General features: G+C 67.5%; 96 protein-coding genes, 1 rRNA gene and 4 pseudogenes (1 of these 101 running past the window's edge). 20 read left to right on the top strand and 81 right to left on the bottom strand.

Going from position 1 to position 115,343, the window contains the following annotated elements; genetic code table 11:
* Positions 1-327, top strand: the 3' portion of a protein-coding gene (locus AC3WLY_RS07850; RefSeq protein WP_175964060.1) for an ABC transporter permease. The gene continues 711 nt to the left of window position 1, outside the view; the window shows 327 of its 1,038 coding nt (coding positions 712-1,038); its start codon lies off the left edge, out of view; it ends in the stop codon at positions 325-327.
* On the top strand, positions 320-1,279 hold the full coding sequence (locus tag AC3WLY_RS07845) for an ABC transporter permease (protein WP_425132228.1): 960 nt from the start codon (positions 320-322) through the stop codon (positions 1,277-1,279). The genes AC3WLY_RS07850 and AC3WLY_RS07845 overlap by 8 nt, the downstream gene beginning before the upstream one ends.
* A gap of 29 nt (positions 1,280-1,308) precedes the next feature.
* On the opposite strand, the gene AC3WLY_RS07840 is transcribed toward AC3WLY_RS07845, so the two are convergent.
* The 9 genes from AC3WLY_RS07840 to AC3WLY_RS07800 all read right to left on the bottom strand — a co-directional run bounded on the left by AC3WLY_RS07840 (position 1,309) and on the right by AC3WLY_RS07800 (position 13,585).
* Entirely contained in the window at positions 1,309-2,367 is a 1,059-nt protein-coding gene (locus tag AC3WLY_RS07840; RefSeq protein ID WP_175964058.1) for an ABC transporter permease, read from the bottom strand.
* 15 nt (positions 2,368-2,382) lie between these two features.
* The gene (locus AC3WLY_RS07835; protein WP_492309728.1) at positions 2,383-3,891 is read right to left on the bottom strand and encodes a sugar ABC transporter ATP-binding protein; all 1,509 of its coding nucleotides are present in this window, start codon (positions 3,889-3,891) and stop codon (positions 2,383-2,385) included.
* A 351-nt stretch (positions 3,892-4,242) separates the two neighbouring features.
* The gene (locus AC3WLY_RS07830) at positions 4,243-5,625 is read right to left on the bottom strand and encodes an LLM class flavin-dependent oxidoreductase (RefSeq protein WP_492309727.1); all 1,383 of its coding nucleotides are present in this window, start codon (positions 5,623-5,625) and stop codon (positions 4,243-4,245) included.
* 27 nt (positions 5,626-5,652) lie between these two features.
* On the bottom strand, positions 5,653-6,420 hold the full coding sequence (locus tag AC3WLY_RS07825; RefSeq protein ID WP_492309726.1) for an ABC transporter permease subunit: 768 nt from the start codon (positions 6,418-6,420) through the stop codon (positions 5,653-5,655).
* Positions 6,417-7,151: an ABC transporter permease gene (locus AC3WLY_RS07820; protein ID WP_425132450.1), complete on the bottom strand. Its 735-nt coding sequence runs from the start codon at positions 7,149-7,151 to the stop codon at positions 6,417-6,419. The genes AC3WLY_RS07825 and AC3WLY_RS07820 overlap by 4 nt, the downstream gene beginning before the upstream one ends.
* A 4-nt stretch (positions 7,152-7,155) precedes the next feature.
* The gene (locus tag AC3WLY_RS07815) at positions 7,156-7,959 is read right to left on the bottom strand and encodes a transporter substrate-binding domain-containing protein (protein WP_492309725.1); all 804 of its coding nucleotides are present in this window, start codon (positions 7,957-7,959) and stop codon (positions 7,156-7,158) included.
* A gap of 350 nt (positions 7,960-8,309) precedes the next feature.
* A complete protein-coding gene (locus AC3WLY_RS07810; protein ID WP_175964104.1) occupies positions 8,310-8,849 on the bottom strand; it encodes an HD domain-containing protein in 540 nt (179 codons plus the stop codon).
* A 138-nt stretch (positions 8,850-8,987) separates the two neighbouring features.
* On the bottom strand, positions 8,988-10,037 hold the full coding sequence (locus AC3WLY_RS07805) for a patatin-like phospholipase family protein (protein ID WP_175964052.1): 1,050 nt from the start codon (positions 10,035-10,037) through the stop codon (positions 8,988-8,990).
* Positions 10,038-10,129: 92 nt separating this feature from the next.
* A complete protein-coding gene (locus AC3WLY_RS07800; RefSeq protein WP_492309724.1) occupies positions 10,130-13,585 on the bottom strand; it encodes an adenylate/guanylate cyclase domain-containing protein in 3,456 nt (1,151 codons plus the stop codon).
* Positions 13,586-13,714: 129 nt separating this feature from the next.
* On the opposite strand from AC3WLY_RS07800, the pseudogene AC3WLY_RS07795 reads away from it, so the two are divergent.
* Positions 13,715-13,858: pseudogene (locus AC3WLY_RS07795) on the top strand (transposase); the annotation flags it as partial.
* On the opposite strand, the gene AC3WLY_RS07790 reads toward AC3WLY_RS07795, so the two are convergent.
* Positions 13,855-14,265 carry a hypothetical protein gene (locus tag AC3WLY_RS07790; protein WP_492309723.1) on the bottom strand — a complete coding sequence of 137 codons (411 nt, stop codon included), beginning with the start codon at positions 14,263-14,265 and terminating at the stop codon, positions 13,855-13,857. The pseudogene AC3WLY_RS07795 and the gene AC3WLY_RS07790 sit on opposite strands and share 4 nt — an antisense overlap.
* 8 nt (positions 14,266-14,273) lie before the next feature.
* Between AC3WLY_RS07790 and AC3WLY_RS07785 the strand changes: the two genes are divergently transcribed.
* Positions 14,274-14,864, top strand: a complete 591-nt coding sequence (locus tag AC3WLY_RS07785; RefSeq protein WP_492309722.1) for a dimethylsulfoniopropionate lyase — start codon at positions 14,274-14,276, stop codon at positions 14,862-14,864.
* Positions 14,865-15,210: 346 nt separating this feature from the next.
* Positions 15,211-15,483: a hypothetical protein gene (locus AC3WLY_RS07780; protein ID WP_492309721.1), complete on the top strand. Its 273-nt coding sequence runs from the start codon at positions 15,211-15,213 to the stop codon at positions 15,481-15,483.
* A 472-nt stretch (positions 15,484-15,955) separates the two neighbouring features.
* On the opposite strand, the gene AC3WLY_RS07775 is transcribed toward AC3WLY_RS07780, so the two are convergent.
* Together AC3WLY_RS07775 and AC3WLY_RS07770 are read right to left on the bottom strand one after the other, a co-directional pair.
* Positions 15,956-16,441 carry an anthrone oxygenase family protein gene (locus tag AC3WLY_RS07775; protein WP_492309720.1) on the bottom strand — a complete coding sequence of 162 codons (486 nt, stop codon included), beginning with the start codon at positions 16,439-16,441 and terminating at the stop codon, positions 15,956-15,958.
* Between the two features lie 2 nt (positions 16,442-16,443).
* The gene (locus AC3WLY_RS07770) at positions 16,444-17,268 is read right to left on the bottom strand and encodes a Rossmann-fold NAD(P)-binding domain-containing protein (RefSeq protein WP_492309719.1); all 825 of its coding nucleotides are present in this window, start codon (positions 17,266-17,268) and stop codon (positions 16,444-16,446) included.
* Positions 17,269-17,365: 97 nt separating this feature from the next.
* Between AC3WLY_RS07770 and AC3WLY_RS07765 the strand changes: the two genes are divergently transcribed.
* On the top strand, positions 17,366-18,031 hold the full coding sequence (locus tag AC3WLY_RS07765) for a TetR/AcrR family transcriptional regulator (protein ID WP_175964046.1): 666 nt from the start codon (positions 17,366-17,368) through the stop codon (positions 18,029-18,031).
* A 65-nt stretch (positions 18,032-18,096) separates the two neighbouring features.
* Here AC3WLY_RS07765 and AC3WLY_RS07760 read toward each other — a convergent pair whose 3' ends face one another.
* The 5 genes from AC3WLY_RS07760 to AC3WLY_RS07740 form a co-directional block, all read right to left on the bottom strand.
* On the bottom strand, positions 18,097-18,951 hold the full coding sequence (locus tag AC3WLY_RS07760; RefSeq protein WP_347064971.1) for a 3-hydroxybutyryl-CoA dehydrogenase: 855 nt from the start codon (positions 18,949-18,951) through the stop codon (positions 18,097-18,099).
* A gap of 38 nt (positions 18,952-18,989) precedes the next feature.
* Positions 18,990-20,183 (bottom strand): beta-ketothiolase BktB, encoded by a 1,194-nt coding sequence (bktB, locus tag AC3WLY_RS07755; protein WP_492309718.1) that lies wholly within the window; start codon positions 20,181-20,183, stop codon positions 18,990-18,992.
* Between the two features lie 42 nt (positions 20,184-20,225).
* Positions 20,226-21,854 (bottom strand): electron transfer flavoprotein-ubiquinone oxidoreductase, encoded by a 1,629-nt coding sequence (locus tag AC3WLY_RS07750; RefSeq protein ID WP_492309748.1) that lies wholly within the window; start codon positions 21,852-21,854, stop codon positions 20,226-20,228.
* A gap of 81 nt (positions 21,855-21,935) precedes the next feature.
* Positions 21,936-23,726, bottom strand: a complete 1,791-nt coding sequence (locus tag AC3WLY_RS07745) for an acyl-CoA dehydrogenase (RefSeq protein WP_492309717.1) — start codon at positions 23,724-23,726, stop codon at positions 21,936-21,938.
* A gap of 371 nt (positions 23,727-24,097) precedes the next feature.
* Positions 24,098-25,159 carry an AraC family transcriptional regulator gene (locus AC3WLY_RS07740; protein ID WP_492309747.1) on the bottom strand — a complete coding sequence of 354 codons (1,062 nt, stop codon included), beginning with the start codon at positions 25,157-25,159 and terminating at the stop codon, positions 24,098-24,100.
* Between AC3WLY_RS07740 and AC3WLY_RS07735 the strand changes: the two genes are divergently transcribed.
* Positions 25,062-25,274 carry a hypothetical protein gene (locus AC3WLY_RS07735; protein ID WP_492309750.1) on the top strand — a complete coding sequence of 71 codons (213 nt, stop codon included), beginning with the start codon at positions 25,062-25,064 and terminating at the stop codon, positions 25,272-25,274. The two genes, AC3WLY_RS07740 and AC3WLY_RS07735, sit on opposite strands and share 98 nt — an antisense overlap.
* Here AC3WLY_RS07735 and AC3WLY_RS07730 read toward each other — a convergent pair.
* Positions 25,258-26,892 (bottom strand): AMP-binding protein, encoded by a 1,635-nt coding sequence (locus AC3WLY_RS07730; RefSeq protein WP_492309716.1) that lies wholly within the window; start codon positions 26,890-26,892, stop codon positions 25,258-25,260. The two genes, AC3WLY_RS07735 and AC3WLY_RS07730, sit on opposite strands and share 17 nt — an antisense overlap.
* 343 nt (positions 26,893-27,235) lie before the next feature.
* Here AC3WLY_RS07730 and AC3WLY_RS07725 point away from each other — a divergent pair, with 343 nt between their 5' ends.
* Positions 27,236-28,336, top strand: coding sequence for an AraC family transcriptional regulator (locus AC3WLY_RS07725; protein ID WP_492309715.1), 1,101 nt, complete (start codon positions 27,236-27,238; stop codon positions 28,334-28,336).
* 25 nt (positions 28,337-28,361) lie between these two features.
* Here the strand turns inward: AC3WLY_RS07725 and AC3WLY_RS07720 are convergent, their stop codons facing one another.
* From AC3WLY_RS07720 to argH, 39 genes are all read right to left on the bottom strand, one after another.
* On the bottom strand, positions 28,362-29,855 hold the full coding sequence (locus AC3WLY_RS07720) for a sensor histidine kinase (RefSeq protein ID WP_492309714.1): 1,494 nt from the start codon (positions 29,853-29,855) through the stop codon (positions 28,362-28,364).
* A complete protein-coding gene (locus tag AC3WLY_RS07715) occupies positions 29,852-30,574 on the bottom strand; it encodes a response regulator transcription factor (RefSeq protein WP_034185037.1) in 723 nt (240 codons plus the stop codon). Before AC3WLY_RS07715 ends, AC3WLY_RS07720 begins: the two co-directional genes overlap by 4 nt.
* A gap of 296 nt (positions 30,575-30,870) precedes the next feature.
* A complete protein-coding gene (locus tag AC3WLY_RS07710; protein ID WP_492309713.1) occupies positions 30,871-32,316 on the bottom strand; it encodes a hypothetical protein in 1,446 nt (481 codons plus the stop codon).
* Positions 32,317-32,450: 134 nt separating this feature from the next.
* The gene (locus tag AC3WLY_RS07705) at positions 32,451-33,458 is read right to left on the bottom strand and encodes a hypothetical protein (protein ID WP_492309712.1); all 1,008 of its coding nucleotides are present in this window, start codon (positions 33,456-33,458) and stop codon (positions 32,451-32,453) included.
* A gap of 3 nt (positions 33,459-33,461) precedes the next feature.
* Positions 33,462-34,763: a hypothetical protein gene (locus AC3WLY_RS07700; RefSeq protein ID WP_310133435.1), complete on the bottom strand. Its 1,302-nt coding sequence runs from the start codon at positions 34,761-34,763 to the stop codon at positions 33,462-33,464.
* A gap of 3 nt (positions 34,764-34,766) precedes the next feature.
* Entirely contained in the window at positions 34,767-36,050 is a 1,284-nt protein-coding gene (locus tag AC3WLY_RS07695) for a hypothetical protein (protein ID WP_492309711.1), read from the bottom strand.
* 135 nt (positions 36,051-36,185) lie between these two features.
* Positions 36,186-37,238 carry a hypothetical protein gene (locus AC3WLY_RS07690; protein ID WP_204420886.1) on the bottom strand — a complete coding sequence of 351 codons (1,053 nt, stop codon included), beginning with the start codon at positions 37,236-37,238 and terminating at the stop codon, positions 36,186-36,188.
* 50 nt (positions 37,239-37,288) lie between these two features.
* Positions 37,289-39,070 (bottom strand): hypothetical protein, encoded by a 1,782-nt coding sequence (locus tag AC3WLY_RS07685; RefSeq protein ID WP_175964029.1) that lies wholly within the window; start codon positions 39,068-39,070, stop codon positions 37,289-37,291.
* Between the two features lie 58 nt (positions 39,071-39,128).
* Complete coding sequence (locus AC3WLY_RS07680; RefSeq protein WP_492309710.1) at positions 39,129-40,601, bottom strand: S8 family peptidase; 1,473 nt, start codon at positions 40,599-40,601, stop codon at positions 39,129-39,131.
* A complete protein-coding gene (locus tag AC3WLY_RS07675) occupies positions 40,598-41,374 on the bottom strand; it encodes a hypothetical protein (RefSeq protein ID WP_492309709.1) in 777 nt (258 codons plus the stop codon). The genes AC3WLY_RS07680 and AC3WLY_RS07675 overlap by 4 nt, the downstream gene beginning before the upstream one ends.
* Positions 41,375-41,415: 41 nt before the next feature.
* On the bottom strand, positions 41,416-41,679 hold the full coding sequence (locus AC3WLY_RS07670; RefSeq protein ID WP_072443952.1) for a hypothetical protein: 264 nt from the start codon (positions 41,677-41,679) through the stop codon (positions 41,416-41,418).
* The gene (locus tag AC3WLY_RS07665; RefSeq protein WP_310133423.1) at positions 41,676-42,749 is read right to left on the bottom strand and encodes a hypothetical protein; all 1,074 of its coding nucleotides are present in this window, start codon (positions 42,747-42,749) and stop codon (positions 41,676-41,678) included. The genes AC3WLY_RS07670 and AC3WLY_RS07665 overlap by 4 nt, the downstream gene beginning before the upstream one ends.
* 70 nt (positions 42,750-42,819) lie before the next feature.
* Positions 42,820-46,584 (bottom strand): N-acetylmuramoyl-L-alanine amidase, encoded by a 3,765-nt coding sequence (locus AC3WLY_RS07660; protein ID WP_492309708.1) that lies wholly within the window; start codon positions 46,582-46,584, stop codon positions 42,820-42,822.
* Positions 46,585-46,593: 9 nt separating this feature from the next.
* Positions 46,594-47,001, bottom strand: a complete 408-nt coding sequence (locus tag AC3WLY_RS07655) for a DUF3467 domain-containing protein (RefSeq protein ID WP_034185053.1) — start codon at positions 46,999-47,001, stop codon at positions 46,594-46,596.
* A 161-nt stretch (positions 47,002-47,162) separates the two neighbouring features.
* Positions 47,163-48,125 (bottom strand): sigma-54 interaction domain-containing protein, encoded by a 963-nt coding sequence (locus tag AC3WLY_RS07650; protein WP_111021046.1) that lies wholly within the window; start codon positions 48,123-48,125, stop codon positions 47,163-47,165.
* 555 nt (positions 48,126-48,680) lie between these two features.
* Positions 48,681-49,682 carry a hypothetical protein gene (locus AC3WLY_RS07645; RefSeq protein ID WP_175964025.1) on the bottom strand — a complete coding sequence of 334 codons (1,002 nt, stop codon included), beginning with the start codon at positions 49,680-49,682 and terminating at the stop codon, positions 48,681-48,683.
* A gap of 399 nt (positions 49,683-50,081) precedes the next feature.
* Complete coding sequence (locus tag AC3WLY_RS07640; protein WP_492309707.1) at positions 50,082-50,360, bottom strand: hypothetical protein; 279 nt, start codon at positions 50,358-50,360, stop codon at positions 50,082-50,084.
* 541 nt (positions 50,361-50,901) lie between these two features.
* Positions 50,902-51,774: an IclR family transcriptional regulator gene (locus tag AC3WLY_RS07635; protein WP_492309706.1), complete on the bottom strand. Its 873-nt coding sequence runs from the start codon at positions 51,772-51,774 to the stop codon at positions 50,902-50,904.
* A 104-nt stretch (positions 51,775-51,878) separates the two neighbouring features.
* Complete coding sequence (locus AC3WLY_RS07630) at positions 51,879-53,174, bottom strand: polysaccharide pyruvyl transferase family protein (RefSeq protein ID WP_492309705.1); 1,296 nt, start codon at positions 53,172-53,174, stop codon at positions 51,879-51,881.
* 54 nt (positions 53,175-53,228) lie between these two features.
* The gene (locus AC3WLY_RS07625; protein ID WP_492309746.1) at positions 53,229-53,936 is read right to left on the bottom strand and encodes a glycosyltransferase family 4 protein; all 708 of its coding nucleotides are present in this window, start codon (positions 53,934-53,936) and stop codon (positions 53,229-53,231) included.
* Between the two features lie 509 nt (positions 53,937-54,445).
* Positions 54,446-56,827, bottom strand: coding sequence for a DUF4838 domain-containing protein (locus tag AC3WLY_RS07620; RefSeq protein WP_492309704.1), 2,382 nt, complete (start codon positions 56,825-56,827; stop codon positions 54,446-54,448).
* The gene (locus AC3WLY_RS07615; protein ID WP_175964022.1) at positions 56,824-57,654 is read right to left on the bottom strand and encodes a glycosyltransferase family 2 protein; all 831 of its coding nucleotides are present in this window, start codon (positions 57,652-57,654) and stop codon (positions 56,824-56,826) included. The genes AC3WLY_RS07620 and AC3WLY_RS07615 overlap by 4 nt, the downstream gene beginning before the upstream one ends.
* Positions 57,655-57,721: 67 nt before the next feature.
* The gene (locus AC3WLY_RS07610; protein ID WP_492309703.1) at positions 57,722-58,783 is read right to left on the bottom strand and encodes a glycosyltransferase family 4 protein; all 1,062 of its coding nucleotides are present in this window, start codon (positions 58,781-58,783) and stop codon (positions 57,722-57,724) included.
* 3 nt (positions 58,784-58,786) lie between these two features.
* The gene (locus AC3WLY_RS07605; protein WP_492309702.1) at positions 58,787-59,623 is read right to left on the bottom strand and encodes a glycosyltransferase family 2 protein; all 837 of its coding nucleotides are present in this window, start codon (positions 59,621-59,623) and stop codon (positions 58,787-58,789) included.
* Positions 59,620-60,846, bottom strand: coding sequence for a hypothetical protein (locus AC3WLY_RS07600; protein ID WP_492309701.1), 1,227 nt, complete (start codon positions 60,844-60,846; stop codon positions 59,620-59,622). The genes AC3WLY_RS07605 and AC3WLY_RS07600 overlap by 4 nt, the downstream gene beginning before the upstream one ends.
* A complete protein-coding gene (locus AC3WLY_RS07595; protein WP_492309700.1) occupies positions 60,843-62,372 on the bottom strand; it encodes an oligosaccharide flippase family protein in 1,530 nt (509 codons plus the stop codon). Before AC3WLY_RS07595 ends, AC3WLY_RS07600 begins: the two co-directional genes overlap by 4 nt.
* Complete coding sequence (locus tag AC3WLY_RS07590; RefSeq protein WP_492309699.1) at positions 62,356-64,587, bottom strand: polysaccharide biosynthesis tyrosine autokinase; 2,232 nt, start codon at positions 64,585-64,587, stop codon at positions 62,356-62,358. The genes AC3WLY_RS07595 and AC3WLY_RS07590 overlap by 17 nt, the downstream gene beginning before the upstream one ends.
* A 32-nt stretch (positions 64,588-64,619) precedes the next feature.
* Complete coding sequence (locus tag AC3WLY_RS07585) at positions 64,620-65,780, bottom strand: polysaccharide biosynthesis/export family protein (protein ID WP_492309698.1); 1,161 nt, start codon at positions 65,778-65,780, stop codon at positions 64,620-64,622.
* 118 nt (positions 65,781-65,898) lie between these two features.
* Entirely contained in the window at positions 65,899-66,291 is a 393-nt protein-coding gene (locus AC3WLY_RS07580) for a hypothetical protein (RefSeq protein ID WP_492332660.1), read from the bottom strand.
* On the bottom strand, positions 66,291-66,743 hold the full coding sequence (locus AC3WLY_RS07575) for an arsenate reductase/protein-tyrosine-phosphatase family protein (RefSeq protein ID WP_425133233.1): 453 nt from the start codon (positions 66,741-66,743) through the stop codon (positions 66,291-66,293). The genes AC3WLY_RS07580 and AC3WLY_RS07575 overlap by 1 nt, the downstream gene beginning before the upstream one ends.
* Positions 66,744-66,751: 8 nt before the next feature.
* The gene (locus AC3WLY_RS07570) at positions 66,752-68,122 is read right to left on the bottom strand and encodes an undecaprenyl-phosphate glucose phosphotransferase (RefSeq protein ID WP_175964014.1); all 1,371 of its coding nucleotides are present in this window, start codon (positions 68,120-68,122) and stop codon (positions 66,752-66,754) included.
* 41 nt (positions 68,123-68,163) lie between these two features.
* Positions 68,164-69,687 (bottom strand): mannose-1-phosphate guanylyltransferase/mannose-6-phosphate isomerase, encoded by a 1,524-nt coding sequence (locus tag AC3WLY_RS07565; RefSeq protein WP_492309745.1) that lies wholly within the window; start codon positions 69,685-69,687, stop codon positions 68,164-68,166.
* Between the two features lie 1,045 nt (positions 69,688-70,732).
* A complete protein-coding gene (locus AC3WLY_RS07560; protein ID WP_492309696.1) occupies positions 70,733-72,127 on the bottom strand; it encodes an MmgE/PrpD family protein in 1,395 nt (464 codons plus the stop codon).
* Complete coding sequence (locus AC3WLY_RS07555; protein WP_492309695.1) at positions 72,124-73,032, bottom strand: polysaccharide deacetylase family protein; 909 nt, start codon at positions 73,030-73,032, stop codon at positions 72,124-72,126. The genes AC3WLY_RS07560 and AC3WLY_RS07555 overlap by 4 nt, the downstream gene beginning before the upstream one ends.
* Positions 73,029-73,901 carry a polysaccharide deacetylase gene (locus tag AC3WLY_RS07550; RefSeq protein ID WP_310133359.1) on the bottom strand — a complete coding sequence of 291 codons (873 nt, stop codon included), beginning with the start codon at positions 73,899-73,901 and terminating at the stop codon, positions 73,029-73,031. The genes AC3WLY_RS07555 and AC3WLY_RS07550 overlap by 4 nt, the downstream gene beginning before the upstream one ends.
* Positions 73,902-73,908: 7 nt before the next feature.
* Complete coding sequence (locus AC3WLY_RS07545; protein ID WP_492309694.1) at positions 73,909-74,742, bottom strand: ABC transporter substrate-binding protein; 834 nt, start codon at positions 74,740-74,742, stop codon at positions 73,909-73,911.
* 79 nt (positions 74,743-74,821) lie between these two features.
* Positions 74,822-75,625, bottom strand: a complete 804-nt coding sequence (locus tag AC3WLY_RS07540; protein WP_492309693.1) for an amino acid ABC transporter ATP-binding protein — start codon at positions 75,623-75,625, stop codon at positions 74,822-74,824.
* Positions 75,622-76,515, bottom strand: a complete 894-nt coding sequence (locus AC3WLY_RS07535) for an amino acid ABC transporter permease (protein ID WP_492309692.1) — start codon at positions 76,513-76,515, stop codon at positions 75,622-75,624. Before AC3WLY_RS07535 ends, AC3WLY_RS07540 begins: the two co-directional genes overlap by 4 nt.
* Positions 76,509-77,942, bottom strand: coding sequence for an argininosuccinate lyase (gene argH, locus AC3WLY_RS07530; protein WP_111021030.1), 1,434 nt, complete (start codon positions 77,940-77,942; stop codon positions 76,509-76,511). The genes AC3WLY_RS07535 and argH overlap by 7 nt, the downstream gene beginning before the upstream one ends.
* 126 nt (positions 77,943-78,068) lie before the next feature.
* On the opposite strand from argH, the gene AC3WLY_RS07525 reads away from it, so the two are divergent.
* Positions 78,069-78,947: a LysR substrate-binding domain-containing protein gene (locus AC3WLY_RS07525; protein WP_175964006.1), complete on the top strand. Its 879-nt coding sequence runs from the start codon at positions 78,069-78,071 to the stop codon at positions 78,945-78,947.
* Between the two features lie 30 nt (positions 78,948-78,977).
* On the opposite strand, the gene AC3WLY_RS07520 is transcribed toward AC3WLY_RS07525, so the two are convergent.
* Together AC3WLY_RS07520 and AC3WLY_RS07515 are read right to left on the bottom strand one after the other, a co-directional pair.
* The gene (locus AC3WLY_RS07520) at positions 78,978-79,391 is read right to left on the bottom strand and encodes a GNAT family N-acetyltransferase (RefSeq protein ID WP_310133344.1); all 414 of its coding nucleotides are present in this window, start codon (positions 79,389-79,391) and stop codon (positions 78,978-78,980) included.
* Between the two features lie 291 nt (positions 79,392-79,682).
* Positions 79,683-80,693: a hypothetical protein gene (locus tag AC3WLY_RS07515; RefSeq protein WP_492309691.1), complete on the bottom strand. Its 1,011-nt coding sequence runs from the start codon at positions 80,691-80,693 to the stop codon at positions 79,683-79,685.
* A 178-nt stretch (positions 80,694-80,871) separates the two neighbouring features.
* Between AC3WLY_RS07515 and AC3WLY_RS07510 the strand changes: the two genes are divergently transcribed.
* Positions 80,872-81,000 carry a hypothetical protein gene (locus tag AC3WLY_RS07510; protein WP_256260748.1) on the top strand — a complete coding sequence of 43 codons (129 nt, stop codon included), beginning with the start codon at positions 80,872-80,874 and terminating at the stop codon, positions 80,998-81,000.
* A 51-nt stretch (positions 81,001-81,051) separates the two neighbouring features.
* Here AC3WLY_RS07510 and AC3WLY_RS07505 read toward each other — a convergent pair.
* The 9 genes and pseudogenes from AC3WLY_RS07505 to AC3WLY_RS07465 all read right to left on the bottom strand — a co-directional run.
* Positions 81,052-81,288 (bottom strand): annotated as a pseudogene (locus AC3WLY_RS07505) (integrase core domain-containing protein); the annotation flags it as partial.
* 3 nt (positions 81,289-81,291) lie between these two features.
* Entirely contained in the window at positions 81,292-82,290 is a 999-nt protein-coding gene (locus tag AC3WLY_RS07500; RefSeq protein ID WP_492309690.1) for a transketolase family protein, read from the bottom strand.
* Positions 82,287-83,132: a transketolase gene (locus tag AC3WLY_RS07495; RefSeq protein WP_111021075.1), complete on the bottom strand. Its 846-nt coding sequence runs from the start codon at positions 83,130-83,132 to the stop codon at positions 82,287-82,289. The genes AC3WLY_RS07500 and AC3WLY_RS07495 overlap by 4 nt, the downstream gene beginning before the upstream one ends.
* 40 nt (positions 83,133-83,172) lie before the next feature.
* Positions 83,173-84,498 carry an MFS transporter gene (locus AC3WLY_RS07490; protein WP_492309689.1) on the bottom strand — a complete coding sequence of 442 codons (1,326 nt, stop codon included), beginning with the start codon at positions 84,496-84,498 and terminating at the stop codon, positions 83,173-83,175.
* A 73-nt stretch (positions 84,499-84,571) separates the two neighbouring features.
* Positions 84,572-85,321, bottom strand: a complete 750-nt coding sequence (locus AC3WLY_RS07485) for an SDR family NAD(P)-dependent oxidoreductase (RefSeq protein ID WP_492309688.1) — start codon at positions 85,319-85,321, stop codon at positions 84,572-84,574.
* A gap of 163 nt (positions 85,322-85,484) precedes the next feature.
* Positions 85,485-86,384 (bottom strand): LysR substrate-binding domain-containing protein, encoded by a 900-nt coding sequence (locus tag AC3WLY_RS07480; RefSeq protein ID WP_175964001.1) that lies wholly within the window; start codon positions 86,382-86,384, stop codon positions 85,485-85,487.
* A 560-nt stretch (positions 86,385-86,944) separates the two neighbouring features.
* The gene (locus AC3WLY_RS07475) at positions 86,945-87,127 is read right to left on the bottom strand and encodes a hypothetical protein (protein WP_072444060.1); all 183 of its coding nucleotides are present in this window, start codon (positions 87,125-87,127) and stop codon (positions 86,945-86,947) included.
* A 35-nt stretch (positions 87,128-87,162) separates the two neighbouring features.
* Positions 87,163-87,369, bottom strand: a complete 207-nt coding sequence (locus AC3WLY_RS07470) for a hypothetical protein (RefSeq protein ID WP_110281430.1) — start codon at positions 87,367-87,369, stop codon at positions 87,163-87,165.
* Positions 87,370-87,721: 352 nt separating this feature from the next.
* Complete coding sequence (locus tag AC3WLY_RS07465; RefSeq protein ID WP_310133330.1) at positions 87,722-88,282, bottom strand: hypothetical protein; 561 nt, start codon at positions 88,280-88,282, stop codon at positions 87,722-87,724.
* 407 nt (positions 88,283-88,689) lie between these two features.
* On the opposite strand from AC3WLY_RS07465, the gene AC3WLY_RS07460 reads away from it, so the two are divergent.
* On the top strand, positions 88,690-91,158 hold the full coding sequence (locus AC3WLY_RS07460) for an AsmA family protein (RefSeq protein ID WP_492309687.1): 2,469 nt from the start codon (positions 88,690-88,692) through the stop codon (positions 91,156-91,158).
* Between the two features lie 109 nt (positions 91,159-91,267).
* Here AC3WLY_RS07460 and AC3WLY_RS07455 read toward each other — a convergent pair.
* A pseudogene (locus AC3WLY_RS07455) lies at positions 91,268-91,363 on the bottom strand (DUF1488 family protein); the annotation flags it as partial.
* A 191-nt stretch (positions 91,364-91,554) separates the two neighbouring features.
* On the opposite strand from AC3WLY_RS07455, the gene msrB reads away from it, so the two are divergent.
* From msrB to AC3WLY_RS07435, 4 genes are all read left to right on the top strand, one after another.
* On the top strand, positions 91,555-92,103 hold the full coding sequence (gene msrB / locus AC3WLY_RS07450; protein ID WP_310133242.1) for a peptide-methionine (R)-S-oxide reductase MsrB: 549 nt from the start codon (positions 91,555-91,557) through the stop codon (positions 92,101-92,103).
* A gap of 35 nt (positions 92,104-92,138) precedes the next feature.
* Positions 92,139-94,013 carry a redoxin domain-containing protein gene (locus AC3WLY_RS07445; protein WP_310133240.1) on the top strand — a complete coding sequence of 625 codons (1,875 nt, stop codon included), beginning with the start codon at positions 92,139-92,141 and terminating at the stop codon, positions 94,011-94,013.
* 86 nt (positions 94,014-94,099) lie between these two features.
* Positions 94,100-94,843, top strand: a complete 744-nt coding sequence (gene msrA, locus AC3WLY_RS07440; protein ID WP_492310825.1) for a peptide-methionine (S)-S-oxide reductase MsrA — start codon at positions 94,100-94,102, stop codon at positions 94,841-94,843.
* A gap of 221 nt (positions 94,844-95,064) precedes the next feature.
* Positions 95,065-96,180, top strand: a complete 1,116-nt coding sequence (locus tag AC3WLY_RS07435) for a Rieske 2Fe-2S domain-containing protein (RefSeq protein ID WP_310133236.1) — start codon at positions 95,065-95,067, stop codon at positions 96,178-96,180.
* Between the two features lie 49 nt (positions 96,181-96,229).
* Here AC3WLY_RS07435 and AC3WLY_RS07430 read toward each other — a convergent pair whose 3' ends face one another.
* The 8 genes from AC3WLY_RS07430 to AC3WLY_RS07395 all read right to left on the bottom strand — a co-directional run bounded on the left by AC3WLY_RS07430 (position 96,230) and on the right by AC3WLY_RS07395 (position 106,772).
* Positions 96,230-96,619 carry a cytidine deaminase gene (locus AC3WLY_RS07430; RefSeq protein ID WP_034184949.1) on the bottom strand — a complete coding sequence of 130 codons (390 nt, stop codon included), beginning with the start codon at positions 96,617-96,619 and terminating at the stop codon, positions 96,230-96,232.
* Between the two features lie 130 nt (positions 96,620-96,749).
* Positions 96,750-98,066 (bottom strand): thymidine phosphorylase, encoded by a 1,317-nt coding sequence (gene deoA, locus AC3WLY_RS07425; protein WP_425132624.1) that lies wholly within the window; start codon positions 98,064-98,066, stop codon positions 96,750-96,752.
* A 40-nt stretch (positions 98,067-98,106) separates the two neighbouring features.
* On the bottom strand, positions 98,107-99,381 hold the full coding sequence (locus AC3WLY_RS07420) for a NupC/NupG family nucleoside CNT transporter (protein ID WP_347068284.1): 1,275 nt from the start codon (positions 99,379-99,381) through the stop codon (positions 98,107-98,109).
* 152 nt (positions 99,382-99,533) lie between these two features.
* Positions 99,534-100,991 (bottom strand): dihydropyrimidinase, encoded by a 1,458-nt coding sequence (gene hydA, locus AC3WLY_RS07415; RefSeq protein WP_492310826.1) that lies wholly within the window; start codon positions 100,989-100,991, stop codon positions 99,534-99,536.
* Positions 100,992-101,039: 48 nt separating this feature from the next.
* The gene (locus AC3WLY_RS07410; protein ID WP_310133226.1) at positions 101,040-102,548 is read right to left on the bottom strand and encodes an NCS1 family nucleobase:cation symporter; all 1,509 of its coding nucleotides are present in this window, start codon (positions 102,546-102,548) and stop codon (positions 101,040-101,042) included.
* A gap of 100 nt (positions 102,549-102,648) precedes the next feature.
* Positions 102,649-103,956, bottom strand: coding sequence for an NAD-dependent dihydropyrimidine dehydrogenase subunit PreA (preA, locus tag AC3WLY_RS07405; protein WP_175963991.1), 1,308 nt, complete (start codon positions 103,954-103,956; stop codon positions 102,649-102,651).
* A gap of 70 nt (positions 103,957-104,026) precedes the next feature.
* Complete coding sequence (locus AC3WLY_RS07400; protein WP_492310827.1) at positions 104,027-105,364, bottom strand: NAD(P)-dependent oxidoreductase; 1,338 nt, start codon at positions 105,362-105,364, stop codon at positions 104,027-104,029.
* Between the two features lie 127 nt (positions 105,365-105,491).
* Positions 105,492-106,772, bottom strand: coding sequence for a Zn-dependent hydrolase (locus AC3WLY_RS07395; RefSeq protein WP_492310828.1), 1,281 nt, complete (start codon positions 106,770-106,772; stop codon positions 105,492-105,494).
* A 356-nt stretch (positions 106,773-107,128) separates the two neighbouring features.
* Between AC3WLY_RS07395 and AC3WLY_RS07390 the strand changes: the two genes are divergently transcribed.
* A complete protein-coding gene (locus tag AC3WLY_RS07390; protein ID WP_175963988.1) occupies positions 107,129-107,821 on the top strand; it encodes a TetR/AcrR family transcriptional regulator in 693 nt (230 codons plus the stop codon).
* Positions 107,822-107,930: 109 nt separating this feature from the next.
* On the opposite strand, the gene AC3WLY_RS07385 is transcribed toward AC3WLY_RS07390, so the two are convergent.
* From AC3WLY_RS07385 to AC3WLY_RS07375, 3 genes are read right to left on the bottom strand one after another with little or no spacing between them, the layout of a single operon-like run.
* Positions 107,931-109,121, bottom strand: a complete 1,191-nt coding sequence (locus AC3WLY_RS07385; protein WP_175963987.1) for an acetyl-CoA C-acetyltransferase — start codon at positions 109,119-109,121, stop codon at positions 107,931-107,933.
* Between the two features lie 18 nt (positions 109,122-109,139).
* Entirely contained in the window at positions 109,140-109,907 is a 768-nt protein-coding gene (locus tag AC3WLY_RS07380) for a 3-hydroxyacyl-CoA dehydrogenase (RefSeq protein WP_425132619.1), read from the bottom strand.
* Positions 109,908-109,920: 13 nt separating this feature from the next.
* A complete protein-coding gene (locus AC3WLY_RS07375) occupies positions 109,921-111,588 on the bottom strand; it encodes an acyl-CoA synthetase (protein ID WP_492310829.1) in 1,668 nt (555 codons plus the stop codon).
* Positions 111,589-111,731: 143 nt separating this feature from the next.
* Between AC3WLY_RS07375 and AC3WLY_RS07370 the strand changes: the two genes are divergently transcribed.
* From AC3WLY_RS07370 to AC3WLY_RS07355, 4 genes and pseudogenes are all read left to right on the top strand, one after another.
* Positions 111,732-112,736 (top strand): AraC family transcriptional regulator, encoded by a 1,005-nt coding sequence (locus tag AC3WLY_RS07370; RefSeq protein ID WP_492310830.1) that lies wholly within the window; start codon positions 111,732-111,734, stop codon positions 112,734-112,736.
* A 367-nt stretch (positions 112,737-113,103) separates the two neighbouring features.
* Positions 113,104-113,700, top strand: a complete 597-nt coding sequence (locus AC3WLY_RS07365; protein ID WP_492310831.1) for a hypothetical protein — start codon at positions 113,104-113,106, stop codon at positions 113,698-113,700.
* A gap of 102 nt (positions 113,701-113,802) precedes the next feature.
* Positions 113,803-114,174: a nuclear transport factor 2 family protein gene (locus tag AC3WLY_RS07360; protein ID WP_492310832.1), complete on the top strand. Its 372-nt coding sequence runs from the start codon at positions 113,803-113,805 to the stop codon at positions 114,172-114,174.
* Positions 114,175-114,319: 145 nt separating this feature from the next.
* Positions 114,320-114,783: pseudogene (locus AC3WLY_RS07355) on the top strand (GNAT family N-acetyltransferase).
* Positions 114,784-115,034: 251 nt separating this feature from the next.
* Here the strand turns inward: AC3WLY_RS07355 and rrf are convergent.
* A 5S ribosomal RNA gene (rrf, locus tag AC3WLY_RS07350) occupies positions 115,035-115,147 on the bottom strand.
* Positions 115,148-115,343: the final 196 nt, after the last annotated feature.

The raw sequence follows: 115,343 nt of genomic DNA, 5'->3' as shown, positions 1-115,343 counted from the left end.
AGCTACGTGCTGAGCGGGATCGCGGCCGCGCTCGCCGCGCTCGCGTCGAGCGCGTTGCTGAGCGGCAGCGCGCCCGGTGCCGGCGAAAACCTGCTGGCCGTCGTCGCGGCCGCGCTGCTCGGCGTCGTGTTCTCGCGGCGGCTCGTGCCGACGGTGCCGGGTACGCTGCTCGCCGTGCTGTTCATCGGCATCGTCGGCAACGGCTTTCAGCTCGACAACGTCTCGAGCTACTGGATCAACGGCGTCGAAGGCGCGTCGATCCTGTTCGTCGTCGCGACGACCGCCGTGATTCGGCGCCGCCATGCGGAAGACCCCGCCCATGACTGAATGGACCGACCGCCTGCAGCGGTTCTCGCTCGTGGCCGCGCTCGTCGCGGTATTCGTCTTCTTCGCGGTGTGCGCGCCCGGGTTCGCGCGGCCCGCCAACCTCGCCGACGTGCTGACCAACAACTTCGCACTGCTGGCGATTGCCGCGCTCGGCATGACGCTCGCGCTGTCGATCGGCGCGGTCGACCTGTCGCTCGGCACCGCGATCGACTTCGCCAGCCTCGTGTTCGTGCAACTGTGCGCGCAGCAGGTCGGCGTGCTGCCCGCGCTCGCGGGCGGCCTTTGCGCGGCGCTGCTGGTCGGCGCGTTCAACGGCGCGCTGATCGCCGGGCTCGGAATCGCGCCGTTTCTCGCGACGCTCGGCACGCTGTTCATCGGCCAGACCGTTCAGCAACTCGCCACCGGCGGCGGACAGCCCGTCTACCTGCTGAATGCGGCGTTGCCGCCGCTGTTCGGGGCGCTCGCGCACGGCACGTTCGCCGGCGCGCCGGTGCCGCTGTGGATCGTCGGCACGCTGGCCGTCGCCGTGCATGTCGCGCTCGCGCACTCCACGTTCGGGCGGCGCAGCATCGCGCTCGGCGCGCAGGCCGGCGTGGCGCGCTACTCGGGCCTGCCGGTCGCGGCGACCATCGTCGTGACGTGCGTTGCGAGCGCACTGGTCTACGGCGTGGTCGGCCTGCTGCTGTCGTCGACGGTCAAGGCCTACGTGCCGCAAGCCGGCAACGGTTTCCTGCTGAACGCGATCGGCGCGACGTTCATCGGCACGACGCTGTCGCCGATGCGCCGCCCCGGCGTGACCGGCACACTGCTCGGCGTGCTGCTGATCAGCCTGGTCGCCAACGGGCTGCTGCTGATCGGCTGGAATTTCTACTGGCAGCAGGTGGCCACCGGCGCGCTGATCCTCGCCGTGCTCGCGCTGAGCTTCGCGACACGGCGCAGCCGAGCCGCTTGACGCGGCGCCGCGCGCCCCGCCCCGCCCCGTCACGCATGCGCGTCCGCACGGCGGCCGATGCCGAACGTGAACGCCAGCGCGAGCACCAGCAACACGCCCTTGATGAAGTCCTGCATGTAGTACGGCGCGTTCAGCATCGTCAGCCCGTTGAGCAGCACGCCGACGAATACCGCGCCCACGACCGTGCCGAACACGTTCGGCCGCTTGGCACCCCACACGGCGTAACCCACCAGCGCGGCGGCCACCGCGTCGAGCAGCAGCGAGTGCCCGGCGCTCGCGTCGCCGCGTCCGACCCGCGCGGCGATCAGCACGCCGCCCAGCGACGCGATCGCGCCCGACACGACATACGCGGCGACCCGGTAGCGCGCGGCCGGCGCGCCGGCGAGCCGCGCGGCCGTCTCGTTGCCGCCGATCGCATAGATCACGCGGCCCCAGCGCGTCGCCTCCATCGCGACGCAGGCCAGCACCGTCACCGCCGCGAGCAACAGCACCGGCAACGGCACGACGTCGAACAGGCGCAGGCGCCCGAGCGCGAGAAACGCGGCGGGGAACACGCCCGTCGCGTCCGTGCCGTCGGGCAGCACCGAACCGGTCGCGAGCGACCGGCCGCCGGTCGGGATCAGCTGCAGGCCCGCCAGCAGGAACAGCGTGCCGAGCGTCGCGAGCTGGTCGGGCACGCGCAGCCGTGTAATCAGCAGGCCGTTGAACAACCCGGCGGCCACGCCGAGCGCGACGCAGGCGGCCACCGCCGCGAGCGTGCCGCCGTGCCAGACGACCAGCACGTAGCTGGCGGCCATCTGCGCGGACGCGGCGACGCTGCCCACCGACAGGTCGAAGCCGCCGGCCGCGAGCGTGATCGTCACGCCAATGCCGAGCAGCGCGACGATCGACACCGCCTGAAGGATGCTGAACAGGTTGTCGAGGTTCAGGAACGCGGGCTCCCTGAGTGCGAACACGGCGACGAGGGCCGCCAGCACGAGCAGGATGCCCGTGCGTTCGAGCGCCGCGCGGATGCGGGCCGGCGCGGGACGGCGCGCCCGCTCGCCAGGCAATGCATCGGGCACGACGGAAGTGGAAACGGGTTTCATGGGAGGCGCAGTCATTCAGGAGGAAGACGACAGCGGATGGTCGAGCGTGGCGCGATCGAACCGCACGATGCGATCGGCGATCTCGGCCGCTTCCTCGAGATCGCTGACGAACACGAGCGTCGCGCGCTCGTGCGCGTGGCGCCGCAGCGTATCGACGATATCGGCGCGCGCGCCGGCATCGATGCCCTGGAACGGTTCGTCGAGCAGCAGCAGCCGCGCGCGTTCCGCATGCCAGCGCGCGAGCACGACTTTCTGCTGGTTGCCGCCGGACAGGCGCACGAGCCGGTCGTCCGGGCCCGTGCAGCGGATACCGAAGGCGGCGATCGCGGCCGCGGCGGCGGCGCGTTCGCGGGCCGGCCGCAGCGCGCCGCCCGTGAACCAGCGCGACAGGAACGGAAAGCTGATCGTGCCGGCGATCGACGCGAACGGCACGCTGTCGGGAAACAGCGACGTGCGCCAGCGGTCCTCGCCGGCCAGGAACACGCCGGCTCGAATGGCATCGGCCGGCGAGCGCGGCCGCCACGGCCGGCCGTCGAGCGCCATCTCGCCGGCAGCCGCGCGCACGGTGCCAAAGATCACGCTGGCGAGGCACGACTTGCCGCCGCCGACCGGGCCCGCGATCGCGACGATCTCGCCGCGCCGGACGTCGAGATCGAACGGCACGCTGGTCGGCGACAGCCGGAGGTTCCGCAGGCTGAGGCCCGCTTCGGGCGACGACGCGGCGCGGCCCGCGTCCGCCGCGCGTGCTTTCGGCAACGGCCGCCCGATCATCGTTTCCACCGCGGCATCGAAGTCGACCGGCGCGGCCAGATCGGCGACGATCCGGCCGTCGCGGACGATCGCCACGCGATCGGCGATGCGGCGCAAGTCACCGAGCCGGTGCGACACCAGCAGGATCGCGACCCCGTCGTCGCGCAACGCGTCCAGCAGCCCGAAGAGCCGCTCCGCTTCCGGCGCGGACAGGCTCGCGGTCGGCTCGTCGAGGATCAGCAGGCCGGGCTGCCCGGCGAGCGCGCGCGCCAGCGTCACGCGCTGCTGATCGGCCAGCGACAGCGACGCGAGCGGCGCCGACAGATCGGCGTCGAGCCCGACGCGCGCGGCGAGCGGTCGCGCCGCGGCGCGCCGCGCGGCCGGCGGCGCATGCCACGGCGACGCCGGATCGCACAGCCGGTCGAGCAACAGGTTGTCGGCGATCGACAGCGTCGGCACGACGGCGTCGGCGACCGACTGGTGCACGGTGGCGACGCCGAGCCGCTTCGCCGCGTGCGGCGAAGCCGGCCGATAGGGTGCGCCGCGCAGCGTCAGCGTGCCGCCGTCGGGCCGGATCACGCCGCTCAGGATCTTCACGAAAGTCGATTTGCCGGCGCCGTTCGCGCCCATCAACGCGACGACTTCACCGGCGCCGATCGACAGGTCGAGCGCCGCCAGCGCGACGGTCGCGTCGAACCGTTTCGCGATGCCGGCCGCGCTCAGGACGGGCGGCGGCGGTGATCGGCGCGGTCGATTTGCGGCGCCTGCGCTCATGGTCGTGCCCGCCGGCGCCCGTGCCACGTCGGAAAACCGTACCGCCGTCCGGCCAGCCGTTCGCATTCGAAGCCGCGTTCGGCATCGCTCGCGAACGGCGCTTCGATCGCGCTCCCGCAGGCGGATACGAAACGCTCGTCGTCATGCTTCGAGTCGGCACAACCTGCTTCCGGCTGAAACGGCACCTCACGGTTCATGTCAGGCAACTCCCGGGTTCGTCGTTCCGCCGGGACGGACGCATGCTGCGCCCGCTGTTCCCGATGCGGCCGGTCCGCGACCGAATAGTCGACTCTACCGCTCGTCATCGCGCGGCCCTACCAATGTTTTGGGGAATCGATATTCGTCCGACCGTCAGCGCCCGGCCGCCGCGGACTGCCGGAACGACGCGCCATACGCGCTGTCCGGCAGGCGATCGCCGCCGCCCAGGCGCGAGCGGAACGTGCCGCCCGGCGACTGCGTCCGGTACAGGCCGCGCTTCTTCAACTCCGGCACGATCAGGTCGGCGAAATCGTCGAGCGTGCCGGGGCTGATCAGCGGATTGAGCATGTAGCCGCTCGTCGTCGACTGCTGCGCGTGCTCGGCAAGCTGGTCCGCGACTTCGTCCGGCGAACCGACGAGGATCAGGTCGGTGCCGCGCGTGACGTTCGCGAACTTGCGCCGCACGTCGCCGGCCGTCAGCGGCTTGCCGCTGCCGTCCGGTCGCACCACGTAGGACGTCAGCCCTTCCGTCTGCGTCGTCAGCGGCTCGTCGTCCGCATAACGATCGATGTCGATGCCGGTGTCGCCCGCGTAGCTGACGAGCTGCGCCTGCAGGTGATAGTGCTGCTGCAGCGCATGGTATTTCTCCTTCGCGTCGCTCGACGAGCGCGCCGTCACGATCCGCAGCACCGTCAGCGCCTTCACGTCGTCCGCCGCGCGGCCGTTTTCGACTGCGAGCCGGCGAATTTCGTCGAGGCCCGCGCGGATCTCGTGCGGATTCGACTTCGCGACGAACACCACTTCGGCGTGCTTCGCCGCGAATTCCCGTCCGCGCCCGGACCAGCCCGCCTGAATCAACACGGGCGAACGCTGCGGCGACGGCGCGCACACGTGCGGGCCGTGCACGCGATAGTGCGTGCCTTCGTGCGCGATCGGCCGCACGCGGTCGCCGCGCGCATAGCGCGGCGCGTGCTTGTCGGCAATGACCGCGTCGTCCGCCCAACTGCCTTCCCACAGCTTGTACACGACGTCGAGAAACTCCTCCGCGCGTGCGTAGCGTTCGTCGTGGCCGATCATCCGGTCTAGCCCGAAATTGCGCGCCGCGCTCGTCAGGTAGGACGTCACGATGTTCCAGCCGATCCGGCCGTTGCTCAGGTGATCGAGCGTGCTGAAGCGGCGCGCGAGCGCGAACGGATGTTCGTAGGTCGTGCTCGCGGTCACGCCGAACGCCAGTCGCTCGGTTTGCGCGACGAGCGCCGGGATCAGCATCATCGGATCGTTCGCGGGCGCTTCGACCGCCCACTGCAGTGCGGCGTCGGCCGACCCGCCGTACACGTCGTACAGGCCGAGCACGTCCGCGAAGAACAGCATGTCGAGATCGGCCTGCTCGGCCTTGCGCGCCAGGTCCGACCAGTACGCGAGCGTATTGGCGCGCAGCCGTTCGTCGGCGGGATGGGTCCAGAGGCTCGGCGCGCCGCCGCAGCCGACGCTGGCTTGTTCATAGAGGGAAAACAGCAGGGGTCGAGGATCGGACATCGTCATGCTCAATGCGAAACAGGGGAATCAGTTGGGTGCCGCCCACACGCCCGACGACGCGTTACGTGCGCGCGCGGGTGCGCGGTCGTCCGACTCGCGCGTCAGGTAGCGGTTGAGGCGTCTCTCGATACAGGCGGCAGGAATCGTCAGCAGCGCGACCAGCACGACATAGACGAGCGCCGCGCCGGCCAGCGGTTCGTATACGCGCAACGTTTCGAAGCGCAGCGTGTTGGCCGTGCCCATCACGTCGAACACCGTGACGGTCGACGCGAGGACGGTCGATTTCAGCAGCAGGATCGCTTCGCCGGTGAGCGCGGGCAGCGCGAGCCGCCACGCGCGCGGGCCGACGATACGGCGCAGTACACCGGCGCGCGTCATTCCGTACGCGTAGCCGGCCTCGATCTCGCCGGCCGGCACGCCGGCGATCGCGCCGCGCAGGATCGTCGCGACATACGCGCTCTCGTTCACGCTCAAGGCAACGACGGCATACCAGAACGCGTCGCGCAACAGAGGCGACGCCCAGCTGTCGCGCATCCATTCGCGCGGCACGATCTGGCCGAATCCGTAGTACAGCAGATAAAGCTGCACCAGCAGCGGTGTGCCGCGAATCAGCATGATCCAGCCGCGTGCGGACCAGCGAAGCGGCGCCCGGCGTGCGCCGGCGGCCAGCGCGAGCGGCATGCCGAGCAGCACGCTGGCCACGCCGGACAACAGCATCAGCGCGAGCGTCGTAGGCACCGCGGCGAGCAGCTTCGGCATCACCGTATCGAGCAGGAACGGCAGCGAGAAGCTCATGCGGTTGCGCTCGTTGCGCCACGGTTCGCGTACCGTTCGAGCGCGGCGAACAGCCCCGTCGACGTGACGCTCAGCAGCAGGAACAGCGCCGCCGTGACCAGATAGAAGAACACGTAGTGCCGGGTCGCGCCGGCGGCGAGCTGGCTCGCCTTCAGCAGATCCGTAAACGATCCGAGCACGCTGATGAACGACGCATCCTTGGTCGCGTTCAGCCACACGTTGCCGACACCGGGCAGCGCGAGCCGCGCCGCGGCCGGCAGCCGGATGCGTCGCAGCGTCTGCCACGGCGTCATTCCGTACGCATGCGCGGCTTCGATCTGGCCGACCGGCACGTTGACGAGCGCCGCGCGGAAGATGTCGGTCAGATAGGCGCCCTGGATGAAGCCGAGCGACAGTGCGGCGACCAGGAACGGCGGAAACGCGAAGCCGTCAGGCACCAGGCCGCCGCGGCGCAGCGCGGCCTCGACGGCGGGCGCGAGCGCATAGAACGCGAGCAGCAGGCACAACAGCTCGGGCAGCGCACGCACCAGCGTCGTGTAGAGCCGGATGAGCCAGGCGAGCGGCGCGTGCCGCGACAGCTTGCCGAGCGCGCCGGCGATGCCGAGCAGCGTGCCGGCGCCGAACGACGCGGCCGCGACGCCGAGCGTCAGCGCGAACGCGCTCGCGAAGATGCGGCCGTAACCGCCGTCGCCGAATGCGAGCAGCGCCAGCAGCGAATCGTCTGCGGCCATCGGTTCAACGGCCCTTCTCGATCGTGCCTTTCAGGTTCGGATAGCGCGCGGTGATCGCATCCCACGTGCCGTCCTGCTGCAATTGCGCGATCGCGCCCGACAGCCGGTCGCGCAGCGCATCGCCGCGCCGCATGCCCGCACCGATGCCGAGACCCAGCACCGGGTTGTCCGCACAGGTGGCCTTGACCTCGAAATCCTTGCCGTCGCGAGACGACAGGAACGCCGTGAACAGGCCCTTCGCTTCCTGCACGTAATCGACCCGGCCGGAGACCAGATCGGCGAGCGCATTGTCGAACTTGTCGAAGGCCTTGATCTGCACGTCCTGCTTGAAGCGCGCATCGAGGAAGGCCGAGAAATTGGTGCCGGCCTCGACGCCGATCACGCGGCCCTTGAAGCTCGCGGGCACCGCGCAATCGACGCGGCGTCGATCGCTTTTTGCGCCGACGAATACCGTCGGCGATTCGTAGTAGGCACGACTGAAGTCGATGGCCTTCTGCCGTTCGCCGGTAATCGTCATCGACGACCAGATCACGTCGATCTTGCGGTTCTGCAGCGCCGGAATCAGGCCGTCCCACGCGATGTCGGCGAGTTCGCAGCGCACGTTCAGCTTGCCGCACGCGGCCTCGAGCACGTCGATTTCCCACCCTTTCCATTTGCCGGTCGCGTCCTTCGAGAAGAACGGCGGATACGACTCGGCATCGATACCGACGCGCAGCGTCGGTTGAGCCGCGTGGGCGGCGCACGCCGCGCCGAGCACGAACAGCGCGGCCGCGGCGCCGCGGACCCTGGAACGCATCAAACGATTCATTTGGCTGGCTTCTGAAATAACGTCGGAATCACCGGCGTCGCGGCCGGCAGCAGGAGGCGAGACTGTAATGCGTGCCGACGCGTGTACCAAATGGTTATTTTTGCGATCGATATCTGATCGGGCGATATGTGAATCGGGGGGCGAGAACAGCCGCGCGATGCGTGGATCAGTACAACCCGGCGAACTTGCGCGCCGGCAGATCGCGATCGCAGGACTCTCCATCGAACATGCCGCCGCTCGGCCGCCGGTGCATCGCGCCGACGCTCGGCATCGTCGGAGAATCAGGCTCCGGTAAATCGGCGATCGCACCGCTAGCGCCAATTGCGAACGCCGACAGCAGCTTGTCGTGGCTATTCCGGACTCGGCAAGCCCAGCCGCCAGCTCAAATTTCTGCGTGCTCGCGTCTCGCAGCGCGTGTAGAAGAAATCCGTGAGATAGATGCGCGGGCGTGCGAGTAACCCGCGAAGAATCGTCCGTTCATGAAGGTCGTAAGCCCGATCGTCAAGATCGGGCCGCTCTGCCCGCAGGCGCCGGCCGTCTTCGCGAAATCGGCTGCGAGAAGCGCCAAGCACGGCCAGGTCGATGTCGCACACGAAACGGGTATCCAGTTCCGCGGCAATGCCCGAGTGGGTCGTCGCGAGAATCATCTCGCAGATACGGTCGCACGCGCGGATTCGCTCCCCTGCCTGGCGTCTGAACCAGTCCGCGCTACGCTGCTCGTTATCGTGCGCGCCAGGAACGAAAATCACGTCATGGAACCAGAGCGCGAGCTCGACGGCGTCCGGTTCGGGAATCGAGTCGCGCGCCAGGTCGAGATGACGCAAACATCGCCGTACATGCGTGAGCGTATGGTAATGGCGCGCCGGCTCCATATAGCATCGCGCCAGCATGCGATAGACATCCTCGGCATGTGTCCCGCCGCTGCACGACCACAGCGCGACGAACCGCGCCCGCGTCCGGTTCACGTTCGCTCCTTGGCCCGGGACGGCTGCGCATGATCGCCCGGTGCCGACATTACCGCGATGCGCTCAGAGAAATTCACTGCGGATGTCGATACTCGACCGCTGTCCGATGTTTCCGTAGTGATGCGCGAGCCACGTATCCGCTTCGCGTCGCCCGTAGTCATGCAGTTCGCTGAGAAATCCCCAATCCGCGTTGTACTTGCTCGATACGCTCAACGCGCACAGAGCGTCGTCGGCACGAATGGAATGGATCAGCATTTCCTTCATCTCGCCACGTTGTATCGTGCCTTGCCGGATCAGGTCGGTGACAAACGAGATTGCCCGCATCTCGCGCATCAGCGACGAATTGAAACTGATCTCGCTGATACGGTTGAGAATTTCCGCAGCCGTGATCGGCACACCGCGGCGCACGAGCGGATTGATGTGCACGATCACGACGTCGCGCGTCGCGCAATTGTAGATGAGAGGATAGATGGCCGGATTACCCATGTAACCGCCATCCCAGTAGTACTCGCCATCGATCGTGACCGCCTGGAACAGTGTCGGCACGCATGCCGACGCAAGTACCGCGTCTGCACTGACATCCTCTCCCGTGAAGATGCGTATTTTCCCCGTCTCGACATTGGTTGCGCACAGGTACAACCGGATCGGACAGTGCTTGCGCAGCGCGTCGAAATCGACCTGGCTTTCGAGCACTTCGCGCAGCGGGTTCAGGTTGTTCGGATTGAACTGATAGGGCGAAAAAACGCGCAGCATCATGTCGGCGAATGCATACAGCGGCGAATGATCGAGCCCGAAGCTGTGCGTGCCCTTCAGCCAGGGCACCCAACGCAGCGGGTTGTAGCGCTCGGCCGATTGCGCGACTGCCCGCCAGAAGTCGTGCAGTGCCTGACGCGCACCGTCTTCGCCCCCTTTTTGCAGCCCGTATGCGAGTACAGCGGCGTTCATCGCGCCGGCGCTGGTTGCACTGACACCCTCTATTTCGAGCCGGCTGTCTTCGAGCAGACTGTCAAGCACACCCCAGGTAAAGGCGCCATGCATCCCGCCACCCTGCAAAGCCAGCGCGATCTGTTTGCGCGGTCCATCATTGCGGCGTCTTGCGTGCGTGATTGTCATGCCCGTCTCCCCAGCTCTCCGTTATGCGGAGCAGCGGCAGGTAATGGACGGTACGGCGTCACGCGATACGTCGTCGTGCGCCTCAGGTCCATTCATCCGGCGCGCGCGTCCAGAGCATCCAGCAGCGCTTTCGCCGCTCGCAGGTCGCTCGTGCCGAATCCTTCCGTGAAGCAGCTGTACACCCCGGACAGCGCCCGCTTTGCCTCCACGGTCTTCCCCTGCCGTTGCAACAGCCTCGCAAGGTCCGACGCTGCTCGCAATTCCAGCGCCCTGGCACCCTGCCGGTGCGCTCGCGCGATCGCTCTGTGAAAACAGTCTACGGCTTCGTTATCGCGTGCAGGTGCCGTGCCGTCCTTGATCGCCTCTCCGGCCAAATAGATTCCCGCGAGCCGGCAGAGCTCGGCTTCGTAGCAATGCTCACCGGATTTCTCGACGATCGCCATCGCCTCTTCCAGCGTGTCTCGTGCTGCCCTCTTGTCACCCGCACGCCAGTAACTGTCGGCGAGCAACGCGAGAGAATATGGCCGCAGGTCTTCGCCGCCGGCTGCCCGCTGCGCGTCGAGGCCCAGCCGCATCTGCGCGATTCCGTCCTGGATGTTTCCTTGCTCGCTCGTCACCCAGCCTCGCAGAAGCGTCCCCCACGCGAGCCAGTAAGGCAATCCGTGCTCGGTCGATACGGCAATGACCGCATCTGCACGCTCACCGGCAAGCGCCGGCTCCCTCCGCAGTTGATGCAAGTGGGCTGCGTAGGTAAGACTGAACGCCAGAGATGGCCCATAAGCAAGGCCCTGCGCGAGCGTGAGTGCTTCGGCGCTGCGTTTGAGCGCTTGTTCCGGATAGCCCTGAAACCACAAAGTCAATACGAGGTAATTGAGCGCCCGAATACCAGGATCCACCCCGTGTGCGAAGACGTGCGCCTGATGCTGCTTCGGATCGTAGATCGCACAGGCCTGTTCCAGGTTTGCGCGAGCAGCGCCGAAATCGCCCTGCAGAAAAAAGCACACGCCCAGCGCACCATGTGCCTCCACGAGCATGCCTGGATCGTTCGCATCCCTGGCAATACCGAGCATCTGGTTGCTCAGATCGGTCGCGATTGCATACTCGCCGCGCACCACATGGTGTATCCGCAAGCCCAACTGCGTCGCAAAGCGTTGCGATGCCTCACCGGTCCGCTCGCATAACTCGAGCGCGCGCCTGTATGTCACGCCCACCTCTGTCGCGCCATACCCACGGACATCCATCAAGACTGGCCCAAGGGAAAGCAGCAGCGTCAGTTCCCAATGCGCATGCATCGGTGTATCCGGCAAACGCTCGAGCAGCGCAAGCGCCGCTCCGAGGTGATTCATTGCATCGGGGTGGGCGGCATGACGTAGCGCCTGCTGCGCCGCACGATGCAGATATTCGACAGCCTTGGGAATGTTTCCGCTCTGACTGTAGTGGTGCGCAAGTTCGCTGCAGTAATCGGCGATGCGCGTCGGGAACAGCACCTCGATCGCCTGCGCAGTGCGCTCGTGCAGGGTGGTACGCCGCTCCGTGAGCAACGAGCGCCCGGCCACTTCCTGAGTCAACGCGTGTTTGAATGAATAATTGACCTCGGGAAAGGCGGGTCGCTCGTAGATGAACTCCGCGGCTTCCAGATGCGCGAGCAGCCGACGCAGTTCATCGTCCCGCGCCGGCGCTTCACTGCAAATTCGCCGGATCAGGCTGAACGGAAACTCGTGGCCTATCACTGCGAGCGCCTGCAGCAGTTCCTTTTCCTCGATGGGAAGCCGATCGATCCGGGCAGCCAGCACACCCTGCACGGTGGTGGGAATGTGCAGCGTCGCCGGGGTCTCCACGATGCGGTAATGCCCGGCATCGCCGAGCAGCGATTTCTCTTCGACAAGCGTCTGGACCACTTCCTCCATGAAAAACGGGTTGCCCTCCGTCTTCTCCAGAATGAGCTGCTTTAGAGGCACGAGTGTGCGATCTTCGCCGAGCAGCGCCGTAAGCAGTCCTTGAGCATCGGATGGCCCCAGCGGTTCGAGACGGATTTTGCTGCAATGAACCGCGCGGTCCCACGCGGGCCGATACTCGGGCCTGTAGTTCACCAACAGGAGTATCCGCTCGTCCGGCACGTGGTCGACCAGGTATGCGAGGAAGGCTTCTGTCTCACGGTCCAGCCATTGCAGATCCTCGAACAGCAAATGGACCGGCTGATTCCGGCTCTCTCGCGCGAGAAGCTTCCTGATCGCGTCGAAGGTACGGTCGCGCCGGATCTGCGGATCCATCTCGACCAGTATCGCCCCGCACTCACCTATTCCAAGCAGATAGAGGACGTATGGCACGAGGTCCTCGAAACTGCGCTCGAGCGTGAGCGCCTTGCCGATGACCTTTTCCCGGCAGCGCCGCTCGTCGTCCTGCGTCGTGATCTGGAAATAGTTCTTCAGGAGTTCGATGAGCGGCAAATTGGGAAACGCCTTGCCGTGCGAGACCGAAAACGTTTCCAGCACCAGCGCGCCACGCCGTGAACGCTCCTTGAACTCGTGAAAAAGGCGAGACTTTCCGACGCCCGCTTCCCCCACCACGCCGACCACGCGCCCATGCCCGCTCCTCATTGCCTCCAGCGCCCGGTTCAGATGGTCCATTTCCGTTTCACGGCCGACGAACCGCGCGAGACCGCGATGCGCCGCCAGCTGCAGGCGCGTGCGCAACGCCCCCAGGCCAAGCACCTCGTATACGCACAGCGGCGCCGGAATTCCCTTGAGTTGCGTTGCCCCGAGCGCCTTGAACTCGAAATAGCCTTCGGCCAGCTTATGGGTGGACTCGCTGACGAGAATCGACGTGGGCGTGGCGATTCCCTCGATCCGCGACGCGATGTGGATCGTATGCCCGAGCGGATCGTATTCGGTGTGCAAGTCGTCGGTGCGGATGGAGCGGACGACGACCTCGCCCGTATGAACGCCGACGCGAATTTGCAGAGGAATGCCTTCCCGCAGACGAATGCGGTCGCCATGCTGCCGCATCGCCTGCTGCATGCGCAATGCAGCGAAAAGCGCTCGCTGCGCATGGTCTTCGTGGGCGATCGGTGCGCCGAACAGCGCGAGGATGCCATCGCCGAGCGATTTCGCTACGTACCCTTCGTAGTAGTGGACAGCTTCCATCATCAGCTCGACCACGGGGACGATCAAGCGATGCGCCACTTCGGGATCGAGATCGTGGATCAACGCGGTCGACCCGGCCATGTCGGCAAACAGCGCGGTAACGGTCTTGCGCTCGCCGGCGGGCTCGCCGCGCGCTTCCATGGCCGCGTGTTCGGCACGGATCCGCTCGGCGAGATGATCGGGCGTGTAATGAATGGGGGGTGGCGGCGGCTCCCGACCCGATGGTCGAGAAAATGACGGCGCAGCGGCGGGTGTAGCCAGCGACGCCCCGCAATTGCTGCAGAAGCGGGCTGCCGGCTCGGCCTCATGTCCGCAGTGCGGACAAGTGTGGCACAGCACGGCCTGACACTCCTGGCAGACCCTCGCACCGGGAGGATTCTCGGATCCGCATATTGTGCAGCGCATAAAACCCTCTTTCTGCCAAGGGTCGATATCAGAACATTATGCGCCACTATCTGCGGGTATTCAGGCCTGCGAGCGTGATCATGCATGCCGACAAGAGAAGAAACCAATGGCTCGACGGTAGTAGATCCGGTGGTCGAGCGTACCTTCGCATGGCTTCACAACTTCAGACGCCTGCGCATCCGGTTTGAATGCCTCGCGGCGATCCATGAAGCATTCGTGAAAATCGCCGCCTGCATCATTTGCTGGCAACGGCCTCAAAATTCATTTTGTTAGAGCTTCTTGGCGCGGCGTGCGACGCTCGACGATCGGTGCATGGCCGAACGCCCGCATTCGGCACCGCTGTTGATCACTGATTGAGATAGCGCTCGGACGGTGCGCCGGCCGGCGCACAATGCCAATACCGGCGGGCCTTCGCGACGAGAGCGGTATCGCTGCGCGAGCGCTTTCCGCTCGAGCGAGACACAGCGCGGCATGCGCAGGATCGAGGGAAAATCCTGAAAAGCCGCCCGTTTTTCCGCATCGACTTTCCGAACGCGATACGGCAGCCGTGCCGGACATGACGCGCTTGGCCTATGATTCGGGCCGAGGGCAACGCCCGAGAGCGTGCAATGGCATTCACGGGAAATCGCCACGCACTCAACGCGTCGCAACGCATGCGACACGGCCGTCACCGCATTCATGGAGCACCATGTACACGCGCAACGAAGACCTCGAACATTTCATCGCCATCGCCCGGGCCCTGTTTCAGTCGCCCAGGCTGCCGGATGCGACCCGCCACGCAGCGGCGCAGGTTTTCGCTCGCCTCGAGCATCCGTCTCACGACGGCATGCGTGCCGCGAAACGATATCCGGCCTGCGACCTCCTCGATTCCGCGCTTGCGCCCCTTCTTGACGATTCGTCGGACCTGCGCGCCGCGGCACGCGCGCTCAAGACGCTCGAACCCTCGCTGGGCTGGCAACGACGAACGTCGGGGTTGAACGGGAGCGAAGATTACGTCGAGAAGCACGTGAACGGGATGATTTGCGGGCCGGGCGGGATGGAGAGCCGTTACGACGTTCAGCTCGGGTTTTCGTTGATCGCGCCCTTTACCCGCTACCCCGATCACCAGCATCTGCCGGAAGAGGCGTACGTGCTGCTGTCCGCGGGTGAATTTCGCCAGCGGGACGGCGCGTGGTTCGATCCGGGCATCGGCGGCGGGCTGCACAACACGCCCAATATCGTGCATGCGATGCGCTCGGGCAGCGCGCCGTTTCTCGCGATGTGGTGCCTCTTGCCTTGAGCCGGGCGTCGGGCGTCGGGTTCGCAGCCGATCGCGGATTGCCCCCGCGATCGGCATACCAAGGTCCGCTCCCGATAAATGCGGGCTTTTATCGGTTGCCGACGCCATGCGCCGATATTGCGCAACAATTCGCGCCAGTCATTACAAATTCGATTTATTTATAATAGAAACCAGAATAAATTATTTACCGCCGATCCTGACTTTAAAAATCCATCGCATACAATATAGTTGTCGATCCGGGGAATCCCGACTGCACACGATCGACATTCCGTTTCAATTCCCGATATTGTTTTAGAAAAATAGCGAAGGAGAAACGATCATGGCTCAAGTTACACTGTGGGGCAGCGTGCAGGGCAACGGCACGGTCGTGGATGGCTCGGGCGGATTCACCGTGAAACGCGAAAGCACCGGCACGTACCAGCTCTCGTTCAATACCGCATTCATCAAAACGCCCGCGATCGTCGGCTCGCAATGGGGATACGGCGGCGGGCAAAACACGCTGGACAACGTGATCTTTCCGGCACTTTCCGGCAGCGGAGCCACGATTCAAACCGGCGACGCAAACGGAAAATATTCCGACCGGAATTTCAGCTTCGTCGTTATCGGCTCGATCAGCTAAAAATCGACCGATCTGCATTCCTTCCGGCAACCGGGGGTCTTATTACAATTAATTTCCGGAAAGCCCGAAATAAATGCAGCTTCCATGGCACTTGTCACATTGGCGAGTCCAGGACGCCGGGATGAAGAAAACGAAATCGCTGTATCGCGGACCCCGATTCCCGGCGTCCTTCATCGGCCATGCAGGCCGCCGGTGTTTTCGTCTCCGGCACGGCTTGCGCGACATCAGGGAGCGACCGTTCGAACCACAATCGCGCGTTCCGGCGCGAGACGAGGCTCGGCTTCCGCCGCCGGCGCGAGCAGGCGCTGCGGCAGCTCGCGCTCAAGCGCCTCGCACATGGCGAGCGGGTGCCGACCGTCGCGATGGATCACGGCTATAGAAGCCAAAACACGTTTCCGCCATGTTCAAGCGGCATTTCGACGTGTCGCCGTCGGCGTTTCATGCGTAGTGCGTGTTCGGCTCGACGGCAGCACTACCGCGCCGCAATCCCCGCGATAAAAAACACGCACGCAGCCGCCGACGCCACCGTGCGCACGTGATTCCACATCGTCCAGTCGTGCACGTAGCGCGTCCACAGCGCCGCGCCTTGCGCGGTCGCCGGATCGGCCGCGGCGAGCGCATCGTTGAGCGGCACGTTGACGGCCATCGTCACCGCGAACATGCCGGCCACGTAGAGCACGCCGCCCGCGAGCGCCGCCATCGCGCCCGGCCGATCGCGATCGAACAGCGCGAGCACGGCCAGCGCGAGCGCCATCAGCGTCGTGCCGAGGAACAGCGGCATGAACGGCGAACGCACGATGTCGACGTTGATCGCATTCATCGCGGCCGCGCCGGCCTGCGGCGCGATCCGTCCGAGCGACGTCATCACGAACGTCGAGAACGCGAAGTACACGCCAGCCATCAGCCCGCAGCCGATGGCCGCCCCCCACAGCAATGCGGAAGTCACGAACGCGATCATGGTCACGCGCTCCACACGCCGGTCGCGGCCATCGCACGCGCATAATCGGCGAAATCGCGCGCCGGCCGCCCGAGCGTGTCGTCGATGCCGTGCGCCACCGCGCTGTTGCGCCCGTCGAGCACCGTGCCGAACAATTCGTCGAGCAACTCGACGACCGGCTCCGGCACGCCGACCTCACGCAGCCCCGCGACGAACGCATCGGGCGGAATCTCGCGATACACGATCGGCCGGCCGGCGGCCCGCGCGATTTCGCCGACGGCTTCGGCGAACGTCAGCGCGCGCGGGCCCGTGACCTCGATCACGCGATCCGCGAACCGGGCATCGGTGAGCGCGGCCACGGCCACGTCCGCGATGTCGTCCGCATCGACGAACGGCTCGCGCACCGCACCGGCCGGCAGCGCGACCTCGCCGGCCAGCACGCCGTCGAGCAGGTAGCCCTCGGAGAAGTTCTGGTTGAACCAGCTCGCACGCACCACGCCCCAGCCCACGCCCGACGCCTGCAGCGCGGCCTCGGCGGCCTGCGCGCGGGGCTCGCCGCGCCCGGACAGCAACACCACGCGCTCGACGCCGCTTTCACGCGCGAGCCGTGCGAATGCGGCAATCGCTTCCACCGCGCCTTCGACGGCCAGGTCCGGCTGGTAGGTCACGTACGCGGCCGACACGCCGTCGAGCGCGGCGGGCCACGTCGCGGGCTCGGTCCAGTCGAAGCGGGCAGCCGACGTGCGCGACACGGGCCGGGTAGCGATGCCGCGTGTGCGCAGCCGTGCATCGACGCGGGCGCCCGTCTTGCCCGAGCCGCCGACGATGAGGATGGGAAGTGCCGACATGTGCGTCTCCTTTTCTCTCTCAAATGCGAGAATTTCTCGCGTTTTAAAAACACGATAGACTCTCGCATTTGCAACGTCAAGTTTTTCCGGAGGCGGCATGGGCCGACAAAAATCGGGGCAGAACGACGCGCCCGAAGCGGCGGCAGCGGACGCGCCGGCGCGCGCGCGGCTCGTGCCGACGCAGCAGCGCAGCCGCGAGCGGTTCGAGCGCATCCTCGCGTGTGCGTCGGACGTGATGATCGAGAAAGGCTGCGACGCGTTCCGGATGAGCGACATCGTCGAACGCACCGGCATCTCGTTCGGTTCGCTGTATCAGTACTTTCCGGACAAGGCGGCCGTGATCGGCACGCTCGCGGAACGCTACAACGCCGTCGGGCACGACTGCGTGCGGCGCGATCTCGCCGCGATGAAGACGCTCGACGACCTGCACGGCACGCTTGCCCGCATCACGGACAGCTACTACCGGATGTTCGTCGACGAGCCGCTGATGCGCGACATCTGGCGCGCGACGCAGGCCGACCGCGCGCTGCAGGAACTCGACCGGGCGGACGGCGAGTTTCTGGCCGCGCTGTTAGCGGATGCATTGGGAGACGTGGCGCCCGACACGACACGCGCGCAGCGGCGCGCGTTCGCCGAGCTGATGATGATCCAGATCGCGGCGGCCGTGCGCCACGCGATCACGCTGCCGCCGAAGACGGCGCGGCAGATCCTCGCGATGTTCAAGCGGATGTTGCCGCGGGATCTGGCGGTGCTGGACGCGTAGTCGCACCGCTTAATGCACGCGGCCGCGCTGAGGCGGCCGCGCGACGAAGTGGCATGGTGTGCCGCTTACTTGCTGTAGTCGTACACCCCGCGCCCCGTCTTCCGCCCGAGCCGCCCTGCCGACACCATCTCGCGCAGCAGCGGGCACGCACGATACTTGGGATCGCCGAAGTCCTTCACGAACACGTCCATCACCGCGAGACACACGTCGAGGCCGACGAGGTCGGCCAGTGCGAGCGGCCCGATCGGGTGGTTCGCGCCGAGCTTCATCCCCGCGTCGATCTCCTCGGCCGACGCGATGCCTTCGGCCAGCACGAAGAACGCCTCGTTGATCATCGGCACGAGGATTCGGTTCACGACGAAGCCCGGCGAATTGCGCACGCCGATCGGCGACTTGTCGAAACGCTCGGTCAGTTCGCGCACGGCCGACGCGGTCGCGTCGCTCGTCTGCAGCCCGCGGATGATCTCGACGAGCGGCATCAGCGGCACCGGATTGAAGAAGTGCATGCCGACGAAGCGCGCCGGATCGGCGAGCGGCGCCGCGAGCGCGGTGATCGAGATCGACGACGTGTTGGTCGCGACGATCGCGTCGGGCCGCGCGACGGCCTCGATCTGCTTCAGGATGCGGCCCTTCAGTTCGACATTCTCGGTCGCGGCTTCGATCACGATGTCGGCCGATGCGAGCTTCGCGTAGTCGGTCGACGTCGTGATGCGCGCCAGCGCCGCATCGCGTGCGGCCGCGTCGAGCTTGTCCTTCGACACGAGCCGCTCGAGGCTGCCCTTCAGCGTCGCGATGCCCTTGTCGAGCGCAGCGTCGCTGACGTCGATCATCACGACGTTGAATCCCGCAACGGCGGCGGTCTGCGCAATGCCGTTGCCCATGGTTCCGGCGCCCACGACGCCGACGATTTCGATGGCCATGAAGTTTCCTGTGTGTTCGGGTGCTGAGTGTCCGATTATCAGATGTTCTCGAAGATCGCAGCAATCCCCTGGCCGCCGCCGATACACATCGTCACGAGCGCGTAACGCCCGCCGGTGCGCTTCAGCTCGTACAGCGCCTTGACCGTGATCAACGCACCGGTCGCGCCGATCGGGTGACCGAGCGAGATGCCCGACCCGTTCGGATTGACCTTCGCGGGATCGAGGCCGAGTTCCTGCGTGACCGCGCAGGCCTGCGCGGCGAACGCCTCGTTCGCCTCGATCACGTCGAGATCGGTGATCTTCAAGCCCGCGCGTTCGAGCGCCTTCTGCGTGGCCGGCACCGGGCCGATGCCCATATACGCCGGATCGACGCCCGCGTGCGCATACGCGACGAGGCGTGCGAGCGGCTTCACGCCCTGCGCGCGTGCGGCGTCCGCGCTCATCATCAGCACGGCCGCGGCCGCGTCGTTGATGCCCGATGCGTTGCCGGCCGTCACGGTGCCATTCTCCTTCGCGAACACCGGGCGCAGCTTCGTGAAATCGTCCGCGCTCGCGTCGTGACGCACGTGCTCGTCGGTGTCGAACGCGACCTCGCCCTTCTTCGTGCGGATCGCGATCGGCAGGATCTGATCCTTGAAGCGCCCTTCCGCGATCGCGCGCGCCGCGCGACGATGCGATTCGAGCGCGAGCGCATCCTGCGCGTCGCGCGAGATGCCGTACTTGCGTGCGACATTCTCGGCCGTCACGCCCATGTGGATCGTCTGGAACGGGTCGTGCAGCGCGCCGAGCATCATGTCGACGAGCTTGCCGTCGCCCATGCGCTGGCCGAAGCGCGCGGCCGGCACGGTGTACGGCGCGCGGCTCATGCTCTCCGCCCCGCCGCCGATCGCGACGTCGGCATCGCCGAGCATGATCGTTTGCGCGGCCGATACGATCGCCTGCAGGCCCGAGCCGCACAGCCGGTTCACGTTCATCGCGGGCGTGTGCTGTGCGACGCCGCCGTCGATCGCCGCGACGCGCGACAGATACATGTCCTTCGGCTCCGTGTTCACGACGTGGCCGAACACGACATGCCCGACCGCATCGCCCGGCACGTTCGCGCGCGACAGCACTTCGCGCACGACCTTCGCACCGAGCTCGGTCGGCGAGAAATCCTTCAGGCTGCCGCCGAAATCACCGATCGCGGTACGGACACCGCTCACCACCACGACTTCTTTCGCTGCATTGCTCATCGTCTGCTCCGGTTCGTTCGCGCACGCATGCGCGCTGATGCGTTACATGTTCGGATAATTCGGCCCGCCGCCGCCTTCGGGCGTGACCCACACGATGTTCTGCGTCGGGTCCTTGATGTCGCAGGTCTTGCAGTGCACGCAGTTCTGCGCGTTGATCACCAGCCGATCGCTGCCGTCGTCGTTCTTCACGAACTCGTACACCGCCGCCGGGCAGAAGCGCGCCTCCGGCCCCGCGTACGTGCGCAGGTTCACGTTCACCGGCACGCTCGCATCCTTCAGCGTCAGGTGCGCCGGCTGGTTCTCCTCGTGGTTCGTGTTCGAGATGAATACCGACGACAGCCGGTCGAACGTCAGCTTGCCGTCCGGCTTCGGATACTCGATCGGCTCGCACTGCGACGCCGGCTTCAGCATCTCGTGGTCCGCGTGCTGGTGATGCAGCGTCCACGGTACGTTGCCGCCCATCACCTTCTGCTCGAGCCCGACCATCAGCGTGCCCAGGTACAGCCCCTTGGCCATCCACTGCTTGAAGTTGCGCGCGCGGTACAGCTCCGTGTACAGCCACGACTGCTTGAACGCGTCCGGGTACGCGTTGAGTTCGTCCGACTGACGGCCGGCCTGCACCGCGTCGAACGCGGCATCGGCCGCCAGCATGCCGGTCTTGATCGCCGCGTGGCTGCCCTTGATCCGCGAGGCGTTCAGGAAGCCCGCGTCGTCGCCGATCAGCGCGCCGCCCGGGAACACCGTCTTCGGCAGCGACAGCAGCCCGCCCGCGGTGATCGCGCGCGCGCCGTACGACACGCGCTTGCCGCCTTCCAGGAACGCGCGGATCGACGGATGCGTCTTGTAGCGCTGGAATTCCTCGAACGGCGACAGGTACGGGTTCGTGTAGCCGAGGCCCACCACGAAGCCGACCACGACCTGATTGTTGTCCATGTGGTACAGGAACGAGCCGCCGTACGTATCGGACTTCAGCGGCCAGCCGGCCGTATGGATCACGAGGCCCGGCTTGTGCTTCGCGGGATCGATTTCCCACAGCTCCTTGATGCCGATCCCGTACGCCTGCGGATCGGCGTTCGCGTCGAGCTTGAACTTCGAGATCAGCTGCCGGCCCAGATGGCCGCGGCAGCCTTCGGCGAACAGCGTGTACTTCGCGTGCAGCTCCATGCCGAGCTGGAAGTTCTCGGTCGGCTCGCCGTCCTTGCCCACGCCCATGTTGCCGGTCGCGACACCCTTCACGGAGCCGTCGTCGTGATAGAGAATCTCGGCGGCCGGGAAGCCCGGGAAGATCTCGACACCCAAGGCTTCCGCCTGCTGGCCGAGCCAGCGCGTGACGTTGCCCAGCGAGATCACGTAGTTGCCGTGGTTCTTGAAGTTCTCGGGCAGCGCCCAGTTCGGCGTGGTCACCGCGCTCTTCTCGGACAGGAACAGGAAGCGGTCTTCCGTCACCTCGACGGTGAGCGGCGCGCCCTGTTCCTTCCAGTCGGGAAACAGTTCGGCGATCGCGCGCGGGTCCATCACCGCGCCCGACAGGATGTGCGCGCCGATCTCGGAACCCTTCTCGAGCACGCACACGCCGATCTCGGTGCCTTTCTCGGCGGCCAGCTGCTTGAGCCGGATCGCCGCCGACAGCCCGGCGGGGCCGCCGCCGACGATCACGACGTCGTATTCCATCGATTCGCGCGGGCCGTATTGCGCAAGCAAGTCCTGTGTGGTCAAAATCCTGTCTCCTCCTGCGTCCCGACCGTCAGCCGGTCAGAACTGGTCTTCCGTCAACGCGAGCACGCTCTCGTTGCCCTTCGCGCCGACGATCGACGCTTCGAGCGCGCCGGCCTGCACGAGAATGTGCTCCGCATAGCATTGCGCGATCGCGATCTTCGCGTCGAAGAACGCCGGATCGTTCGCGCGGTTCGCCTGCGCGGCCACCAGCGCGCGCGCCATCTGCCACCCGCACAGCACCACGCCCGCCAGCTTCAGATACGGCACGCTGCCCGCGAACACCGCGTTCGGGTCCTGCTTCACGTTCGCCACCACGTAGTCCACCACCGACGACAGCGCGCGCGCACCCTTTTCCAGCTGCGCCTTCATCGACGCGGCCGCCGCGCCGTCCAGCCTGCCCAGCGCTGCCACCGTGTCGCCGATCTCCGCGATCAGCGCCTTCGCCACCGCGCCGCCGTCGCGCATCGTCTTGCGGCCCACCAGGTCGTTCGCCTGGATCGCCGTCGTCCCTTCGTAGATCGCCAGGATCCGCGCATCGCGGTAGTACTGCGCCGCACCCGTCTCCTCGATGAAGCCCATCCCGCCGTGCACCTGCACGCCCAGGCTCGCAACATCGTTCACCATCTCCGTGCTCCAGCCCTTCACGACCGGCACCAGATATTCGTAGATTGCCTGATGACGGCCACGCGTCGCCTCGTCCGAATGGCGGTGGGCAATGTCGCTGTGCGCGGCTGCCACATACGCCAGCGCCCGCGCGCCTTCGGTCAGCGCACGCATCGTGCCGAGCATGCGGCGCACGTCCGGGTGATGGATGATCGTCACCGGCTGCTTCGCGGAGCCGTCCACCGGGCGGCTCTGCACGCGCTCCTTCGCGAACGCCGCCGCCTTCTGGTACGCACGGTCGGCCACGCCGATCCCCTGCATCCCGACCCCGAAGCGCGCCGCGTTCATCATGATGAACATGTACTCGAGGCCGCGGTTCTCCTCGCCGACCAGGTAGCCGATCGCGCCGCCGTGATCGCCGTATTGCAGCACCGCCGTCGGGCTCGCCTTGATCCCGAGCTTGTGCTCGATCGACACGCAGTGCACGTCGTTGCGCGCGCCCAGCGAGCCGTCCTCGTTGACCATGAACTTCGGCACGATGAACAGCGAGATGCCCTTCACGCCTTCCGGCGCGTTCGGCGTGCGTGCCAGCACCAGGTGGACGATGTTGTCCGCCATGTCGTGCTCGCCCCACGTGATGAAGATCTTCGTGCCGAACACCTTGTAGGTGCCGTCGCCCTGCGGCTCCGCGCGCGAGCGCACCAGCGCCAGATCGGAGCCCGCCTGCGGCTCGGTCAGGTTCATCGTGCCCGTCCATTCGCCCGAGATCAGCTTCGGCACATAGCGCTGCTTCTGCTCGTCGGTGCCGGCCGTCAGCAGCGCCTCGATCGCGCCGTCGGTCAGCAGCGGGCACAGCGCGAACGACAGGTTCGACGCGTTCAGCATCTCGATGCACGGCGTCGCGATCAGCTTCGGCAGCCCCTGGCCGTCGTACTCGGCCGGATGCTGCAGCCCCTGCCAGCCGCCTTCGACGAACTGGCGGAACGCGTCGCCGAAGCCCGGCGTCGCGGTCACGACACCGTCCTTCCAGCTGCTCGGGTTGCGGTCGCCTTCGACGTTCAGCGGCGCCAGCACCTCGCCGCAGAATTTCGCGGACTCGTCGAGCACGGCCTGCGCCGTGTCGTAACCGGCATCCTCGAAGCCCGGCAACTGCGCGACGGCGTCGATACCCGCGAGTTCCTTCAGCACGAACAGCATGTCCTTGACGGGGGCGTTATAGCTCATGGTCGATGTTCCAAATCAGGCAGTGAATGAGGCGTGCTACCGGGCCGGTACGGCAGAACCGGCCGGACCCGGGCGACGACGTGACCCATCGTAATGCCGCGATGGCCGATTCCCGTTGTCATATCCGGCCCACATGGTGACAAAATCGGCCACGGGTTGCGTGGGCGCGGCCGGAAACGGCCGGCTGGATAAGGGTTTGGCCTGAGCCGGTTTCGATGAAAACGGTGAGCAATCGATGTGCCGGCCGGTGGGGCCGAAGCGACGCAGCATGCCGGCGGCAACGGGAGCCGGTTATGGGAATCGCCTATGGGAGCCGGCCATGGGAGCGAACAAAGGAAGCCGGTTATGGGAACCGGTTTGAAAAAAGCGCACTACGCGCGCCGCCGATATGTCCCCGGCGTACTCCCCGTCCAGTGCCGGAACGCGCGATGAAACGCACTCGGATCGTCGAAGCCGATATCGGCGCCGATCGCCGCGATCGTGTCGGGCGTATCGGTCAGCCGCTGAATCGCGATGTCGCGCCGCAGTTCATCCTTGAGCGCCTGGAACGTCGTCCCTTCGGCGGCAAGGTGGCGGCTCAGCGTGCGCACCGAGCAATGCAGGTGCTCGGCCGCCTGGTCGATCGCGGGCAGGTCGGGCAGCGCCGCCGACAAGTACTGCCGCACGCGATGGCACACGAGCTGTTCGCTGAACGATTCGAAGATCCAGTCGCCGGGCGCGCGCGCGAGAAACTTGCGCAGGTTGCGCTTGCTCTGCCGGATCGGCGCATCGAGGTAGTCCGCGCTGAAGCGCATCAGCGTGCGCTCGCAGTCGAACTGCACGGAGCCGGTGAAGAAGTACAGGTGGTCGACCGCATGGCGCGGCCGCGGGCACGCGAACTCGATCCGCAGCAGCGGGATCTTCTGCCCGATCAGCCAGGAACACACGCCGTGCACGAGCTTGAGCATCAGCTCCTGACCGAGCGCGCCGATCGGGCCGATGGCCTCGTTCGGGCGCAGCAGCACCTGTGCGACGAGACCGTCGCGCTTCGATTCGACGAAGAAGTCGTCGAGCAGGATATGGAAGAACTGGCCGAAGCGATGCAGCGCCGTTTCGAGGTTGCGCGCATCGAGCAGGCTCAGGCACAGATACTTCAGCGTGCCGCCGCGCAGCGGGCGCGAGAAGATGCCGGGCATCTCGTCGTCGAGGTCGATCGCGAGCGTGCGGTACAGCGTCGAGAACTGCTCCTCCGTCACGCGCGCATGCGGCTCGCCGAGCAGCTCGATCGGAATGCCGGCCCCGCGCAGATAGCGTTCGACCACGTCGCGCTGTGCGCCCGCGCTCGCGAGGAAACCGTTGACGAGCGAGATCGGCACCGTCGCGCTCGGCGACGGCAGCGCACGCCCGGGCCGGGCGGAAAGTGAATCTGAGCCGGTCATCGCGTCCCCGTCGATCGAACCGCTCGCATTGTACTTGAGCGGCCCGCGCGTCACCTTCGGGGCCTTCGGCGCGCCGGGCCGCGCCGCCGCGGCCGCGCGGCGCTTCGGCGCCATCAGTCGGTGCGGCTGAGTTCCCGGCGCAGGATCTTGCCGACCGTCGACTTCGGCAGCCGGTCGACGAAGCGGACGAGCTTCGGCACCTTGTAGGCCGCGAGGCTCGCGCGGCAATGCGCGACGAGCTGCGCCTCCGTCACGTCGGCATCCGGCGCCAGCACCACGAACAGCTTGACGGCCTCGCCGGTGCGCGCGTCCGGCACGCCGATGCATGCGCATTCGGCAACGCCCGGCAGCGCGGTCGCGACGGCTTCCACCTCGTTCGGGTACACGTTGAAGCCCGACACGATGATCATGTCCTTCTTGCGGTCGACGATCCGCAGGAAGCCGGCTGCGTCGAACACGCCGACGTCGCCGGTGCGGAAATAGCCGTCCGCCGTGAACGCGGCCGTATTCGCTTCCGGCTTCTGCCAGTAGCCGGTCATCACCTGCGGCCCCTTCACGCAGATCTCGCCCGCTTCGCCGATCGCGACCTCGCGATCCTGATCGTCGAGCAGCTTCACGTCGGTCGACGGCAGCGGCAGGCCCGTGGTGCCCGTGAACGCGTCGATCGATTGCGGGTTGAACGACACGACCGGCGACGTTTCCGACAGCCCGTAGCCCTCGCGGATAAAGTTGCCCGTCACCGCCTTCCAGCGCGACGAGATCACGTCGATCACCGCCGCGCCGCCGCCGGCCGACAGCTTCAGCCGCGACCAGTCGACTTCCTTCAGGCGCGGATGGCCGGCGAGCCCCGCGTACAGCGTGTTCACGCCGACGAACACGGTCGGCCGCGCGGCCTTCAGCACGTCGATGAACGCGTCCATGTCGCGCGGGTTCGCGACGAGCCAGTTCTGCGCGCCGATCGCGAAGTAGGACAGGAAGTTCACCGTCAGCGCGAAGATGTGGTACAGCGGGATCGCGGTGACGACGACTTCCTCGCCCGGCACCCGCGCGGCCGCCACGATCGCCGCGAACTGTTCGATGTTCGCGACGAGGTTGCGGTGCGACAGCGCGGCGCCCTTCGACAATCCGGTCGTGCCGCCCGTGTATTGCAGCAGCAGCAGGTCCGCGCCGCCCAGCGCGACCGGCTCGCACGCGAGCGATTCGCCTGCGGCGATCGCGTCCGCGAGCGCGATCGAACCGGGCGGCAGCGCGTCGCACGCACCGGCCGGCGCGTCGACCACGCCCAGATCGCCGCGCCCCACGCTCAGCACCGTACGCACGCGCGTGCCGCCGACCACGTCGGCGAACGTGCCCATCGACCCGCCGCACACCACGGCGACCTCGACGCCCGCGTCGTTGAGCTGATGCTCGAGTTCGTGCGCAGTGTAGTGCGGGTTCACGTTGACCTGGATCGCGCCGATCCTCGCGACGGCGACGAACACGACAGGAAACGCGAGCACGTTGGGCAGCATCACGGCCACGCGATCGCCCTTGCGGACCCCGACGACCTGCTGCAGATACGCGGCCAGCGCGGTCGACAGGCGATCGACGTCCGCATAGGTCAGCGTCTGGCCCGACGCGCGGAACGCCGGCTTGTCGGCGAACCGGCGCATCGCGTCGTCCAGCAGCGCATTCATCGAGGGATGGCGATCGGCGTCGATCTCGGCGGGGATCGCGCCATATGACGCGGTCCAGTGTCTGTTCGTCATGTCTCGCTCCTGGAGGACAGCGCACTGCCCGGCCGGGAACCGCCCCGGGCCGGCCTCGCGCCGTTCGCACGGCGGCCTGCACGCCTGGGTGGCGCGGGCCGTCGCCTGATCGGCGACTATCGCCCGCGCGACGCGCTTTGAAAATGATTCGGCCGGCCGAAAAGATGATCGAAACGGACACGACACCGGCGGCCTGCCGGTCGCCAGGCCCATCCGTCAGGCCGCGCACCGCGAGCAGGCCACGTGCGCCAGCCCGCATCAGGGTGAACCCTGTGGCGCCCGGAACCGTTCCCGCTCAGAATTGCGTTCCGTCAACGATATCGATTCGGACGCAGGACCCGTCATGCCGCGCAGTGTGCTCTTGAACCCGACGGCTGCCCGCGCAGACCGCCTGCCGGACGCCCCGCCCGCCCACGCATTGCGCGAGAAGCGCTTCTCGCCGGCCAAGCTGGCCGTGCTCGTCGCGGTCGCGGCGGAGGCCGGCCTCGACCCGGCCACGGTGCTCGACGGCACGGGCCTCGATCCGGCCGCCGTCGCCGATCCGTTCACGCTCACGTCGCCCGAGCAGTTCCTCCGCGCCGCGCGCAACGCGATCGGCCGTTACGACGGCACGGATCTCGGCGTGCGCGTTGGCCGCCAGCTGCACGCGTCGAGCTACGGAATGTACGGCTACGCGATGCTGTGTTCGGAATCGCTCGCGCACGCGTTCGACTCGGCGGTCAAGTATCACCGGCTCGCGAACGGCATGCTCGCGATCCGCTGGGTCGAACAGGGCGACACCGCATCGTGGCTGTTTCCGGACCGGCACGAAGTCGCGCTGCCCTGTCTCGACGAGCCGCTGTACCGCTTCCTGATCGACATGCAGTTCGCGCTGCACGTGACGATCATCAAGGACGTGATGGGCGCGTGGTGCGTGCCGGCGCGTGCGCAGTTCACGCAGCCGGAGCCGCCGCACGCGGCGCTGCTGTCCGACGCGCTCGAATGCCCGCTCGCGTTCGACCAGCCGCGCAACGTGCTCAGCTACCCGGCCGCGTGGCTCACGCGCGCACCGCAGCTCGCGAACCCGATCACCGCCGCGCAGGTGTCGTCGCACTGCGCGCGGCTGCTCGACGAACTGCGCACCCAGTCGGGCGTCACGCGCCGCGTCTACCAGGAACTCACGCGCATGCCGGGGCAGTTCCCGGACCTCGACGCGATCGCACAGACGCTGTGCATCACCGCGCGCACGCTGCGCCGCAAGCTCGAGGCCGAAGGCACGTCGTACAGTGAACTGCTGACGAGCGTGCGCAAGGCGCTGGCGATCGACTACCTGACCACGACCACGCTCAGCACCGAGGACATCGCGCTGACGCTCGGCTTCAGCGACGCGGTGGGGTTCCGTCACGCGTTCAAGCGCTGGACCGGCAGGACGCCGAGCGACGTGCGGCGCAAGCGCGGCAGCTGAACGCGGACGCCGACGCTGACGAATTTCAGCGCGCGTCGCCGGCCGCCGGCGACGCGACCGCCAGCGCAAATTCGAACACCGCGCCGCGCCCGGCCCGATCGACGAGCCGGATGCTGCTGCCGTTGAGCGCCAGCATCCGGTGCACGATCAGCAGGCCGAGCCCGCCGCTCGTCACCGTGCCGCCGCTCATCGGCCGCTGCGGCCGCTGGAACAGCCCTTCGCGGCGCGCCGCCGGAATCCCTTCGCCGGTATCCGACACGGTCACGACCACGCGGTCGCCCCGCGGCTCCAGCGCGACCTCGACCTCGCCGTGCGAAGGCGTGTGCCGCAGCGCGTTGTCGAGCAGGTTGGTCAGCACGCGCTCGATCATCCCGAGATCGGCCGACACGACCGGCACGCGCGGCGGGATCCGCGCATGCAGCGCGATGCCGCGCGCCTGCGCGGCCAGCTCGAATTTCTGGAACACGTCCTGCACGAGATCGACGAGCGAGAACGGCTCGCGCTCGGCCTGCACGCCGCCCGATTCGAGCCGCGCGAGCTCGAACAGCGCCTGCGCGAGCCGGCCGACCTTCGCGCTCTGCGCGAGCGCGATCGACAGGTAGCGCCGCCGTTCGGGTTCGGCGAGCGCGTCGGACTTCAGCGACAGGGTCTCCAGATAGCCGTGCAGCGACGTGAGCGGCGTGCGCAGGTCGTGCGAGATGTTCGTGATCAGTTCGCGCCGCTGCTGGTCCTGGTGCGTCAGCGCGCGCCACTGTTCGCCGATCCGGTCGGCCATCTGCGCGAACGCGGATTCGAGCACGACGATGTCGTCGCCGCGCCGGCCCGGCGGCGAGCGCGGCACCGACGGCTGCGTGTCGGGCACGCCGTTCGCGTCGAAACGTCGCATCGCGTCCGTCAGCCGGCGCAGCGGGCGCGTGATGAAGCTGAACGCGGTGAGGCCCGCGAGCAGCCCGAGCAGCGCGACGACCGCCATCGACCACAACGTCGTGCGCAGCACGTTGCCGGCGTCGACGCGCGCGGCCAGCCGGTCGTGCGCCTCGCCGAGCAGCACCACGTAGATATAGCCCGACGGCGGCTGCCCGGCGCGCTGCAGCGGCGCGGCGCTGAACACCTTGCGCGCGTCGGGGCTGCGCGGATCGTCGCCGAGGATCGGCAGCGGCTGGCCCGCGATGAAACGCTGCACGGGAGCAAGATCGACGCGGTCGCGCTTCACATGGCCGGGCGGCGCATCGTCGCCCTTGATCCGCCCCGCGTTGTCGAGCAGGTACACCTCGACGCTCGGGTTCACGCCCATCAGCTGGCCGAACAGCGTGCGCACGGCGTCGGGGCGCAGCCCGTTCGCGTCCATCAACGGCGCGCTGTTGGCGATGTTGGCGGCCAGGTCGCGCGACAGCCCCTGCACGACTTCCTTCTCGCGCATGTCGTTCGCGCGGATCTGCAGCCACGCCGACGCGCCCGAACACGCGAGCAGCAGGATCGAGAACACGAGCGACAGCCGCTGGGTGAGCGTGAATTTCATGACGCGTCCCGCTGGCCCGGCGCGGCGAGCTTGTAGCCGCGTCCCCACACGGTGAGGATCCGCACGGGCTCGGCCGGATCGGCCTCGATCTTCGCGCGCAGCCGGTTGATGTGGGTGTTGACCGTGTGTTCGTAGCCTTCGTGCCGGTAGCCCCACACGGCATTGAGCAGGTCCATCCGCGAGAACACCTTGCCCGGGTGCCGCGCGAAGAAATACAGCAGGTCGAATTCGCGCGGCGTGAGGTCGATGCGCGCGCCGTCGACGCTCGCCTCGCGCGCGATCGGGTCGATCGACAGCCCGGCGATGTCGAGCGTGCCCGCGTCGATCCGCGAATCGCGCGCGAGCGCATCGACGCGCCGCAGCAGCGCCTTCACGCGCGCGACGAGCTCGAGCACCGAGAACGGCTTCGCCAGATAGTCGTCGGCGCCGAGCTCGAGGCCGAGGATCCGGTGCACCTCGCTCGAGCGCGCGCTCGTGATGATGATCGGCGTGTAGCGCGTCATCGCACGCGCGCGCCGGCAGATTTCGAGGCCGTCGACGCCCGGCAGCATCAGGTCGAGGATCAGCGCGTCCCAGTTGCCCTGTTCGAGCAGGCGCAGCCCTTCGGCGCCGTCCGCGCTGTGCACGACTTCGTAGCGCTCGTCGCGCAGGTGCAGGCTCAGCACGTCGGCGATGTCGGCGTCGTCCTCGACGATCAGGATGCGTTTCGGATGGTCCATGGCGGTGGGCGGCGGCACGTCGGGCTCGGGTTCGGTAACGGTTGCGACAACGGTGGTCGGGATTGCCGGTTGCCGGGGGCGAATCGCGGCGCAACGCCGCGCTGCCGCCATTGTGCAAAATTTTGCGGCGGTGAGTGATCACAAATCATTTAACTTTGAACGATGCGTGCGCGGCGAACCAATAGCCGCAAGGCTTTTCGCTCCAGCGCTTGAAATGCAGTTTCCGTCATCCGGGTACGAACGCTAAATAAACCCTAACAAGCGGACGCTTCGGGAACGGCTGCCGGTGTGCGCGCTCAGGACGCTGCGCGGCGTCCCGCTGCCGTTGCGCCGGCAGGCGATCGAGGTGCCGCCGCCGCGGGGTGCACGGGCGACGGGGACGCTGCGGCGCCAGGCCCGGAAGGCGGCTGCGGAGCAGGCGTATGCGTCGCAGCCGGTGGCGACGAGGACGCTTGGCCGGCGCCGGCTCCCCCTGCCGAGCCTGACGCGGCGGAACCCGAAGCCGCAGGCGCGGCGCCGGGCGGCGGGCGCAGCCCGCCGTCGAGCGAGGTCCGGCGAGCTGCCAGGTCGGCCTGTTCGGCGCTGCGCAGAGCGGCGCGATCGGAGGACAGGCGCGCCGCTTCGGCATCCGGATTGATCGTGTTGACGCGGATGCGCTCGACGTCGCCCACGCCCGCCAGCCGGTTCAACGGCACGTAGTCCGTCCGAAACACCAGTTCGACGCCGCTGCTCAGGTTGACGTCGGCGTGCGAACTCTCGGTCGTCTGGGTCCGGTCGGTCGACACGTAGCCGATCGTGCTCTGCACATTGGCCTCCGCGCCCCAGGGCCCGAAGCGTGCGCCGCCGCTCACGCCCACCGTGTTGCGCGTGTCGAATTGCGAGCCGCGGTCGTTGGCGGCGGCGCTGCTCGCGTCGATATGGAAATTCATCGCGGCGTTGAGCCGCCCGCTCTCGATGACGATGCGCTGCAGGCCCATCTGCACCATCGTCGCGAGCAACTGCTGGCGGTTGCGGGCCAGCACCTGCTGCGCGAGCGGCACCAGGCGCTCGGGATCGGAAGCCGGGACCGCGTCGCCCGGCCCCATTCCCAGCGCGCTGCGCAGCGCCGCTTCGGCCGGCGGGGACGCGCCCGGGCGCAACGTCAGCCGGGTCGCGGCATCGCGCTCGGCCTGCAGCTCCTGCTGGCGCTGGCGGCGCTCGTCCGGCGGCAGACCCGCCAATTCGTCGGCATCGTCCGCGGCCTCGTCGTCGCCGGTGACCTGGTAGGCGGCGGGGAAATGCTCGGCCAGCCACTGCCGCGCGCCGGCGATGCCGACATTACTGTCCGCGAAGCCTTCGGTGGTCTGCGCGACGTTGCGGATCAGGTCGACGAACGCGGTCAGCTGCTGCTGGTTCGAATCGTTCATCGCCTTGAAGACACCCGTGATCAGCTCGGTCACGAAGCGCGGGAACGACACCGCGTTGAGCACCGCGCGGGTGGTGCCGGCCATCCGGTCGATGGCGGTGCCCGAATAGTCCGAGCCGGCGTTCTGCGCGACGGCCAGCGCCGCGCCGGGACGCGCCGCGAGCGCGTCGTGGTCGAGCGCGATCGAGCCGATCCGTACCAGTCCGGACGCGAGATCGCGGCGCGTGGCCGGATCGAGGGCGCCGAAGCCCTGCTGCGCGGACAGCAGTTCGCGGACACGGTGGCGAACGTCGGGCCGCAGCACCGGCGAACGCGCAGGGCGCGCGGCCGCCGCCATCTCAACGGCTCCGCCGCGCGTCGCGCGTCCCGCGACGCGTGGCGCGCGGCCGGGGCGGCGACGGCGCGTCCACCGCCGTCGGTATCCCGGTTGTGCCGTCCGCATCGCGACGGCCTGAGCGACGAGGTTTCATGTCAGCGTCCGAGTGCCGCCCACGGGTTCTCCGGCGCAGCCGGCCCCAAAGCCGGCCCCAAAGCCGGCGGCACGCCACGGCCGGCGTCCGGCGCGGCAGGCGCCTGGCCGTCGGGTTTCTCGCCGAGGCCGAGCGTTGCCTCGATCCATTCGGCGGCGGCGGCGATCACCGGATTGTCGGTGGTCACCAGCGGCGACGCGCCGCCCAGCGCATCCGCGACGTCCGCCAGCCACGCGATCACGGTCATCCCGGCCTTGCCGCGCCGGACATGGGCGGCGGGCTGGCGCGGCGGCTGGCGCGAGAGCCGGCCGATGCCAGCGACCACGCCCCAGATGTCGTGCGCACCGAAGCCCTGACGCATGTCGGCATGGCCGAGGATCGCGAACGCGTCCCTGAGCATGCCGACGATCTCGCCGGCCATGAACGCGGTCACGCCGGTACACGCGGCGCCGAGGTTTTGCGCGAGCGAGCGGGCGGCGTTGCGGACTCGCGCCTGGTGCCCGAGATCTCCGCGCGGGTCGGCGCCGGGCGTCTCGTCGAGTTTGTAGAGCGCCTCGCAAAGCGCGAGCATGCACTCTTCGAACTGGACGTTGCGCTCGGCATCCGCCGCCGCCGGGCCGTACGCGGTGCCGAACAACCGCGAATAGAACGCCGCGCGTTCGCCGGCCGCCAGCTTCTCGGCGCGGTGGCGCCACCAGTTGGCGACCAGCGGCCCCGCGCCGCCGAGATCGACGTCGACGGCGCCGCTCGCGGACAAGCCGGCGAGCGCCTCGACCGCGGGGATCACGCCCGCGGGCTCGAGATCGGCCGCCAGATAGAGCGACGCGAGCGCCCGCAGCTGCGCCTTGTCGACGCGCGCGGCAACGGGATCGGGGATCGCGATGTCGCCGAGCTCGTCGAGCGCGACGGCCAGGCCGTGCGCGGTCGCGCGCTCGACGAGCCGCTCCCCCGACCGGATGGCGACCGCGAGCCCGGCATCCGCCAGCGGGGCGATGAGCATGCGCGCCATGATTCAGTGCTGCCCGGCCGGCAAGCCGGCGGCGGGGGCCGGCTTGTTGGGGTTGTACGGCGTCGAGTTGCCCTGGATCACCGACATCATCTCGGGCGTCGCCATCTTGTCGAGCGGCAGGTAGTCGCTCTTGAAGTTGACGCGGACCTCGCCCGAGAGCTTCGCTTTCACCTCGGCTTTGGATTCGCTGGTGTCGTCGAGCGCCGACCCCACGGTGGCCACGTGTTCCTGCTGCCCCTCGAACGCGGCGTCGGCCGAATAAGGCGTGTACCAGCTGCCGTAGTGGGCGCTGAGCGATTCCTTGTATTTCTGGCTCTCGCGGTCGTGCATCGACGCGGTATAGGTGCGCTTCGCGGTGTCGCTGGCGCGCATGTCGAACACCACCTTGGCGTTGATCGACCCGTCGGTGACGACGATGCGATTGATGCCGAGCATGACCATCGACGACAGCAGCTGCTGGCGCTGCTTCGCCATCTGCAGGCGCGCCGCGGTGACGAGGCGCAGCTCGGACTTGTCGTCGGACAGGTCGGTCACGGGCGGATCGAGGTTGTAGTTGCGGCTGATCTCGGCGAGCCGCTGCGGCGCGTTGTCGCCCTGCGCCACCAGCCGCGACGGGGCCGCGGCGGCCGCCGCGCCGGCGCTGTCGGCGTCGAACGCGTCGGCGCCGTCCTGCGCCTGCACCGACAGCACGTCCGGGAACGAATCGGCGAGATAGTCGCGGCCGGCCCCCTCGCTGATGTTGTCGCTCATGAACTGGCCAGTGGTCTTGGCGACGTTGGCGATCAGCTCGCCATACGCGCGCATCTGCTCGATCGAGCTTTCGACGATCGCCTGGAACACGTTCTTGATGAGGCCGCCGACGAATTTCGGGAAATCGACCTTCTGCACCATCTGGCCGAACTGCTCGACGCCCTGCTTGACCGCGCCGGCCTGGAAGTCCTTGCCGGCGAAGCCGGGATCCTGCGACAGCTGGCGCTTGGTCGCGGTGACGGGATCGTCGGCCAGCGCGGCGGCGGCCGGCACCGGACGCGGTGCCGCGACGGGGCGCGCGAGGCCGGTAGGCGGCAGTTCGCCGTTCGCCTCGCGCTCGGCGATCTCGGCATGCACGCCGTTGGGATCGGCCAGGTACGCGAGCACCCGCACCGTATCGGCGGCGATGCGGCGGCGCTCGTCGTCGGGCAGGTCGAGGAACGACGGAATCGCGGTCAGCAGGCGGCGCACCTCGGGCCGCGTCGCGTCGAACGCGGCGGCGCTCGTGGGCGGCCGCACCGGGTGAAGCGCGTCGGGGGGAGCGGACAGGCGCATGGCTCAGTTTCCCCTGGCCGGAGCCGGCGCGGCGGCCGGTGCGGCGGCCGGTGCCGCAGCGGGTGCGGGTGCGGCTCCGGCCGGCGGCGTTTTCGGGCTGGGCAGCACGTTGGGATCGGCCGGCGTCGCGTTGCCGGTGATGGTGGCGATCATCTGCGGCGTCGCCATCTTGTCGAGCGGCAGGTAGTCGCTCTTGAAATTGACGTCGACCGCGCCGGACAGCTGGATCTTGGTCTGCATCGCCGCGTTGCTGGTTTCTGACGCGGCGGTCGACGCGGTGATGATCGGCTTGTTCTCGTATTCGTAGTCGCCCTTCGCGTAGTAGTCGGCGCTGTACTGGCTGCTGTTGTCCTTGTCGTTGCTGGAGTCGGACTTGCCGCCGCGGTCGTAGGTGCCCTTGCCGGCATGGGTCGTCTGGACGTTGCCGTCCTTGTCGCGGGCCAGGTCGACCGCAGTGGCGCTGCGCTGCTTGGAGAGCGTGTCCTGCGCGCGCACGTCGTAGATGATCTTCGCGGAAATCTTGCCGTCGGTGACGACGATGCGGTTGATGCCCATCAGCACGATCGACGCCAGCATCTGCTGGCGCTGCTTGGCGAGCTGCATCTTGAAGCGGTTGACGATGGCCAGCTCCGAGGCCTCGTCTGACAGGTCGAAGGTGTCGCCGTCGCCCATCTGCAAACGGGCGCGCACGGTCTTCGACGCTTCGTCGGGGTCGACCCCGTCGCGCACCTGCACGCGCGGGCTCGGCGTATCGCCGCTGTCGTCCATGCCGATCTGGAACAGGTCGGGAAACTGGCCGACCATGTGATCGCGCGCCTGGTTCTCGGTCACGTGCTCGTCGGCGAACTGGCCGAGCGATTTCGCCACCTGGGCGATCATTTCCTGATACGCCTTCATCTGCTCGATCGAGCTGTGGGTGATCGACTGGAACACGCCGCTGATCAGGCTGGCGACGAAGGTCGGAAACTTGACCTGGTTGAGCAGCTCGCCCGCCACCGCGGCGCCTTCGTGCGCGGCCGACGCGGTGAATTTGGACTTGCCGATGGCCTCGACTGCCTTGTTGTGGTCGTCGAAATTATTCTCTTGCGCCGAATGATCCGTGTCGTCCAGCGCGCGCGCCGTGGCGGTGCCCAGCCCGCCCGGAATCTCGTGGCCGGCAAACCCCTCGGGCCGCGCCAGGTAATCGGCGATCAACGCGGTGTTGCGGGCGATGTCGCGGCGATCGGCGTCGGGCATCGCGTTGAAGGCCTGCGATCGGGTCAGCATCTGCGCGACGCCGTGGCGCACTGCGTCGACCGGCACCGGCGGCGTGTGGCGCGGGGCGGCCGCGGCGGCGCGCGGGGGCGGCGCGATCGGCGTGGGACGGGCAGCTTGCGGGAACATGGCGACCTCGCGGGAAACGCGTGACGAAGCGATTCGGATTCAGCTGGCCTGGGCGAACGCGTCCACAGGCAACTCGAACTCGATGGGGCGCAGGTAGAGGCTCACCCGCGCCGGGCAAGCCGCGTCCGTGCGCAGGCTGATGATCGAGAAGCGGCCCGGCCAATGCGCGTCCTCCGGCGTAAACGCGCCCATCCATTGCTCCAGCGCCTGCAGCCCGCGCGGACGCTCGGCGAGCCCCATCGTCAGCAGGCTGAGGAATGCGGGCGGCACGTCGGGGATCGCCGAGAGCAGCACGTAGAGCTCGAAATCCGGCCCGTCCGGTCCCAGCCCGAACGCGAGCAGCGCGCCGTGCGGCGGCAGGTCGAACCGCCCGCCGAGCACCAGCCCGAGGAGCTGCATGATGCCGGGCAGGCGATGGCCGATGCCGAGCGCGTCCATGACCGGCTGCAGATCGGCGAGCCGCAGCGCCCGGGTGCACGCGAACGTGAGCCGCTGGCCGCCGAGGTCGCGCTGGGCCGCCATCGTGGTGAACAGCGGCTTGAGCCCGGGCACCATCCGCAGCGCGGCCTGGACGATGCCGGCCAGGTCGCGCGGCAGGTTCTCGATCGTGCCGGCGTCGCCGGGCAGCTCGTAGTACACCTTGGACGCGTAGAGCCCGTCGCGGTCGTAGCTGGAGCCGAAGAACGCGCCGTAGTCGAGGTTGCCGCCCGGTCGGGCGAAGCCCCGGAACGGCTCGCTCGCCTGGTCGAACCAGTGCAGCGCTTCGCGGCCGATGAAGTCGCGGATCAGCTTGCGCATTTCGCGCGTCGACGCGTCGCGCCGGTCGATCGCGGACGCCTCCGGCGGCAGCGGCTCGATCGTGAAACGCAGCTTGCCCGGCTGGCTTTCCGAGAAGCTGGGTTCGAACGGCACCGCCATCGGCATCAGCGCGTTGTCGCGGAACCGCAGATCGTCGGCGCCGTCGCCGAACGTGCGCAGGAACAGGTCGCGCGACGGCGCGAAAGGATCGGCGGTGCCGAGGCTTCGCGCGGCGCTCTTCAGGCGGCGTTCGACCCGGGCGACGACCGGCTCGCGGATTGAGGTCAGGGGCATGGCTCGGCTCCGGCAGGGTTCGGGGATGGCGCAGCGCACGCAACGCCGGTTCAGTGCGGGCGGTTCGAGTAGTAGCTCGCGCCGTTGTGCGTGCCGACGCCGTAGCCCGCCGTCACCGGCACGCCCGTGCCGAGGCCGATGCCGGCGCCGATATCGCCGACGCCGTCCAGCATCTCGCGCGCCATCGCCGGGATCGGCACCGGCTTCGACGTCATCTGCGGCGCCTCGCGCGGCTGCGAGAACTGCTCGATCTGCGTATCGGTGGTCGCGGTATCGGCCAGCCACAGCTCGCACGCGTTGACCAGGTCGTAGTCGGTGGGATCGACGGTCGACTTGTGGTTCGACGAGACGTCGGGATTGGCGATCTGGTCGATGCTGAGCAGCGGGCCGGTCGCCTTGTTGACGCGATCGACGTTGTTGGCCAGCCACGCGGTGATGATCGTGCCGCAGGTCGCCAGCGTGCGATAGCGCGAGCTGGTGCGCGCGCCGCCCAGATCGTAGGTCGCGACCTGGTCGATCACCTGCCACATGTCCTTGGCGCCGTAGCAGCCGCGGATCTCGGGGTCCTGCAGCAGGTCGATCATGAACTTGACCTGCGACTGGATCTCGCGCGCGGCGTAATGCGCCATGCCGTAGCCGTGCAGCGAAAGGTTGCCGGCGAGATCCCGGGCGGCCTTGCGCACCTGCTGGTGGTTGATCGGGTTCGGCACGCTCGCGCGCAGCAACGCGTCGACCTCGGTCTGGCGCACGAACGACGACACCGACGACACGAAGCGGATCCACAGATCGTTGAATTCGCGGTTGCCCGCGGTATTCGGATCGCCGCCCGGGACGCCGAGCGTGATCGCCGCGAAGTTCTTGCGCTCCTGCTCGGAGATGCGGTTCGGCGTTTCGCGCCAGTAGCGATAGAGCAGCTTGCCGGCATTGCCCGGGCCGATCGGCAGCGTGCCGTGCTGGAACTGCTCGACGATGCGGTCGACGACCTGGAACACCTTGAGCTCGTCGAACATCGCGGCGACGATCATCGGGCCCATCACGCGCACGTTGTCGGCGACGATGTTCGCGTCCTCCAGATCCTCGAGGTTCGGCAGGTCGATGCCGAGATCGGCGATCGCATCCTCGCCGCCGATGTTCTGGATGGTGTTCAGCTCCTCGTTGATGCGGCGGCGCAATTGCGGCTCGTCGGCCTGGATCTTGCGGGCCTGCAGGCCGCGCATCACCCGCGCGAATTCGGTGGCGACCACGCCCGGCTGCTGCTGGCCGCTGCGGCCGTCGGGATCGCCCTCGATGCACAGCAGCGCCAGCACCCGCTGCGCGAGCGCCCCGTACGAATTGGCTTCGCCCACCGCCGCGAAGAACTGGCGGGTGAACGCGTTCATCAGCCCGTTGTCGTCGTCCGGCACGATCTTGCCGTCCGCGACCTTCACGGGCGGCGGCGTGGCCCCGTCCACCGCGAGGATGCCGAGCACCAGCGCGACCAGCGTGATCGACGCGGGCTCGTGGTCCGAATGCTTAGCGTCGTCCTCGCGGAATTGCAGCCGGCCTTCGTCCTCGGTAAGCAGCGGCGGGTTGACCAGCGACTTGCTGGCGAGCAGTGCGCGGGTGGCGACGAACAGCGGGTCGCAGACCTCTGCCACGTCGCCGGACGACGTCTTGCTGCGGTAGACGACGTCGAGAATGGCCTTGCACAGGGCAAGCTGCTGCCGCTCGGCAGCGACCAGCGGCCGCTTCAGCGACTCGAGCCGGTTGACGATATCGACCAGCCCGTCGCGTGCCCGGGTCTCGAGGTCGACGAAGTCGAGGAAGCGGACTTGATCATTGACATGAAACATTTAACTTCTCCTTGAAATCCGGTCGGTTCGAGGGAATGAACGGGATCCGGTGCACAAGTCAGCCGTCGTCGGCACTGCCTTCCTTGCCCGCGCAACCGTCGTCGCCCGCCGCTTCGTACGCATCGATGCGGCCGGACAGCGCCTGCAGCGCCGCCGCCGCGTCGAGAATGCCGGCGCCGCAGCCGTCGGCCGCGCCGGGCGCGAACGGGCGGGCGGTGGCGACGAGCAGATCGCGTACCGTCGCGCCGTCGAGCGGATAGGCGCGGCGCTGCGCATACGCGACGAGCAGCGCCGCGGCGCCCGCGACGAACGGCGCGGCGAAGCTGGTGCCGGTTGCAAGCTGATAGGCCTCGATCGCGCTCGTCAGCACCCGTTCGCCCGGTGCGCACAGCGCGACGTGCGGGCCGCGCGTCGAGAACGGGGTGGGCCGTCCGTCGTCGCCCACCGCACCGACCGCGATCACCTGCGGGTAGGCGGCGGGCCAGTAGCGGGTGACGCTGCCGTCGTTGCCGCTCGCGGCAACGAGGATGCAGCCGCGTGCGGCGGCATACGCAATCGTGTCGGCATGCGGTTTCGGGCGGTTGGCGGCGATCGTCGCATCGTCGGTGCCGAAACTCATGTTGATGACCTTGGCGCCGAGGTCGACCGCCAGCTTGAGCGCGCGGTCGAGGTCGGCGATCGCGCCGAGCCCGACCGCGTGCGCCTTGCCCGGCAGGCGGGCGGCCGCCAGCGCGCGCATCGGCAGGATGCGGCAATCGCCGCCGAGTCCGCGCGGCATCGCGACGCCCTCGGCGGCGATGATGCCCGCGCAGCCCATGCCGTGGCCGACGAAGCGGTCCTCGGGAAAATCGCCGCGATGGCCGTGGCCGCTCAGCAGCTGCACGCCCGGCGACAGATCGCCGGGCTCCAGCCGCACCGTGTCGGCGCCCGCGCGGAACGCGTGGGCGAATTCGGGATGCTGGCGGGCGATGCCGCTGTCGATGAGGCCGACCGTGACGCCGCTGTCGCCCCGCTCGATCGCATGCGCGTCGGCCATGCGCACCAGCGCGCGGGCATCCTGCGCGAACCGCGCAGCCGGCGGCACGGGCGCCAGCCGGCCGGGCGCGTCCATCGGCACCATCGCCACGTAGTTGGGCGTCACGCTCTCCACGCTCGCGAGCTGCGCGAGCGAGTCGCACAGCGCGCCGATCGGCGTGCCGGCCGGCACGCGCAGCAGCAGCGTGCGGGCCATGCCCGTCGTCTGTTCGACCGCGTCGTAACCGTGGTGCGCCTGCCCGGGCACCCAGCGCCCGGCCAGCGCGCTGAACGGGCGCACCGCGAGGAAGCGGCCGGCGAACGCGACCACGATGCGGTCGACCGGGCCGCCGTCGATGCATTGCGCGGCGGCCAGCGCGCCGCGCGTCACGTCGCGGATCGACGGCACATGCTCGGGCGCTTCGCCGAGCGCCAGCTTCAGGAGCAGGCTGGTCGGCAGGCTGAACTGCCGCTCGCCGGGCGACGCCCACGGCGTGCCGAGTGCATGGATCGTCATGGCCGCGTCTCCTCCTGACCGGGAACGGCGGCCAGGGTCATCGGCCTCGCGGCGGGCGCCGGCGGCGGCGCGAAGGCGCTCAGGTCGAACGCCACGGCGGCGGCATGCCGGCTCGTCGGCGACACGGCGAGTTCGCCGGCCCACTGGTCGTGACCGGGCGCGAGCAGCAGCTCGTCGTCCGCCGATTGCAGCACGGCGACCGGGCGATTGCCGATCCGCACCAGCGGCGCGTGCCCGCCATTGACGAGATTGCGCCCGACCACGCGCAGCAGCGGCGACGCATCGGGCAGCGCGTCGGTGGCGGGCGCCACGGGCTCGACCCGCTCGACACTCGGCGCGGACGCCCGGTCGAGCGCCCGGCGCAGCCGGTCCACGGACAGGTTGGTGACGCGGCCGATCGCATGCACCATGTCGCGCTGCTCGGCCTGCCGGAATTGCCTGACCGTGCGCACGCCGGCCCATTCCAGCCGCTTGCGGTCCTCGGCCGAGAGTTCGTCGCCCAGCGCGTCCAGCGGCTGGTCCTTGCTGTCCTCGGACAGCGCGATCGCGTTCTCCTCGATCGCCGGCCGCGTGATGGTCGTGAAGACGAGATGGAAGGTGCTGCTGTCGCTGTCGCCCGGGCCGGCGGGGCGAATCCAGACCTCGCTTTCGACGAATTCGACATGGGCGCGCAAATCGAGGTTGACGTCCTTGATCGCGAAGGTCAGCGGCAGGTTCAGGTTGCGCGCCTTGATCGCCATCGCCGCCTGCGCGTTGTCGAGCTGGCTCTGCACGGCCTGGATGAAATCCTCGAGGCGCAGGCTGGCGTTGCTGTTCATTGCCCCGCTCCGCCAGCCGGCACGGCTTCAAGGACGATCACGAGCCGCGCCGGCTCCGGATCGAAGGCCGTGCGGGTCAGGAACTGCGGCAGGTCGCCGACCAGCTCGATGCCGCCGGCGCCGCGCGCGACGCGCAGGTCGAGCGGCAGCTCCATGGCCAGCGAGCGCACCTGCAGCCCCTGCGCCGCCCCCGCGGTCAGCAGTTCGGCAACGTCGGCAAACGCGCCCAGCGTCTCGCCCAGCGGCCGCTGCGAAATCATGCCGGTTCTCCTCGAGTGGATGCGGGCGCAGCCGGAGCAGCGGGCGCGGCGGGTGCGGCCGCCGCCGGCAAGGCAGGCGTCGCCGCGGGAGCGGGCGCCGCAACCGGCGCGGCAGGCTGGGCGACCGGCGCGGCCGTCGGCGCCGGCGGCGCGATCCGCGCCGCGGGCCGGCTGTGCCGCTCCAGCAGATTGCGCGACGCCTCGTCGACGAAACGGTCGAGCGGCAGTGTCTCCGACGCGAAATTGATGCTCACCTTCCCGGTCAGCGTCGCCTTGAGATCGGTATCGGTTTGCGCATTGACCGCAACGGTCGAAACCGTGGTGACGACGTCGCCCGACGTCCCCCGTCCGCCCCAGGTCGTCTGTCCCGACGACGGGTCGTTCGACGTCGCGTACTGCACGGCGGCCCGGTCGCGCGCCTTGGCCTGGAAATTGAGGCTGGCGGCGATCGTCCCGTCCTTGACCACGACGCGCTGCATGCCCAGCAGCACCATCGTCGACAGCGTCGACAGCCGATGTTGCGCGACGCGCTCGCGGGCGCGGGGCAGCACCACCGATTCGAGCGTCTGGGCGTCGAACGCGCCGTCGGCGGCGCCGAATTCGGCGAGCCACGCGGGCGCGGGCGCCGCGTCGTCGTCGCCGGGCCGGACCACCGGCGCGAGACGGTATTCGCCGCCGTCCTGCACCAGCGTCACGTCGTGCGGATACTGCTCGACCAGCCACGCGCGCGCCTGTCCGTCGGTCACGTTCTCCTGCGCGAACTGGTCAAGCGGCTTGGCCACCGCGCCGACCAGATCGGCGAAACTCTCGACCTGCTTGATCGAGCTGTCGACGATCGCGTCGTACGTGCCATGCACGAGGCTCGCGACAAAGGTCGGAAAATCGATCGCGTCGGCCAGTGCCGCCGCACGCCGGCCGATGGCGTCGGTCGCCTTCTCCTTGGGGGGCGCCGACGCGCCCGGGCCGCCGGCCGGCGTCGCTTGCGGCAACGCGCCGTCCTGCCTGCCCGGGTCGCTCGATCCGGAGCCGTCGACGATCTCGCGGCCGAACGCGTCGCGAGCGAGCGCCATCGCGGGTGTTGCCGCGCCGCGTGGCGGCGGAGGGGGAATGTGGCGGACCATCGCGCGTGTCCCTCAGGGGTCAGGCGGGCTGCAATTCGCGCGCCGCGGGTTGCGTGCCGCTTGCCGGGAGCGGCGCCGCGCCGTCGGCGCCGTGCACGGTCTGGAAGCGGCCGTCGCCGTTCAGCGCCACCTCGGTCACGCCGATCTGATCCTCCTCGCCGACATGCCGGAACGTGGTGGTGATGCGCAGCTTGACGCTCGCCCGCTCGGGGGTGCCGGAACCGCGGCCGATATCGGCGCGCACCAGCGCGCTCCAGCCGTCGAGCATCTGCCCGTCGCCCGGCGAAATCGCCACGTCGCCGACCGCGCCGCCCTGCCACGCCCAGTCGATCGTCACCGGCGCCGACGTGCGGCCGCTCGGCCCGTCGATGTACGGCCAGTCGTCGAGGGCGATGCGCTGACCGGTCATGCGCGGCTGGCCGGCGCCGCCCGCCAGCGCATTGGCGGGCTGGACCAGCCCGGCCAGTTGCGCAAGATCGTAGCTGCGCCCGTCGCGGCTCTCGGTGCGCCGGGTCAGGCTCACGCCGAAGCCGAATTCGCCGCCCGCGGCCGGCGGCTCGACGCCGAGCGCGTAGCCGGCGCCCGCCGCGCTGCCGCGATTGATCATGTGGCCGAACGTGCCGCCCGCATGCATGAGCTGGATCACTCCGATGCCGGCCGCGGCCTCGTATTCCGACACGAAATCCTCGTAAGTCATGATGTAGCGGCTGCCGGTCGCGTGGGTCGGCGGCAGGGTCCGCGCGCCGGGATGGCCCGGCGTGCCGACCACGCGGTCCAGCGGATCGGTGATCCGCACGAAATACGCGTCGCCGCTGCGATACATGCCCGTCACCACCACCGCATGGAAGAAGTTGACCGGCGCGCGCACGACTTCGGCGACCCAGATCGGCCCGTTGGCCTCGAGCAACCGCCGAAAGCCTTCGGGCGCGAAGCACGCATTGGGTTCGACCGTGAGGCTCGACGCCCCGGCGAAGACCGCCACCTCGGCCGGCTTCAGGCCATCCTGCATCTGGCGCTCGAGGCTGATGCAGCGCGCGAGCAGCGCCGGGTCGACGCTCTGGTTGTCGCGCCAGCCGATCACCATCGACGCGGCCGTTGCCCAGCACCCCATGTCGGTAGGCTGCGGGGTCAGCTGCACCTCGTCCCAGTTCACCGTCCAGTCGTCGGCGCCCAGCGCGCGCGCGGTGCCCGGGGCGGCCGACAGCGCCTGGCCGATGCCGAAGAAGCCGCGGCTCGGGATCGGCGCCTTCAGGTGGCCGACATACGCGAGCGTTCCCGGGGCCATCGTGCCGGTCGACAGGCTGGCGAGATCGCCCGGCGGCACCCAGTGCGGCGGCACGCTGACGATCGGCTTGCCCGCGTCCTGGAAGGACTGGGCGACCAGTTGCGAGCAGAAGAAGTTGTCGGTGTCGGCGCCTTCGCCGAGCTCGATGCGGCCGACGAAACGGCGGCAGCGCTCCGCCGCGTCGCCCGACAGCAGTTCGCACGCGTGGCGATCGATCAGGTAGCCGCCGCAGCGGACCAGCCCGACATAGTTGAAGCCGCGATCGAGGTAGCGCGCGGCGGCATCGGCGACCTGCCGCTTCTGCGTATCGGTCAGGCCCGGCACCCGGAACGCGACCGCGAGGCGCGCGTCGGCCAGCGCATCCGCGAGCGGGCGCAGCTGGACCCCGCCGGGAATCGCCTCGATCACCTGCCCGCCTTGCCCGACATAGAGCATCGCATGGCTGACCTCGGCGCCGGAGCCGGCACGAATGACGCCGGAGCCGGGATTGCCGGTGGTGCTGAGAATGATGTCGCCGATCTCCAGCGCATCGGTGCCGATCGACAGGCCGCCGACGCCCGGATCGAGCGGAATGTCGTCGCCGAGGCCGCGGGCGGCGAGCCCCAGCGCCTGACCGGCCGACTGCGGCTGGCAGGTGCGGCTGTTGACCAGCCGCATGAAGTAGTCCCAGTCCCAGTTGCCGTCGGGGCACGCGGTATGGCCGGTCGACGTGTCGGCCTCGCGATGGCCCATGATCGTGGTGCGATTGATCGGCAGCTGATACTTGTCGCACAGCGACGCGACCAGCGCCGCCGAGGTTTCGTACTGGAGCGGGGTCGGCGCCAGCGCATCGAAATGCTGGACGGTGCCGTTGCGACGCGGGTAGTCGGCGCCGCCGCGCTTCACCGCGATATGCTCGATGCCGATGCTGCGCTGGTTCGAGCCCTTGCAGTGCCACGCCGTATCGGCCTCGGAGACGAACTGGACGACTTCGCCCGCCTGCCCGACCAGGTAATGCGAACTCACCTTGGACGCGGCATTGGTGAAGGTATTCACCACGTGCTGCACGGTGGGCACGTCGGCGATGTGGATGATGATGCGGTCGATCGTCCTGCTGCCGCGCCCCTCGTCGAAATTCGGGCTGGCCGCGGTGCGCGTGACGAGACTGTTCTCGCGCGCCCCCAGCGCCAGCGCACTGGCCGTTGCGGCCGGCTCGGCGGCCGCGTCGTCGTCGCTGTACGGCGGCGTATCGATGCCGTACGCCTCCGGGTCGTCGCTCAGGCTGCGCGACCACGCGAGCGACGACGAGGTGGCGATCGTGCCCGACGCGGCGCGCGAGACGCCGACGAAGATGCTCACCGGGCTGCCGACGCTGACGCCGGCCGACAGCGTGACGCCGACGAATTCGTTGCGGGCGTTGAACAGCGCCGAGATGCCGCCCGCCGGGGCTTCGCCGATCATCACGCCCACGGACGTGCCGGCGCCCGCGAAATCGTCGATATGCCCGCGCAGCAGGCTGATCTGGCCGGTGACGCTCGCCGACACGATGAAGCCGAAGTCGAGCTCGCCCGCCGCGAAGGCGCCGATGTCGTCGCCATTGGCGTCGAAGATGAGGCCGACCGAGCCCGAGCCCCCGGCTTCCAGCCCGGCGCCCGCGCCTGCGCCGATCGAGACCGACAGGCCGTTGCGCATCGCGACCGGCAGCAGCAGCAGCAGCGACGCGGTGGCCGGATTCGCGCTCAATATCGCGCGCAGCGCGGCCCGCTCGACGGTCGAGAGCTTGCGCGGCCGCGGCCAGGTAAAGCTGCGGCGCTCGCCGGCAATGCGGAAGTCGGCATCGTCGCCCATCCCCTGCGAGACGGGCGCCGGCGCGGCGGCGGGCGCCGGTGCCGGCGCAGGGGGGATCGCTGCGACCGGCGCTGCGGCGTGCAGCGGCGGCAGCGGGCCGAACCCGTCGTCGTAGTGGACGTCGTGGTGTGGCGGCGCAGCCTCGACGGCCGGCTGCGGCGCGGCGGAGACGGCTGCCGGTGCGGCTGGCGCCGGCACGGCGGTGGCGCCCGGCCGGGTGCCGTCGCCCGCCCAGCTCAACAGCGGGCTCCTGACGCCGGCCCCCCCGCGCGTCGGGAACATGAGGACCCTGCGCAACCCCCGGTCGCTGAGCCCCGACAGCGACACGTAGGGGCTGTCGGCATTTGGCAGGACGTCCACCGTCCACGCGTCGGCATCGGGCGACGCGGCGGTGGCGAGACCGAACCACAGCCGGCCCGCGCCCGTGAAGCGCGCCAGCACCGCCGGCGGCACCATGAACACCGCTTCGCCGCGCGGGATCGCCAGCAGGCCGTCCTCGCGGCTGGTATAGAACGTCGACGACGTGCGGCCTTCCTTGCGCACGAACAGCGCGGGATCTGTGGCGATCACCAGTTCGGCGACGCACGGCGCGTGGCCGACGCGAATCGTGAAGCCCAGCATCGGGAAGCGGTCGGTCACGACCATGCGGTTGGGATGGAGTTGCGCTGCCATGTCGTGTCCTCAGCTCTGGTTTTGATCGGGCTCGTCGCGACGGCCGCCGAGCATCGGCTTGCTGCGCGCATCGATCGCGCGCTGTTCGAATTCCTGCGGGGGAAGAATCGCCAGATCCGGTTCCGGTTCGGCGATGTCGGCAATGTCGGGGATGTCGTGGTGCGTCGCTTCGAACTGGGCGATCGAGCGCGCGAGCAACTGCGCCAGCAGCTTGGCGTGAACCGGGCTGACCGCGATGCGGCTCATCAACTGGACGTTGCCGGACTGCGGCTCGACCTGTCCGGCATCGATCAGGAACTCGAACGCGTTATGCCCGACCTCGAAATAATTCGCATAACTGGCAAGCAGCGGCCGTGGCTGGCCGGCCGGCTGCGCCGGGTCCGGCGGGGCGTCCTGGAGTGGCTCGATGACGTGCACGACAGCCTCCTTGCATGGCGACGGGCGGTCTGTCCGTCGATCTTCGCAAGGAGCGGGCCAACCCGCGCGCGCTGACGCAAGCGCATGATTTGCCGTGGAATTTCCCGGTCGGACCGGAATGCGTGAAGGCTGCCGGGCTGTACCATGTGACAGCCGCGCTGTCACACTGATGCAGTGTTGCCGCCGTCCAGGTTGTACTTGGCCAGCTTGCGGTACAGCGTCATGCGCGACCAGTTCATCTGGCGCGCCGCTTCCATCTTGTTCCAGTTGGTCTGGCGCAGCACCGAGACCAACCGCTCGCGCTCATGTTCGCCGGCGGAAAAGTCCTGCACGAACAGGCGGCGAAACGCCGGCGGCAGGTCGCCCAGCCCGAACGGGCGCCCTTCCGGCGCATCGATGAACAACGCCTCGACCAGGTTGCGCAGCTCGCGCACGTTGCCCGGCCACCGGTAGTGCCGCATGCATTCGAGCAACGCCGGATCGGGCCGCCCCACCCGCATCGCACGCCGCTGGTTGTGTTCGGCGACGAAGTGATCGACGATCGACGCGATGTCCTCCGGCCGTTCCCGCAGCGGCGGTATCTCGATGCGCGCGACGTTCAGGCGATAGAACAGATCGGGGCGGAAACGGCGTTCGGCGACCAGGTCCTCCAGTCTTTCGTTGCTGGCGGCCACGATCCGGACGTCGACCGCGCGTCGGCGCAGCGAGCCGACCGGCATCACCGTGCGGTCTTCGAGCAGGCGCAGCAGCTTGGCCTGGACGGCGGGCGGCATCTCGCTGATTTCGTCGAGAAACAGCGTGCCGCCGTCGGCCTCGACGAAGCGGCCGGGAAACGCGTTCTGCGCGCTGGTGAAAGCGCCGCGCTCGTGGCCGAACATCTCGGATTCGAACAGGCTGTCGGGCACGGCGGCGCAGTTGACCGCGATGAACGGCTTGCCGGTGCGGGCGCTGAGGCGATGCACGGCGGCGGCGACGCGCTCCTTGCCGGTGCCGGTTTCGCCGGTCACCAGCACCGTCGTATCGGTCTGCGCGACCTTCGCCAGATAGCGGCGCAGGTCGGTCATCGCGGGGCTCGAGCCATGCAGCCCGAGTGACGTCGCCTGAATGCTTCCGGTCGTGCTCATGCGCGCGCCGTTCGGCTAGCAAACCGCTGACGGGTTATGCGCAGCCCCGATTTTCATCGCCACTTTCCCCCCGCTGGATATTGAGGAACAAGGCAACCATCCTCGATGGCGATTGTCGGCACGCGTTTAATTAGTACTTGGCGATGCGTATTGAATGGAATGGATAACCGCGTGTCCCGGCGCCGGCTGATAATCAGTGTAGTGTCATTATCGATATTCGTACAACCTGCCGACTACCGGCGCCTGCGCACGAAATGCCGGCCGCCAATGCGCCGGCGCAAAAAGCGAATAGGGCATTTCACGCTTTTTTCATAACGGGATCGAATGCGACGAGCCCCGACGTTTCTTCGTGAATGGCGCAGTAGATCCGCGAAACGGCACGCTGCATGGACGGGTGGCCGTCGCGTCGTATCCGGAAAGCAGCGCATCGCCGGCCCGATGTTCCGGAGCAATCGCGTTCGTACGTCTTCGTCCTGAAAATCCAGTGCCATCGGCCAGCCCCTGACTGACGCGAAGTCGGCAGAATTGTCAGGATTCCTGCACGGCAACCCCGCCTCAGAAATTGTGGGCCAATCCGATCATGAACATGTCCTGGTCCGTGTTGTTGCCGGTCGCGACACGGTTGAAGCGAAGATTCGCAGTCCAGTCCTTGGTAAATTCATAGCCGATCTGCGCGCTGAAAAGCGCAGCAAGCTTCATCCGGTCAGACGGCGCACTCTTGTCGTATGCAAGATAGGGGCCGATTCCGGCACTGAGACTCCATCTGCTCAAGATCGGCGCAACGTACCAGAATTGGGCTGCGACGCCCCTTCTGGCAGCGACGTCGTTGACGCCCTCGTAAACGAAGCTTGCCGAATATGCCCAGGCATTGCCGATCGGCCGTTTTAGTTCGACCAGGTAACCCTTCTGGATCGGAACCCTCGGCCGGTTCGTTTGCGAGGTTCCGGTCCAGACGCTCAACTGAGTCCTGCCGTCGGAAAGCGACGGATGAGGGTCGCCGCCGAATCCCGAGCCGATGCCGAACAGCACCGCATCGGATGAGTGGCCGCCCGCCATCTGAACACGGTTGTACTGCACCTTGAGGTAGATGCCATTGGGCGTGAGCTCGTAACGCAACGCAGCCGACGCGCGGATCCCGAGACGCTTTTCGTTGCGCGCCTCATCACCGACGTGTGTCGTATTCATGCTGAAATACGGGCCCGCCGCAAACTCGAGCGCCGCCCTCCCGCCAAGCGGCAAGCGCGCCGCGCCGAGCAGCGCGAAACCGTCGCGATGGTTGTCCGTCGGATGGCCTTCGTTCAGGTAGGCGACGAAAACCGACGCGTAATCGTTCAGTGCCTGGCCAAAGCCGATTTCGTAAGCGCGCCAGTGCATGTTGCCGCCCTCGCTCGCACGGCCATTACCATAAACGGCGTACGCGTCGAGTGTGCGTTGCCCCGGGCCGAGCCCACTCGACGGGCTCGGCACGCCTTCGTCGGCATTCGCAAAACCCGCAGCAGCCAAGCCAACGGCGGCGGCGAAAGCAAAACGGAAGCGAACATCAGCGTGTTTTCCCATTCCGGCACGCTCCAGCAATAACAATGGCAACAGACCAGAGGATCGGATCGCGCCGCGATCTGCAGGCGCCGGTACCCCTGACGCCTTATCGCGCTAGCCGCGAGCGTTCACGCCTGGCCACCTCTCCAACGACAGTCAGCCATTACCGCCTGGTGGCCTGTGCTGCCGGCTCGACAGCGCGCCTGATGGATGTCGAGCTTGCTTTGGGCGGCCTGGAACGCCTGTTGGCCGGTGCGTTGCCGTGTTTCGCAAAGCTCGACTGGCGGCAATCGCCAAATCCAGCGCCGCGCCGGCGGGCGCACTTTTCACGACGTCCGCCACCAGCGTCCTGACTAATCGATTCGCATTTACCGGATCGCCTTTTCCAGACACCGCGAGCAATCACGCAGCGTATGGCCGTCACGTGCCGGCGGCGAGACGCGGGCCCGCGCCAAGCGGAGTGAACTCGGCTTCAGGCCGTGGCGACGGCAGCGCGTGTACCCACGGATCGATGCCCTGCTGCTGCACTTCTTCTAGAAACGCAACGCGCGTGCTCCAGTAGCTTGCTCGCAATTTCGCATCGATGACACGCTGCTCGGCAGCGAACAATTCCATGCGAGCAGTCACCAGCATCGACGCGGCGTTTTTTTCCGGCGTCGGGGCGTGACGCATCGCCCAACGGCTGATCCAGTTCACCATGCTGCCCCCCGTGAAAACGAACGGACCCGGATCGGGCAATCGCGATCGGCCGCGCGCCTGTCTCGATGCAACGCGGCCGCCACCAAACGTCACCACCCAGGTTCCAGACGCCATCGACACCCCCTATCGATGGCGATCGCCGCGGCATGCGCGCGCGGTTTACCTATCCTATGAATACTTTCCGGTTTGCGCGATACGGGTTTGCATCCTTCGACACGTTTCATTCTTGAATCCGTGCATCGCACATGCAACTGTTCATTTCTATAAGCAATCGAATTTTTTTGCAACGGAGGAACGGGCCGCGCATCGTCGATCGTGCGCGCATTGGCATTGCGGTGGCGCATTGCCGCTGCCTGGCATGCCGCAAGGGGCTGCGATGGCGACCGTGCGGGTGCCGGGAGCCAATACCGGCGCGGCTTTTCGTTCCGGCCCTTGAGATTCGATTTCCATCGTCCGGGTGCGGACACCTAAATCGCCCCACCCCGTATCGCGCGTTATCGCACGCGCTGGCCCCACGCCGCACGAATCCCCCGCGATTCCGTCACCCCGCCCGACGCGCAGTCCGCACCGGCTCACGCGACGGCATCTCGACCGCAGATTGCATGAACCGCTGATCGACCGTCGCGGAGATGCGCTGCGCCGTTTCGCACAGCGCGACGCCGATCTGCCTGATCGACATCGCCCCGGCTTCTCCCGAGAGCGCCAGGTATGGGCAAGCGAGGATCGCGATTGCCGAGCCCGACTTGTCGACGATCGGCGTTGCGATATCCGTGATGCCGGGAATGCGCTCGTTCGGGCGGCAGATATGGCCGTCGCCCCGATGGGCCGGCAATGCGCCATCGCTGCGCCGCTGGCTCCACGACTCGACATCGTGCCCGATGTTCCGGAGCAAACGGGTTCGCACGTCTTCGTCCTGAAAAGCCAGGTACATCTCTCCCACGGCACTGCCGTGCAGCGGAACGCGCGTGCCGACCCGGACCGCGAGGTTCCATTCCGTTTCAGCGCTGGCCGTTGCGATGACAACCATCGTGTCGCCGTCGAATACCGTCAGGTAGCACGACTGGACAGTCTGCAATGCGAACTGCTGCAGGAGCGGCGTGACGAGCGCGCCGATCGATCGTGTCGGCGCATGATGCTGTCCGAGAAAATACAGCTTCATGGTCAGCGCGTAACGGTCGTAACGATCCACCCTGTAGATGTATCCCCGCTCCTCGAGCACCTGCATCATCCGATACAGTTCGCTCCGGCTGCGCTTCAGTGCGCGACAAATGTCCGCCTGCGCCATGCCGAACTGGCGATCGACGAGCAACTCGAGAATATCGAGGCCCTTCTCGAGCGCCGGCGCACGATAATGCGCTTTTTTCTTGAGCCCCGAACTGTGGGGATCAACCGGATCTTCGTTTGGATTCCGCATGTGAAACGATGCCTCTGGAATTCAGCTCACTTGAGTCACGCCGGCATGATCGCGCGCGTCATGCCGCGCTGCTGCGAATGCGGGAAAAATATCGCGGAAACCGCTCACGAAGGCCGGATCGCATGGATCACGCCGCGCAGGTTTCTGGATGACGCCTCCGTTACGCGCGGCAGCGCGGCGCGCACCTGATTGCGCAGTTGCGGAAGCGCCGACACGAACCGGTCCAGTACCGCCGCCAGATGCGTGGCGCGCATCGCGTCCTCGGGCTTCAGCAAGAAGCTCTCCGGCAGACCGAAATGACTGAAGAGCCCCTGGAACTTGTCCTGGTAGGTCAGCGCGGCGACCGGCACACCCATGCCAAGACTGGCGATCGCGAGATGCATGCGCCCGGTGACCACGCCGTCCACCTGCCCTGAAATGGCCTTCAGCTCCGCCGCCGACATCCTGGTGCGCGGGTAGCAAAGCCGCTCGCCCATCGTCACGGCCAATGCGTGATGCAGCGGCTCGAGACAGGTATCGTCGCCGTCCCGGCCGCGATAGTCGTGGGACAGCAGCACGATGCTGATCCGATGAAGCTTCGCGAGTTCGCGAATGGCTGCCTGTGCCGACGCGACCAGCGCAGCGATATCGTCGTCGCTGGCCCGGCGGATCAGCATCGGGTGAAGGTTGAATGCGATCACGACATCGCCCGCCGCGCGGCGAGACTCGGCCCACGCGGCCGTGCCCCTGACGCAATCGGACGAATCGTCCGGCTGAAGCATGAAGGCGGAATCCGCCACGAGCTCCGCGCTCGCCGAACTGAAATGCCTGAATCGATCGAGCGAAACGCCGTCGCGAACATTGACCAGCAGCCGCGCGTCGATCCGATCGAATGCATGCCGCAACGGCATGTACGGCAAGCGATTGAAGCTGAAGCCGAGAATCGTGCCGTGCACGCCGCGCCTGACCAGCAGATCCGCCGTGGCCAGCAACCTCAGCGACGTAATCGGCGAATAGTAGCCGTCCATCACGTCGGCACCGATGACGACCACCGCGCTGGGTCGCAGCGCGGCAAGCCGTTCGACCGTGTCCGTCAGGCGCCATGGCTCGTTCCATGCGTCGACCGCATGCAAACCGAGCTGCGTCGCCGCGTCTGCTGCCGCGGGCGTGGCCGTGACGACCGACACCTTCAACTCGCCGTTCCCCTGCCGCAACCGCTCGACGACCGCGCGCAGCATCGCTTCATCACCTTTCGAGCCGACCAGCGTCCACGGATCGCCCGGCAGGATCAGCAGATGGGCGCCGGACGCGCCGTCGTTTCGCGGGGCGCCCCGGGAGGCCTCGCGACGCCATTGCATCGTCAATCGCTTGACGTACAACCACACGCGAAGCCGCTGCTTCAGACCGGCCAGTTTCGACATGTTCGATTCTCCTGGGTGATTCGATGGTTTCGACGGTTTCGACGGCTGCATTCGTCAGGCCTCCGCGGCGACGGGCGGCCGCCGCCGGAGCGTCTCGCGAAGCACGCGAAGCTGCGTGTCGTGCCAGGCTCGCGCGGAATCGCGCGCCGCCGCGCCCTGGGCAATACGATGCGCGCGGTCCGTCGCGAGCCGGACGACCGCATCCGAAAAGCCCTGCGGATCGCCGTCGCGCACGACGGTCACCCCGTGCAGGTCATGCTCGCCGAGGCCACGCGCGCCCGTCCGGGTGCTGACGATGGGTACGCCGAGCGCCATGCTTTCGAGCAGCTTGATGTTGATGCCGGTGCCGAGCAGCATCGGATTGATCGAGATCGGTGCGATGGCGAATGCGTCGCCCAGCTCGGCGACGGGGCCGCGCTTGACGATATGCGGCCCGTCAGGGACGGCCGCGGCAATCGTGCCGGCGAGATGCACGCGAAACGCCGGCAGCCAGGCCACGATATGCGGCAGGATCTCGTCGACGAAGTATTTGACGGCGTCGCGATTCGGCTGGTTGTCGCTGCCGAGGAAAGTCGCGTCGGCATGCGCGGCACAGTCCACCTGTGGCGGAAACGCGAGCAGATGACTCAGTACCGCGACCGCCGGGGTGTCGCCGCTGCCAAGGCGCGCCGCCAGCAGGTCGCCTTCCTCGGCCTGGATGGCCAGCGCGACATGCGCGCGGCGCAATCCGTCGCACTCCCGTTGCGGCGGAATCGAAAACATGTAGCGCTTCGCGCCGGGGCGGCCGATGAACGGCACATGCCGATCCGCAAAGATGTCGTGCGTATCGATGACCTTGACCACCGTATCGGGAAACGCATCGAGCGCGCGCGAATAGAACACATATTCGACGAACACGGCATCGAATGCACGGCGGTGCTGCAGCGCGCGCAACTGCCCGGTAAAGCGCTCGCTGAACAATTCGTCGAGCCCCGTGTAGTACGCATGCCGGCTGCCGGCCGCTTTCGCGGCGAGACGACGCGCCAGCCAGGCCACCCGCTTGGCGCGATACAGCGCCAGCGCGAGGCCCGCGCGGCGCAATATCGACACGCGGTCGGCACCGAACTCCCGGCGATGCGCGTCAAGGTCCATGCCTCCAGTCTGGCGCGATTCCAGATAGACGAAATGCACGTCGCAGCCGAGCGATTTGACCGCCCGCGCGAGATTCAGCACGCGACTGCGATTGCCGGCATTGACGGGAAACAGCGGAATGGGCGAAACGATGGCAACTTTCATGAGACGTTCCCTTTGAGCGGAACCGACGGCAGCGTGCCGCCCGGCGCACCATGACGAATGGCGATGAAGGTGCCGACGCGCACGGACTGCCCTCGCGCGAATCCGACTCCGTGGACGTAAATGCCCTTCTCGTGATCGGCGTCGTACGCAAACGGGCCGCCCGGGACAGGCAGCCATCCGAATCGCGCATCGTCGAGCGTGCGCGCCGGCGTGTCGGTGCGCAGCGTCATCGGCGGGTAGGCGCCCACCCGCACGGCCGCAGCGTCAGCACCACCCGCAGCGCCGCCTTCCGGCACACGCACCGACGCGTAGAGATCCCAGCGCCCGTCGCGCGGCAGCTTGTCGAGCTTGAGCTGGATTGCCCAGACGCCGGAATCGCCGCGTATCGCTATCGCGGCGCCGTCGAGCGCCGCGGGGTCGGCCACCACGCGCGCGCTGTCGTAAAGATTCACGCGCGAAACATCGATCGCTCGCCAGTCGCTGTCGGCGAGGCCCGCCACGAGCGGCGGCGCGACGACGGGATGGCGGTCGAGATCGAGCAATGCGCCGAGTGCCGCGAGATTGCCGCTTTGCCGATACTGACGAACGCCCGCGGCCGAGATCGCCGCATCGAAACGCGCGCGCCGCCCGCGAATATCGAGGTCCCAGCCTTCCTGCGCGGCGCGCGCCGCGTAGCGGTCGCGCAGCGCCAGGATCACGAAATCGAGCGGCATGCGCGCCTGGCGAACGCGCGCGCTACGCACGGCATCGCCGTCGACGGCACGGGCGGCCGCATCGAAATCCCGCTCCGACTCGCGGACGAAGTCGTACGTGTACATCGACATGCCGACCGGCGTCTGTTCGGCCAGCACGTCGCCGCTCGCGCGCAGCGCGGCGTGCATGCGATCGATGTAGCGGACGACGGCCAGGGCAGCCGGGCCGTAATAGGCGTCGCAATATTCGCGCACGAGCATGCGCGGGTCCGCGGTCGGCGTCCAGAGCAGTCGGGCGATCAACCATACGCGCAGGCTCGCGAATTCGCCGCCGCGCGACTGCCAGTCGCCTTCCGCGAAGTAGCCGTCGACGCTCGGCAACGTGGCGAGCCACGCGATGCTGCGGCCGATCGGATAGAGATTCGGCGTCGGCTGGAGGTAACCGCCGAAGTTCACGACGTGATCCCACACGGTGACGTGCCGCGCGATGTCGCTCCATTTGCGCAGACCGTCGCGCAGCGATGCGTTGCGGTCCTCGTTCAGCGCGACGCCGTAGTCGACCTGGATCGTCATCGGATACACGCGAACGTAATCCGGAACCTGCATGCCGTCCGGCGGCGTGAAGCCCCAGTGATAGGCCGGCATCGCGAAACGCGCGCCGGGGATCTCCTGCCGGACCCTCGCCGCCACGTCCCGCACCATATCGAGAAACGCCGCCGACGGCGCACCGCCATGCGCGTCGGCAAACGCGCGGCTGGCTGCATCCAGATCCCAGCCCCAGTCCATGTCGCGGATGCCGAACCAGATGCGGCTCGGGTCGGGTTGCCGCTTCAGGCGCTTCGCGATCCCGGCCGCCATCGCGGCGCGGACGTCGGCCGACATCATCGCGAGTTGCCCGCCGGCATACCAGTCGGGATGCGCGGCCGCATACCGGTCACGCGGCACGAGCGTCCAGAAATCCGCATCGCCGTCCCGCGCGAGCCAGCTGCGATCCCACATGTCGATACCGGGCGGGGAAGCGCGATACGACGTGCCGTGCGACTCGCCGTTCAGCAGGTTGCGCGCGCGGAACGGCTTGTCCCCCCCTTCCGCGCTCAACACCTCCCGATACGCGAAGCGCGGAACCTGCCGGACGGGCGCCGTGTCGACGCGCAACTCGGCCTGTTGCTGCACCTCGGTCGCATCGGGCGCGAGCCACTTCACGCCGAGCTTGCGGTCGAGCCACCAGTACGCGCCGAACAGCGTGCCGCGCGGGGTGTCGCCGGCCACGACGAGGTCGTCGCCGCTGCGGCAGACGACGAAGCCGTCGCTGCCGAGCGGCGCCGCGTGTGCCGACCGGCATCGTTCCGCCGCATGCTCGCCGCCGACGACAATGGCCGGCGTCCGGTCTTGCCCGTCGTCCGACACGGCGAACGACGCGCCGCTGATCCGCGACAGGTAGTCGGCAATCTCGTCCGCCGCATGTCGCGTCACGGCATCCGTCGCACCGGCGCGAACGAGGTAGCGCGCGACGCCATCCCGCGCGAGCAGCACGCGCGGCGCCGACACCGGCGGCCTTCCGGCGACGACGTTCGCGTCGTGCGGCGGCCGCACCGGCTGCGCGCAAGCGCCGCCGCGCGCGGCCATCGCGCACAATGCGACGGCCGCGGCTCGCACGACGACACGAACCGGCGCGGCAGGCCTCATTGCCGTGCGATCCGCGAGATGCCGGGCGGCAACGACAGCGGCACGTGGAACTTGCGGTAGAACCGCCACAGGCTGCGCAGATGATGCCGCCCCGCTCGCGACACGGGGCTCGCCGCCGACTGTCGTTGATGATCGTGCACGAGCGTGACGCCCGGCATGCCGAGCACCCGATAGCCGGCCAGCCAGGTCCGCGCGCACAGATCGACATCCTCCATGTACAGGAAATACGATTCGTCCATGCCGCCGAGGGACTCGAACAGGTCGCGCCGCACGACGAATCCCGTTCCCATCACCCATTCGGCATCGAACGGGTTGCCGCACGACCATGCATCGATCATCAGGTGCTGGTCCATCCGCGCGCGAAAGCGGCCCGAGCGGCCGAGCGCGGTGCGTCGCGCGACGATGTCGAGCCAGCTGTAGAACCGTCGCGCCGAATACTGGCGCCGGCCGTCGGGGTACTGCAGGTCGAGCCCGACGAGCCCGGCCTCCGGTCGTGTCTCGAACAGCTCCAGCACTTTCGCCAGCCCGTTCTCGCTGAAACGCGTATCGGGATTGACCACCAGCACGTAGTCGCGTCGGCAGGCCGCCATGCCGAAGTTCACGCCGGAGCCGAAGCCGCGATTGCAGGCGGCGCGCAGCAGCCTGACGCCGCGCGGCAACGCGTGCCGCAACCGCGTGTACGAGTCGTCCGGCGACGCATTCTCGACGACGACGATGTCGTCGGCGAGTGCGACGCGCAACGACGTCAATGACGCCACGCATCGTATCGTCAGGTCGGGCGTGCCGTAATTGACGACGATGACGCTGATTCTTCCTTCGGTTTCCATCGTGATACCCCGCGCCGTGGTGGATTGTGTCGGCCGGTTTGCCCGGCTCTGTTCGTTGCCATGCGCGTCATGCCGACGCGCCGACCTGCTCGACGAGCCGCCAGAACGTGCGCGCCGATGTGTCCCAGTCGAACCGGCGGGTCTGCTCCCGGCCTCGCGCGACGAGCGCGTCTCGCCACACGGCCTCGGTGCCGAGCCGGCGCATGGCGGCCGCGATGTCGACGACCGACAACGGGTCGACGAGCATCGCGGCGGTACCCGCCACTTCCGGCATCGCCGACACGCTCGAAGTCAGCACGGGTACGTCGGATGCCATCGCCTCGAGGATCGGCAGGCCGAAACCTTCGTACTGCGACACGAAAGCGACGAACAGCGCACCTCGATACAGTTTCGGCATCGCATCGTTCGGCAATACCCCTGCGAACACGAGGCCGTCCGCGCATCGGTGCCGCGCGGCGTGCGCAAGCAGCGCCGGATCGGGGTCGCCGGTCAGCATCAGACGCACGCCGAGCGGCAACAGCCCGCTCGCGCCGAATGCCGCGATCAACCGGTGCAGGTTCTTGTAGTTGCGCCGGTTGCCCGGATAAAGCACGTACGGAAACGGATAGCCGAGCGTGTCGCGGTTGCGCCGGTATGCAGCGTCGGTCCCGTTGTGGATCACGTGAACGCGATCCGGCGGCATGCCCGACCAGCGGAGGAATTCGTCGCGCGTGAACTCGGACACGCAGACGATCGCGGTGCAACGCCGATACAGCGGCCGGAGCACCGTGTCGTAGTAGAAGCGGTGCGCGCGCGTGTAGAAGTGGCGATGCGTGAGGTCGTGCACCACGACGATCGACGGGAAATCGGGCAACGCGGCCGGGACGAACCCGGGATTCCAGAACACGGCGTTGCGGGCCGGCAGCCGCCTCAGCGCGCGGCTCAACGCGAGCGGCGACAGCGGGTGCGCGACACCGCCGCCGACCGGCAGCGGATCGATGCGGACGGTCGACGGCGCGCGCTCGGCATAGGCCGTCATCACGTTGTGGATGCCGGTTCCGACCGGCCAGCGCGTGTCGGCGTAGACCGTGAGGGGCGCGCGCTCGGCGCGGTCGGTGCATTCGGTCGAAGCGGCGAAGATCGTGCTCATCGTTCAATCCATCCAGCCAAGCAGTCGATGCGACGCGGCAATCCAGTAGTACTTCGCACGCCGGGGATTGCGGCGCACGCATGACAGCAGGCAGCCGGCGACAGGCCGCGCGATCATGTAAAGGACGTAGGCGAGCGGATAACGATTGATGCGCAGCACATGCCCGAACCCGCGGTTGTAGCGCCGGCCGCGCGCATAGGCCTGCTCGTCGAGCACGGCGAGCGGCTCGGGATGATGGACGCGCAGATGCGGGTCGTAGTCGATCCGGCACCCCGCCTGCAACGCGCGCACCAGAAAGTCGACTTCTTCCCCCGCTCCCCAGCGCGTGGTCGCGCCCACGCCGAGGTCCACGTCGAACTGCCCTGCCGCATGCACGGCGGACCGGCGCAGGAAGATCGTGTACGACGTCGCGCACACCCACACGTTGAAACGGTTGACGGTCTGCGCCGAGGTCGCCCATCGTCCTTGCGACGGCCGGCCCGCGGCGTCGACGCTCATGCCCGTCACGCCATCCAGCATCCGGTCGGCGGACAAGCGCGCCGCGACCGCATGGAGCGTCCCGGGCCGATACCAGCAATCGTCGTCGGGGAACCCGACCACGTCGCCCGTCACGGCCTTCAGGCCGACGTTCGTCGCCCGCGACTTGCCCTTGTCGGATCTCAGATGGACGATCGTCAGCCGGTCGCGATACCGGTCGACGATCCGCTCGACCCGGTCGTCCGGGTTCTGGTCGACGACGATCACTTCGAGGTCGGCGTAGGCCTGCCGCAGCAGCGAATCGAACATGCGCTCGATCTCGTCGCTACGGCCGAGCGTCGCCATGATGAGAGAGAATTTCATCGCGTAGGTCCGGACAGGAAAATGGATCGAGGCCGCAACACGCGCGGCGCAGCGCGCGCTTTCCGGCGTGCCGTCCGCGGAACGAACGCGAACGACGCGAGATAGCCGGCGAACAGGTATGACGTCTCGCTCTGGTGCATCGGGTTGATCAGCGACCATGCCGCGATCGGCGCGAGCAACACCATCGCGCGCCGGCCCTGGCCGAGGCCCGCAAAGAACACCGCCCATGCGAGCAGCCCGATCGGGCCGGCCACCAGCATCAGATCCAGCGGCGCGCAAAACACGGCGCTCGTGCCCTCGCCGAGCCCGCGGACGGCGACGGCCGAGTGCGAGAAGTAATGCTCGACGAAGCCGAAGCCGTGACCGATCCAGTCGCGGCCGACCAGCTTGATCGATTCCGTGAAGGCAAGCCCGCGCTCCTGTTGCAGCCGGACCTGAAGCTGGTCGCCGGTCAGTTCGCGCGTGAACATGTACAGATAGAACGCTGCCCCGGCGGCCATCGTCAGCACTTTCGCGAAGAAATAGCCGCGCACCTGCAGCAGGATCACGATCCCGCACGCGATCAGCACCGTCTTCGATTCGCTCAGCAGCGTCACGACGAGTGCGAGCGCAACGAACTTCACGACGTCGGGAATGCGGCGCGGCGACTGCAGGAAACACGCGTAGGCGGTCAGGAAGAAAAACGCCGCGAACCAGTTGCGCTCCTTGAACGAACCGTGAACCGCGTTCTGCATGAAGTCGACTTTTTCGTACAGCACCGGGACGTCGAAATACTGCAGCGCGTACTGAAACGCCAGGAACGCCGCGATCGCGACATAGCCGAACGGCAACGGCCGCGTGCGTGCCCGCGCGCCGTAATAGCGGCCGACCAGATAGAACGCCGGCATCACGAACCCGAATTTCACGATCTGCTCGGCCGCCTTGAAGCGCGGATAGCCGGACAGGAAGGTCGTCGACAGCGCGACGCCGACGAACAACGCAAAGGCCCAGATTTCCCACGCGCCGACGGGGATCCGGCGCCGCACCAGCAGCACCGGCAGCACGAGCACCGCGAACATCTGGCCCAGTTGCGCGCCGCCGATCTTCAGGAACTGGATCGAACTCAGCAGCAGCAATACGAGCAAGACCGCGTCCGCGAGATCGAAGCGCACCTGCGGCCCGATCGTCGATACGCCGGACGACGACGCACGTTGCCGCGGCACCTGCGGCGCGAGGCGGTTCATGTCCGGTTCCTCGCATCGCGCAATGCGCTCAGCATCGCCACGGTTTGCCGGGCGGCCTGACGACGCAATATCCAGGTCGCGCCGGCATAAGCGGCGCCGAAGCAAACGACCTGAAGCGGCAACCTGACGAGAGCCGATACGCCGCCGAGATACGCGCCAAGCCGCGATACGACCAGCGCGCAGACGAGCGCAATCAGATACGGCGGCACCAGCCGCCCCAGCAAGCGGCGGGGATCGATCGACAGCTCGACGACGACGGCGCCGAAGCTGAGCGGCGTGATGCACAGCACGGCGCCGACATACAGCCACGCCAGCCCCGCGACGTCGTGCGACGGCAGGCAGACCATCGCGCCCAGCACCAGGACGAGCTTGACGACCGTCAGCCACATCGCGACGTTCGGCCGGCCGCGCGCGGACAGGAATGCGCCGTTGATGAACTGGACGGTCTGAATCGCGCCGAGCCCCATCAGCGGCGTCATGATCGCGGCGCTGTCGGCCCAGCGCGCACCGAACAGCACGATCGTGATGTCGCGGCTCGACACGGCCATCAGCACGAACAGCGGCGCCGCGATCATGGCGGCCAGCCCCGTGACGTCCAGGTAGGTGGCCGCCATTTTCCCGGCGTCGTGCGCGACACGCGACAGCACCGCGAGCGCGACGTCGGTCGCGGCGCGGCACAGCAGTTCCAGCGCCGTCTGATAGAGCTTCGCCCCGATCGCGTAGATGCCCAGCCCGGCCGCGCCGTACAGCGCGACGACGATCAGGTCCACCGTTCGCGTCGCGCACCAGTCGATCAGCCTCGACGCGACGACGTGCCCGCCGAAGCGCGCAATGGGCCAGAACGTCGACGCGTTCCGGCGGCCGCGCGGCCGCCAGACCGGTCTGCGCCAGAGCCAGAGCGCGGACACCGTCATGACGGTCGCCGCCTGCGCGATCAGGCTCCACGCGCCGGCGCCCGCGATCGCCAGCGCGACCGCCACGGCGCCCGCGACGCTCACCGACACGAGTTGACGCATGGCCAGCGTCCGGAAATCCAGCCGCCGCTTGTACAGCCCCTCCTGGAACGAACTCGCCGAGCCGATCGGCACGAACGCGCACGCCACCCGCAGATACGGCGCCAGGCCGGGTACGCCCAGCCACGTTTCGACGCGCCCGGCCAGCACGAACATCACGGCCGCGAGCACGACCGCCATGCCGATCGAACACGCGAACGGCCATTCGAGGTCGTCGTCGTGGAGCGATGCGCGCTGAACCAGCGCGTCGCTGAAGCCGCCCTCGGCGATCATCAGGACCAACGACAGCGACAGCGTGACCGCAGCCGCGAGCCCGACGTCCGCCGGGCCGAGCCAGCGCGCGACCAGCAGATACGTGACGAGCGTGACGAGCTTGCCGCCCCACGCCTGCACCAGCGCCCACGCGAGGCTTCGCACCGTGCGCGCGCCGAGTCGCTCGCCGGCGCTCGACGCACGGTCGCTCGCGGCGAGCCGCGCGATGTCGCGAATCGCGGGCTCAGTACTCGGTTTCATACGCGTATTTCCCTTCGCCATACGCGCCGTAGACGGCCTGGCGCCGCGGCACGTCGTTCAGCACGACGCCGCTGATCGCGATGCCGGCGTTGCGCAGGCGACGCTCTGCCTCGCGGATCTCCGGCATCGAACTGCGGCCATGCCGGACGCACAGCAGCGTCGTCGCGCCGTGGCGGCCGATGGTCGCCGCATCGTGCAGCGCGAGGATCGGGGCCGTATCGACGATGACGATGTCGTAGAGACGCGATGCCGTGTCGAGCAGCATCTTGAAGCGGCCGTCGTTGAACAGCTCCGACGTGCGGGCGACGGCACCGCGCGCGAGCACGTCGACGCCGGCGACCGCCGATTTCTGGACGCCGCGCTCGAGCGTGCCGCTCGCGATCGCGTCGGGCAGGCCGGGCGCCGCCGGCAGCCCGAAGTGGCGATGCGACTGACCGCGGCGGATATCGGCATCGATCAGCAGCACGCGCTTGCCGCCCGACGCGAACAGCGAAGCCAGGTTCGCGCAGAGGAACGATTTGCCCGCACTGGGCTGCGGGCTCGTGACCATGATCACGTTGTGCCCCGATTCGGACATCGTGAACTGCAGCGTCGTGCGCAGGCTGCGGATCGCGTCGACGGTCACGTCCTCCGGAATTTCCGATGCGAGAACATGCGCGCCCTGTCCCGCACGCTGCTGGTTGCGCACGATACGTCGCTGCTCCCGACTATGCGGCACCACCGCATAGACCGGTACGCCCAGCACCTGCTCGAGGTGCTCCGAATGTTCGACGCGGCCCCATACCGCCCGCTGTGCGAACGGAGCGGCGATGCCAAGGGCAATCCCGACACACAACGACAGCGCGACCAGCAGCAGGCGCCTGGGCTTGACGGGTTTCACCGGCAGGACCGGCAAGTCGACGGCGCGGACATTGCCGATCTCGCTTCGCCTGGCGATCTCGAGCTGTTGCCCGGTGTTCAGCAGGTTCGTATACAGCTCGGTGTTGACGCGCACGTCGCGCAGCACGCCGAGGCCCTCCCGCTCCGTATCGGGCAACCTGGCTTCGAGCGCCTTCAGTTCCTTCGCCTTGCCCGCCAGTTCCGCCAGGTTGGCGTCGAGCGCCTGCACGGCCGGATGGCCGTCGGCGAACCGCGCGATCAGGTCGACGCGCTTTTGCTTGAGTTCGAGCGTGCGCGTCTCGATGTCCACTTCCTGGCCGAGCAGCAGCTTGCCCTGTTCGTCGAGATCGACCGTCCCCGTGCGCGCGCGAAACGCCGCGTATTTGTCCTCGGCATCCTTCAGCGCCTTCATGACGGTCGGCATGCTGCTCTTCAGCGATGCCAGCGTCGCGGCGGCCTCCTCGCTCCGGTACTCCTTGTTCTGCTGGACGTAGCCGTCGACCACGGCCCGCAGGATGTCCCGGATGCGGGTCCGGTCGTCGCCCTCGAGCGTGACGGTCAGGATGCCGGATTGCTTGGCCTTTTCCTCGACGGTCAGATCGTCCTGGAGCTGGGAGACCGCTTCGAGCTGCGGGATGCGCCTGAGCCGAAACGCCGTGCCCGGCCGGGCGTCGAGGGCGGCGACCAGCAGCGTCAGCGGCTGCGCCTTGTACTGCCCGTGCGCCGGCACGCCGACCTCGCCTTGCAGCACGACGTCGCCATCCTCGTCCCTGACCACGTAGCGTCCGCCGCCTTCGACGGTCACGTCGAACCAGAGCCCGTCCAGCGCGTCGATGCCGTCGTGGCTCTTCTTGCCGGCCGTCTCGAACGCGACGACGTCGAATCGCTCGCCGCCCCATGCAAACCGGGACAATCCCCAAAGCGGCCGCGCCACGCCGTCGTCCCGATAGCGACGGGCGACCCAGCGGCCGATCAACGGGAAATAGCGCGGTTCGGCGATGAGGTTCAGATGCTGCTTCGTGACGACCGAGTCGATCACCATGCGCGCGCGCACGAGTTCGAGCTCGGCCGCGGTCGTGCTCCCGTTGTCGAGCAACGCCGCGATGTCGTGCAGCGGCGAATTGCCCGCCGCGGTCGATTCGTTGACCTGGATCGTCGCGTCGACACGATAGACCGGCGTCGCGAATGCGACATACAGCAGCCCCAGCAGGAACACGCCGGCCGCAATGCCCAGCACCATGCGCCACCGGGCCAGCACGATGTCGACGTAGGACGAAAGGGGCGCATCGTCGTACAACGCCGCGTCGTACAGCCGTGCTTCGGAAAGGTCTGTCATCGCAAATCCAGTGTCGATCGGGTTCCGGCGGTTCATTTCGCGACCAGCGCGCCGGTCATGCCGGCATTGATGGCGGGCAACAGCAGCGACAGCACGCGGCTGAGCCGGACGAGGCCGTTGCCGTCGACATAAACGACATCCTTCGGCGCCAGCCTGAAGTCGTTCGCGAGCACCATGGCGACCGGCGACTTCGCGTCGAGATGAAACACGTCGGGGGTACTCGAGCCGCGCCCGCGAATCACGTAGACCTGCGCCGTGTCGGCGGTGCCGCTGTTGAAGCTGCCGGCTTGCTGCAACGCATCGCCGAGCGTCAACGAGCCGTCGCGAAGCGGCAGCGCGAGCGTCGGCTTCGCGACCTCGCCCATCACGAACGCACCGTTGTCCTCGCGCGACTGCACGCGCAGCACGTCCCGGTTGCGCAACAGGATGCGGGCCGGATCGATGCGTCGTGCGACGAGCCGGGACAGGTTCAGCACGTAATGCTCGTCGCCGCGCAGCAGCTCGATGCGGCTCCGATCGGCCGTCGGCTGAAGGCCGCCCGCGCGATCGATCGCCTCGATCAGCGTCATCGGCACGTCGTTGATCGGCTGGACGCCCGGATTGCGCACCTCGCCTTCGACGTAGACCTGCTGGCTGCGGTACGACGTGACGCGCACGGTGACCTGCGGGTCGCGGAAGGTTTTCGTCAACGCGACGCGGAACGCATCGCGCACCTCGGTCGTCGTCCTGCCCGAGACCGCGAGCGTGCCGACATAGGGAAACTGCACGCTGCCGGTTTCATCGACGACGAAGCCGCCGACGGGGTCGCTCTGCCGTTGTGTCGACGACGACTGATTCGTCGGCGCCGCCGCCGAAAGTTCGGGGTGATCCCACACCGTGATCTGCAACACGTCGCCGGCGCCGATCCGATAGCCGCCCTTCGTGCGCTCGCGCAACAGCGCGTCGACGTGCCCGGCCGCGTCGCTGTCGTCGCGCATCGATTGCAGCAGGTTGACGTCGATTTCCCGGATCGGCACATCGAGCGACTGCGCCGGTTCGCCGTTGCGCGCGCTGGCCACCGGCAATTCCTGCGAGCCGGTCATCCGCATGCCGGGTGCGACGGCGCATGCCGTCAGGAACATGGACAGCACGAGCGGGGCCAGCGCGCGGCCCCATCTGCTTCCTGTCGATATACCGTCGAATGATTTGCCCATTGCTGCCTCGTCTGTCGCGCCATCGTCGATTCCGACCGTGGCACCGTGCTCACGGATGTGTTCATTTCGCCGCGTGACGGTTCGGCCTGCTTCGCCCTCAGCCGCACCGCCCGGTCGATCACCATGACGAACGGGACCAGGGCGGCTCCATGCCCGGCCAGTCGTCTGTCGCGTTGTCGTTCCCGCCGCGCGGCCGAATCGGGACGCGTGCCGCGCCGCGCGTGCGATGTGCCGCCGGCATGCCCAGCGCGTCGATCGACAACGCCCGCATCTGCCGCTCGATCGGCAGCGGCGCGTAGTTGCCGACCGCCGGCGCCGCGACGCCCGACGCGACCGCCGGCTTTGCGATCGATCCGCGCCGCGGATTCGAGGTCTGGGACGCGGTATCCGCGAGCCCCGCGATCCACCGCGGCGCATTCGTCGAAGGGCGCGCCGCCGGCGCATTGCCGTGCGCAGCCGATGCACACGACAGGCCGATGAGCATCGCGAGTCGACCGACATGGCGTCGCATCAGCAGTGCCCCCGTGCGGCAGCTGCGGGAATCCGCACGATCCAGTGCGCCACCGCGCGCTCGATGTGACGCGCCACGGCATCGAACACGTCCGCCGACTTGCCGACCGGATCCGCGATATCGCATTTCGCGGCATGGTCGAGCTGGAAGACGCGACCGCGCGCGAACGGGTAACGGCGCTCGATCTCGCGACACTGCACGAGCGTCATCGCGAGGATCAGTTGCGATGCACGCACGTGGCCGAGATGCACCGGTTGCGCGATATGCGACGTGAGGTCGAAGCCGCGTTCGCGCATCACGTCGATCGCAGCCTGTGCGGCGGGCCGGCCCGCCAGCGCGATCAGTCCCGCGCAACGCACCTGCACGGACGGCAGCGCGCGTGCCAGCATCGCGCTCGCCATCGGGCTGCGGCATGCGTTGCCGTCGCAGACGACCAGAATGCGTTCGATCATGGCCGGGCTCAGTAGGCGTTCGGATGGACGAAACCCTTCAGCACCGTGGCGGCGACAATCTTCATGTCGAGCCCGAAGGACCAGTTGCGCAGGTAATAGAGGTCGTGCTGGACACGGCCTACCATCTTGTCGAGGTGATCCGTCTCGCCGCGATAGCCGTTGACCTGCGCCCATCCGGTGATGCCCGGCTTGATCCGGTAACGATGGATGTATCCCTCGACGAGCGGCCGGTACAGATCGTCGTGCTCGATGGCGTGCGGTCTCGGCCCCACGACCGACATGTCGCCGCGCAGCACGTTGAAGAACTGCGGCAGCTCGTCGAGGCTGGTGCGACGCAGGAACGCGCCGACGCGCGTGATGCGCGCATCGCCCCGGGTCGCCTGGCGCACGACGCCGGCCTGTTCGGCATGCACGCGCATCGTGCGGAACTTGTAGATCCTGAACACCCGGCCATCGGCGCCTTTCCGGTACTGCGTAAACAACACCGGGCCCGGGGACGACAGCTTGACCGCCAGCGCGATCAGGCCGAGCAGCGGCGCCAGCGCGACGAGCGCTGCTGCCGCGAATACCCGGTCGAACAGCGCCTTCTGCATCAACGCGTGATGCGACATCGGCGATGCAACGAGGTTGATTGCCGGCATGCCGACGAGATCCATCATCGTTCCGCCGAGCAGCGCGATGCTGCACATGTCCGGCATGAAGCGGATATTGATCAGATCGTCGCCGAACGTCTTCAGCACGCGCCGGATCGTCCGTTCCTCGGAGATCGGCAACGCGAGCCAGATTTCCGTCGCGGCTTCGGCACGCACTGCCGCGGCGAATTCGGTGAAATCCGCGATCGCCGGGATGATGCCGCTGGACGATCCCGCGGGATCGTGGAGCACGACCGGGCGAAACCCGCTTGCCGGGGACAGCGCAAGCGTTTCGATCACACGCACGGCATGCGCGCCGTGTCCGACGATCGCCACCTTGCGAAGATTCAGGCCCGCATGCCTGACGCGCGCGAGCATCGTATAGGCGGCCACGCGGATGACGACGAATCCGCATCCCGCGATCGCCGTCCAGTAGACGAACCACAGCCGCGACACCTGATCGGCGCGATGCATCGCGAACAGCAGCACGAGGTTGCAAGCCTGCACGGCGACCCATGCGGCGCTGATGCGGCTGATCATCGCGATCCACGACCGCCCGCGCCAGGACTGATACACCTGACATGCCGGAAAGACGGCGAGCGTCAGCATCGCGACGAACGGGACGACCATCGCGTCCGGCCGGCCGAGCGTATCGTCATCGAACCGCACGTGCGATGCTGCAGCCGCCCCCAGCACCACCACGAGTGCATCGAGCAGGCGCGCGATAATCGACTGAAATCCGAACATGGATATTCTCCAGGCGGCGCACGATGGCGCCGTATTTGCGGTCAAACGCGCCCGTATGCGTCGTCGAAGCGCACGATGTCGTCTTCGCCGAGATAGCTGCCGGTCTGCACTTCGATGATTTCCAGCGGCATCCGCCCCGGGTTTTCGAGGCGGTGTCGCACGCCGATCGGGATGTAGGTCGATTCGTTTTCGCCGAGCAGGAATCGCTCGTCGCCGCGCGTGACGGTTGCGGTGCCTTTCACGACAGTCCAGTGCTCGGCGCGGTGATGGTGCATCTGCAACGACAGTCGCGCGCCGGGGTCCACCACGATTCGCTTGACCTGGAAACGTTCGCCGCGGTCGACCGAGTCGTACCAGCCCCACGGACGCCGCACGAGCCGGTGCGCCTCGGCTTCCGCGCCATGCCCGGCCTTGATTCTGGATACGAGCGACCTGACGCCCTGAACGTGCTGCCGGCCGACGACCAGAACGGCGTCGGGGGTCTCCACCACCGCGACGTTACCGACGCCGACGCACGCGACCAGTCGGCCTTCGGAATGGGCATAGCACGCGGTCGCGTCCTCGAACATCACTCGCCCACGCCCGGCGTTGCCGTCCTGGTCCTTGTCGAGCGCAGCCCAGACGGCGTCCCACGACCCGAGATCGGACCAGCCTGCATCCAGCGGAACCGCAACGGCCACCGGCGGTTCAGCCATGAAGCTCAGCCGTTCCATGACCGCGTAGTCGATCGAATCCGACGGGCACGTGGCGAATGGTTCCGGGGCCGGGTGAAAACAACCGCCTTCGGCATTGCCATCGCGGATCGCGGCGACGCACGCAGCGTGAATTTTCGGCGCCAGCTCCTCGATGGCGCGCAGCCAGACACTCGCCCGGACAACATAGATTCCGCTGTTCCACAAATGGGATCCTGACGCGACGTATTGCGCCGCGACTTCCGGTGACGGCTTCTCGACGAACGCATCGAGCCGGTAACCGCCATCGGCATCGTCCAATGCAAGCGGCAAGCCGGTACGCAGATAGCCGAAACCGGAATCGGCATGCGTCGGCCGGACGCCGAGCGTCGCGACGCACCCACGCTGCGCGTAGCGCAACGCCGTTTCCATCGCGCGTTCGAACCCGGACGTGTCGTGAATGACGTGATCGGCCGGCATCACGACCAGTACGGCGTCCTCGTGCTCGGCCCGCGCAAGTGCGGCCGCGAGGGTCATGGCAGGCGCCGTATCGCGACGCGCCGGCTCGACGACCACGCGTGCGCGAAGATCGCTCGCCGCGAGTTGCCGCACCGTGATGTGCCGATGCGCGTCGCCGCACACGACCTGCGCAGGTGCCATCTCGAATTTCGACCCGAGCCCGCTTACCCTTCGCAGCGTCGATTCGAGCAGCGTTTCCTCGCCAACGAGGTGCGTCAGTTGTTTCGGGTGCTGCTCGCGGGACATGGGCCACAGCCTGGTTCCAGCCCCGCCCGCCAGGACCACCGGCACGACCGCCCTCGCGGCGACGTGACTGCGATCCTGCGCCCCCGGCTCGGCACCGCGCGAAGTTTCGACGAACTCGAATGTGCTCATTTCATCTATCCCCCAGCATCCGCTTTTCCCGCCCGCAATCGACCGCCGGCGCCATCCGGCCGCCCGTGCTTCGCGCCGACGGAGCTTTCCCGCCCGACACCGGACATGCTCCGCCCTCGGTCTCCCGATGCATCGACACATTCATCCCGGGCATCGATCTTCTGTCGATGAACCGATCTGTAAATTCGGATTCCTATATGAAATCGAATGCGTCTCGATCGAACGAACGAGTCAGTTCACGCCAGGAATCCGGACGACCGACGAACCGCCGGTTGCTTACGCGCCCCCGCGCCGTTTCATCGCCTCCGCAAGGAAGCGACACCACGGTTCGGCAGGGCAATGGAAATGCCGCGTCCGAGCCATCCCGACTGGATAGCCCAATGGACGCAATTTATCGATTGAATTTCCGGAATCGACTGCTTCGCCCCTGCGTCGCGTCCGGATATCGGAGTGTGGATGTGATTCATGGTTGGTCTAACGTTATGGTATTAACTACTTCGGCACATAACGATTGACGCACGATCCGTGCCATCGAGGCGCGCTTTCTTGTTGCAACGCGGAAAATCCTCAATAAACCAATGACCTATGTCCAGGATTTAAAAGGTATGAATAATTGGAAATAGTCCTGTGCAACGTTTGCGCAACTGCAACGTTCGCGGACGTTACGTAACGCCACGCCGTAACGCATCTGACATGAGCGCCATCCTGAAGGTGCAGATTGCTGCCATAGGAAGGGTCAGTGCGCAGCCCGGTGGCGACACGATGCGGGCGCATGAGCAGGATCAACACGAGTAATTTCTCGAAGCAAGGTCGGGCGTCGAGCGATCGGTTACCGGAAATAGGGGGTAAACATATGCACTTTCTTCATCGCTTTCGGCCGAGTTTTTTTATGCGTTCTCCGTTTATACCGACAGCGACGCAATAACCGCCGTGCTGGCGGCCCGCTTTACGGAAAACCCATCCTGCGCCAATTGCTTCGGATACGGCGCGTTCGTTCCGGTTTTCGGACAGGTACGTTCATACCGCGTCAGCACGACATCGCCATTCAGACGAACGCCTCCGCCGCTTCGGCATCGCCCGCGAGCCAGTCGTTCATCACGCGCGCATCCGCCTGGCGGTCCAGCGACAGGCACACGTCGCTCAGTGCATCGACTTGCGCGCGGTCGAGCGCGATGCCCGCCAGCGCCCGATATTTCGCCAGCAGCGCCGCGTCCGACAGCGGATTGCGCGGGTCGCCGAGCGCGATCGGCACGTGGCGTACTTCCCGCCCCCCGTCCGCGCGATGCAGGATCACCGTCGGCTCGTCGAGATCGCCGAGCGCCGGATCGACGTCGACCGCGATGCGCGCGAGCAGCGCGGTCACGCGCGGATCGGTGCGCCGGTCCGCGCGATACACGCCGATCCCCGTGTCGCCGAACGCCAGCGCCGCCGCCACCGCGTACGGCAGGCTCATCTGCGCGGACGACAGCGTCGACAGGTCGCGACCGCCGCACATGCGGGCCACGAACGCGCTCGTGCGCACGACCACCCGCTCGATCTCGCCGGCCTCGACGATGCGGCCGTCCGCGAGCTGCAGCGCCGCGTCGACGGCCGCATGCGCGCTGCGGCACGATGCATGCGGCTTGATCGAGCAGCGCATCAGCTTCCAGTGCGCGCCGAGGCCGTCGGTCAATGCGTCGGGCACATGCGATTGCGCGGCGAACGTGTTGAAAAAACCGCCCCACACGTCGTCGAATACGTGCGCGGGGCCGCTCACGCCTTCGCGCGCGAGCAGCGCCGCGAGCACGCCGCCCTCCGCCGCACGCCCGGCATGCAGCCGCTTCGTCTGCGCTCCGTCGTGGATGAAACCCCACAGGCCGCCCGCGAAACTCGCCGCATGGCCGAGCGCGTCGCGCGTGCGCGCGGCGTCGAGGCCGAGCACGCGCGCGCTCGCGGCCGCCGCACCGAACACGCCGCAACTGAGCGTCGAGTGCCAACCCGCCCCGTTGTGAACCGAGTAGCCGCCCGCTGCCTCGAGCACGCGCCGGCCGACGTCGTAGCCGAGCACGATCGCCGCCACGCATTCGCGGCCCGTTACCGGGTGTCTTGCGCACGACAGCGCGGCGAGCACGGCCGGCAGCACGACCGCGCCCGAATGATCGCAGCCGCCGGAATCGTCGAGTTCAAGCGCGTGCGCGGCAATCCCGTTGACGAACGCCGCATCGCGCGCGCCCGCGGTCCGCCGCGTGCCCCACAGCGGCGCGCCGCCATGCGCGACGGCGCCGGTCAGCGCACGGGCGCTGCGCGTCTCGACGGCGGACGTGCCCGCCAGCGCGGCACCGAACGTGTCGAGCACATGACGCTTGGCCTTCGCGACGACGTCGTCCGGCAACGCGTCGGCGGACGTCTGCGCGACGAACGCCGCGAGCCGCGTGGCGCGCGTATCGGTTGTCATCGTCATCGCGCCGACTCCTCCGCCACGCAGTGCGCGAACACGTCGACCGGATGTCCCGGGGCATTGACGGGCGCCTGGGCACACCACCAGCGCGCGATGTCGCGCCCCGTCGCGAACCAGACGTCGCCCGCGTCACGCAGATGCGCGAGCAATGCGCGCAGCAGGTCGATCCGCGCTGCCGTGCCTATGATCTCGGGATGCAGGCGCAGCACGCAGCACAGCCCGAAGCGCCGAAACCCGTCGACGTCGCGCCGCCAGTTGTCGAGCACGTCGCGGTACGCCGCGATGCGCGGCTGACCGGCCGGCACGGGCGGCGACAGGTTGAACTCGAAGTACGGCTCGTCTTCGAGTTCGTAGTGCAGCGGCAGCTCGACGAGCCGCGCGCCGTCCGCGCCGCCGTCGCCGCGCGGATGCACATACGGCAGATCGTCGCCGCGCCACGACGACGACCACGTGAAACCTTCCGCGACGAGGAAATCCGAGAAACCGTCGGCCCAGTTGCCGGTGAACGAGCGAAAGCCTTCCACGTCGCGGCCGATCGTGTCGGCGAGCGCCGCCCGTCCGGCGCGGCACGCATCGACCTGCGCGGCGAGCGGCAGCGCGTCAAAATCCTCGCAGCGATAGCCGCTCACGCCGAGCTCGTGGCCGGCCGCGGCGATCGCCCGCACCGCATCCGCATGCGTTTCGGCGACGATGCCTGGGACGAACCAGCTCGCCGGTACGCGAAACGCATCGAACGCATCGAGCAGCCGATCGACGCCGCGCGTCGCGCCGTAACGCCAGACCGACAGCGATTTCTCGCGGCCGACGATGCGCGGCTCGCGTGTCTGGATGCCGTGAATGTCGTTGAAGTCGACCGTGATCGCGACCGCGCATCGCGCGCCGCCCGGCCATGAAGGGAGTGTCGTCACAGGCCGCTCCGTTGCGTGGGTTGCGCATCTCGCGCGTGCTGCGCAAGCCACCAGTCGGCCACTTCGCGGCAGCGCGCGAACCAGACACCGTCCTGTGCACGCATGTGACCGAGCCACGCCTCGAGCAACGCGATGCGGCCGGGCTTGCCGCAGACCTTCGGATGCAGCAGCGTCGTCAGGCACAGCCCTTCGCGGTATACGCCGTCGAATTCGCGCGTCCAGTTGTCGAGCGTCGCGCCGTAGCCGGCGATCCGGTCGAGCCCGGCCGGATAGTCGGGGTTGCGGTGATACGCAAGCGACGCGTAGTCGTCGGTCTCCCAGCGGCCGGGTATCTCGACGAGCGGCGCCTCGCCGTCGTCACCGTGCAGCAGGTACGGCCGGTCGTCGCCGCGCATCGAGCTCGAATAGCGCACGCCGGCTTCGCGCAGCACGGCCACCGTCGCCGCGCTCCAGTCGCCGGACGGCGTGCGGAACCCGACCGGCCGCACGCCGAGCGTACGCGCGAAGACGTCGGCCGACTGCGCCATGATCTCGCGCTGCCGCCCGGGCTCGAGCGTCCAGAACGCTTCGTGCCGGTAGCCGTGGTAGCCGATCTCGTGGCCGCGCTCGACGATCGCCGCGCATTGCGCGGGCCAGGTCCGCGCAACCCACGCAGGCACGAAGAACGTCGCGGGCAGGTCGAACGCCGCGAGCATGTCGAGCAAGCGGCCGAGCGCGCGCCACGGCCCGTAGCTGCCGAGCGTGAAATACGCGGGGTTGCGCCAGATCGACCCGTTCAGCATCGCGTCGCCGGTCGGGCCGTCGAGATCGAACGCGAGCGCGACGCACGCGCGCTTCGCGTCCGGCCAGCGGGGAGCGAGGGCCGTCATCGCACGCTCAGTGGGTGCCGTTGATCATCGCCTTCGTCACCGCGTGCTCCTGCAGCCCCCACTTCGCCAGAATCTTCTGGTAGGAACCGTCGGCAATCAGCTGGTTGAGCGCCGTCGTCAGCGCGCTGCTCAGCGCGGTGTTGCTCTTCGCGACGCCGATGCCCGTGTATTGCGACAGGAACGGCTTGCCGACCGGCGCGTATGCGTTCTGCTCGAGGCCGTTCTGGTACGGCAGCGTCTCGCCGCCCTGCACGGCCGCGTCGATGCGGTTCTGGCGCAACTGCATACGCGCGTCCGACGAGCCGTCGGTACCGACCACGACGATCGCCGGCTTGCCGGCCTTCACGCAGTTCTCCGCGCTCCATGCGGTCGTGTTGTCCGGAAACGACGTGCGCCGGCTCGACCCGACGCGCTTGCCGCACAGCGCGCTCATCTGCGCGAACTCGCCGGCGCGCGCCTTCAGCGTATAGAACTGCGGGCCCGTCTCGATGTAGTCGACGAACGTCACCGCATCGCGGCGCGTCGGCAGGTCGGTCATGCCGGACAGGATCATGTCGACGCGCTGCGTCGCGACCGCGCTCATCATCTGGTCGAAGCTCGTTTCGACCCAGTTCAGCTTCGCGCCCATCTTCGCGGCGAGCGCTTCGCCGAGATCGACGTCGAAGCCCGCGAGCTTGTCGGTCGCCGGGTCCTTGTATTCGAACGGCGGATAGTTCGGCACGATCGCGACGTTCAGCGTGCGCTTCGCGCTCGCGGCCTGGGCGACTGCGAAGGAGGCATGCAGCGCGAGCGCGCCGAATGCGACGGTGGCCAGCGTGCGGGTCAGGACGGATGCTTTCATGGGGGCGCCTTGTCGTGGTGGGCTTGTATCGTTGACGGTGGAATCGTTCGGGCGCTTCGGGTCGGGGCGCCCGGCCCGTTCATGCAATCACGGCCGAGATGAAATCGCGCGTACGCGCGTGCGTCGGCGCGGACAGCACCTGGTCGGGCGGCCCGCTCTCGACGATCCGGCCGCCGTCCATGAACACGACGCGGTCGGCCACCTCGCGCGCGAAGCCGAGCTCGTGCGTGACGACGATCATCGTCATCCCGCTCTTCGCGAGATCGCGCATCACGGCCAGCACTTCGCCGACGAGCTCGGGATCGAGCGCCGACGTCGGTTCGTCGAACAGGATCAGCTGCGGATGCATCGCGAGCGCCCGCGCGATCGCGACGCGCTGCTGCTGGCCGCCCGACAGCTCGACCGGAAACGCGTCGCATTTGTGCGCGAGCCCGACGCGCGCGAGCAGCGTGCGCGCTTCCTCCTCCGCTTGCGCGCGGCGGCGCTTGAGCACCTGCACGGGGCCCTCGATCACGTTCTCGAGCGCGGTCTTGTGCGGGAACAGGTTGAAGCGCTGGAACACCATGCTCGTCGCCAGCCGCTGGCGCGCGACCTGGCGCTCCGACAGCTCGTGGAGCCGGTCGCCGGCGCGCCGGTAGCCGGCCAGTTCGCCGTTGACCCACAGCGCGCCCGCGCTGATCGTCTCGAGCTGGTTGATGCAGCGCAGGAACGTGCTCTTGCCCGAGCCCGACGGCCCGATGATGCACAGCACTTCGCCCTGCGCGACGTCGAGCGTGATGCCGTGCAGCGCCTGGAAATCGCCGTACGACTTGCGCACGTCGACCGCGCGAACGACCGCGTTCGTCATGACGTTCTCCCGATTGTTGAGGGTCGTGCCGTTCATGCGCGGCCCGCCGCGCGACCCGCGCCGCGCGCGAAGCGCCGTTCGACGCGCGCCTGCGCGAGCGACAGCACGGTGACGACCGCGAGATACCAGATGCCCGCGACGATCAGCAGCTCGATCACGCGGGCGTTCGCGTAGTAGATGTTCTGCGCGTTGTGCAGCATCTCCGCGTACTGCACGACGCTCGCGAGCGACGTCAGCTTGACCATGCCGATCAGCTCGTTGCCGATCGGCGGCACGATCACGCGCATCGCCTGCGGCAGGATGATCCGGCGCAGCGCCTGCAGGCGCGGCATGCCGATCGACTTCGCGGCCTCGTACTGGCCGGTGTCGACCGACAGCAGCCCCGCGCGCACGACTTCCGACGTATACGCGCCCTGGTTGATGCCGAGACCGAGCACCGCCGCGAGGAACGGCGTCATCACGTCGACGGTCCGGAATTCGGCGATGCCCGGGATGCCGAGCGTCGGGAACACCAGCGCGAGGTTGAACCACAGCAGCAGTTGCAGGATCACCGGCGTGCCGCGGAACAACCAGATGTAGCCCTGCGCGATCGCGCCGAGCACCGGGTTCGACGACAGCCGCATTACCGCGGTGACCACGCCGAGCACGACGCCGAGCGTCATCGCGAGAACGGTCATCACGATCGTGTTGCCGAGCCCCGTCAGGATCGAGCGTGCGGTCAGGAACTGGCCGACGACGCGCCACTCGATCTGTCCGCGCGCGAACGCGGCGGCCACGTAGGCGAGCGCGGCAATGATCGCGATCGACGCGACATAACGGCCCCAGTAGCGCCGGCGCACGCGCACGAGGCCGGCGGTATCGTCTGCCGCGGCGCCGGCCGGCCCGGATGCGCCGTCGAGACGGCGCGAATCGGAGGCGCTCAGCATGACGGCCCCCGGTAGTCGGCCGCCCAGGCGGCCTGGCGTTCGATCGCGCCGCTCAGGCGGCCGATCTGCTCGCGCACGCGCGCGGGCGACGTGCCGCCCGCGCCGCCGCGCGCGGCGACGGCAGCGTCGAGCGTCAGGTGCGCGCGCACCGCCGGCGCGAGGCGCGGGTCGACGGCCTGCAATTGTTCCGCGCTTGCGTCCGCGAGCTCGATGCCGTCGCGTTCGCACGCCCGCACGAGCGCGCCGGTGATCTCGTGCGCTTCGCTGAACGGCACGCCCGTCAGCGCAAGCCAGTCCGCGACCTCGGTCGCGAGCGTGAAGCCGAGCGGCGCCTGGCGACGCATCTCGTCGACGTTCACGCGCATCGTGCGGATCATCCCCGCCATCGCCGGCAGCACGAGTTCGAGCGTGTCGATCGAATCGAACGCGGCGATCTTGTCTTCCGCGAGATCGCGGTTGTACGCGAGCGGCAGCGACTTCAGCGTCGCGAGCAGGCCCGTCAGGTTGCCGATCAGGCGTCCCGCCTTGCCGCGCGTCAGTTCCGCGATGTCCGGGTTCTTCTTCTGCGGCATGATCGAGCTGCCCGTCGCATAACCGTCGTCGAGTTCCACCCAGCGGAATTGCCGCGACGTCCACAGGATCACTTCTTCCGACAGGCGGGACAGGTTCACGGCCAGCATGCTCGCGACGAACGCGAATTCGGCGACGTGATCGCGCGCGGCCACGGCGTCGATCGAGTTCTCGCACGGCGCGTCGTAACCGAGCTCCTGCGCGGACAGCTCGGGCCGCACGCAGATCGCCGAGCCCGCCAGCGCGGCCGCGCCGAGCGGCGAGCGCGCGGTGCGGCGGTCCCAGTCGACCAGGCGGTCGGCGTCGCGATACAGCGACTGCGCATGCGCCAGCAACTGATGGCCGAACACGATCGGCTGCGCGGGCTGCAGATGGGTGAAGCCGGCGGTCACCGTGTCGACGTGCCGGCTCGCCTGGCCGACCAGCGCCTGCTGCAGGTCGAGCACGCCGCGCACGAGCTGGCGCGCCTTGTCGCGCAGATACAGGCGCAGGTCGTTCGCCGCCTGGTCGTTGCGCGAACGCCCGGCGCGCAGCTTGCCGCCGAGCGCCGGCAGCCGCTGCGTGAGCACGCGCTCGAGGAACGTGTGCACGTCCTCGTCGGCGAGCGACGGCGCGATCGCACCGGCCGCGTAGTCGCGCGCGATGCCGTCCATCGCGGCCAGCAACTGCGCGAGGTCGTCGTCGTTCACGATGCCGGCGCGGTTCAACTCGCGCGCATGCGCACGGGAGCCCGCCAGATCGTACGGCACGAGGCGGTAGAAACTCGGATCGGAGCGAGACAGGTTCTGCAGCGCGTCGGACGGCTCCGACTGGAAGCGGCCGCCCCACAGGCGTTCGATCGGTTCGGTAAGGCTCATTGCGGTCGACCTCGACTCGGTTGGATTGCCCCCACTGTAGGCATTCAATTTTTTTTGTTGTAGCGAGAAATTGACTCCGCTTAAATGAAGTTTTTCTCAGCACCGTCGCCTTCGACGTGCCCGCCGATGCGCAACCGCCTGCCCCCGCTGAACCCGCTTCGCGCATTCGAGGCCGCCGCCCGGCGCGGCAGCGTGTCGGCCGCCGCCGACGAACTGCACGTGACCGCGAGCGCGGTCAGTCACCAGATCCGTATTCTCGAAAGCACGCTCGGCGTCGCGCTATTCGTCCGATCAAAGGCGCGCGTGAAACTCACGCCCGAAGGCGAGGCGCTGCTGGAACCGGTCGGCATCGCATTCGACATGATCGCGAACGCCACCGTCAGGCTCGATTCGCCGGCCGCCGTCGGCGATCTCGTCGTGTCGACGCCGCTGTCGCTGACGTCGCGCTGGCTCGCCCGACACATCGGCGATTTTCTCGAGCGCTATCCGGGCATCCACCTGAAGGTGATTCCGTCGAACGACGAACGCGAGATCTATTCGACGGACGTCGACGTCTGCATCCGCTACGGGGAAGGCACCTGGCGCAACCGGCACGTCGAGCTGCTCGAGCATCCGGCGCTGTTCCCGGTCGTGAGCCCGGCGTTGATGAACGGGCCCGATGCGATCCGCAAGGTGCAGGATCTCGCGGGACGCACGCTGTTCTGCGAGCATGCGGGCTCGTGGATGCGCTGGCTGGCAGAAGCAAACGCCGACAAGCTGCCGGGCATCCGCATCCTCGAAATCGGCAACGCGCACATCGGTGTCGAAGCCGCTGTGCACGGGCAAGGCGTCGCGCTCGGCGACAGCCTGTCCGTGCGCGATGACCTGATCGACGGCACGCTCGTGCGGCCATTCAGCGCAACGGTGCCGTCGCGTCATGCGTACTATCTCGTCACGCGTCACGAGCTGACCGGGACGCCGCTCGTGACCGCGTTCACGTCGTGGCTGCGAGCCTGCCTCGCGTGATGCGCGTCGTTGCTTGCGGCAGGGTTTCGGTCAGGCAATGAGATTCGCCAGGTCGTCCCACACCATGACGATGTTGTGCGAGCGCCAGATCGGCCCCGCATCGATGTACTCGCCGGCAAACCGCGCATTCAGCGCCTCGTAAAAGGCAATCGCGGATGCGTTTCCGTTGACGACACTCAACGCGGCGCCCTGATACCGCAACCCTCTCAAATGCGTCGCGAGTTGGGCAAGCAGCGTGCGGCCGATGCCGCGACGCTTGAATTCGGGATCGACATACAGGAATTTGATCTCGCCACGGCCGTCGAATATCGGTTCCGACGGCGCGCCGGCCGCGCCGATTCCGACGATCCTGTCGTCGGTCTGCGCGATGAGCACGAGCTGGTCGCCATCGTTCGACGCCAGCTTTTCCTGCCATCTTTTGCCACGATAGCGCTCGTCGAGCACGGCATGCGCTTGCGCCGGTGCGAGATCGCGATAGGTATGCCGCCAGACCTTGACGTGGAAATCGGCGATCGCCTGTGCATCGTCGATATTGGCGGACCTGATGGATATTCCGGTCATTGAGGATTCCCTGTCGAGCGGCTTTGCGCCAGTGGGTGCAGTGTATGCAGCGGATTGTAACGATTCGGGCAGCGATGTCGAATGACCGTTTGTGGCCCGCGGCCACCGGTCACGAGCTCCGAAGGCCGGCGGCCGACACGCGCGGAACGCGAACCGCGACCGGGCGTGTGGCGTTCACGCGTCCGTTCGCTGCTGCTCGCGGGATGGACCGTGCGAATCGCCGCTGAAGAGCCTGTTCCGCAACTGACCGCCGGCGAACGCGGCCGCAATCAACGACAGATACCCGGCGACGAGCAGATGTCGCCAGCCGTCGAGCGCGGCGCGGTGCGCAACCAGCGCCGCGTCGGGCGCCGGTACGGCGAGACTTCCCGGCACGATCGCACGCGTCATCTGCACGAATCCCGCCGCCGACAGCACGGGCAGCAGGACGAGTATCGCCAGCAGCACGAACTTCGCATGCCGAAAAAATGCATGGCGGCGCAAATGAAACCACAGTCCGAGACTGCCGTGCACCCATCCCGGTGCGAGCAGCGCGATCTGCAAACCCTGCGTGCCGCTCGTCAGGAGCGACACGATGACCCGTTCGTAGTTCGGCTCGAAGCCGTAAAACGATGTCGCAACCCGTGTCCCGACGACGTGGCGTATCAACAGCATGGGCAGGCTGAGTCCCGCCCACAGACGAAGCCATTCGGCGGGCGGCAGCGCCCAGTGTCGGCGGCCGTAGATGGTGCGGACCGCCAGCGCGAAATGCAGGCCGGCCGCGCCATACAGCAGGATCGTGCCGGGCGCGCTTTGCCAGAGCCCGATTGCCAGATGCAGCCCGCGCTCGGCGATATCGATCGACCAGATGCCGAGCGCGTGATTGACCATATGGACGGAAATATAGAACCACAGCAGGATGCCGGAACCGAGTTGCAGCCTGCGCGCGGCCTTGCGCGTCCCGTCTTGCGCCGACGCCGGTTTACCGGCATCGGAGTCGATCGCGTGCTGCGCGGGACGCGGCGCGCGGTTGCGCGACGGCGGGCGCATGCCGATGCGATCCTGGAACAACGATGGCCGCCGTGCCTCGTTCACCTTCGGGGCACCCTTGCCGTCGCGCTGCGATCGGCCGGGAATGTCCCGGGTTTGCCTCCGCTTGCCGTTCATTGGCGCCTCCCCTCGACGCGTCCGCCGCTTGATCGGCATACCGCGGAGCGGGCCCGTTTATTCCGGCGACGCACGACATCCCGCGCATGAAGTACATCGCACGGTGTCGGGAATAGGCGCGGTGCTCGCCGGGTATACGGTGTGTGAGCACGACGGATGACGATCGCGACGCGTCGGCACCCTGCACATCGAAACGAGCGCAATCAAGGAGACCATCATGTCCAACGTTCTGTCCCACTGGATTCTGATCGGCTGCGACGCATACGACGAGTATGTGTTCGTGCCGTGGCTCGATAAATCCGTCTATCTGAGAACGGTCAAGCTGCGTCGGGTCTGCCTGTTGTGACGGAAGCGGTTCCGGCGCACCGGAGTTGCCCCCGTAGTCCCGGACACCGCCTCACGCTACGGCCGATGCATCCACCGCGCGTCGAAACTCGCGTGGCGAGCGATACTTCAGTGCGCTACGGCGATGCTTCTCGTTGTAATGCTCGAACGCAATGGCGAGATTCCGCACGGCCGTCGCTGCATCCGGTTTCAGCATGAGGGCCACACAGTCGCGCTTCATCGTCTTCACGAAGCGCTCAGCCATGCCGTTGCTCTGCGGGCTGCACACCGGCGGCGTCAGTGGCTTCAGCTGCTACGCGAGCCACGACTTGATGTTCGCCTGCATCGCGCCGGTCGAGATTCCGTAGCGCTCGTGCAACGTCGGCAACGCGCCCGCGGCGAGGTACGCATCCGGCAGCGCGATCTGGCGGAACGGTACGGCAACGCCGGCCCCGATCAACGCAGTCGCCACCGCTTCGCCGAGCCCGCCGATCGCCGTATGGTTCTCGGCGACGATCACCATGCGTCCCTTGCGCGCCGCCTCGCGAACGATGGTTGCCGTATCGAGCGGCTTGATCGTCGGCACGTGCAGCACGGCCACATCGACGCGATCGGCTTCGAGTGCCTTCGCAACCTCGAGCGCGCGCATCGTCATGATCCCGGACGAGATCAACAGCACGTCGTTGCCGTCGCGCAGCAGCTTGGCCTTGCCGAGTTCGAAACGGTAATCGTATTCATCGAGCACGGCCGGCACGTTTCCACGCAGCAGGCGTACGTATACCGGCCCCTTGTGCGCAGCAATGGCCGGCACCATCTGCTCGATATCCAGCGCGTCGCACGGGTCGATCACCGTCATGTTCGGCATCGCACGCATCAGCGCCAGATCTTCGGCGGCCTGGTGGCTCGGCCCGTAGCCGGTCGTCAGCCCCGGCAACGCGCACACCAGCTTCACATCGAGATTGTCCTCGGCAATCGCCTGATGAATGAAGTCGTATGCACGGCGCGTGGCGAATACCGCATAGGTCGTGACGAACGGCTGCGCCCCTTCGTGCGCGAACCCGGCGGCCGCACCCATCAGCAACTGCTCGGCCATGCCCATCTGGTAGTAACGCTCCGGAAATTCCTTCGCGAAGATATGCAGGTCGGTGTACTTTCCGAGATCGGCGGTCATTCCGATCACATTGCTGCTCGTCCGCGCGAGCTTCGCGAGCGCATGGCCGAACGGCGCGGGACGCGTAGTCTGCCCTTCTGCCGCGATGGACGCGATCATCGCGGAAGTCTTCAGGCGCGGCTTGTTGTCGACGGTGCTCATGCGTGTCTCCCTGCTTCGAGTGCGTCGAGCGCGAGCTTCCACTCGTGCGCATCGACGCGAATGAAATGACTCTTCTCGCGTGCTTCGAGGAACGGCACGCCGCGCCCCATCTTCGTGTCGCAGACGATGATCCGCGGCTGCGGCTTGTCATGTCGGCGCGCGTTGTCGAACGCGCGCTTTACCGCGTCGATGTCATTGCCGTCCACGCGTTGCGTATACCAGCCGAATGCTTCGAGCTTGTCGACCAGCGGCTCGAATGCCATGACTTGCGTCGACGGGCCATCGGCCTGCTGGTTGTTCACGTCGACGATCGCGATCAAGTTGTCGAGCTTCCAGTGCGCGGCCGACATGAGCCCTTCCCAGATCGCACCTTCGTCGAGCTCGCCATCCGAAAAGAGCGTATAGACGAATGCATCCGAGCCCTTGCGCTTGAGGCCCAGGCAACGACCGACCGCGATCGTCAGGCCCTGCCCGAGCGAACCGCCGGACATTTCCATCCCGGGCGTATAGCTCGCCATCCCCGACATCGGCAGACGACTGTCGTCGCTGCCGTAGGTTTCGAGTTCCTCGGCCGGCAGGATGCCAGCTTCGAACAGCGCCGCGTACAGCGCGATCGCGTAGTGGCCGTTCGACAGCAGGAAGCGGTCGCGCCCTTCCCACTCGGGATCGTCCGGGCGATAGCGCATCGCGCCGAAATACGCGACGGCCAGCACGTCGGCGATGTCGAGCGCCTGGCCGACATAGCCCTGCCCCTGGACTTCGCCCATCAGCACGGCGTTTCTTCGGATACGGTACGCGCGCTCGGCGAGCGTGACCGCTTCATGGATGGTTTCGGTATCCATCGATAGCTCCAGTATTGTGTCGGAAGGAATGCAAATCGAATCAGCGGTTGACGGATCGGGGCACCAGGAACACCAGCAGAGCGCCGACCGTGATCGCGACGGAGATGAAGAGCAGTCCCGCAGTGGACTTGCCGGTCAGGTCGTTCAGCCAGCCGACGATCGCAGGCGAGAAGAAGCCCGCGAGATTGGCAAAGCAGTTGACCGCGGCGATGCCCGCCGCCGCCGACATCCCGCCCAGCAGGGCCGTCGGCAACGACCAGAACTGCGACGACGACGCGAGGATGCCGGCGGACGCAATGCTCAGGCACACGATCGACGCGCTGACGCTGCCGAGCGTCGGCAAAGTCGCGAAGCCCGCCGCCGCGATCAGCATCGGCACCGCGAGATGGAAGCGACGCTCGCGGCGGCGATCCGCGCTCATGCCGATCAGCGGCAGCGCGATGATTGCGCACGCATACGGGATCGCGGTGAACAGTCCGACCCACAGCGGATCGGCAACCCCGGCCTTGCGAATGATCGTGGGCAGCCAGAACGTGAGGCCGTACTGACCGAGCACGACGCAGAAGTAGATCGCGGCCATCAGCCACAGGCGGCGGTCGGCGACGAACGAACGAATCGACAGGTGGGCGGTAGTGTGCTCGGCGTCGGCCGACACGTTGCGCGCCAGCAAGGCTTTTTCGGCATCGGTCAGCCATTTCGCGCCGGTAATGCCGTCATCGAGATACAGCAGGATCGCAAAGCCCAGCACGAACGAAGGCAGCGCCTCGAGCAGGAACAACCACTTCCAGCCCGCCATCGACATCGCGCCGTGCAGCGAATGCATGATCGCGCCCGACAGCGGCCCGCCGATGATCCCCGCCAGCGGAATCGCCATGAAGAACAGCGACAGTGCCTTCGCGCGGCGTGCCGACGGGAACCAGTACGTGAGGTACAGGATCACGCCCGGTGCAAAACCCGCTTCGGCGACGCCGAGCAGAAACCGCAGCACATAGAACGCGGTGGGCGACCTGACGAACACGAAGCTCGCCGAAATGACTGCCCACGTCAGCATGATGCGGGCGAGCCAGCGGCGCGCACCGACGCGATGCAGGATCAGGTTGCTCGGCACTTCGAACAGAAAGTAGCCGAGAAAGAAAATGCCTGCGCCCATGCCGTACACCGTCTCGCTGAAGCGCAGGTCGTTGAGCATCTGCAGTTTCGCGAACCCGACGTTGACGCGGTCGAGATAGGCGCCCAGATAGCACAGCATCAGGAACGGGATCAGCCGTCGCGCCACCTTCGCGTAGGTGGCCGCTTCGAACGTCTGCGCATCGTCCCGTTGCAGCATCTCGCCCGAAACCGGCGGTGCGGGGTACTTTGCTCTCATCTTTGTCTCCTGCCATGGCCCCGGGTTGTCCCGGGTGCATGATGGGCGGCGCCGCGATTCACGCGACGCCGTTTCAGTGGATCAACATCCCGCCATTGACGTCGAGCGTGATGCCCGTCAGGTAGCTCGACAGGTCGCTCAGCAGGAACAGGCATGCGTTGGCGACATCGGCGGCATCGCCGAGGCGGCCGAGCGGAATGCCCTTGACGATCTCCTCGCGCATGTCCGGCGTCAGCTTGTCGCCGGTGATGTCGGTCTGGATCAGGCCCGGCGTGATCGAATTGATGCGGATATGGTCGGCGCCGAATTCGCGCGCCATTGCCTTCGCGAGGCCGAGCACGCCGGCCTTCGCGGCGCTGTAGTGCGGACCGCCGAAGATGCCGCCGCCGCGTTGCGCGGACACCGACGACATGCACACGATGCTGCCGCCGCGCCGCTCCTTCATCGCCGGCAGCACCGCTTGCGACATGTACAGCGTGCCGCGCAGGTTCACGTCGACGATCGTGTCGAAGTCGCGCCCGGAAATGTCCATCGTGCGCACGGGCTGCGTGACGCCGGCGTTGTTCACGAGGCCGTCGATGCGACCATGGCGCTCCAGGGTCGCGCGGGCCGCGGCCACGCACGCGTCGCGGTCGGTCACGTCGCATGCCAGGCCGAGATGGTCCGTCCCGAGTTCGGCGGCGGCCGCCTCGGCGTCTTCGCGGCGAAGGTCGAGAATCGCAACGCGTGCGCCGTGTGCAGCCAGTATGCGGGCCGTGGCCTTGCCGATACCGCGCGGCGATGCGGCGCCTGTCACGATGATGGTCTTGTTGTCGAGCAACATCGGTCGTCTCCTGTTGTTGATGTGTGTCCAGAGTGTCGGCTCACCGGACACCCGCATCAACGCGGAAACGCTCAGCCATAGTTGAGAAAATTTCAGATGACGCCGCACGGCGCGCCGCGGGTGCTGCAACGCAATATCGCGTGCGGACCGGAGGACCTGGCGCTCAGCCCGGCCGCCCGTAAGCCGCGACCTCCCGCTCGATCCACGCAAGGAAACGCTTCACGCGGGGCAGTTCCGCGTTCTGCCGCGGGTAAACGAGGTGATGTGCGCCGACTTCGACCGCATGAGTCTCGTCGAATACCGGAACCAGCAGCCCTTCGCGGATCTTCACCGACGCAAGCATCAGGCTTTCGAGCGCGATGCCCAGGCCCAGCGCAGCGGTTTCGAGCGACATGTATGACCGGTCGAATGAAAAATCGAAGGTCTTCTGCGCCGCGAGCGATACGCCGGCTCGACCGAACCACTGCTTCCACTGGACCAACGGCGTTTCGGAATAGATCAGCCGATGCGCGAGCAGTTCTTCCGGCGCCTTCACCGGATGCCGCTCGAGATATTGCGGCGAAGCGAGCGGCGCAATGAACTCGCCGCGCACCGTCCTGACCTCGAGGTTGTCCCAGTTGCCGTAGCCGTGCCGGACATCGATATCGTAGAAGCCGTTCGAGAACGACACGTTTTCGTAAGAGCACGCGAGGTTCAGCTGGATATCCCCGTTCGCCTCCTGAAACGACGACAGCCGCGGCAGCAGCCACATCAACCCGAAGCTCGGGCTCGAATGCACGCGCAGGATATCGACTTCGGTGCGGCTCGACGCACGCTCGGTTGCGCGGCTCAGGTCGGCCAGCGAGCCGGTGACGTCCGCCAGGTAGCGCTCGCCGGTCGGCGTGAGGACGAGTCCGCGCCCCGATCGCTGGAACAGCGGCTGACCGATCAGCGATTCGAGGTTGCTGAGCTGGTGGCTCACGGCGGACGCGGTCAGGCCGAGTTCGTCCGCAGCGCGATTCACGCTCTTGGTCCGGGCCACGCTTTCGAACGCGATGATTGCCTTGAGTGGTGGGATGCGCATGTTGGAATCCGTTGAGGAGGTCTACTCGCCCGACTGGCCGGCGTCGACATGAACGTCGAACGGTTTGTCCGGGCAAAGGCGCTTCGGCACAGGCATCAATTCTAGAGCGCCGGTCGATCCGGGCTCCTGCCGCCCACCTCCTTGCCTACGAAACGCGCTTCCACGCCGCTTCGCATGACGAGATCAAAACGCTCAGGCAAATATGGAACACGGTGGGCTCGCATGCCCTGACGTCGTGGCCGCGAAGAGGCCGACCGTTTGGTGGAACGTCGCTTTCGGAAGGGAATCTCAGGAAGTCAGGGGCACCGCCAAGCCGGGGTAGATCCAGCCGGAACATTGCACAGGAATCAAAGGGACCCCTGCTACATACCATAGCGCTACACCTTCGCCCTCTCCGGAGTAACGAACATCAGGCGCGCCCGCCAACACGCGCCCCGTAGAGGCAGTTGTGGTGGCCGAAGAAGTACTGGGTACTTGGTAGAGACGGCCACGCACGACGCGTTATTGCAACGTGTCGCGCGCGACCTGCTGCCCGACGGCTGGCCTGCGATGTGCGTGGTTCATCTTTTCGCGGTTCGCGAACCCGCAGTGGAGGTATGAGTCCAGTGCCACCATTCATGGTGGTCCAGATTTCTAAGCAGTTCCGCGCGACGATGCTCGCGGCGATAGCGGTTCATTGCGGCAATTGCCGCAAACGCCAGCACGAACGCGCCGACCACGAACCCGACCCATGCTCCGCTCATAGCAGCCTCCGTCATTTTCGGCCAACTCGGATCACTTAACGCATTCGCGAGACCGCTTTCAGGACAGCGCGGCCCTCTGCGGTAACCTGGACACGCCGACAACCCGATGCCGGCTGATCAACGGCGATCAGGCGATGCTCGATGAGCGTGACGAGTTCGTCGCGATCCAGTTCGATCTGATCAGGAGCATCCCAAACGATCATTAAAGTAGTAATTTCGTGCGGACTTAGCATGGTCTGCATGGAATATTCGTATCGGACAATTGGATTGTGTATACATGCGCGAACGCATGCCTCCCGCTTTCAACGCAACAAGGTGCGCGAGAGTTTGTAACGACCCCACCATTTCCTGCGACGATTCAATGCGCGATTTAGTGGGCACATTCTAACGCGCCTGCATCTATTTCCGGTCCGCCACCTCGTAGGTGAATGCCCTGATTCGGAAACGTTATCATTGATCAAAATCAAGCAAGCATGTGAAATGGTATGAATATATAAATCCCAAAATATATTTCATATAATCACTTGAACTTGTCATTTTTTGAAGCTGTCAGATAATGCAGGTCGATATTTTTTAATAAACATTCTGCCGCATTCATTCAGAATCCTCACTTTCGCTGTATCGCCGGAGAGAAACGGCCAGTGCATCGACATCGCTTTGATAACTTGAAATGACATCCGCCCGCTCCGGAAATCGTTCGCGTTGCAACGACAATGTCTCCACGGCTGCGGCGTGACGCCTGACAAGCTGCCCACGCGTCACCCATTCGTCATTTCCGCCGGTGCAGGACTTGATGCGCTTCAGCATGCCGTCGCCGAGAACCTTGAGCGGCGCGTGCCCATTGATGAATTCCGCGTAGTGTCCCGAGAAAAACCGCTCCCACTCGTTCCCCTCCGAGTCGTGCCGAAACGCGACGATATGCCCGCCGAGATCGACCAGGTAGCGATAGGACAAATTCTCATGCGCGTCGGGTGAAGTCAGCTCGGCAGACCTGTTCGCTCGATGAAATCTGTCGGCGAGCGATCCAGCACCATCGGACAGATGCGCAGCAAGGAAAAACTGGGCCGCGCCGGATGGGCAGCCGTTCTGAGGAATAAGGAACGTTACATGGCTGCCGTGCTGCAATGCGAACGTGTAAGTCGCAAGTATGCTCATTACGATTTCCTCTTGATCCTCATGAAGACGATCGGCACCTGGACGCTATTTCCCGGATCACTCGTCTGCGGGTGCAATCTCAGCAGCAAGCGATATGCCATCGCGACGCACTCGATTCGCAGGGCGATACGAACCGCCGGAATACACGGAAAGTCGCCGTGAGCGGATGAAAATGTTTCATCGTCGATACGTTTCGCACGGCTCAAGCGCCTGCACACGTCGCTCGCCCTTGTCGAAACCTTCGGGGTCGATGCGGAAGGTTCACTTTCCCGATCCCATTGGGCTTGCCATTTCCCCGACTCGCCTGCCTGGTTGCAACGCTGAAACAGATCGGCTGGCCGGTCGAAGCGCATTCGGGAACACGAATTGCGCCATCGTTTCGGTGCAGCCCAACCCGGGAGTGAAAGATGCGCAACGGCCATACCGTCAGTAAGGTGGCCGCGTGGCTCGCCGTTGTCGTTGCCCTGACGATTGCCGCGCTGTTCGTCTTCATCGTGACGTTCGACTGGAACCGCGCGCGCCCTTGGGTCGATGACAAGGTATCGGACGCGATCGGACGGCAGTTCGCCATCAACGGCGACCTGCGTGTCGGGTGGCATCGGCCCGTGAGCGAGCATGGCTGGCGCGCCTGGGTGCCGTGGCCGCGATTCAGCGCCCGCAATGTCACGATCGCCAACCCGGACTGGGCGCGCACGAAGCATTTCGCCACGCTCGACGCGATCAGCTTCGAAGTCGAGGCGCTGCCGCTGCTCGCGCGCCGCATCGTGATTCCGGCCATCGACCTCGTCAATCCATCCGTCGACCTCGAACGCCTCGCGGACGGGCGCGTCAACTGGACGTTCCAGCTCAAGAATGCCGGTCATCCGGGCAAGTGGACGCTCGACCTGCACGATATCGCGTTCGCCACCGGCAAGCTCCGCTACTACGACCAACAGAAGCAATTCGACCTGAGCGGTGTGATCGACACGCTCGGCAAGCCAATTGCGTTCGGCGATGCGTTGAAGCAGCAGGCGGCGCTGGCGCGCAGCGAATCGGCGCAGGCCGTCGGCCAGGAGGGCCAAAAGAAACTCGCGGCACAGGTACACCACGGTGCGGCACGATCCCCGGCGCCCGTGTCCGGTATCGAAGCGGCATCCCGCGCATCGGCAGCAGCGTCGCAAGCGCTGGCCGCGGCGTCGCAAGCGTCGGCCGCGATATCCACTACCGCGATCGCCCCGGCGGCATCGGCTGCGTCGAGCACGTCCGCGACAGCGGCGTCGGGCGCGACGGCCTCCGCAGCGTCCGGCGCATCGACAGGCGCCGCGCCCGCCGCGTCCGTAAGCACGGGCGACTACACGATCGGGTGGACCGTCGACGGAACCTACAAGAAAGGGCACGTTGCCGGCACCGGCAAGCTCGGAAACGTGCTGGGGCTGCAAAGCGTTCAGCGCCCGTTTCCGGTCCAGGCCAATTTGCGCTTCGGCGATACGAAGCTGGCGCTCGTCGGCACGCTGACCGATCCGGCGCACCTGGCGGCGGTCGACCTGCGACTGTGGCTCGCGGGCACCAGCATGGCGCACCTGTACGACGTCACCGGCATCACGCTGCCCGAGACCCCGCCCTATGCGACCGACGGGCGGCTGATCGGGCAATTCCGCGCGTCCGGCAATGTCTTCAAGTACGAGGACTTCACAGGGCGTGTCGGCGGCAGCGATCTCACCGGCACGCTGGTGTACGTTTCGCGCGAACCGAGGCCGCTCCTGTCGGGCACGCTGGTGTCGAAGGTGCTGCGGTTCGCCGACCTTGCGCCGCTCATCGGCGCCGACACGAATGCCAGCAAGGCGCGCCGCGGCGCCGCGGTCGCACAGCCCGCGAACAAGGCACTGCCGGTCGAGGCGTTCCGCACGGAGCGCTGGAAGAAGATCGACGCCGACGTCCGGTTCACCGGGCAGCGCATCATCAAGTCCCCGAGCCTGCCGATCACCGACCTGACGACCCACGTCGTCATGCAGGACGGCGTGCTGACGCTCAACCCGCTGAACTTCGGCGTCGCGGGCGGCACGCTGGCGTCGAACATCCATCTGGACGGCAGTGGCACGCCGCTCAAGGGGCGGTTCACGCTGCAGGCGCGACACCTGAAGCTGAAGCGGCTATTCCCGACGTTCGAGGTCATGCAGACGGCGCTCGGCGAAGTCAACGGCGATGCCGCGCTGTCGGCCACCGGCAACTCGCCGGCGGCGCTCGCCGCCACGTCCAACGGAGAAGTGAAGACGCTGGTCACGGACGGCACCGTGAGCCTGGTGCTGATGGAAGCGGCCGGGTTGAACGTGGCGAACGTGGTGTACGAGAAGCTGTTCGGCGATCGCGACGTGAAGATCAACTGCGCGGCGGCCGATTTCGTGGTCACCAATGGCGTGCTCGACTCGCGCGTATTCGCGCTCGACACCGAAGATGCGGTGATCGGCATGAACGGTAACGTGAACCTGCGGGACGAGACCATGAACCTGACGATTCATCCGCATACCAAGGGGTTCCGGGTGATATCGCTGCGCTCGCCGCTGTACGTCACCGGCACCTTCAAGCAGCCTCACGTGGGCGTGAAGCCGGGCGCGCTCATCGCGCGCGGCGGGGCGGCGGTGGCGCTGGGCCTGCTGAATCCGCTCGCGAGTTTGCTCGCATTGCTCCAGCCGGGCCGCGATCAGCCGCTGCCGTGCAAGCAGATGCTGACCGACATGGAGCAGCGCCCGACCGCGCCGCCACCGGGAGTACGAAAGGAGAAAAAGGCTGCACCGGTGTATATGAATGCGACGCCGCCGGCTTCACAGGCTCATGCGCCGGCGGCTGTCGAACCCGAGCAAGCGACGCGCGCGGGCCGAACCGCCGCTCCTGGCCGGTAAGGCCGCGGTATTCGAGCTCGGACGGAGACGTCGGCCCGCCGCGTCGAGCAATGGCCGCATAGGAGCGTAAGGCCCGACCGCGCCCGAACGCGTCACGCAGGTCGGCTTACAGCGCCGAGCGCGCGCCGAAATGATCGTCGAGCGCCTCGGCCGTGATCGCGCAGGGTTCGGGTTGACCGTCGACGTCAACGGTGAAGCGCAGTTGCGGCGCCGTGTAAGCTGGCGACCACCAATATCCAGCAAACCCTTGTCAGACGGGGCCTGGACGGATTTCAGCGGACCCGGCCGGATTACCCGGAAAACATCACGATTCATTTAACTTTTCGTGAGGACTTCGACACCGGCCGCTGCCTACGATAGGCGCATGTTTTCAGGACCTGCTTCCAGGAGCCCATCATGCCCACCCGCAGACATCTGCTGCTGTTCGCCGGCGCCACCGGCCTCGCCGCGCTCGCGGCGCTGTCGTCCACCGGCCGCCGCGCGCTGGTCGGCCGCGCATTCGCCGCGCCGCCGGCCGCCCCACCGCCCGCCGCCCCACGGATGGCCGCCCCTTTCGAAGTCACGCTCAGCGACGCCGAATGGCATCGCCGGCTCACGCCCGCCCAATACGCCATCCTGCGCGACGCCGGCACCGAACGGCCGTTCAGCAGCCCGCTGAACGACGAGCACCGGCCCGGCACGTTCGCGTGCGCCGGCTGCGACCTCGCGCTGTTCTCGTCGGCCACCAAGTTCGACAGCCATACGGGCTGGCCGAGCTTCTGGAAACCGCTCGACCACGCGGTCGGCACCCACGCCGACGCGTCGTTCGGGATGGTCCGCACCGAAGTGCACTGCCGCCGCTGCGGCGGCCATCTCGGCCACGTGTTCGACGACGGACCGCCACCGACCGGCCTGCGCTACTGCATGAACGGGCTCGCGCTCGCCTTCCACCCGGCCGCCGCCTGATCCGGCCCCGTTCCCGACCGACTGGAGAACGCACCATGCTGCTCATCGTCCTTGCCTATCTCGGCGGCGTGCTCACGATCCTGAGCCCGTGCATCCTGCCCGTGCTGCCGTTCGTGTTCGCGCGCGCCGACCAGCCGTTCGTGCGCACCGGCCTGCCGCTGCTGGCCGGCATGGCGCTCACGTTCGCCGTCGTCGCGACGCTCGCCGCCGTCGGCGGCGGCTGGGTCGCACAGGCCAACCAGGCCGGCCGCTGGATCGCCATCGTGCTGCTCGCGGTGTTCGGCCTGACGTTGCTGATGCCGCGCTTCGCGGAACACCTGACGCGCCCGCTCGTCGCCGCCGGCAACCGGCTCACCGGGCTCGCGCAGCGCGATGGCCGCCCGGCCGGCCCCGCGTCGTCGCTGCTGCTCGGCGTCGCGACTGGCCTGCTGTGGGCGCCGTGCGCGGGCCCGATCCTCGGGCTCGTGCTGACCGGCGCCGCGCTGCGCGGCGCAAGCGTCGGCACGACGCTGCTGCTCGTCGCGTATGCGGCCGGCGCGGCGACGTCGCTCGCCGTCGCGCTCGTGATCGGCGGCAAGGTGTTCGCCGCAATGAAGCGCTCGCTCGGCGCCGGCGAATGGATCCGGCGCGGGATCGGCGCGGCGCTCCTGGCCGGCGTCGGCGCGATCGCGCTCGGCCTCGACACGGGTGCGCTCGCGCAACTGTCGACCGTCACGACGGGCGGGCTCGAGACGAAGCTCGTCGACCGGCTCGGCGGGCGCTCGAACGGTGCGCCCGCAACGACGACCGCCACGGGCAACGCTGCCGGCAACACGTCCGGCAACGCAAGCGGCGGCGCAATGATGGCCGCGACTGCCGATGGCGCGCAGGCCGGCGGCAGTGCGATGGCCGGCAGCGCGATGATGCGCGCGGCCGACGTGAAGCCGGCCGCGCTGCCCGTCGAAGGCACGCTCCCGTCGCTCGACGGCGCCGTGCAATGGCTGAACTCGCCGCCGCTGACGGCGGCCGGCCTGCGCGGCAAGGTCGTGCTCGTCGATTTCTGGACCTATTCGTGCATCAACTGCCTGCGCACGCTGCCGTACACCAACGCGTGGGCGCGCAAGTACGCGCCGTACGGGCTCGTCGTGATCGGCGTGCACGCGCCGGAGTTCGCGTTCGAGCGCGACATCGGCAACGTGAAGAAAGCCGTGCACGACCTCGGCATCGACTACCCGGTCGCGATCGACAACGGTTATTCGATCTGGCGCGCGTTCGGCAACGAATACTGGCCCGCGCACTACTTCATCGACGCGCAAGGGCGCATCCGCCATCACCACTTCGGCGAAGGCGAATACGCGCAGTCGGAACGCGCGATCCAGTCGCTGCTCGCCGAAGCCGGCCATCCGGAAGCGCTGAACGTGCCGCTCGGGCTGGCCGGTGCGCCCGCGAAGGGTGCGCTCGCGGCAGCGGACGCCGCGGACGTCCGCTCGCCCGAAACCTACGTCGGCTATGCGCGCGCGGAAGATTTCTCGTCGCCGGGCGGCGTCGTGCGCGACGCGGCGCACCGCTACGACGCGCCGGCTCGCCCCGGTCTCAACGACTGGGGCCTCGCCGGCACCTGGCAGGTCGGCGCCGAGCGCGCGTCGCTCGCCGCGCCGTCCGGCCGGATCGTCTACCGCTTCCATGCACGCGACCTGCACCTCGTGCTCGGCCCGGGCGCGAACGGCCAGCCCGTGCGCTTTCGCGTGACGCTCGACGGCGCGGCGCCGGGTGCCGCGCACGGCGCCGACGTCGACGCGCAGGGCTACGGCACCGTCACCGGGCAGCGCCTGTACCAGCTCGTCCGGCAGCCCGGCGCGATCGCCGACCGCACGTTCGCAATCGAATTTCTCGATCCCGGCGTCGATGCGTACGCATTCACATTCGGTTGAACGCGGGCGCCGCATGCGGGCGCCGCCCGCGGGCAACGCCGCCACCCGAGCACCGTCTTCCACAACGCATTCCGAAGGAGCAAACGATGAACCCGACACCCACCCGCGATTCCGCGCCGCGACGGCGTGCAGCGATGCTGCGCCGCATCGGCGCCATCGCCGTCGCGGCCGCCGCCGTGTTCGGCTTCCAGCGCATCGTCAATTCCGCCGAGCCGATGCGCACCGTGCCCGCGCCGACGCTCGACGAAACGCCCGGCGCGTCGCACGACGAAACCGCCGTGCTCGCCGGCGGCTGCTTCTGGGGCGTGCAGGGCGTGTTCGAGCACGTGAAGGGCGTGAAGCAGGTCACGGCCGGCTATGCAGGCGGTGCATCCGAAACCGCGCACTATGCACTCGTCGGCTCGGGGCTGACGGGGCACGCGGAATCGGTTCGCATCGTCTACGACCCGACGCAGATCACGTACGGCCGGCTGCTGCAGGTGTTCTTCTCGGTCGCGCACGACCCGACCCAACTCAACCGGCAAGGCCCCGACGAAGGGCCGCAGTACCGGTCCGCGATCTTCCCTACCAACGCGCAGCAACGCGCGGTCGCGACCGCGTATATCGCGCAGCTCGGCAGTGCGCACGTGTTTCCGGCGCCCGTCGTCACGCGCGTCGAGGCATACAAGGGGTTTTATCCGGCCGAGGCCTATCACCAGAACTACCTCGAACTGCATCCCGACGCGCCGTATATCGCGTTCAACGACCTGCCGAAGGTCGCCGGGCTGAAGCAGCGCTTCCCGGCGCTGTACCGCACGGACGCGGTGCTGTGGCGCGATGCCGGCTCGTGACCGGCAACCGGCCGCGCGGCCGGGTTGCCGCCCGCCGCACGGCCGGGGCGGGCGCGCACCGCCTGCGGCCCGGTTTGCGCCGCATCAACGAAACCCCGGCCGTCATGCCGGGGCAAACCCGCATCGCGTCCGCCACATCGGGCAACTTCGCGTAGACTTCTTCAGATTCCCGCCGTTTCTTGCGGCGCCCGGACTTTCTGCCCAGCCAGGAGACGTCACGCATGCTCGCAGTGCCTTTGCCTGACAGCAGCACCCTCGAAGAATCGTCTTCCGGCGCGCTCGTGCGCGACCTGCGCCGCGTGCCCATTCACCCCGATCACTGGTATCCGCTCGCGTGGTCGCGCGAGCTCAAGCGCGGCAAGACGCTCGGCGTGCGCTTCGCCGGCGATCCGATCGTGCTCGTGCGCACCGAATCGGGCGCCGTGTACGCGCTCGAAGATCGTTGCGCGCACCGCCAGGTGCCGCTGCATGCGGGCGTCGTGAGCGGCGAAACGCTGCGCTGCTGCTATCACGGCTGGACCTACGCGTGCGACAGCGGCCGCTGCGTCGACGTGCCCTACCTCGGCCGCGAGCGTTTGCCGAACGGCGTGCGCGCGTATCCGTGCCGCGAAGCGCACGGGCTGATCTTCGTGTTCCCCGGCGACGCGACGCTCGCCGACACGCGGCCGTTTCCCGCGCTCGAATCGGCGGACAACCCCGCGTACAAGACCCGCCGCTTCGGCCGCGAGGTCAAGTGCCACTACTCGTTCATGCACGAGAACCTGATGGACATGAACCATCAGTTCCTGCATCGCAAGCAGATGGGGCAGATGCGCGCGCGCTCGGTGGGCCGGCGCCGCGGCGACGACTGGGTCGAGGTCGACTACACGTTCGCGCGGATGGAGGGCAAGCAGCCGGTCGGCGAGGCGCTCGTGTTCGGCGCGAGCAAGAAGCCGGCCGACCAGTCCGACAAGAGCGTGATGACGGTGCGCACCGGCTACCCGTACCAGACGCTGCAGATCCGTTCGAGCGAAGGCACGCTCGTGATGGACCTGTGGATCGTCTACGTGCCACTCGACGCCGAGCAACGCACCAACCGCACGTTCGGACTGCTGTCGATCCACAAGCCCGGCATCCCGTTCGCGCTCGATCTCGCGTGGCCGCTGCTCGTCTGGTTTACCGAGCGCATCTTCCGCGAGGACCGCTGGATCGTCGAGCGCGAACAGGAAGCGCACGATCGCCAGGGCGCCGACTGGAACCACGAGGTGTTTCCGGTCATCGTCGAGCTGCGCGACCTGCTGCGCCAGTGCGGCGGCCGCACCGTGATTCCGATCCGCGAAGCACGCGACGGCGCGTGATACGTGCGGCGCGCCGCACGACGGCGCATGCTCGCCGCGGCGCGCTCCGCTACAACCGGAACGCGCCCGGCAGCAACGCGTGCGCCGTCGTCACCTCGACATCGCCTTTCAGGTTGCCCAGGATCACTTCGATGTCGGGCATGCCGATCTCGATGATCACCTGACGGCACGCGCCGCACGGCGCGATCGGGCCGTCCGTGTCGCCGACGACCGCGAGCCGCGCGAAGTCCCCCGGACGATAGCCGGCGGCGATGGCCGAAAACATCGCCGTGCGCTCCGCGCAATTGCACAGTCCATAGGACGCGTTCTCGACGTTGCAGCCGTGAAAAATCGTCCCGTCGCGCGCCTGCAGCGCCGCGCCGACCTTGAAGCGCGAATACGGCGCATACGCGCGTTCGCGCGCCGCCTTTGCCTGTTCGAGCAATTCGTCTCGTTCCATCTCGATGATGCCTCCGGTGGTGTGCCGGGATGCATCGACGCAGCCGCATCCCGGCGCGCACGATACATCCCGTGATGTGAAGCGGCCGCCGATGCCCGCACGCTCCCTCCGTGCCGGCACCGGCGACCGGTCAGCCGATCCGCTCGTAAATGGTCGGCGGCGCATCGCCCGTCTCGCCCAGCACATAGCTGCGCTGGACCGCGTCCACCGCGCGCGCCGCCGCGGCGGCGTCGCCGGCGTGCACGCAACCGAGCGGTTGGCCGGCCTCGACGCGCTGCCCGATCTCCGCGAGCGCGGACAGGCCGACACGGGTGTCGATCGCATCCGCCGCGCGCGTGCGGCCACCGCCGAGCGCAACGACCGCCAGCCCGAGCGCGCGGCAATCGACCCGCTGCACGACGCCGCTCGCGCGCGCCGGAACCGGCACGATCACCGCCGCCCGCGCGAGATGTCGCCCGGGCGCATCGATCAGGTCCGCGGGGCCGCCGAGCGCCACGACCATTCTCGCGAAGCGTTCCGCCGCCGCGCCCGAGTCGAGCGCCCGCTGCAGCATCGCGCGCGCCTGCGCGGCATCCTGTGCCAGCCCGCCGGTGACGAGCAACTGTGCCGAGAGCGCCATCGTCACTTCATGCAGCCGGGCCGGACGCGACTTGCCCGTCAGGTAGTCGATCGCGCACGCCACTTCGAGCGCATTGCCCGCACACGGTGCGAGCGACTGGTTCATGTCGGTGAGGATCGCGGTCGTCTTCATGCCGGCGCCGTTGCCGACGTCGACGATGCTGCGGGCCAGTTCCGCCGATTGCTCGACCGTCGGCATGAACGCACCCGAGCCGACCTTGACGTCCATCACGAGCCCGTCGAGTCCTGCCGCGAGCTTCTTCGACAGGATCGACGCGGTGATCATCGCGACCGACTCGACGGTCGCCGTCACATCGCGAATCGCATAGATGCGCTTGTCGGCCGGTGCCAGCCGAGCGGTCTGCCCGATGATCGCGACGCCGACGTCGCGCACCGTGCGGCGAAACGCATCCGTATCGGGCGTCACGTCGTAGCCGGGGATCGCGCTGAGCTTGTCGAGCGTTCCGCCGGTGTGGCCGAGCCCGCGCCCCGAGATCATCGGCACGTATCCGCCGCACGCGGCCACCATCGGCCCGAGCATCAGCGACACGACGTCGCCGACGCCACCGGTCGAATGCTTGTCGATCACGGGTCCGCCGAGATCGAGCGCGCGCCAGTCGAGCACGTCGCCCGAGTCGCGCTGCGCGATCGTCAGCGCGACGCGTTCGTCGACGCTCAGGTCGTTGAAATACACGGCCATCGCGAATGCCGCCACCTGGCCCTCGGTCACGCTGCCGTCGGTCACGCCGCGCACGAACGCGGCGATCTCGTCGCGATCGAGCGGCTGCCGGTCGCGCTTCTTGCGAATGAATTCCTGCGGTAGAAACATCGTTGCAATCTCCTCGATCGGTCAGTGGCCGCTGCGCGGTTCAATGCAGGGAGAAGAACAGGCCGGCAATCGCGGCGCTCATCAGGTTCGACAGTGTCGCGGCCGTCAGCGCACGCAAGCCGTGCCGTGCGACTTCCGACCGACGCTCCGGCGCGACCGCGCTGAAGCCGCCCGCGAGAATGGCGATCGACGAGAAGTTCGCGAAGCCGCACAGCGCGAACGACACGATCGCGAGCGTCTTCGGGTCGAGCACTTGCAGGCCGGCCGCCGCGACGTGCTCGCTGCCCTTCAGGTACGGCGACAGGTCGCCGTACGCGACGAACTCGTTGAAGATCAGTTTCTCGCCGATGAAATTGCCGGCCAGCGCCGCGTCGTGCCACGGCACGCCGATGATCCACGCAAGCGGCGCGAACAGGTGGCCGAGGATGCCCAGCAGCGTGACCTGCGGAAAGCCCGCGAACGCGGCCACGCCGCCGACGATGAGGTTCATCAGCGCGATGAGCCCCACGAACGCGATCAGCATCGCGCCGACGTTGATCGCGATTCGCAGGCCGACCGACGCGCCGGACGCCGCCGCCTCGATCACGTTGGCGGCCCGCTTGTCGTCGAAATCGAGACCGTCGACCACGACGCGGCTCGGCTCGACGGTCGGAAACAGCAGCTTGCCGAACAGCAGCCCGCCCGGCACCGCCATGAACGACGCGGCGAGCAGATACTCCATCTTCACGCCGAGGCCGGCGTAGCCGACCAGCACCGAGCCCGCGACCGACGCCATGCCGCTCGCCATCACCGTGAAGATCTCGGCGCTCGTCATGTTCCGCACGAACGGCTTCACGAGCGCGGGCATCTCGCTTTGCCCGAGGAAGATCGTCGCGACGGCCGAGCACGCCTCGATACGGCTCACGCCGAGCACTTTCGCCAGCCCGGCACCGAGGATCGCGACGAGCCACTTCATCACGCCGACGTAGTACAGCACCGCGATCAGCGCGGTGACGAAGATGATCATCGGCAGCACGCGCAGGCCGAACACGAACCCGCCGTCGCCGAACAACTGGAACATCCGGCTGTCCACCAGCCCGCCGAACACGAACGCGATGCCGTGATTGCCCATGTCGAGCACGCGATTGACGCCGTTTGCGGCCGCTGCCAGTGCCGCGCGGCCGGACGGCACGAACAGCACCAGCGCACCGATCGCGAGCTGCGTGAGCAGCGCGGCGATCATGGTCCGGCCGCTCACCGCGCGCCGGTTGTTCGACAGCAGATACGCAACCAGCAGCAGGAACAGCATACCCAGGAGACTGCGCAGAATATCCACCTTGTGCTCCTTTCTCTCAATGTTATTGATCTGTCCCGCACGCGGCCGGGAACGTTCGTGCAACGCTGTCGGTGGATATTACCCGGTCGGCGCGCTCAAATGCATGCGGGGCGTGCCGTGCGAGCGGACACGCCCCGCGCGACCCGCACCGTTCAGCCCGCGCGCTCGACCGGATGCGGTTCGCGCAGCCGGTTCGCAATGCGTGCGGCCTCGTAGTAGCCGGCCGCAGGCGGGCGTTTCAGATAGCGGCCCGCGCCACGCACCGCGCGCAGGTCGCCGTCGGCCCACGCGAGCGCGCCGCGCGTGAGCGTGTGCGTCGCGACGCCCTGCACCGTCATCCCCTCGAACACATTGAAGTCGACCTGCTGGTGGTGGGTCTTCACCGAGATCGTCTTCGTCGCGGCCGGATCCCACACGACGAGGTCGGCATCGGCGCCCACCTGCACGGCGCCCTTGCGCGGATACAGGTTGAAGATCTGCGCGGCGTTCGTCGACGTGATCCGCACGAACTCGTTCGGCGTGATGCGGCCGTGATTCACGCCGTGATGCCACAGCACCGACATGCGATCCTCGACGCCGCCGCAGCCGTTCGGAATCCTCGTGAAATCGTCGCGGCCCATCGCCTTCTGAGACGCGCAGAACACGCAGTGATCGGTCGCCGTCGTATGCAGCTGCCCCGACTGCAGCCCGCGCCACAGCGCTTCGCGATGCTCGGCCGAGCGGAACGGCGGGCTCATCACGTGCGCGGCCGCACGCGTCCAGTCCGGGTCGCGATAAACGGCCTCGTCGATCACCAGGTGACCCGGCAGCACTTCGCCGAACACGCGCAGCCCTTCGCTGCGCGCGCGCGTGATCGCGTCGACCGCATCCTTCGACGACACATGCACGATATACACGGGCACGCCGAGCACCTGCGCGATGCGGATCGCGCGGTTCGCGGCCTCGCCTTCGACCTCCGGCGGACGCGACAGCGGATGCGCCTCCGGCCCCGTCATCCCGCGCGCGAGCAGCGCCTGCTGCAGCCGGAACACGAGCTCGCCGTTCTCCGCGTGCACGGTCGGCAGCGCGCCGAGTTCGAGCGAACGCGAGAAGCTGTTCACGAGAATCTCGTCGTCGGCCATGATCGCGTTCTTGTACGCCATGAAGTGCTTGAAGCTCGACACGCCGTGCTCGCGCACGAGCGTGCCCATGTCGCGGTGCACGCTCTCGTCCCACCACGTCACCGCCACGTGGAAGCCGTAGTCGACCGCCGCCTTCTCGGCCCAGCCGCGCCATTCGAGGAACGCGTCCATCAGCGGCTGCTTCGGGCTCGGGATCACGAAGTCGATGATGCTCGTCGTGCCGCCCGACAGCCCGGCGGCCGTGCCCGTGTAGAAATCGTCGCTCGCGGTCGTGCCCATGAACGGCAGTTCCATGTGCGTATGCGGATCGATGCCGCCCGGCATCACGTACTGGTCGTGCGCGTCGACGACGCTCGCGCCGGCCGGCGCGGCGATCTGCTCGGCGATCTGCAGGATCGTGCCGCCGTCCTGCGGGTCCGCGCAGAGCACGTCCGCGCGATAGGAGCGGTCCGCATCGACCACGGTGCCGCCGCGAATCAGGATTGCCATTTGGTTGCCTCCTCGTTGACTGTCGGGTTCCGCATGCGGTGCCGCGCGTCATGCGCTCGCGATCTGCGCGCGCTGTCCGGCGCGCCACTTCATCCAGGTGCCGTACACGCCCGACGCCAGCACGAGGCCGACGAACCACGCGTACGTATAAAGCGTATTGAAGAACGCCGGCACGTTCGGAAACGACGCCGGAAATGCGGTGTGCAGGAAACCTGGCAGGTTCGGCAGCACGCCGACCGCGAGCGCGGCCAGCGCGGCCGGGTTCCAGCCGCGCGCGTAGCTGAAGCCGCCGCGCTCGTCGAACAGCGCGCGCGTGTCGAGCTGCGTGCCGCGAATCAGGAAGTAGTCGACCATCATGATGCCCGCGACGGGCCCGAGCAGCGCCGAATAACCGACGAGCCAGGTGAAGATATAACCGTCCGTCGTCGCGAGGATCTTCCACGGCATCATCACGATCGCGATCGTCGCGGTGATCATCCCGCCCGCGCGGTACGAGATGGCCTTCGGCCACAGGCTCGAGAAGTCGTACGCGGGGCCGACGAGATTCGCGGCGAGGTTGCAGCACATCGTGTCGAGCGTGAGGATCACGAGCGCGATGCCCACGCCGATGCCCGTCATCCGGCTCGTCAGGTCGATCGGGTCCCAGATCGCGTTGCCGTAGATCACGACGGTCGCCGACGTCACGACGACCGACACCACCGACAGCAGCGCCATCGGCAGCGGCAGCCCGATCGACTGTCCGATCATCTGGTCGCGCTGCGAATGCGCGAAGCGCGTGAAATCGGGAATGTTCAGCGCGAGCGTCGCCCAGAAGCCGACCATCGCGGTCAGGCCCGGCCAGAAGGTCGCCCAGAACAGCCCGGCCTTCTTGCCGCCCGCCGCGAACTGCGACGGCGCCGACAGCATCGAACCGAAGCCGCCCGCCTTCGACGTCGCCCACCACACGAGCGCCACGCACATCACGACCTTGATCGGCGCGGACCAGCTCTCGAGCCAGCGGATCGAATCGGTGCCATGCAGGATGAAGTAGATCTGCAGCGCCCAGAACACGAGGAAGCACGCGAGCTGCCCGAACGAGATGCCGACGACCGGCAGCGCCGCGCCGTGCAGTGCGTTGCCGGTCAGGATGTTCAGCAGCGTGTAGATCGCGCTGCCGCCGAGCCAGGTCTGGATGCCGTACCAGCCGCACGCGACGATCGCGCGCAAGAGCGCCGGCAGCTTCGCGCCCTGCGTGCCGAACGACGCGCGCACGAGCACCGCGTACGGAATCCCGTGCTTCGCGCCCGCATGGCCGATCAGCAGCATCGGCACGAGCACGATCAGGTTGCCGAGCAGCACGGTCATCACCGCCTGCCACGGCGACATGCCTTCCTGGATCAGCCCGGCCGCGAGCATGTACGACGCGATGTTCATCACCATTCCGACCCATAGCGCCGCGAAGTGATACCACTTCCATGTGCGCTGCGCCGGCGTCGTCGGCGCGAGGTCGTCGTTGTACAGGCTGCCGCCCTGCGCCGCGGCGCTGTCGGGATCGGCGGGGTTCGCTGCGGGTTTCATCGATCGCACTCCACGTAAACGTCAGCGCCGGCATCATGCGATGCCGGCTCACGGAAACGAAAAACGGCGGCGCCGGATCTCGCGCACCGCCGGACGCAGGTCAAGCCGCCTTCGCGTGCTTCTCGGGCGCCGCCGGGCTCGCCCCCGCATCGGTGCGCGCCGGATTGTTCGGATGCGTGGTCCAGTTCGCGTACTCGCCCGAGTCGACGCGCTCCATCGTGATGCATTGCTCGACCGGACACACGTGCATGCAAAGATTGCACCCGACGCACTCCGAATCGATCACTTCGAAGTGCCGAGCGCCGTCCTTCTCGCGCGTGATCGCCTGGTGCGACGTGTCCTCGCACGCGATATGGCACAGCCCGCACTGGATGCAGCGGTCCTGGTCGATGCGCGCCTTGATGTCGTACTTCAGGTTCAGGTATTTCCAGTCGGTCACGTTCGGCACCGCGCGGCCGCGCACGTCGTCGAGCGTCGCGTAGCCCTTCTCGTCCATCCAGTTCGACAGCCCGTCGGCGAGATCCGACACGATCCGGAAGCCGTAATGCATCGCCGCGGTGCACACCTGCACGCTGCCGGCGCCGAGCACGATGAATTCGGCCGCATCGCGCCACGTCGAGATGCCGCCGATGCCCGAGATCGGCAGGTTCGGCGTTTCCGGATCGCGTGCGATCTCGGCGACCATGTTCAGCGCGATCGGCTTGACTGCCGGGCCGCAATAGCCGCCGTGCGTGCCCTTGCCGTCGACGGTCGGCATCGGCGCCATGTGGTCGAGATCGACCGCGACGATCGAGTTGATCGTGTTGATCAGCGACACGCCGTCCGCACCGCCCTTGTATGCGGCGCGCGACCCCATCCGGATGTCGCTGATGTTCGGCGTGAGCTTCACGAGGCACGGCAGCTTCGTGCCCTCCTTGACCCAGCGCGTGACCATCTCGACGTATTCGGGCACCTGCCCGACGGCCGCGCCCATCCCGCGCTCGCTCATCCCGTGCGGGCAGCCGAAGTTCAGCTCGACCGCGTCGGCGCCCGTATCCTCGACGAGCGGCAGGATCCATTTCCAGTCGCGCTCGTTGCACGGCACCATCAGCGACACGATCAGCGCGCGGTCCGGCCAGTCGCGCTTGACCTGCGCGATCTCTCTCAGGTTCACGTCGAGCGGACGGTCGGTGATCAGCTCGATGTTGTTCAGCCCCGCGATGCGCTGGCCGTTCCACTGCACGGCGCCGTAGCGCGAACTGACGTTGACGACGTGCGGATCGAGCCCGAGCGTCTTCCACACGACGCCGCCCCAGCCCGCCTCGAATGCGCGGTTGACGTTGTAGGCCTTGTCGGTCGGCGGCGCGGACGCGAGCCAGAAGGGATTCGGCGAAGTGATGCCCGCGATGGTGCAGCGAAGGTCGGCCATGTTCGGCTCCGTGAAAGTGGGGGCGTTGTCGTGGAGTGGATGCGTGCGCGGTGGATGCGTGCGCGGGCGCTTATGCGGCCTTCGCGTCGCGCAGCGCGAGCGCCGCGTCGATCGACGCGGCCGCGCGCTTGCCGTCCTGCACGGCCTGCACCGTCAGGTCGATGCCGTCCGTCGCCGCGCAATCGCCGCCGGCCCACACGTCGGGCAGTGCCGTGCGCCCGTCCGCGTCCACCGCGATACGCGTGCCGTCCGCCGTCAGCAACGCGGCCGCGATGCCGTCGGGCACCAGCGTCTGGCCGATCGCCTTCAGCACCATGTCCGCTTCGACGGTGAAGCGCTCGCCCGATGCCGCGTCGAACTCGACGCCCGTCACCTGCCCGTTTGCGCCCGCGATGCGCACCGGCTTCGCGTGCGTGACGAGCGTGACGCCGCTCTTCTGCGCGAACTCGCGTTCGGCCCAGGTCGCGCTCATCGCATCCACACCGCGCCGGTAAACCATCGTCACGCGCTCGGCGCCGAGCTTGCGGCTCTGCACGGCCGCATCGATGGCCGTATTGCCGCCGCCGATCACGACCACGCGCCGCCCGACCGGCACGCTCTCCAGCCCGTCGGCCTGCCGCACCTGCTCGATGAAGTCGACCGCGTTCATCACGCCGGTCAGTTGCTCACCGTCGATCGCGAGCGCGCGCACGCCGCCGAGGCCCATCGCGAGAAACACTGCGTCGTGCTGCTCGCGCAGCGTGTCGAGCGTCATGTCGCGTCCGAGCGCAACACCCGTTTTCAGCGCGATGCCGCCGACCGACAGCAGCCATTCGACTTCACGCTGCGCGAAATCGTCGACCGTCTTGTACGCGGCGATCCCGTATTCGTCGAGGCCACCAGCCTTCGGGCGCGCCTCGAACAGCGTCACGCGGTGCCCGGCGAGCGCGAGCCGGTGCGCGCACGCGAGCCCGGCCGGCCCCGCGCCGACCACCGCGACATGGCGCCCCGTATCGGGCGCACGCGTAAAACGCACCGCACCGGTTGCCATCGCCCAGTCGGTCGCATGCCGCTGCAGCGCGCCGATCGCGACCGGCTGCGCATCCTGATGGTTGCGCACGCATGCGCCTTCGCACAGGATCTCGGTCGGGCACACGCGCGCGCACATGCCGCCGAGCGGATTCGCGGACAGGATGTCGGTCGCGGCGCCTTTCAGGTTGCCGTTGCCGATCTTGCGGATGAAGCTCGGGATATCGATCTGCGTCGGGCACGCGTGCACGCACGGCGCGTCGTAGCAGTAGTGGCAGCGGCTCGCGGCGGCCGCCGCGGCAGTCGGATCGAGCAGCGGCGCGATATCGGCGAATTCGCACGAGAGTTGCGTGGACGACAGGCGATGCGCGGCGATATCGCCGGTTGGCTTGGTGGTCATACGCGTTCCTTCGACTGGGTGGAGACAAAGCCGTCCCCGCCGGCTGCGAATGCACAGTCGGGGCGGTCATGCTGAGGAATCCTGCGGTCAGGCGATGCGCAGCCTGCCGGCTGCTACGGTCGATTCGTCATGAAGCCGGCTCGTATGCGCGCGACAGCATCGCGTGCAGCAGCACGTTCGCGCCGGCCTCGATCCACGCGGGCGTCGCGTCCTCGATCTCGTTGTGGCTGATGCCGTCGACGCACGGCACGAACACCATCGACGTCGGCGCGACCTGCGCCAGATAACATGCGTCGTGCCCCGCGCCCGACACGATGTCGCGGTGCGAGTAGCCGAAGCGATCGGCCGCGTCACGCACGGCCGCCACGCACGCCGCATCGAACGCGACGGGCTTGTAGTAGAAAATCTGCTCGAGTTCCGTTTCGAGCCCGATGCCGGCCGCAATGCGCGCGACGCCGTCGCGCAGCGCGGCGTCCATCTTCGCGAGCACGGCGTCGTCCGGATGACGGAAATCGACGGTGAAGAACACACGGCCGGGAATCACGTTGCGCGAGTTCGGGTGGACCTGCATCATGCCGACCGTCGCGCAGCCGAACGGCGCATGATCGAGGCCGATCCGGTTGACGAGATCGACCACGCGCGACGCGCCGAGCAGTGCATCGCGGCGGCGCGGCATCGGCGTCGGCCCCGCATGCGCTTCCTGGCCGGTGAACGTGATCTCGTACCAGCGCTGCCCCTGCGCATCGGTCACGACACCGATCGTCTTGCACTCCGCTTCGAGAATCGGCCCCTGCTCGATATGCAGTTCGAACGCCGCGTGCAGCTTGCGTCCGCCGCACGGCACGTCGCCCGCGTAGCCGATGCGCGCCAGCTCCTCGCCGATCGTCTTGCCGTCGACGTCCTTGCGCGACAGCCCGTATTCGAGCGGGAACACGCCCGCGAACACACCGGACGCGACCATCGCGGGCGCGAAGCGCGAGCCCTCCTCGTTGGTCCAGATCACGACCTCGACCGGATGCTCGGTCTCGACGCCGTGATCGTTGAGACTGCGAATCACCTCGAGGCCGCCGAGCACGCCGTAGATGCCGTCGAAGCGGCCGCCCGTCGGCTGCGAATCGGCGTGCGAGCCCGTGACGACCGGCGCCGCGTCCGCCACACGGCCCGCGCGGCGCATGAACACGTTGCCCATCGTATCGACCGTCACCGTGCAGCCGGCGGCCTTCGCCCAGCCGACGATCAGGTCGCGGCCGGCCTTGTCGAGATCGGTCAGCGCGAGGCGACACACGCCGCCTTTCGGCGTCGCGCCGATCTTCGCGACTTCCATCAGGCTGTCCCACAACCGCTTGCCGTCGACCTTGATCGACGGGTCGAAGACCGGCCGCTTCACTGTTTCCGATACCGCGTTCATTCGCATCGCTCCTGTGGGGTCGGTGATGTCGTCAGCCCGGTCTGTGCCGGTGCGTGCAATGCCTGTTTCGGGGCATACGCGCCCATGCGCGGTGCATGCCCCGGTCGTGCGCGAAGTTCGTCCGACGAATCGTCGGAACCGCGTTGCGCCGCTCGCCGAATCCTGTCCGATTGGACAGGTTTTAGACGATCAAAATGACCAAAGCAATGTCTTTCTTTCGTGGTTCGATAGAGCGAGAAACGTGCCATCGCAACGCAGCATCGCTGCGGATGCGCAGCGTCCGCACGCGTGCGTTCGACGCAAATCAGCGGCTAGAATGAAGCCCAACGCGGCATGCCCGCCGCGCGAGGGTAACGATGAGACATGACGAGGCGGCAGCCGAAGCGACCGACAGCGACGAAGCGTCCGCGCCTTTGCGGCGACGCAAGGCGCACATCCGCGAGTCCAACGAAGCGCATCTGCTTGCCTGTGCGGAAGCCGTGTTCGCGGAGCGCGGGCTCGACGGCGCGAGCACCGCGATGATCGCGGAACGCGCCGGCCTGCCGAAGGCAAACGTGCATTACTACTTCCCGACGAAGCTCGCGCTGTACCGCCGCGTGCTCGACGACCTGTTCGAGGACTGGCATCGCGCGGCCGGCTCGTTCGAGGCCGGCGACGATCCGGTGAAGGCGATCGGCGGCTACGTGCGCGCGAAGATGGATCTGTCGCGGCGGCGCCCGCTCGGCTCGAAGGTCTGGGCCAACGAGATCATCCATGGCGCGGAGCACATGCAGGACATCCTGTCGCAACGCGTGAAGCCGTGGTTCGACACGCGCGTGAAGGTCATCGACGGCTGGATCGCGCGCGGGCTGCTCGCGCCGATCGACGCGCATGCGCTGATGTACCTGATCTGGGCGACCACGCAGCACTATGCGGATTTCGATGCGCAGATCCGCGCGCTGAGCGGCAAGCGCGCATTCACGCGAAAGGCGTTCGACGAGAAGACCGAGCAGGTCGTGCAGCTCGTGATACGCGCATGCGGCGCGGTGTCGCCGAACGCGAAGCCATAGCGCCACCGCGGCGAGCCGCCGAATAAAAAACGGGCGACGAGCACCACGCAGGCGTTTCCTGCGCGATACCCGTCGCCCGCGTCGCAGCGTGCGTGTTATGCGTTACACGTTACGCGATGCGCTCGATCGCGATGGCCGTCGCCTCGCCGCCGCCGATGCACAGCGATGCGACGCCGCGCTTCAAGCCATACGTTTCGAGCGCTGCCAGCAGCGTCACCATCACGCGCGCGCCCGATGCGCCGATCGGATGCCCGAGCGCGCACGCGCCGCCGTGCACGTTGACCTTCTCGTGCGGCAGGTCGAGATCGCGCATCGCGGCCATCGGCACCACCGCGAACGCTTCGTTGATCTCGAACAGATCGACGTCGCGCAGGTTCCAGCCGGTTTTCTCCGACAGCTTGCGCAGCGCGCCAACCGGCGCGGTCGCGAACAGGCCCGGCTTGTCCGCGTAAGTCGAATGCCCGACGATCACGGCCTTCGGCGTGAGGCCCAGGCGTTCCGCTTCCGAGCGGCGCATCATCACCAGCGCCGCGGCACCGTCCGAAATCGACGACGCGTTCGCTGCCGTCACCGTGCCGCCTTCGCGGAATGCCGGCTTCAGCGTCGGGATCTTGTCGAGCTTCGCCTTGCCCGGCTGCTCGTCGATCGACACGACCGCTTCGGTCTTGCCGGCCTTCACGGTCACCGGTGCGATCTCCGACACGAAATGCCCTTCGGCGATCGCGCGTTGCGCGCGCGTCAGCGACGCGATCGCAAACGCATCCTGCGCTTCGCGCGTGAACTGGTACGCCTGCGCGCAATCCTCGGCGAACGTGCCCATCAGGCGGCCTTTTTCATACGCGTCCTCGAGCCCGTCGAGGAACATGTGGTCGAGCACCTGGCCGTGGCCCATCCGCATCCCCGCGCGCGCTTTCGGCAGCAGGTACGGCGCATTCGTCATGCTTTCCATCCCGCCCGCGACGGCCACGCCCGCCGAACCTGCCAGCAGCAGGTCGTGCGCGAACATCGCCGCCTTCATCCCCGAGCCGCACATCTTGTTGACCGTGGTCGCGCCCGCCCCGAGCGGCAGCCCGGCCTTCAGCGCGGCCTGCCGCGCCGGCGCCTGGCCCTGCCCGGCCGGCAGCACGCAGCCGAACACAATTTCATCGATGCGTTCGGCCGGCACGTTCGCACGCTCGAGCGCCGCGCGAATCGCTACCGCGCCGAGCTCGCTCGCGCTGGCCGCGGCCAGGTCGCCCTGGAAGCCACCCATCGGCGTACGCGCCATACCAACGATTACGATCGGATCCTGAGTCGTCATGATTCGCTTCCTCCAGTGTCAGCGCGGTGCCATGCGCAACGCGCCATCGAGACGGATGACTTCGCCGTTCAGCATCGTGTTCTCGGCGATGTGGCGCACCAGCGCCGCAAATTCTTCCGGGCGGCCGAGCCGCGGCGGGAACGGCACGCTCTTGCCGAGCGCATCCTGCACGTCCTGCGGCATGCCGGCCATCATCGGCGTCGCGAAGATGCCGGGCGCGATCGTCACGACACGAATGCCGAACCGCGCAAGTTCGCGCGCGATCGGCAGCGTCATGCCCACCACGCCGCTCTTCGACGCCGCATACGCGGCCTGCCCAATCTGCCCGTCGAACGCCGCGACCGACGCGGTGTTGACGATCACGCCGCGCTCGCCTTCCGCGTCGGCATCCTGCTTCGACATCGCTTCGGCGGCCAGCCGGATCATGTTGAACGTGCCGACGAGATTGATCGACACCGCGCGCGCGAAACGGTCCAGCGAGTGCGGACCGTCGCGGCCGACGACCTTCTCGCCCGGCGCGACGCCCGCGCAGTTGACGAGCGCGTCGATGCGGCCGAACGCATCGCGCGCGGCGGCCACGGCCGCCTGCCCGTCGGTTTCGCTCGTCACGTCGGTCTTCACGAAGCGCACGGCCGCGCCGAGTTCGTGCGCGAGGCTCGTACCGGCATCGTCATTGACGTCCAGCAATACGGCCTTGCCACCTTGCGCGACGACCATGCGCGCCACCGCGGCGCCGAGGCCCGAACCGGCGCCCGTAATCAGAAAAACGCGATCCTTGATATTCATTAGCAATCCGTATTCAGGGTTGAGCGGCCTTCTCGGCTTCCATCTTGCGCAACACGAAGCGCTGGATCTTGCCGCTCGGGGTTTTCGGCAGCGCGTCGACGAAGTCGATCGCGCGAGGATAGGCGTGGGCGGACAGCCGCCGCTTCACGTGCTGGCTCAGTTCCTCGGCCAGCGCCGGCGTGCCGTCGAAGCCCTTCGACAGCACGACGAACGCCTTGACGATCTCCGTGCGCTCCGGATCCGGCACGCCGATCACGGCGGCTTCGCTGACGGCAGGATGCTCGATCAGCGCGCTTTCCACGTCGAACGGGCCGATCCGATAGCCGGACGACGTGATCACGTCGTCCGCGCGGCCGATGAAGCTCACGGTGCCGTCCGGCTCGAGTTCGACGTTGTCGCCGGTCCGGTAGTAGCCGCCCGCGATCGCCGGCGTGTCCTGCTGCCAGTAGCCGTGGAACCACAGCAGCGGCGAGCGCACGATGTCGATCGCAAGGTTGCCCGGCTCGCCAGGGCCGAGCTCGCGGCTCGCTTCGTCGAGCACCGCGACGCGATAGCCGGGCATCGCCAAGCCGGCCGAGCCGGCGTGCACGACGTGCGCGAGGCCGTGATGATTGTTCACGACCATCCCGAGTTCGGTCTGGCCGTAGTGATCGTAGATCGGCGCGCCGAGCGCCGCGTCAAACCAGCGCACGACTTCCGGATTCAGCGGCTCGCCCGCGCTGCTGACCACGCGCAGCTTGCCCTTCACGCGCGCCGCTGCTTCCGTACCGGCCGCCATCAGCATCCGGTACGCGGTCGGCGAGCCGGCGAGGCTCGTGATGCCGAGCCGTTCGATCACGTCGTACGTGCTGTCGACCGTGAAGCTGCCTTCGTAGAGCGTCGTCGCGTGGCCGAGCAACAGCGGGCCTGTGATCGCGTAATAAAGGCCATACGCCCAGCCCGGATCGGCGATGTTCCAGAACCGGTCGCCTTCGCGCAGGTCGACCGCGTCGCGCATGTACGCGCCGAACGCGAGCAGCGCGCGCAGCGGCACCGGCACGCCCTTCGGCAAGCCCGTCGTGCCCGACGTCGACATCATCATGAACAGGTCCGTGCCCTTGCGCAGCACCGGCTCGAACGTGTCGGGCTGTGTGTCGAGCGCCGCGCGGAAATCGATGTCGCGTTGCGGCAGCGGCTCGCCCGGCGCGCGCACCGTCGCAACCGGCGGGCAATCGGCGATCTCGTCGAGCTTGGCGCGATTCGCGACGTTGGTCACGACCAGGCGCGCGTCGCTCATCCGCAGACGATGCTCGATCGCCTTCGGGCCGAACGCGGTGAACAGCGGCTGATAGACGGCGCCCGCGCGCCACGTGCCGAGGATCGTCGCGACGAGCTCGGGCCTGCGCGGCAACAGGCCGGCCACCACGTCGCCCGGCTTCACGCCTTGCGCGACCAGCAGGTTCGCCACGCGTGCCGACAGCGCCTGCATCTGCGCGAACGTGAAGCGGCGGTGCTGCCCGCCCGCGTCGATCCAGTCGAGCGCGATCGCGTCCGCCGACGCGTGCCGGTCGCAGCATTCGACACATGCGTTCAGGCCGCGCTCCAGATCGCCGTGCAGATGCGCGGCGGCGGTCTCGATACTGAACCGGGCCACGGCGTCGGCGTAGGCCGGCACCGCCCGGGCGGTTGCTCCATCAGGCATGCGTGTCTCCTGTACGTTATGACCGCCGGCGAGCCAGCGGCACGACGGGGATATATCGATAGTAGACAGCCGGCACATTGCAATCAATGACAAACAGAATCTAGAATCGTGATCGCTTTTGCCATGTCGGGAGGACGCGGAAAATGGGGCCCCAGATGATTTCGCCGGATTTCGTCGACGACGCACTCGCGTGCCTGCGCCGGCAGCGCATCGCGACGGCGCCCGTGCTGCGCGCCGCCGGCCTGCCGGCCATCGTGCGCGAGCCCGTCACGCCGCAACAGTACGGCCGCCTGTGGCTCGCGATCGCCGGTACGATCGACGACGAATTCTTCGGGCTCGCCGCGCGCCCGATGCGGCAAGGCAGCTTCAAGCTGCTGTGCCACGCGGTGCTGCACGCCGGCACGCTCGACCAGGCGCTGCGGCGGGCGCTGCAGTTCCTGCGCGTGGTGCTCGACGAGCCGCACGGCGAGCTCGTCGTGGCCGACGGGCAGGCGCAGATCGTGCTGACGCAGTCGGGCACGCCGTATCCGGCATTCGCGTACCGGACGTTCTGGCTGATCCTGCTCGGCGTCGCGTGCTGGCTGACCGGCCGGCGCATCCCGCTGCAGCGCATCGATTTCGCGTGCCCGAGCCCCGACCAGCGCAGCGACTATCACCAGTTCTTCGGCGTGCCCGTGCATTTCGACCACCCCGACAGCCGGCTCGCATTCAACGCCGCATACCTCGCGCTGCCGACGATCCGCTCCGCGCAGGCGCTGAAGACCTTCCTGCGCGGCGCGCCCGGCAACCTGCTGGTCCGCTACCGGCACGACACGGGCTGGGTCGCGAAGACGCGTGCGCACCTGAAGGCGCTGCCGGCTGCCGAGTGGCCCGACTTCGATTCGCTGGCTGTGCGCCTCGGCACGACGCCCGCGACGCTGCGGCGGCGTTTGCGCAGTGAAGGGCAGAGCTTCGCTGCGATCAAGGACGAGTTGCGCGGCGCGCTGGCCCAGTCGCTGCTGCGCGGGCACGCGCTCAGCGTCGCGGAGATCGCGGCCGAGCTCGGCTTCACCGAGCCGAGCGCATTTCATCGCGCGTTCCGCAAATGGACGGGCACGAGCCCCGGCGCATTCCGGCGCGACGTGCATGCGGCGAATCCGGAACCTTGAATCGCGCGCCGAGGAGGCGGTTCGTACGTAGTGGATGCAGAGCCTCCCTCACACGACGCTGATAATGCGAAGCGCCGGCGGCTGTCCACGACCGATGCCTAACGGCAAACCCCCGCCGTTCCTGTACCGATGCAAGGTTATTTCTATTCATTCGGCCGTCATGCAGTGGGTGCTCCAGCTGCTTCACGATCCCTGTGACCTGAGCCGTTTGTTTGGGTTCGTTTGCGTTTGACCGCATCGGTCGCCGGCATCGGCATTCCGGTGCAATGCACCGCGCGACTGCCCGCGGCGCTGCCCGGCGCGACGTTGCGCAGCGGCCCGTCCGACCACATACTGGTCGGCCTGTACGAACAAGGTCGCGTCGAGGGTGAGTGTCGATCAGGGTACCGCTTCGATCTTTGGGGTTATCGGAACTGCCGTGTCTTTGCTGGCAGCGATTCCGTACGCGCTCGCGATCTACCGGCGCACCGTTCGCCCGCATCTGTTCACATGGCTCGTGTGGTCGGTCGTCACGGCGATCGCGGCGGCCGGCCAGTTCGTTGCGGGGGCCGGGCCGTCCTCGTGGTGCACGGCGGCGATTGCCGTCACGTGCTTCCTGACGCTGGTGGCCAGCATTTTTCGCGGCGAACGCGGCTGGACAGCCATCGACTGGTTTTTCCTGTGCGCAGCCCTTTCGGCCATTCCGCTCTGGATGCTGACCGACGATCCGACGGTCTCGATCTGCCTGGTCACGCTGATCAAGCTTGCCGGTCTCGGCCCGACCGTCCGCAAGACGATCCGCGATCCATGGAGCGAGAGCCTCGCCTATTTCGCGCTGTGCGCGCTCAAGTACGCGCTGGCGTTGCTGGCACTGAGCACGTGGAGTATCGCTGTTGCGTTCTATCCGGCCGTCAACATCATCGCGTCGATCGGCATCTGCCTGATCATGCTGGTCCGGCGTCAATCGCTGTCGAACGCGCGGTAGGCTCTTTCCGTCGCCGCTGTGTTCGGAACGCGTTGCGTGCTGCAACAGGTCGCAACCAATGAGCGAAACTACAAACCTTCAAAGATGATGCGAGGTCCCGATATGGATGCAATTCGTACAGTCATCGAACCCTACGAAACCGCGCTTCGGGCTGCGATGCTGGCCAACGATGTCGAAGCGCTCGATGCGTTGCTGGACGACGATCTGGTGTTCACCGTCCCGACCGGACAGGTCATCTCGAAGGAGGACGATCTGTCCACGCATCGCGCGAAGCTGCTGCGTCTCGACAGACTCGATTTCCTCGAAACGCGGGCATGCGAGATCGGCGAGATGATCCTGACCACGACAAAGGCGACACTTGCCGGCCGTTTTGACGGCGCTGCGTTCGACGGCACGTTTGCCTATACGCGCCTGTGGCGTCGATCGGACGCCGGCTGGCGCGTCGTCGCCGGGCATGCATCGCAGGTTATGTAGATCTGGCCGAGCGGGTACCTTTGAACGGTGTCGCTCGCTATCCGGATGAGCGAGCAAGCGGCGAAGCCGGAAGGTTAGCCGATGCGATCCGGACCAGGCACCAACAACGATGCTGGCCGAAGGATTCCAACGTTGGGAAAACCCGATGCGCCATCCATTTACCGTACGTACTGCCCGTCCCGCAGATGCGGACGAACTCACGAGATTAGCCCGTCTTTCAAAGGCTCATTGGGCTATCCGAACGAATGGCTCGACTTGTGGCAAAGCGATCTCACGATTTCGCCCGGGACGATCGAAGCATCGATCGGCTACGTCGCGGAATCCGGAAAGGCGATCATCGGGTTCTGGGTCAGGGCGTCATCGGATTCGGATCGACCGACGCCCGGATTGCTATTCGTCCATCCCGATCACATGGGCCGGGGTGTCGCGCGTGCGCTGTGGGTGGAGATCCGAAGGGAAGCCGCTGCGAGAGGGATCAGAAGCTTCGTGATCGAAGCGGATCCCAATGCTGTTCCGTTCTATCTGACGCTCGGGGCTGAAAAAATCGGTGAAAAGGAATCGAGCGTCGTCCCGGGGAGGTTCTTCCCGATCTTGCGGATCACGATCTGATTCTGACGGGTGAGGGAGAAGGAAGCGGTATGGGGCACCGCGTTGCGCTCGAGAGAACCGAAGCGACCGACGATTGCGAGCGAGGTTGCGGCGGAGAAGTGGCCAGGTGTTTGATCGGGCCGACTGTCGACCTGATGACGCCTTCGGCACGCCCGCTCCGACCACGCTGCCCCTTGCCCGGCGTGCCCTGCATTTTGTCTGCGCCAATGCAAAAACCCCCGCCTTTTGGGCGGGGGTTTCTGGCTAAGGGAGCCTGACGATTACCTACTTTCACACGGGAATCCGCACTATCATCGGCGTAGAGTCGTTTCACGGTCCTGTTCGGGATGGGAAGGGGTGGGACCGACTCGCTATGGTCATCAGGCAAAGGGGGTTGTTGTGCTGGCTTCGCAGCACAACCAATCCGGGAAGAAGCAGTAATTTAGGTTGTGTGTATCGCACACGAGAATCCAACCCGTCCGACGCGCTGTAATCAGCGCGAGACAGACTTGTTATAGGATCAAGCCTTACGGGCAATTAGTATCAGTTAGCTGAACGCATTACTGCGCTTACACACCTGA

It is taken from the genome of Burkholderia sp. FW306-1C-G01B, from assembly GCF_058781685.1.
The sequence above is the reverse complement of the archived record's forward strand: the minus strand, read 5'-3'. Positions and strand labels throughout refer to the sequence as shown.

Bases quoted from the DNA above. Each gene is read 5' to 3' on its own strand.
- AC3WLY_RS07810 (WP_175964104.1), bottom strand. From the start codon at position 8,849: ATGCTGGCGCGATGCTATATGGAGCCGGCGCGCCATTACCATACGCTC.
- AC3WLY_RS07830 (WP_492309727.1), bottom strand. From the start codon at position 5,625: ATGTCCGATCCTCGACCCCTGCTGTTTTCCCTCTATGAACAAGCCAGC.
- AC3WLY_RS07360 (WP_492310832.1), top strand. From the start codon at position 113,803: ATGGATGCAATTCGTACAGTCATCGAACCCTACGAAACCGCGCTTCGG.
- AC3WLY_RS07380 (WP_425132619.1), bottom strand. From the start codon at position 109,907: ATGAATATCAAGGATCGCGTTTTTCTGATTACGGGCGCCGGTTCGGGC.
- AC3WLY_RS07575 (WP_425133233.1), bottom strand. From the start codon at position 66,743: ATGATCGAACGCATTCTGGTCGTCTGCGACGGCAACGCATGCCGCAGC.
- AC3WLY_RS07580 (WP_492332660.1), bottom strand. From the start codon at position 66,291: ATGCGACGCCATGTCGGTCGACTCGCGATGCTCATCGGCCTGTCGTGT.
- AC3WLY_RS07500 (WP_492309690.1), bottom strand. From the start codon at position 82,290: ATGAGCACCGTCGACAACAAGCCGCGCCTGAAGACTTCCGCGATGATC.
- AC3WLY_RS07620 (WP_492309704.1), bottom strand. From the start codon at position 56,827: ATGAGGCCTGCCGCGCCGGTTCGTGTCGTCGTGCGAGCCGCGGCCGTC.
- AC3WLY_RS07490 (WP_492309689.1), bottom strand. From the start codon at position 84,498: ATGAGAGCAAAGTACCCCGCACCGCCGGTTTCGGGCGAGATGCTGCAA.
- AC3WLY_RS07595 (WP_492309700.1), bottom strand. From the start codon at position 62,372: ATGAAACCGAGTACTGAGCCCGCGATTCGCGACATCGCGCGGCTCGCC.
- AC3WLY_RS07540 (WP_492309693.1), bottom strand. From the start codon at position 75,625: ATGAACGGCACGACCCTCAACAATCGGGAGAACGTCATGACGAACGCG.
- AC3WLY_RS07840 (WP_175964058.1), bottom strand. From the start codon at position 2,367: ATGAAACCCGTTTCCACTTCCGTCGTGCCCGATGCATTGCCTGGCGAG.
- AC3WLY_RS07745 (WP_492309717.1), bottom strand. From the start codon at position 23,726: ATGAGCTATAACGCCCCCGTCAAGGACATGCTGTTCGTGCTGAAGGAA.
- AC3WLY_RS07775 (WP_492309720.1), bottom strand. From the start codon at position 16,441: ATGATCGCGTTCGTGACTTCCGCATTGCTGTGGGGGGCGGCCATCGGC.
- AC3WLY_RS07710 (WP_492309713.1), bottom strand. From the start codon at position 32,316: ATGGCGGCGGCCGCGCGCCCTGCGCGTTCGCCGGTGCTGCGGCCCGAC.
- AC3WLY_RS07390 (WP_175963988.1), top strand. From the start codon at position 107,129: ATGAGACATGACGAGGCGGCAGCCGAAGCGACCGACAGCGACGAAGCG.
- AC3WLY_RS07835 (WP_492309728.1), bottom strand. From the start codon at position 3,891: ATGAGCGCAGGCGCCGCAAATCGACCGCGCCGATCACCGCCGCCGCCC.
- AC3WLY_RS07635 (WP_492309706.1), bottom strand. From the start codon at position 51,774: ATGCGGAATCCAAACGAAGATCCGGTTGATCCCCACAGTTCGGGGCTC.
- deoA (WP_425132624.1), bottom strand. From the start codon at position 98,066: ATGTTTCTACCGCAGGAATTCATTCGCAAGAAGCGCGACCGGCAGCCG.
- AC3WLY_RS07480 (WP_175964001.1), bottom strand. From the start codon at position 86,384: ATGCGCATCCCACCACTCAAGGCAATCATCGCGTTCGAAAGCGTGGCC.
- AC3WLY_RS07410 (WP_310133226.1), bottom strand. From the start codon at position 102,548: ATGAAACCCGCAGCGAACCCCGCCGATCCCGACAGCGCCGCGGCGCAG.
- AC3WLY_RS07545 (WP_492309694.1), bottom strand. From the start codon at position 74,742: ATGAAAGCATCCGTCCTGACCCGCACGCTGGCCACCGTCGCATTCGGC.
- AC3WLY_RS07570 (WP_175964014.1), bottom strand. From the start codon at position 68,122: ATGTTCGGATTTCAGTCGATTATCGCGCGCCTGCTCGATGCACTCGTG.
- AC3WLY_RS07815 (WP_492309725.1), bottom strand. From the start codon at position 7,959: ATGAATCGTTTGATGCGTTCCAGGGTCCGCGGCGCCGCGGCCGCGCTG.
- AC3WLY_RS07370 (WP_492310830.1), top strand. From the start codon at position 111,732: ATGGGGCCCCAGATGATTTCGCCGGATTTCGTCGACGACGCACTCGCG.
- hydA (WP_492310826.1), bottom strand. From the start codon at position 100,991: ATGGCAATCCTGATTCGCGGCGGCACCGTGGTCGATGCGGACCGCTCC.
- AC3WLY_RS07385 (WP_175963987.1), bottom strand. From the start codon at position 109,121: ATGACGACTCAGGATCCGATCGTAATCGTTGGTATGGCGCGTACGCCG.
- bktB (WP_492309718.1), bottom strand. From the start codon at position 20,183: ATGAGCAATGCAGCGAAAGAAGTCGTGGTGGTGAGCGGTGTCCGTACC.
- AC3WLY_RS07820 (WP_425132450.1), bottom strand. From the start codon at position 7,151: ATGGCCGCAGACGATTCGCTGCTGGCGCTGCTCGCATTCGGCGACGGC.
- AC3WLY_RS07785 (WP_492309722.1), top strand. From the start codon at position 14,274: ATGTACACGCGCAACGAAGACCTCGAACATTTCATCGCCATCGCCCGG.
- preA (WP_175963991.1), bottom strand. From the start codon at position 103,956: ATGGCCGACCTTCGCTGCACCATCGCGGGCATCACTTCGCCGAATCCC.
- AC3WLY_RS07610 (WP_492309703.1), bottom strand. From the start codon at position 58,783: ATGAGCACGATCTTCGCCGCTTCGACCGAATGCACCGACCGCGCCGAG.
- argH (WP_111021030.1), bottom strand. From the start codon at position 77,942: ATGAGCCTTACCGAACCGATCGAACGCCTGTGGGGCGGCCGCTTCCAG.
- AC3WLY_RS07630 (WP_492309705.1), bottom strand. From the start codon at position 53,174: ATGTCGAAACTGGCCGGTCTGAAGCAGCGGCTTCGCGTGTGGTTGTAC.
- msrA (WP_492310825.1), top strand. From the start codon at position 94,100: ATGAACCCGACACCCACCCGCGATTCCGCGCCGCGACGGCGTGCAGCG.
- AC3WLY_RS07550 (WP_310133359.1), bottom strand. From the start codon at position 73,901: ATGACGGCCCTCGCTCCCCGCTGGCCGGACGCGAAGCGCGCGTGCGTC.
- AC3WLY_RS07585 (WP_492309698.1), bottom strand. From the start codon at position 65,780: ATGGGCAAATCATTCGACGGTATATCGACAGGAAGCAGATGGGGCCGC.
- AC3WLY_RS07640 (WP_492309707.1), bottom strand. From the start codon at position 50,360: ATGGTGAACTGGATCAGCCGTTGGGCGATGCGTCACGCCCCGACGCCG.
- msrB (WP_310133242.1), top strand. From the start codon at position 91,555: ATGCCCACCCGCAGACATCTGCTGCTGTTCGCCGGCGCCACCGGCCTC.
- AC3WLY_RS07435 (WP_310133236.1), top strand. From the start codon at position 95,065: ATGCTCGCAGTGCCTTTGCCTGACAGCAGCACCCTCGAAGAATCGTCT.
- AC3WLY_RS07825 (WP_492309726.1), bottom strand. From the start codon at position 6,420: ATGAGCTTCTCGCTGCCGTTCCTGCTCGATACGGTGATGCCGAAGCTG.
- AC3WLY_RS07525 (WP_175964006.1), top strand. From the start codon at position 78,069: ATGCGCAACCGCCTGCCCCCGCTGAACCCGCTTCGCGCATTCGAGGCC.
- AC3WLY_RS07790 (WP_492309723.1), bottom strand. From the start codon at position 14,265: ATGAATGCGGTGACGGCCGTGTCGCATGCGTTGCGACGCGTTGAGTGC.
- AC3WLY_RS07590 (WP_492309699.1), bottom strand. From the start codon at position 64,587: ATGACAGACCTTTCCGAAGCACGGCTGTACGACGCGGCGTTGTACGAC.
- AC3WLY_RS07805 (WP_175964052.1), bottom strand. From the start codon at position 10,037: ATGACAATCACGCACGCAAGACGCCGCAATGATGGACCGCGCAAACAG.
- AC3WLY_RS07510 (WP_256260748.1), top strand. From the start codon at position 80,872: ATGTCCAACGTTCTGTCCCACTGGATTCTGATCGGCTGCGACGCATAC.
- AC3WLY_RS07715 (WP_034185037.1), bottom strand. From the start codon at position 30,574: ATGGACCATCCGAAACGCATCCTGATCGTCGAGGACGACGCCGACATC.
- AC3WLY_RS07665 (WP_310133423.1), bottom strand. From the start codon at position 42,749: ATGGCGCTCGCTCGCGACGCGTTCGGCCGCGAGATCGTCGACGGCTCC.
- AC3WLY_RS07700 (WP_310133435.1), bottom strand. From the start codon at position 34,763: ATGCGCCTGTCCGCTCCCCCCGACGCGCTTCACCCGGTGCGGCCGCCC.
- AC3WLY_RS07565 (WP_492309745.1), bottom strand. From the start codon at position 69,687: ATGAGCACATTCGAGTTCGTCGAAACTTCGCGCGGTGCCGAGCCGGGG.
- AC3WLY_RS07470 (WP_110281430.1), bottom strand. From the start codon at position 87,369: ATGCAGACCATGCTAAGTCCGCACGAAATTACTACTTTAATGATCGTT.
- AC3WLY_RS07460 (WP_492309687.1), top strand. From the start codon at position 88,690: ATGCGCAACGGCCATACCGTCAGTAAGGTGGCCGCGTGGCTCGCCGTT.
- AC3WLY_RS07770 (WP_492309719.1), bottom strand. From the start codon at position 17,268: ATGTCGGCACTTCCCATCCTCATCGTCGGCGGCTCGGGCAAGACGGGC.
- AC3WLY_RS07730 (WP_492309716.1), bottom strand. From the start codon at position 26,892: ATGACGAACAGACACTGGACCGCGTCATATGGCGCGATCCCCGCCGAG.
- AC3WLY_RS07690 (WP_204420886.1), bottom strand. From the start codon at position 37,238: ATGCCCCTGACCTCAATCCGCGAGCCGGTCGTCGCCCGGGTCGAACGC.
- AC3WLY_RS07605 (WP_492309702.1), bottom strand. From the start codon at position 59,623: ATGAAATTCTCTCTCATCATGGCGACGCTCGGCCGTAGCGACGAGATC.
- AC3WLY_RS07760 (WP_347064971.1), bottom strand. From the start codon at position 18,951: ATGGCCATCGAAATCGTCGGCGTCGTGGGCGCCGGAACCATGGGCAAC.
- AC3WLY_RS07485 (WP_492309688.1), bottom strand. From the start codon at position 85,321: ATGTTGCTCGACAACAAGACCATCATCGTGACAGGCGCCGCATCGCCG.
- AC3WLY_RS07705 (WP_492309712.1), bottom strand. From the start codon at position 33,458: ATGGCGCGCATGCTCATCGCCCCGCTGGCGGATGCCGGGCTCGCGGTC.
- AC3WLY_RS07375 (WP_492310829.1), bottom strand. From the start codon at position 111,588: ATGCCTGATGGAGCAACCGCCCGGGCGGTGCCGGCCTACGCCGACGCC.
- AC3WLY_RS07725 (WP_492309715.1), top strand. From the start codon at position 27,236: ATGCCGCGCAGTGTGCTCTTGAACCCGACGGCTGCCCGCGCAGACCGC.
- AC3WLY_RS07845 (WP_425132228.1), top strand. From the start codon at position 320: ATGACTGAATGGACCGACCGCCTGCAGCGGTTCTCGCTCGTGGCCGCG.
- AC3WLY_RS07720 (WP_492309714.1), bottom strand. From the start codon at position 29,855: ATGAAATTCACGCTCACCCAGCGGCTGTCGCTCGTGTTCTCGATCCTG.
- AC3WLY_RS07400 (WP_492310827.1), bottom strand. From the start codon at position 105,364: ATGACCACCAAGCCAACCGGCGATATCGCCGCGCATCGCCTGTCGTCC.
- AC3WLY_RS07475 (WP_072444060.1), bottom strand. From the start codon at position 87,127: ATGAGCGGAGCATGGGTCGGGTTCGTGGTCGGCGCGTTCGTGCTGGCG.
- AC3WLY_RS07680 (WP_492309710.1), bottom strand. From the start codon at position 40,601: ATGACGATCCATGCACTCGGCACGCCGTGGGCGTCGCCCGGCGAGCGG.
- AC3WLY_RS07515 (WP_492309691.1), bottom strand. From the start codon at position 80,693: ATGCCGATCAAGCGGCGGACGCGTCGAGGGGAGGCGCCAATGAACGGC.
- AC3WLY_RS07625 (WP_492309746.1), bottom strand. From the start codon at position 53,936: ATGTTTTCGATTCCGCCGCAACGGGAGTGCGACGGATTGCGCCGCGCG.
- AC3WLY_RS07465 (WP_310133330.1), bottom strand. From the start codon at position 88,282: ATGAGCATACTTGCGACTTACACGTTCGCATTGCAGCACGGCAGCCAT.
- AC3WLY_RS07800 (WP_492309724.1), bottom strand. From the start codon at position 13,585: ATGCGCTGCACAATATGCGGATCCGAGAATCCTCCCGGTGCGAGGGTC.
- AC3WLY_RS07445 (WP_310133240.1), top strand. From the start codon at position 92,139: ATGCTGCTCATCGTCCTTGCCTATCTCGGCGGCGTGCTCACGATCCTG.
- AC3WLY_RS07535 (WP_492309692.1), bottom strand. From the start codon at position 76,515: ATGCTGAGCGCCTCCGATTCGCGCCGTCTCGACGGCGCATCCGGGCCG.
- AC3WLY_RS07600 (WP_492309701.1), bottom strand. From the start codon at position 60,846: ATGAACCGCCTCGCGCCGCAGGTGCCGCGGCAACGTGCGTCGTCGTCC.
- AC3WLY_RS07615 (WP_175964022.1), bottom strand. From the start codon at position 57,654: ATGGAAACCGAAGGAAGAATCAGCGTCATCGTCGTCAATTACGGCACG.
- AC3WLY_RS07670 (WP_072443952.1), bottom strand. From the start codon at position 41,679: ATGATTTCGCAGCGGCCGCTGGGCGAGACGCTGGGCGCGTTTGCCGAC.
- AC3WLY_RS07395 (WP_492310828.1), bottom strand. From the start codon at position 106,772: ATGAACGCGGTATCGGAAACAGTGAAGCGGCCGGTCTTCGACCCGTCG.
- AC3WLY_RS07645 (WP_175964025.1), bottom strand. From the start codon at position 49,682: ATGGGAAAACACGCTGATGTTCGCTTCCGTTTTGCTTTCGCCGCCGCC.
- AC3WLY_RS07560 (WP_492309696.1), bottom strand. From the start codon at position 72,127: ATGACGATGACAACCGATACGCGCGCCACGCGGCTCGCGGCGTTCGTC.
- AC3WLY_RS07660 (WP_492309708.1), bottom strand. From the start codon at position 46,584: ATGGCAGCGCAACTCCATCCCAACCGCATGGTCGTGACCGACCGCTTC.
- AC3WLY_RS07685 (WP_175964029.1), bottom strand. From the start codon at position 39,070: ATGTTTCATGTCAATGATCAAGTCCGCTTCCTCGACTTCGTCGACCTC.
- AC3WLY_RS07430 (WP_034184949.1), bottom strand. From the start codon at position 96,619: ATGGAACGAGACGAATTGCTCGAACAGGCAAAGGCGGCGCGCGAACGC.
- AC3WLY_RS07650 (WP_111021046.1), bottom strand. From the start codon at position 48,125: ATGAGCACGACCGGAAGCATTCAGGCGACGTCACTCGGGCTGCATGGC.
- AC3WLY_RS07750 (WP_492309748.1), bottom strand. From the start codon at position 21,854: ATGGAATACGACGTCGTGATCGTCGGCGGCGGCCCCGCCGGGCTGTCG.
- AC3WLY_RS07765 (WP_175964046.1), top strand. From the start codon at position 17,366: ATGGGCCGACAAAAATCGGGGCAGAACGACGCGCCCGAAGCGGCGGCA.
- AC3WLY_RS07495 (WP_111021075.1), bottom strand. From the start codon at position 83,132: ATGGATACCGAAACCATCCATGAAGCGGTCACGCTCGCCGAGCGCGCG.